This window comes from Microcella sp., assembly GCF_046293215.1.
Lineage (GTDB): Bacteria > Actinomycetota > Actinomycetes > Actinomycetales > Microbacteriaceae > Microcella.
In genome coordinates this window covers 1-90,856 of the sequence record NZ_JBKBPI010000011.1, presented here as the reverse complement: position 1 = coordinate 90,856, position 90,856 = coordinate 1, and the positions used below count along the sequence as shown (strand labels likewise).

Genomic DNA, 90,856 nt, shown 5'->3' with positions numbered 1-90,856 from the left:
GCGTTAGACACCACTCAGAATGAAGGCCTTCTCCTCAACTACGTGTCACCAACCTGCTGACCGAGTACACCTAGGCGGCGCCGTCGAACATCGAGGTCACCGAACCGTCGTCGAAGACCTCGTGGATCGCCCGAGCGATCAGTGGCGCGATCGGCAGCACCGTCAGCCGGTCCCAGCGCTTGTCTTCCGGGATAGGCAGGGTGTCGGTGACGACGACACGGTCGATGAATTCGCTCTGCAGGATGTCGAACGCGGGCGGCGAGAAGATCGCGTGCGTGGCGGCCACCACCACACCGATGGCGCCATTCTTCTTCAGCGCCTCCGCGGCCTTTACGATCGTGCGACCGGTGTCGATCATGTCGTCGACGAGCAAGCACACGCGGCCCTCGACGTCACCGACGATCTCGTGCACCGACACCTGGTTGGGCACGAGCGGGTCGCGGCGCTTGTGGATGATCGCGAGCGGCGCCCCGAGCTTGTCGCTCCAGATGTCGGCGACCCGCACGCGGCCCATGTCGGGAGAGACGACGGTGAGGGTCTCGGGGTCAAGCTGGGCGCGGAAGTGCTCGAGCAGCACGGGCATGGCGAACAGGTGGTCGACGGGCCCGTCGAAGAACCCCTGGATCTGAGCCGCGTGCAGGTCGACGCTCATGATGCGGTCGGCGCCGGCGGCCTTGAAGAGGTCGGCGACCAGGCGAGCCGAGATGGGCTCGCGCCCACGCCCCTTCTTGTCCTGGCGCGAATACGGATAGAAGGGGGCGACAACCGTGATGCGCTTCGCAGAGGCGCGCTTCAGTGCATCCACCATGATGAGCTGCTCCATGAGCGCCTCATTGATGGGGTTCGCGTGCGACTGGATCACAAAGGCGTCGCACCCGCGCACGCTCTCGCCGTAGCGCGCATAGATCTCGCCGTTGGCGAAGGTGCGCGCGTCGGTAGGGACGACGTCGGTTTCGAGGGCGGTCGCGATGTCATGGGCGAGCTGCGGATGCGCACGCCCCGTAACGAGAACCAGCTTCTTCTGACCGGTGATCTTGATGCTGGCCACGCCGTGCTCGCCTTCTGCCGCCGCTGCGACGTTGTTACTTCTCGCCGGTCTCGTCGCGCTGGGCCGCCGCTGCCGCGTCGGCCGCCGCCGTTCCCGGTCGGTTCGCTGCGACCCACCTGTCGACGGTTCGCTGCGGCGCGGCGGTGACGGCCAATGCGCCGGGCGAGACGTCTTTTCTGACGACCGTTCCGGCTCCCGTGTACGCTCCGTCGCCAATCCTAACGGGGGCGACAAACACGTTGTGCGAGCCGGTGCGCACGTGGGAACCGACCACGGTCTTGTGCTTGTTGACGCCGTCGTAGTTGGCGGTGATCGTGCCAGCGCCGATGTTCGACCCCTCGCCAACCGTCGTGTCGCCGATGTACGACAGGTGCGGCACCTTGCTGCCCGTGCCGAGCACGGCGTTCTTCGTCTCCACGAAGGTGCCGATCTTGCCGTCATCGCCGACGACGGTCCCGGGGCGCAGGAAGGCGAACGGCCCCACGGATGCGCGCGCTCCGATCACCGCGCTGGTTGCGTCGGTGCGCGCGACCCGCGCATCCGCCCCGACCTCGACGTCGGTGAGGGTCGAGTCGGGCCCGAGGACGGCGCCGGACCGCACGACGGTCGCGCCACGCAGCTGCACGTTGGGCAGCACCTCGGCGTCGGGCTCGAGTACGACGCCGCGCTCGATCCACGTGGTGGCCGGATCGTGCACCGTGACCCCGGCCATCTGCCAGCCGCGCACGATGAGGGCATTCAGGCGGGCGGCCGCCTCGGCGAGCTGCACGCGGTCGTTGACGCCGCCGACAAGCCACGCCTCCGCGACGGGGATCGCGGCAACCCTCGCGCCCTCGCCGCGCAGCACGCCGATGACGTCGGTGAGGTACTTCTCGGCCTGGGCGTTGTCGGTGGTGACGTGCGCGAGCGAGCGGCGCAGAGCATCCGCGTTCACGACGTACGTGCCCGAGTTGATCTCGGTGACGGCGCGTTCTGCGTCGGTCGCGTCTTTGTGCTCGACGATGCGGTCGAGGGCGCCGTCGGATGCACGGATCACGCGCCCGTACCCGGTCGCGTCGTCGAGGTGCGCACTCAAGACGGTCGCGGCGGCCGCTGCGTCGCGGTGGGCGACGACCAGCTCGGCGAGGGTGTCGGCGTCGAGCAGCGGCACGTCGCCCGAGACGATGAGCACGTCGCCGTCGAAGCCGTCGGGAAGCGCGTCGAGGGCGACCTCGGCGGCGCGCCCGGTGCCGGGGACGTCATCCTGATCGACGATGACGGCCTCGGGGGCGAGTTCGGTGATGGCCGCGGCGACCTTCTCGCGCTCGTGCCGCACGACGGCGACGATGTGCGCGGGCTCGAGCGCCTGGGCGGTGGCCAGCACGTGGCCGATGAGCGGGGTTCCGGCGATGCGGTGCAGCACTTTCGGGGTGCGCGACTTCATGCGGGTTCCGGCTCCGGCGGCGAGCACGATGACGGCGAGGCGCTGGTCGGTCATGCCGACCATTCTGTCAGCGGTGCTAACACTCCACGACGTTGACGGCGAGCCCGCCCTCGGACGTCTCCTTGTACTTGCTCGACATGTCGAGGCCGGTCTGCCGCATGGTTTCGACGACCGTGTCGAAGCTGATCAGGTGCGTGCCGTCACCGTTCATCGCGAGGCGCGCGGCGGCGACCGCCTTCCCGGCGCCGATCGCGTTGCGTTCGATGCAGGGCAGCTGCACGAGGCCGGCGACCGGGTCGCAGGTGAGGCCGAGCGAGTGCTCCATCGCGATTTCGGCCGCGTTCTCGACCTGCTCGTTACTGCCGCCGAGCAGGTGCGCGAAGCCGGCCGCCGCCATCGACGCGGCGGAGCCGACCTCCCCCTGGCAGCCCGCTTCGGCTCCCGAGATGGAAGCGTTCGACTTGATGAGGGCGCCGATCGCGCCGGCGACGAGCAGGAACTCCTCCTGCGCGCGGGCGGGGTCTGCCGCGGTCGACGGAATCACGTCGAGCGCGTGCCGCATCACCGCCGGGATGATGCCCGCCGCCCCGTTCGTCGGCGCCGTGACGACCCGTCCGCCAGCGGCGTTCTCCTCGTTGACTGCGATCGCGTACGCCTGAAGCCACTCGAGGCTCGTGTCGCGAGTCGGCGCGGCATCGAGGTCGCGCAGTCGCGCCGCCATGGCGGCGGCTCGGCGCGTCACGTGGAGGCTGCCGGGCAGCGTGCCCGACTCGGTGAGGCCGGCGTCGATGCAGGCGTTCATCGCCTCCGCGATCGCCGCCACCCGGATGCTCGTCTCGGCCTCCCCACGGATCGCCGCCTCATTCGCGCGCGCCAGCCCCGCAATGCTCAACCCGTGCTCGCGGCACAGGGCGAGCAATTCGACCATCGTCGCGAACGCGTAGGGAACGCGCGGGCTTGCGGCGCGGGCGAGCGCGGCCGGGTCGTCCCCGTCGTGCTCGACGAAGCCGCCGCCCACCGAGTAGTAGGTGTCGACGCGGAGGGGAACGCCATCCGCATCGAACGCGCTGAGGGTCAGGGCGTTGGGGTGGCGCGGCTTCAGCTCGCGCGGCGCGAAGCGGAGCCAGCCGTCTGCGAAGGCGACGGGGTGGGTGGCGCGCAGGGCGAGCATCCCGTTGTCGGCGTCGGCGGTCACGCGCGCCACGTCGTCGCGGGTGACCGTCTCGACGTCGCAGCCGGCGAGGCCGGCGAGCACGGCTCCGGGGGTTCCGTGGCCGACGCCCGTGGAGCCGAGCGAGCCGAACAGCACGCACTCGACGCGTGCGACCGCGGCGAGCTGGCCGCTGGCGGCGAGCGCATCGACGAAGGCGCGGGCAGCGCGCAGCGGGCCGACCGTGTGCGAGCTGGAGGGTCCGATGCCGACCCGAAACAGGTCGAGAACCGAGATGTAGGTGCGCTCAGCCAGCGGGGTGGCGAGGGCGACGGGGATGCTCACGGCGGCTCCTGGGGCTAGCCGGGATGCGGCGCCACGGGTGGGGCGCGCAGGGCCCGGACGGGCTCAGCGGTGCGCGCGGCCCCGTTGTGCGGGCGCCGTCGAACCGCTGGAGTCATTCTGCCGTAGGTCGTTCGTAGGCGCACGATGTAGGCGTGGGGAACGTCAGGGGCGGAACTCGACGATGCGGTGCCAACGCGTGACCGGCCCCAAAGCTTCGAACAGTGGCGCGAAGTGGGGATCAGTCTCGTGGGCGTCGAGCAGCGTTTCGGCGACCCACCTCTCGGCCAACTGGTCGAACGTGCGGCGGACGGAGCCCTCGAGCAGGCGCGTACCGGCCGTGGTGTCACGCGAAACCGTCTCGCCCGCGACGACCGGCCGACCGCCATCGATGAAGACGAGCAGCACGGCGTCGATTGCTCCGGTTGCCGAAATGGCGATCGACGAGAGGTGGGGGTCGATCTCGTCCCACAGGTCCTCAACTAACGCACCCCGTGCATCCGGCCCCATCGGATGCCAGTCGGCGTGGGTCCACTCGTACATGTCGGCCCACGCCTGCTCGAGAGCGACACGCGAGACTGCGGCCGCCGGTGCAACATCGTCGTGGGGCCTCAGACGCACGGCGCGCGACGTGTGAAACGTGTTGAGTGGCGATCGCTGGATGGTGCGTGCGTCAAGAGTCGCCACGAATTCGTGCGCAGGATCGTTCTCCGCGGCTCCCCAGATGAAGGGTTTGGGCGCAGGCTGAAGGTCGGCGAGCGCCGCAAGCAAAGCGGTTGCGATGCCCGCACGCCGATGGCCGGGCGCGACAACGAGGTCGACACTGTACCGATCGGGATGCACGCGAGAGGTCCACATTGCCCCCGCACCGATCGACTCCCCCGCCCTGTCTTCTGCGATGAGCGTGCGGGTGTGCTCGTCACGCCAGCGGTCGGGCAGCATACGGCGCTCACGCAGCCAGGCCGGTGCGAGCGACATGTCGTCGGAGGTAGGCGAGCGGAGAATCACGGGATAACTGCCTCCCACGGGTTGACGAGATCGACCCCCGCATCATCGAAGTCCCTCACGTTCCGGGTCGCGAGGCGGTGAGAACCCGCCCGGCAGATCGCGGCAATCATCGTGTCCTCGACACTGATGATTCGACCGGCAGCCTCTCGCTGTGCTCGGAGGACGGCGAAGTGGTGTGCCGCCGCGACGTCGAATGCCAGAACCCGCTCGCCAGCTGCGTCAACCAATGCGTCAACAGCAGCGAGAATCGCCGACCTGCGTTGACCCTCTGGCAAACGAAAAGCGCCAAACCTGAGTTCGGCCACCGTGATTGCTGTGGTGGCAACCTCATCGGCGTGACTCGCCAACCAGCGCATCACTCCCTCGTCGGGGGAGGACTTCAGCGTCTCGGAGAAAACGTTCGTGTCAACAACGATCACGGCAACTCAACGGGCCGTGGTGCACTGCGCTCGGGCACAGAGAATTCGCCTCTCAGACTCTCCGTCGCGGCGACCCAGTGGTTGACGAAATCGGGGCGCTGAACGGTTGCCTCTTCGAGGATCGCGCGCACCTCGGCCTCCATCGATCGATTGTGCGCGGCAGCACGCTGCTTGAGGCCGCGGCGAACCGGCTCGGGAAGGTTACGAATGGTGAGAGTGGCCATGACACCTCCTGCTAGCAATGCTAGCAACACTGGCCGACTAGCGAATGGGTGAGTTCAGCGCCCGTTCCCTGGTCGCGATCTCACAACGCCCGCGCCATACACGTGACGCACGCCGGGTGTTGCGGCGCATGCGCGAAGGGCGGAGCCGGGGTCGCGTCACCCTGCAGGGAACGCCGGTGGCGAGAAGCTCCGCCCCCAGGATTCGAACCTGGACCTAACGGCTCCAAAGGCCGTCGTGCTGCCGTTACACCAAGGCGGATCGCGCGTCGCACACGCGCGGTGACCAGTCTGCCAGAGGCGAGGCGAGCATCCGGCCCGGCGCCCGCGCACGAGGTTAACCGACGCGCCCCGCGCGAGCCCGGGCATCCGCTCATCTGCCGCCCGCGATAATGAACGCATGACCGCCCCGGATGACGTCGACCGCATCGTCGACGCGTGGAGCCGTGAGCGGCCCGACCTCGACTTCACTCCCCTTCATGTGCTGTCACGCCTGACGCGCATCGGCCGGCAGCTCGACCGCGCTCGGAAGGACGCGTTCGCCGCCTCCGACCTCGAGCCGTGGGAGTTCGACGTTCTCGCGGCCCTCCGCCGCAGCGGTGACCCCTACGAGCAGAGCCCCAAACAGCTGTTGCAGCAGACCATGGTGTCGTCCGGCACGATGACGAACCGCATCGACCGCCTCACGACCCGCGGCCTCGTCGAGCGCCACACCGACCCCAACGACGGTCGCGGCATCATCGTGCGCATGACGAGCCTCGGGCAGGCCCGCGTCGACCGCGCCATCGGCGAACTCGTTGAGCGCGAACGGGCGCTGCTGAGCGGGCTCAGTCAGGTCGACCAGCAGCGACTGGCCGAACTGCTGCGTCGCCTCGGCGTCGGCGTGCAGGGCGGGGCATAAGCCCGAACGGGATGCACGGGGCTGGCTCTGCGGGGCGCGGCCCGTTGCGAAAAATCAGCCCTGGATGAACGGGATGACGATGCCGGCGATGAGGCCGAGCATCCCGACCGCGAAGGCGATGCCGCCGACGATGAGCATCGCGCGCCCGTCGGTCGCCGGGTCGTCGAGGCGGGGCGAATCGGGCTTCAGGGGATGCACCCAGACGGTGCGGGCATCCCCGACGGCGGGGATCGACCCCGTGAGCGGCGCGATTGCCTCGATGACCTCGCGCCCCTCGCCGAACCAGCGCAACCGGGCGTCGCTCTCGTGCACGGTCGTGATGACGGCCTTCTGCTGCTCGTAGCGCGACGCCCAGACCCGCCGGGCGATGCCGATCACGAGGAAGAGCACGCCCGTCGGCAGCGCCACCCACGCGAACACCTCGGCGATGAGGCTGGCGGCGTCGAGCGGGTCGGTCACGCCTTCAGGATAGGGGGCGGCCGGGATGCGCGGGGCGCGTTACGCCGTCGGAAGCAGCTCGCGGACGAGGGTTTCGATGCGCCGCTTGATGTCGTCTCGGATCGGGCGCACCGCGTCGATGCCCTGCCCGGCCGGGTCATCGAGCTCCCAGTCTTCGTAGCGCTTGCCGGGGAAGATCGGGCAGGTGTCACCGCAGCCCATCGTGATGACGACGTCGGAGGCCTTGACCGCCTCAGTCGTCAGCACCTTCGGGGTGTTGTTCGCGATGTCGATGCCCTCTTCGGCCATTGCCTCAACGGCGACCGGGTTGATCTGATCTTTCGGCTCGGAGCCGGCCGACAGCACCTCGACGCGATCACCCGCCAGGTGCTTGAGGTAGCCGGCGGCCATCTGCGAGCGGCCCGCGTTGTGCACGCAGACGAAGAGAACGGTGGGCTTCTCGGCGGCGGTGTCGGTCATGGGGAGGGACTCCTGGATGCTCGTGGCCGGGTTAACATCGACGCGGATCGATACGTCGAGTACAGTCGAAACATCGACCGCTGTCAATCTCAACCGGTCAGGGTGAACGGCGAGTGAACGGCGCCGCACCACGCGACAAAACCGTCGGAGGAGAGTCCCCATGCCGAGCGCCACGATGCTTCCCATCACCGATGTCTCGGCGTGCTGCACGAACGTGACCCGCGAAACCATTAGCGCCGAGAACGCCGAGTTGCTCGCCCGCTCACTGAAGGCCCTTGCCGATCCGGCGCGACTGCGTCTCATCTCGATCGTGGCCGCGAGCGAGGGCGCCGAGGCGTGCGTGTGCGACCTCACCGAGCCACTCGGACTGTCGCAACCCACCGTCTCGCACCACCTGAAGGTGCTCGTCGACGCCGGCTACCTCGAGCGCGAGAAGCGCGGCACCTGGGCGTACTACCGCCTCAGCCCCGGCGCGCTCGACGCCGTGTCGTCACTCATCGCGACCGTCTGAGCCCGAGCCGCGCCGCCCCGCGAGCGGCACTCGTGCAGCGGCAGGCCCCCGGGGCACACGTCGCGCGACGCAGGGCGCGGCGGGCGAGCCAGCCGCCCTCGGTAGCATCGCGATATGGCGTTCTGGCGGCGAGCATCCCACCCTGACGGCGACCTGCCGAAAACCGACCGCGGGGCCGCGACGTTCGACGACTACGACTACAACCTGGTGCCGAAGAAGCGCGAGCTGACGATGCGACTCGCGGCGAGCGACCCGCACCAGGAGCTACTGGCGACGCTGTGGAGCGAGGTCGGCGACGACCTCGCCTCGCTCGTCACTGCGACGCCGGCGCGCACCCTCGACCTCGAGCGCGTCGACGCGCCGATCGAGGTGCGCCTCTTCTCGGGGCGCAGCGTGACCGGCGTCGTCGGACGCGTGCCGCGCGGATTCGAGGGCGTCTACGACGAGGCGGTGCGCCGCCTGGATGATCGTGGCGACAAACCGCGCATCCCCGTCGGTCTCGTGCGCACCAAGGCGGGCTTCCGCGTGAACCTGCTCATCGGGATGACGCGCTAGGGCTCGGGCGCCCCGCCGCACAACCACGCCGCCGCGCCCAGCGGGAGCGCACCGCCGAAACACGGATTCGCGCCAAAACACGGGTTGGCCGAGCCGTGGCTCGGCGAAAACTTGTGTCGGGGAGCCGGGTTCGTGAACGCGTGCGGGTTTGCGCAACCCGTGCAGGTGTGTGACGGCACGAGTTGCGCGAACCCGCGCGAGTTCGGACCCAGGGCACGTCGCGCGGGACGGGACGCGTCGGCGCGCGGGGCGGGGCGGAGCGGGGCGGGACGGGCGGGGCGGGACGGGACGCGGCTCAGCCGAGCAACTCGCCCAGCTCGAGCCAGCGCGTCTCGAGCTCGTCGCGCTCGGCCTCGACCTCGCGCAGCGCGTCGTGCAGCCTGCCGAGACCCTCGTAGTCGGCGACGTCGTGCTCGGCCAGTTCGACGTGCAGCTCGTCGATGCGACCCTGCAGTTTGGCAAGCTTGCGGTCAATTGCCGCGAGCTCCTTCTCGGCGGCGCGGCGCTCGGCCCCGCCAAGCGCCGGCGTGGATGCTGCGCTCGCCCCGGTCTCGGACGCCCCCGCCCCAGAGGCGCTCGCCCCCGTAGACGCGGAACCCGCACCCGCGCCAGAACCAGCACCAAAGCCGGCGCCGCCGGCGCCACTACCGCCACCAGAAGCGCCCGACACCGACGCGACCGTCGCGCGCCCCGCATCCTGACCACCGCTCGGAGCCGCAAGTCGCGCGGCAAGCCGCAGGTACTCATCGACTCCCCCGGGCAGGTGTCGCAGACGCCCCGCGCCATCGGGCCCGGGCAGGATCGCGTACTGCTGGTCGGTGACCCGCTCGAGCAGGTAGCGGTCGTGCGACACCACGATGAGAGTTCCGGGCCACGTGTCGAGCAGGTCTTCGATCGCGGCGAGCATGTCGGTGTCGAGGTCGTTCGTGGGCTCGTCCATGATGAGCACGTTCGGCTCGTCGAGCAGGATCATGAGCAGTTGCAGGCGCCTCTTCTGCCCGCCAGACAGGTCGCGCACGGGCGTCGACAGCTGCGCCGAGGTGAAGCCGAGCCGCTCGAGCAGCTGGCCGGGCGTGAGCTCTTTGCCTCCGGCGACGTAGGTCGTGCGCTTCGACGCAATGACGGCCGACACCCGCTCGTCGGCCACCGCGCTGAGGTCGGCGAGCTGCTGATCGAGGGTCGCCACGACCACGGTCTTGCCGCGCTTCACCCGCCCCGTGGTGGGCGCGAGCGAGCCGTCAATCAGCTTCAGCAACGTCGACTTGCCGGCCCCGTTCACGCCGAGGATGCCGGTGCGCTCGCCGGGCGCGATGCGCCACTCCACATCACGGATGATCGTGGCATCGCCGTACGCGACCGACACGTCGAGCAGGTCGATCACGTCTTTGCCGAGTCGCGTCGTCGCGAGCTGCGTCAACTCGACCGGGTTGCGCAGTTCGGGCACGTCGGCGATGAGCGCATTGGCCGCCTCGATGCGGAACTTGGGCTTCGCGGTGCGGGCGGGAGCTCCGCGGCGCAGCCACGCGAGCTCCTTCTTCATGAGGTTCTGGCGCTTCGCCTCGATGGTCGCGGCCTGGCGGTCGCGCTCCATGCGCTGCAGCACGTAAGCGGCGTAACCACCCTCGAAGGGCTCGACGATGCGGTCGTGCACCTCCCACGTGTTCTCGCTCACCTCGTCGAGGAACCACCGGTCGTGGGTGACGACCACGAGGGCTCCCTGGCCGCGCGGCCAGCGGCGCTTCAGATGCTCGGCGAGCCAGGCGACTCCGCCGATGTCGAGGTGGTTGGTGGGCTCGTCGAGGATGACGATGTCCCAGTCGCGACTGAGCAGCGCGGCGAGCGCCACCCGTCGGCGCTGGCCGCCCGACAGGTCGTCGACGAGCGTGTCGCCGGGGATGTCGGGGACGAGACCGGCGAGAACGTCGCGCACACGAGCATCCCCCGCCCATTCGTGCTCGGCGCGGTCGCCGACGATCGTGGTGAGCACCGTCTGGCCGGTCGCGAGGGCGTCGGCCTGATCGAGCATGCCGAGGGTCACGCCGCGGCGGCGGGTGACGCGGCCGGCGTCGGGCTCTTGCTTGCCGGCGAGGATGCGCAACAGCGTCGACTTGCCGTCGCCGTTGCGGCCGACGACGCCAATGCGGTCGCCGTCGCCGATGCCGACGGTGACCCCGTCGAGGACGACGCGGGTGGGGTATTCGACGCGGAGCTGCTCGGCTCCCAGGAGGTGGGCCATTACGTCGAGCCTAGACGCGGCAGAATGGGAGGCATGTCTGACGCCGAGCACGCGCCCGCCGCCCACGAGGGCGCAGCGCCCGACGCCACCCCGCACCACGACGCCGTCAACGACGCCCCCGAGTCCGCGACCGGCACTGTCGAGCCCACGGGTCCGCTGCAGCCGCACGAGACGGCGCGTATCCGCCGCGTGTTGCCGTGGACGCTGGTGTGGGCCGCGGGGCTGATCCTCCTCGACCAGGCCACCAAGTTCTGGGCCGAGACGACGCTCGAGCGCGGCGTCGGGGTTCCCGTCATCGGCGACTGGATTCAGTGGCGGCTCGTCTACAACCCGGGTGCCGCGTTCGGCATCGGCCGTGAATACACCTGGATTCTGACGATTGTCGCGGCCCTTGCCGTGATCGGCCTCGCGGTGTTCGTCGCCCGCATCTCGAGCGCGCGCTGGGCGGTCGCGGTCGGCGCCATGTTCGGCGGCGCGATCAGCCACCTGGCCGACCGCCTCTTCCGCGAGCCGGCCTTCGCCCGCGGCGAGATCGTCGACTTCATCGACTACTTCGGGTTCTTCGTCGGCAACATCGCCGACATCGCGCTCGTCGTCGGCGCCGGCGGAATGATCCTCCTGAGCCTGATGGGCGTCAGCCCGCGACGACCCGAGCGCCGTGCACCGGACCCGTCGCCCGCAGCACCCGGTGACCCCCAGCACTCAGGCTGACCTGCAGTTCGAGCGCCGCGTCGGCGTCGGCGACAAGAAAGGCCACGGTCGGCCCCGAGCCTGAGATGAGGGCCGCGAGCGCACCCTCCACCTCGCCCGCCTCGAGCGTCGCCGCGAGCTCCGGCTGCAAGTGCAGCGCGGGTGCCTGCAGGTCGTTGTGCAGGTATTCGGCCAGCTGGTGGGCATCGCCCGCCCGCAGGGCCTGCAGCACCTCAATGTCGACCGTCGGCTGCTCGGGCGCGGGGGCGATGTCGGTGACGTGGCGCTCACGATGCCGGTCGAGCTCGGCGTACACCTCGGGCGTCGACAGCCCGCCGTCGGCGAGCACGAGCACCCAGTGGAACGTGCCCTGCGCGAGCGCGGGCGACAGTCGGTCGCCGCGCCCCGTGCCCACCGCCGTGCCGCCCATCAGGGCGAAGGGCACGTCGGCGCCCAGTTCGGCGGCCAACTCTCCGAGCTCGTCGCGGCCGAGCCCCGTACCCCACAGGTGGTCACAAGCGACGAGGGTCGCGGCCGCGTCGGCCGAGCCTCCGCCCATTCCCCCCGCGATCGGCACGTGCTTGGCGATCTCGAGGTGCACGCCCCCGCGGTAGTCGGTGGTGCGGGCCAGCAGCCGCGCCGCGCGGATGGCGAGGTTCGACCCGTCGGTCGGCAGCGCGCTCGTGTCGATGGGCCCGGTGAAGCGCACCGCGAAGTCGTCGGCTTCGGTCGCCGCCACCTCTTCGTAGAGCGACACCGCCTGGTAGGCGGTGGCCACATCGTGGTAGCCGTCCTCCTGCAAAGCGCCCACGCGCATGAAGACATTGATCTTGCCGGGCGCCTTCGCGTGGACGACGCGGGGGCCTGCGGCAACGCTCATGCCTCCACCCTAGGGCAGGGTGTCGAGCATCTTTGCGAGTCGTTCCTTGACGGTAGACAGAGCGTGGTCGTCGGCCATGCCCGACCAGGTGAGACTGACCGTGGCGGACTTGCCCGCCGCGGGCCGCACGCTGAGCACCAGCCGCTCACGCGCACCCCCGCCGATCGGCTCGGGAGCCCACGTCGCGCCAGGATTCGCCGCCTCGGGGCGCGCGCTCATCGGCTCGCCGAGCGCATCGCAAAGGTGCGGCACGACGAGCGCGTACACGCTCGGACCATCACCCGGGATGCGCCGGCTCACCGAGGCGGCGAAGGTTCCGTCCTGCTGCTGGCCGGGACGCCGCCGCCCCGTCGTCTGCTCGTATCCGACCGTGATCGACTGCGCCCACCACGCGTCGACGCCGTGGGCGGAGACGAGGTGCTCGGCGATCTGTTTATGGGGCCAGTCGCGCGCGCCGGCCGCATCGAGCATGCCGAACCAGTCGGCGGACCGTCGCCCGGTCGCCTCGAGAGTCGTGTCATCGCTAATCCCGCCCGCGGCGGACCTGACCGGTGCCCCATCGCCCATACGAGCATCGAAACACAGTCGGCGTCGCGCCGGTAGCCTCGAGGCCGTGCAGTGCGACTACTTCGACGCGGGGGTCTGTCGCTCGTGCACGCTCATGGGTGTGCCGTACGATGCGCAGCTGGCCGAGAAGCAGGCCAGGGTCGAGGCTCTGCTCGCCGCGCACCTGGCGGGGCCCGCGGACTCGGTGTGGGGCCCGCCGGTCGCGAGTGTCGAGAGCGGCTTCCGCGCGAAGGCGAAGATGGTGGTCGGCGGCACGGTCGACTCCCCCACGCTCGGAATCCTCGACGACCGCCGCCAGGGGGTCGACCTGCGGCGCTGCGGCGTGATCGCCGACCCGATTCTGGATGCTTTGCCCGCCATCGCCACGTTCGTCACGACCGCGCAGCTCACCCCGTACGACGTGCCGGCCCGCCGCGGCGAACTGAAGAACGTGATCATCACCCTCGGCGCCGCGGATTCGCTCATGCTGCGGTTCGTCACGCGCACCGCAGATGGCCTCGCCCGGGTGCGCCGCAACCTGCCCAGCCTGCTGGCAGCCGTGCCCGCCGCCCGCGTCGTCACCGTGAACCTGCTGCCCGAGCACAAGGCCGTTCTCGAGGGCGACGAGGAGCACGTGCTGACCGAGGCCCGAGCGCTGCCGCTGCGCGTGGGCGACGTCGAACTGCGGGCGCTGCCGCAGTCGTTCGTGCAGACGAACACGGCCGTCGCGGGCGCGCTGTACCGGCAGGCCGCGGCGTGGGTCGACGAGGTCGCCCCGGCGAGCGTCGCTGACCTGTACTGCGGGGTCGGCGGGTTCGCGCTGCACGCCGCGGGCGCTCCGGGCGCTGCGCGGGAGGTCGTGGGGGTCGAGGTATCGCGCGACGCCGTGGCGAGTGCGGAGCTCGCGCGCGACGCGCGGTACGGGCGCGACGACGATCGGGCGCGCATCCGATTCGTGGCCGACGACGCGCTCGAGTGGGCGCGCCAGCAGAAGCAGCTGCCCGAGCTGGTCGTCGTCAACCCGCCGCGGCGCGGGCTCGGCGAGCCGCTGGCGACGCTGCTCGCCGACCGCGGGCCCGACACGATTGTGTATTCGAGCTGCAACCCGGACACGCTCGCGCGCGACCTCGCCGCGATGCCCGACTACCGGGTCGAGCGCGCGCGAGTCGTCGACATGTTTCCGCAGACGGCGCACGTCGAGGTGCTGACGCTGCTGCGCCGGGTCAAGGGCTGACGCTGTCGCCGACTGCTGACGGCGGTGCGCCTCAGTCGCGCGAGTACGCGCCTCGGCTCTGCGAGGTGAGGCTCGGCACGAGCAGTCGGTAGATGCCGAGCCCGATGACCTCGATCGCCATGCCGAGCACCACGACGAGCGGTACAAGCTCGAAGCCCTCCTCGAAGGCAGCCGCGATGGGCAGCACAAGCAGTCCGTTGCGGGCGGCGCCGGCGAAGGTGAGCGAGCGCACCCCGCCGATCGACAGGCTGAAGGCGGTGCCGATCAGAATGCCGAGCGGTGTCATCACGATCAGGTAGACACCGAACAGCGGGGCGACGGCGACCAGCAGGTCGATGCGCTCGGCCGCGCGCGGCGTGAAGACGGCCGCGACGGTGCCGGCGGCGACGGCCGTTGCGGGCACCGTCCAGCGGTTGACGGCGCGCAGCGCTGTCTGCACGGGGGTCGCACGCTCCCCGATGAGTTGCAGGGCGCTGATCGCGAGCGCCGGACCGATGATGGTCGCGAGAATCACCGGCGGCAGTCCCGACACGTCGAGCGCGAGAAACCCGTCAGACAGGGTGAACAGGATCAGCAGGCCGGGAACCGTCACGGCCTGCACCAGCAGCATGATCGGGGCCGCGGCGAACAGCGCCTCAGCGTCGCCGCCCGCCCGACGCACGACGCCGACGATGAGGCCGACTCCGGGCGCGAGCAGCATGAGCAGCAAGCCGAGCTGCAGGTCGGGGTCGCGGAACACGATGCGACTGAGCACGAGAGTCAGCAGCGGACCGACGACCACCGAGAGCAGGAGGAGCGCCGACAGGAAGCGTTTGTCGAGCACGGTGCGGCCGACCGCCGCGAGCGGCACCCCGGCGAGCGTGACCGTGATCGCCAGCGCGATCAGCCCGAAGGGCAGCGCGTCGGGAGCCGCGCCGGCCTCGGGCGCGAGCGCACCGACCGCGAAGCCCACCGCGATCGCGGCAACGATCGGGGGCGCGGGATGCGCCTCCAGCCACCCGAGCGCACCTCGCGCGGGCGCGCCCACACCGCCGCCCGGCCCGGTGCCGGGCGCGCCGCCAGATCGCCCGGCAGCCGGGCCCTGCGGCGCGAGCGCGCTCACGCCGACTCGACCCGCGCGAGGGCGAGAAACGCCTCGAGGTCGAGCTGCTCGCCGCGCGCCGTCGGGTCTACCCCGGCGGCCTCGAGCGCCGCGGTCGCCGCTGCGGACGACCCGAACACCTCGGCGAGCGCCTGCCTGAGCATCTTGCGCCGCTGCCCGAACGCGGCATCGACCAGCTGGAAAGTGCGCTGGCGCAGGAGGTCGTCGCCGGGGACGCGACGTCCGTGCATCCCGACGATGACGCTGTCGACGTTCGGAACCGGCCAAAACACCTGGCGGCTGATCGTGCCCGCGACGCGCCAGTCGCCATACCAGGCGGCCTTCACGCTGGGGCTGCCGTAGATCTTCGACCCGGGCGCGGCGGCGATGCGGTGCCCGACCTCTGCCTGCACCATGACCAGTACGCGCTCGAGCGACGGCAGGGCGGCCAGCAGGTGCAGCAGCACCGGAACGCTCACGTTGTACGGCAGGTTCGCGACCAGCGCGGTCGGGATGATCGGGGCACCGTCGGGCGCGGACAGCGCGGCCGCGTCGACCGTCATCGCGTCGGCCGTCACGACCGTGAGCTCAGCGGCCGGCTGCAGCTCGGCCACCGTGGTCGGCAGCTGGGTGGCGAGGCGCGGGTCGATCTCGACCGCGACGACCGGGTGGCCCGCGTCGAGCAGGCCGAGGGTGAGCGAGCCGAGGCCCGGGCCAACCTCAAGCACCGTCTCGCCCGGCGTGAGCTTCGCGGCCTGCACGATGCGGCGCACGGTGTTGCCGTCGTGCACGAAGTTCTGACCGAGCTTCTTCGTCGGCGAAACGCCCAACAGTTCGGCGAGGTCGCGCACCTCGGCCGGGCCGAGCAGTGCTGCCACGTCAGTCGTTGCCCGGGCCGTCGCCCGGGTGAGGAGCCGACGGGGTGAAGTCGTGCGGGTCGCCGGGAATGTCGTGCTGCGTGGCGTCGGCCGCGTCATCGGCGGGCCGGTCGGCCCACGGGTCGCCGGGGGCCACCACCGGGTTATCGTCCCAGTGGCCGTAGACGTTCTCGGTGTTCGAGCTCAGCTGTGCCGCCAGCATCGAGGCGTCGGTGCCGATCGCGTCGGCCATGGCGCGCACGGTCCACGGCAGCAGGTACGGGCCGTTCGGGCGCCCGCGGTGCGGGTGCGGGGTGAGGAACGGGGCGTCCGACTCGACGAGCAGCAGGGCGCGCGGCAGCACCTCGAGGGCGTCGCGCAGGTTGCGGGCGTTCTTGAACGTCACCGTGCCGGCGAAGGAGGCGAACCAGCCGCGCTCGGCGCAGATTGACGCCAGCTCGACGTCGCCCGAGAAGCAGTGGAACACCACGCGGTCGGGGGCGCCCACCCGCAAGAGGGTTGCCACGACGTCGTCGTGCGCGTCGCGATCGTGAATCTGCAAGGCCAGGTTGTGCTGCTTTGCCAACTCGATGTGGGCCTCGAACGCGCGCAGCTGCGCCTCGCGTCCCCCCTCATCGGTGCGGAAATAGTCGAGCCCCGTCTCGCCGATGGCGACAACACGCGGTTGCTGGGCGAGGGCGTCGATGACGGCCAGCGCGTCGTCGAGGGTGCCCTCAGCATCCAGTGTCGGGGCCTCGTTGGGGTGGATCGCGACCGCGGCCAAGACGCGCGGCTCGCGCTCGGCGACCGCCGCCGACCACTGGCTCGTGATCACGTCGGTGCCGACCTGCACGACCCCGCGCACGCCCACCGCACTCGCCTTGTCGAGGTGCTCGCGGTAGTGCAGCGGGTTCTCGCCGTCGGCAATCTCGAGGTGCGTGTGATTGTCGTACACGGGCACGACGAGCGCCTCGGGGGCCGGCGGGTAGGCGAGGTCGCGGGTCGTGTCCTCCATGGCCGCGCGCTTGCGGATGTGCGGGTCGATCGCCTCGGTCATGCAGTACTCGCCTCCCCGGCCGGGCATCCCGACCGTGCTGGCGAGTCTACTGACCGGCGCGCGGGGGTCGCTGGGGGTTGCGCTTCGCGGGGTCGGGTGTGACGGATGCGGGGGTACAGCTACCCGAGCTGGTCGGCCTCGATACGCGGGAACAGCGGCGGCAGCGTCGACACGTCGGCGCCGGCAGGGAGCTGGCCCCAGCTCGCGACGTGGTCAATCCGCTGCTCGGCGAGCGGGCCGATCGCGGCATCGGCGCCGAGCGCCGTCCACAGCTGGGCGGTCGACTTCGGCATGACGGGGGCGAGCAGCACGCTCAGCGCGCGCAGCCCCTCGGCCGCGGTCGCGAGGATCGTGTGCAGGCGCTCGACCTTCGACTCGTCCTTCGCGACCTTCCACGGCTCCTGCTCGGTCAGGTAGCCGTTCAGCTCGTCGACGATCGTCCAGATCGCAGTGATCGCCTCGTGGATCGCGAAGCGGTCCATTGCGGCGCTCGCGCGCTCGACGGCCAACTCGACGACCTGCTGGATGCGCGCATCCGCCTCATCGAGGTCACCCGCGGCGGGCACGCGCCCGTCGCAGTAGCGGCCGATCATCGCGACGACGCGGGAGGCGAGGTTGCCGAAGCCGTTGGCGAGTTCGGCCTGGTAGCGGGCGGCGAGGTCCTCCCACGAGAAGGAACCGTCTTGGCCAAACGAGATGGCGCGCAGGAAGTAGTAGCGGAACGCGTCGGAGCCGAATACGTCGGTGATCTGCGCCGGAGCGATGCCGGTGAGCTTCGACTTCGACATCTTCTCGCCGCCGACGAGCAGCCAGCCGTGCCCGAACACTCGGCGCGGCGTCGGCAGGCCCGCGGCCATGAGCATGGCCGGCCAGATGACGGCGTGGAAGCGGGCGATGTCTTTGCCGACGATGTGGTTCGAGGGCCAGAACCTCTGGAACAGTTCGCCGGGCTGATCGGCGCGCCAGCCGAGGGCCGAGATGTAGTTGATGAGGGCGTCGAACCACACGTAGAAGACGTGCTTCTCGTCCCACGGAACGCGCACGCCCCAGTCGAAGCTCTGCCGCGAGATCGACAGGTCGTCGAGGCCGCGGCGCACGAACGAGACGATCTCGTTGCGCAGGCTGTCGGGCTGGATGAAGTCGGGCTGCGTCTCGTACAGCTCGAGCAGGCGGTCGCCGAACGCGCTCATGCGGAAGAAGTAGTTGGCCTCCTTCAGCACCTCGACGGGGCGGCCGTGAATCGGGCAGACGTACTGGCCCTCGAACTCGCCCGTGCCCTGCGCGAGGTCGTCGGGCTGCTTGTACTCTTCGCAGCCGACGCAGTAGTAGCCCTCGTACTCGCCGAAGTAGATGAAGTCGTCGTCGTACAGCTTTTGCAGGAACGCCTGCACGACGCTCTCGTGCCGCTCCTCCGTGGTGCGAATGAAGTCGTCGTTCGCGATGTCGATCGTCTCAAGCAGCGGAATCCACGCGTCGGCGACGAGCTTGTCGGCCCACTCCTTCGGGGTGACGTCGTTCGCGACCGCCGTGCGCAGGATCTTCTGGCCGTGCTCGTCCGTGCCCGTCAGCGACCAGGTCTCGACGCCGCACTGGCGGTTCCAGCGGGCGAGCACGTCGGCCGCGACCTCGGTGTACGCGTGGCCGATGTGCGGCGCGTCGTTGACGTAGAAGATCGGGGTGGTGACCGAGAAGGTGGGGGCAGTGGCCATGATTGCCCCATTCTAGGCGGGCGGCGGCTGCGCGCCCGGCGCGCGCGGGGCACGCACGCGCGGCATACTGCCCGAGTGCTGAACGGCCGAGTGCGCGGCCTGGCTGCGCGGGCTCGGCTGGGGCGCAAAGCGGAAGCCCCCCAGCGCCGTTCGGTAGGTTCGAGACATGCGGATGCGCGCCCTCCTCTCGATCGTTGCCAGCGTCGCGCTCGTCGCGAGCTGCGCCCCCGGCTCGGTGCTCGCCGACGGGCTCGAGGGGTGCCGCGCCGTCGCCCAGGGGCAGGTCGGCAGCGCGTCGTTCGGGCTGGTCAACAACGGCAACGAGCCCGTCATCATCGAGTCGATGACCGCGCAGGAGCTCTCGGGCGGCACCGTCGTCGACAGCTGGTTCGAGCCGTTCGACGGCGAGGGCGACCCCGAGCCGGTCATCTTCGGCGGTAGCCGCGCCGATCGCGCGGCCGAGGGTGCGACCGTTGCCGACCTCGGCGGCACCGTGCTCGAGCCGGGTGACGCCGGCTACATCGCCCTCGCGGTACGGCGCGACGGCCGGGGAGATGCCCTGCTCGAGGTGGTCGACATCACGACCGACACGCAGGTGCTGAGCGCGCCGGTGCGTCTGCGCCTCACCGACAGCTGCGAGTAGTTCTCGACACACGCCCCGGCCCGGAGTAGCGTCACGACCATGACGCGCCGACGACACTGCTCCGCCGGCCCGGTCGTACTCACATTGAGCGCGCTGGCAGTGAGTAGCTGCTCGCTTGGTGGCGGGCTAGTGGTCGACGGCGGCTACAGTTCCGACGGAATCGTGACTGCGTGCATCGACACCATGCAAGACGAGACCGCTGCCATCTTCGGTGTCGGAATCAGCAATACAGCCGATCGGGCCCTCACGATCACGGGCGTTGAGTTGCTGCACACCTACGACGTGGCGCCGGTCACCGTCGCCCTGGCATCCGAGGGCCGAGACGGTGTCGGTTGGGGGTCCGCTCTCGTCTCCACGATCGAGGACGATGAGCACATGAGTCAGGCGTGGAGCGCACGTCGAGACGCGATCGGTGCACACATTGAGCCGGGCGGCAGAGAGTACTTGCTGCTCATCACCAACACGGCAGCCGACCCGACGGTGCTGGCCGGAATCCGAGGGGTGAAAGTGAGTTTCGACGGCGCCCCGTGGCCTCGCTCAACGGAGAACCGCAACACGTATGGCTTCGGTCCCGATGCCCAATGCGACCCCGACGAGGTCGAGGAGTGGTAGCGGCCTACCCCCGCCGGGCGGCGAGCGCCGCCTCGTAGAGCTCGCGCGTGCCGAGGCCCGTTGCCGCTCCGACATCGGCGGCAGCGGCTTTGAGGCGCTCCCCCGCCGAGGCTCGGGCCAGCACCTCGGCGACCGCGCTCGGCAGGTCGGCGGCGAGGGCGGGCGCTCCCTCGATGACGATGACGAGCTCGCCCCGGGCGCCGTCGGCGAAGCGCTCGGCCAACTCGCCGAGGGTGCCGCGCGCCACCTCCTCGAACTTCTTCGTTAGCTCGCGGCAGACGGCGGCGCGGCGCTCGGACCCGAAACCCACCGCGAGGTCGGCGAGCGAGGCTCCGATGCGGTGCGGCGCCTCGAACACCACGATGGTGCGCTGCTCACCCGACAGTCCTCTTGCCCACGCGACCCGGCCCTTGCGGGGAACGAAGCCGTCGAAGGCGAAGCGGTCGGTGGGTAGCCCACTGAGCACGAGGGCGGTGAGCACGGCACTCGGTCCGGGGATCGCGGTCACGTCGACACCCGCGGCGATGGCCGCCTCGACGAGAACGTATCCGGGATCGCTGATGCCGGGCATCCCGGCGTCGGTCAGCACCACGAGGTCGGCGTCGCGCGCCGCCTCGACGAGTTCGGCGGATGCCGCGCGTTCGTTGTGCTCGTGCAGCGCGACGAGCTTCGGGCGGTTCTCGACCCCGAGGGCACGCAGCAGATGCGCGGCGGTGCGCGTGTCTTCGGCCGCGACGACCGGCGCCGCCTCGAGCACCTCGATGAGGCGGCGGCTGGCGTCGCCGAGGTTGCCGATGGGGGTAGCGGCGAGCACGATCACAGCTCCACTCTGGCACGCGAGGCTGCCGCAGGCCGCGGCGGGCAGCGGGAAACCCGCGGCTAGCATGAGCGCGTGACCGTGCAGACGCCGACCGCTTCAGGCCCCCGGGCGGCGACGACACTGCCGCGGGCCGTGCGCATCGGCGTCCCCGCCGCGATCCTCGGCGTGGCCGCCGCCGCTCGACTCATCGGGCTCGACACCCCCGAGACCCTCGTCTTCGACGAGACGTATTACGTGAAAGACGCCGCATCGCTGCTCGCATACGGATACGAGGGTCGCTGGCCCGACGACCCGAACCCGCGCTTCGAGTCGGGCGAGCTGACCCGCCCGGCCGTGGAGGGCGCGTTCGTCGCCCACCCCCCGCTCGGCAAGTGGCTGATCGCGCTCGGCCTCGCCGCGTTCGGCACTGGCAACCCGGTCGGCTGGCGCCTGTCGGCCGCGATCGCCGGCGTCGCGCTCGTCGGGCTGGTGATGCTGCTCGCCCACCTGCTCACGAAGAACGTCACCCTCAGCATGATCGCGGGCGGGCTGATCGCCATCGACGGCTCCGCGATCGTCATGAGCCGCGTCGCGCTGCTCGACGGCTTCCTCGCGCTCGCCGTCGTCGGCGCCGTCATCTGCTGGACGCTCGACCGCGGGCAGTACGGAAGGCGGCTCGCACCCCGCATCGCGATGGATGCGCATCCAGGCGACGAGCATCCCCCGTCGCGTCGCGTCCGCGACGATTGGGGGCCGGTGCTGTGGCGCCGCCCGTGGCTCATCGCGTTCGGGGCGACATTCGGGTTGGCTGCCTCCATCAAGTGGAGCGCCCTGTATCTGTTCGCGGCGTTCGCGGTCATGAGTGTAGTGCTCGACGCGGTTGACCGGCGCCGCGCGGGGGTGCCGTTCTGGTTCTCGGGCGGCGTGCTGCTGCAGGGCCCCGTGTCCTTCCTCCTCACGGTGCCGACCGCGGCGCTCGCCTACGTTGCGACCTGGACCGGCTGGTTCGCCACCTCGGGCGGCTGGGGTCGCAACTACGGAGGCAACGCGCTCGTCGCCCTCTGGCGCTACCAGCAGGAGGTGTACAGCTACCACGTCGGAGAGTCGACTCCGCACGCGTACGAGGCGCCCGCCGCCCTCTGGCCGTTGCTCGTGCGACCCACGTACATGCACTACAACGAGGTTTCCGAGGGCGTCGCGGTCGGCATCACGGGGCTGCCGAATCCCCTGATCTGGTGGCTGGCGTGGGCCGCGCTTCTGATCATTGCGGCGGGATGCGCGTGGTCGCGGCTGCGGATCTTCTCCGGCGGCGCACTCCCCGCCACCGTCGTGCTCACCGGGGTCGCCGCCGGCTGGCTGCCCTGGCTGCTCTACCCCGAGCGCACGACCTTCTTCTTCTACACGATCGTGCTCGTGCCATTTCTCGTGATTGGGCTGGCGATGGTGGCCGACGGCATCCTGCGCCGAGGCGGGCGGGTTGCGCTGCTCGTCATCGGTGCGCTCATCGTCGTCGTGAGCGTGTTCTTCCTGCCCGTCTGGATGGGTCTGCCGCTGCCGCTCGACCAGCTCAGCTGGCGGTATTGGCTTCCGAGCTGGGTGTGACCGCGCGGCGGCGGGGCCGGTAGGCAAGCTTCCGCAGCAGCCACTCGGCCGGGCCGGGCTTGTCGATGGCCGCGAGCACGTTCGCCGCGATCAGCGTGCCGAGCCAGGTGATCACGGCGATCTGACTCGCCTCCGCGATGCCCACCTGGTCGCCGAGTCCGAGAGCGTACGGCGCGAACACGATGACGAAGACGAGCGACTGGGTGAGATAGCCGCTGAGCGAGCGCTGACCGAGGGCGACGAAGATCCGGCCGATGGGGCCGGGGGTTTCGCGTCGTCCGGCAAGGATCGCGATCAGGGCGACGTAGCCGACCGCGCCGAACGCGCCCGTGCCAGCGTGCAGCATCGTGACAAGCGGCTCAACCCACACGCTGTAGTCGGCAACACCGAGTAGAGCGAGAGCGAGCGGCACGGCACCGAGCAGCGACACGGTGATGCCGAGCCCGGCGGCGAGGCCGAGACGTCGCAGGTGCGGGGTGGGGTTTTCGAGCACGCGGCGACGCGCGAGCCACATACCCAGGATCATCGGCGCGAGCAGGCCGATACCGCCGAACGGCATGCCGATCATCTGCACGAACCACTCGCCAGCGCGCAACAGCACGGCCCAGCCGAAGGTCTCGGCGGCGGCCGAGCCAAACGGCGCACCCATCGTCATCGCGCCGTCGACCGAGCCGAGCAGCCCGCTCAGCCCTTCGAGCGCGCCGATCAGAACGAGCATCCCGAAGCAGATCCAGCCGACGATCGCGAGCACCCTGCCCGAGGCCCGGATGAGCACCACCAGGGCGAGGCCGAGCAGTCCGTAGGGGCCGAGAATGTCGCCGAAGAACAGCAGCACGCCGTGTGCGGCGCCGAAGGCGATCAGCCAGAGGTTGCGACGGATCAGCAGGCGGCGGGTGTCCTCCCAGCTCGCCCCGCGCGCGTACTCGCGGGTCATCAACTGCGTCATGCCGTAGCCGAATAGCAGCGCGAAGAGCGGGTAGCTGCGGTTGTCGAACAGCATCGCGACGAAAACGTTCGTCCACTGGTCGGTCGCGTCGTCCGAGACGGGCTTCAGCGCGATGCCAATTTCGGTGCCGAACAGGAAGAACGGCACGTTCGCCAGCGCGATGCCGATGAGCACGAGCCCGCGGGCGACGTCGGGCGCGGCGGCCCGCTTCAGGCGGGGAGTGGGGGCGGCGAGTGTCGACTCGGTCATGGCCTCAACGGTAGGGGCGTGCGGCGAGGCGCGCCTCCGCCTGTGGAGTGATTCGCGCATCCCCCGCCTCACCCGCGTGGCCGAGCCCCGCGCGCCCGCGCGCCCTGCCGCCCTACGATGCTCGCGGCCTGCGTAACGTTTCTCAGGAGTAGAGGTACGGGTTGCCGGAAAACCCGCGGGAGTCATCGGTCTCGAGCACCTGAATTCCTGAGAAACGTCACGCGAGAGTCGCCCTTCAGCGGCCCTCGGTCGGCTCGAAGAATCTCCACTGACGGGCCGACCACGATGCGCTGATCCCCGGCCGGAGGCGGGGGGTGCTGGCGAGCGTGGGTATGTGGGCCCGGGCGGGGGCCGCGGGCGCTTACGAAATGTGACGGGGATGCACAGGGCACGTCGCGTCACTCGGTTACGGTGGCGAGATGGCCGACCGCGATTATGGCTTCCGCACGCGTGCCCTGCACGCGGGCAACGTTCCCGACTCGGCGACGGGTGCCCGCGCCCTGCCGATCTACCAGTCGAGCGCGTTCGTGTTCGACGACGCGCAGGATGCCGCCGCGCGCTTCGCCCTGCAGAAGTACGGCAACATCTACTCGCGCCTCGCGAACCCGACCGTGGCGAGCTTCGAGGAGCGCATCGCGAGCCTCGAAGGCGGCCTCGGCGCCGTCGCCACCGCGAGTGGACTGAGCGCGCAGTTCATCACCTTCGCCTCACTCGTCGGCGCCGGCGACCACGTGGTCGCCTCGTCGAACCTCTACGGCGGGTCGATCACGCAGCTCGACGTGACGCTGCGCCGGTTCGGGGTCGAGACGACCTTCGTCGCCAGCGACCAGGCCGACGACTATGCCGCCGCGATCATCCCGGGCCGCACGAAGGTGCTCTTCGCCGAGACGATCGCGAACCCGTCGGGCGACATCGCCGACCTCGAGGCGCTCGCCGACGTGGCGCGCGCGCACGAGATTCCGTTTATCGTCGACTCGACCATCGCGACCCCGTACCTGTGCCGCCCGATCGAGTGGGGCGCCGACGTGGTCACGCACTCCGCGACGAAGTTCTTGGGCGGGCACGGCACGACCCTCGGCGGCGTCGTCGTCGAGTCGGGGCGCTTCGACTGGTCGAACCACAACTTCCCGCTGTTCGAAGAGACCGTGCCGCACTACGGCGGGCTGACCTGGTACGGCAACTTCGGTGAGTACGCCTTCCTCACCCGCCTGCGCGCCGAGCAACTGCGCGACATCGGGCCGTCGCTCGCACCCCACTCGGCGTTCCTGCTCGCGCAGGGCGTCGAAACCCTGCCGTACCGCATGCAGGCACACGTCGACAACGCGCGCGCGGTCGCCGAATGGCTCGAACAGGATGCGCGGGTCGAGACCGTCCGCTGGGCCGGCCTCCCGTCGCACCGCCACCACGACCGCGCCGCGAAGTACACGCCCGCGGGCCCCAGCTCGGTGTTCTCATTCGACGTTCGCGGGGGCCGCGCGGTCGGCGAGAAGCTCATCGAGAACGTGCAGCTCGCCAGTCACCTGGCGAACATCGGCGATGCAAAGACGCTGATCATCCACCCGGCGTCGACGACCCACGCGCAGCTCACCGAGCAGCAGCTTGCTGACTCGGGCATCGGGCCGGGGCTTGTGCGCCTGTCGGTCGGCATCGAAGATGTCGACGACATCATCTACGACCTCGACCAGGCGCTCAGCGCCGCGACTGCGTAAGGGGCGAGCATTGAGCGAAACGAGCATCCCGACCGCGAACGCCGAGGCGACCGAAACCGTCACCCTGGCCAACGGCCTGACCTGCTCACTGCCCGCCGACTCGCCGCTCGCGAAGCTGTGGAGGTCGCAGCGCACCTGGGTCGGCCCATCGGCCAAGGAACGTCTCGCGATACTGCGGAACGCCAAGAGCGTCGCCATCGTTGGTGCGTCACCGAACCCGGCCCGCTCGTCGTACTTCGTCGGAACGTACCTGAAGCAGTCGAGCCCGTACCGCGTCTACTTCGTCAACCCGAACGCGACCGAGATTCTCGGGCAGCCGGCCTACCCGGACCTGCAGTCGCTGCCGGAAGTGCCCGACATCGTCGACGTGTTCCGTCGGGCGAGCGACATCCCGTCGGTCATGGACGACGCGATCGCCGTGGGCGCCCCCACCGTGTGGGTGCAGCTCGGCATCTGGAACGAAGAGGCCGCCTACTACGGTGAGTCGAAGGGGCTCACCGTCGTCATGGACCGCTGCATCAAGGTTGAGCACGCCCGGTTCCACGGCGGGCTGCACCTGATGGGCTTCGACACCGGGGTCATCTCGTCGAAGCGGCAGGCGCGGTAGGGGGTTCGCGGCCCGCGAGCCGCGACCCGCGACCCGCAACCCGCAACCCGCAACCCGCAACCCGCAACCCGCAACCGTCAGGGCTAGCTGACGCGTCCCGCCTTACTGCTTGCGACACGTCGCACTCCTGGGAGTGTGCGACGTGTCGCGAACAGCACGACTGGGGGCGAACCGCCGTCGAGGAGTTTGACGGCGACCCCAACGGTCAGAGAGCACGCCGAAGAACGCCGCGCACGTGCAACGTTGCACGCGCGCGGCAGCGTTCGCCGTGCCTCACGGAAGGGGCGGGCACCCCCGCACGCGCGGCGCGTGCGCCCTGCCTCACCGACGGCGCGGGCGGCCAGGACGCCGGGGCTCAGCCGGCCCTAGGGCCATAGCGCAGCGGACGCAGCGGACGCAGCGGACGCTGCGACCCTAGAAGTCGGTGTTCTCGGGGTGTGCGCCGACGCGCAGGCCCTGGTCGGCCGCCGCGATCGTCGCCATCTCGTCGGCCGAGAGTTCGAAGTCGAACACGTCGGCGTTCTCGACCATACGCTCGCGCTTCGTGGTCTTCGGGAAGACGATGATGCCCTCCTGGATGTGCCAGCGAATCGCGATCTGCTGCACGCTCTTGCCGTGACGTTCGGCGATCTCGGCAAGGCCGGCGAGCTCGGCGAGTTCGTACTTGCCCTGGCCGAGCGGCCCCCACGCCTCGGTGAGGGTGCCGCGCGGCTCCTGGAAGGCGCGCAGTTCGCGCTGCTGGAACGCCGGGTGCAACTCGATCTGATTGACGACCGGAATGACCCCGGTGGCCCTGTCGATGTCTTCCAGGTGCGACTGCATGAAGTTTGAGACTCCGATCGACTTGGCGAGGCCCGCCTCCTTCAGCGCGATAAGCGCCTCCCACGACTCGACGTGCTTGCCGTACTTCGGCGCCGGCCAGTGGATGAGGTACAGGTCGACGTAGTCGAGGCCCAGCCGCTCGAGGCTGGCCTCGAGCGCGGGCCGGGCGGTGTCGGCTCCCTGGTCGCTGTTCCACAGCTTCGTGGTGATGTAGAGCTCATCCCGGGCGATGCCCGACGACGCGATGGCCCGACCGACGCCCTCCTCGTTCTTGTAAATGCGCGCCGTGTCGATGTGCCGGTAGCCGACCTCGAACGCGTCGGAGACGATGCGCTCAGCCTCGTCGGGCTCGACGAGGAAAACCCCCAACCCCATCTGCGGGATGCGGTTTCCGTCGTTCAGGGTCAAGTGCGGCGTAGGGATCGCGTCAGTCATGCTCCCATCCTCACCCATGCGGCTCTCAGCCCGCTGGGACGTCGCGCTGATCAGACCCCGTGTAGACGCTCAGCGGGCGGATCAGCGCGTTCGCGCTCAGCTGCTCCATCACGTGGGCCGTCCAGCCGGTCACCCGCGCGGCCACAAACAGCGGCGTGAAGACCTCCGTGTCGAAGCCCATCAGGTGGTAGGCCGGGCCCGACGGGTAGTCGAGGTTCGGTTTGATGCCCTTGCGCGCATCCATGGCCTGCTCGAGCGCGTCGTACAGCTCCATCATGTCGGCGCGGTCGTAGTGCGCCACCAGCGTCTCGAGCGACGCCTTCATGGTCGGCACCCGCGAGTCGCCGTTCTTGTACACGCGGTGCCCGAACCCCATGATCTTGCGCTTCTCGGCGAGCGCCTCATCGAGCCACGCCTCGGCACGATCGGCGGATCCGATTTCGGCGAACACGTGCATGACGGCCTCGTTGGCGCCGCCGTGCAGCGGGCCCTTCAGCGCGCCGATCGCCCCGGTCACCGCCGAGTACACGTCGCTGAGCGTCGAGGTGATGACGCGCGCCGTGAACGTCGACGCGTTGAACGAGTGCTCGGCGTACAGCGTCATTGAGGTGTCAAACGCGTCGACGACGACCTGCTCGGGCACCTCGCCGAACACCATGTGCAGGAAGTTCGCCGAATAGCCGAGGTCGTCGCGCGGCTCGACCGGGTGCTGGTGGCGGCGGCGGCGCTGCGCGTAGGCGACGATCGCCGGGAGCTGTGCGAACATCCGCATCGATCGTTGCAGCGTGAAGTCGCGGTCGATCCAGGTGCGGTCGCTCGACAGCGTCTCGTCGAGCGCGCCGAGCACGCTGATCGCGGTGCGCACGACATCCATGGGATGCGCGGTGAGCGGAAGCGCGTCGATCGCCTCCTTCACGACCCGGTCGAGGTGGCGGTGAGCCCGCTCGTGCTCCTCGAATTCGGCCAGCTGCTGGTCGGTAGGCAGTTCACCGTGCCAGAGCAGGTACGCGACCTCCTCGAACGTGCACTGCGCCGCGAGTTGCTGCACCGGATAGCCCCGGTAGAGCAGCGAATTGGTCTCGGGGTTGACCTTGCTGATCGCGGTCTCGTCGACGACGACGCCGGCGAGGCCCTTCTTGATGTCGGGTGCGTTCGTGTCGCTCATGCCGTGCTCCTTCGCTCGGGGTCGCTCTCGGTGTGGCGGTCAGCGGCCGGTGTAGGTGAAGATGCCCGCGTCGAAGGCGTTGTACGCCTCGTAGTCGAGCAGCTCGTAGAGCCTGCCTCGAGTCTGCATGCCATCGACCTCGGCGTCGAGGGTGCCGTCGGCGTGCAGTGTGTCGAGCGCCCGCTCGATGGCGCCGAACGCCACGCGCAGAAGCGACACGGGATGGATCACCATGTTCACACCGACGTCGGCGAGCTGCGCGTGGGTGAACAGCGCGCTCTTGCCGAACTCGGTCATGTTAGCGAGGATCGGCACGTCGACCGCGCGCCGCATCGCGGCGAACTCGTCGAGGGTCGCCATCGCTTCGGGGAAGATCGCGTCAGCGCCGGCGTCGGCCAGGGCCTTTGCGCGGTCAATCGCCGCGTCCATCCCTTCGACGCCGCGGATGTCGGTGCGCGCCATGATGACGAGCTCGGGGTCGCGGCGGGCGTCGACGGCCGCGCGGATTCTCTTGATCGCGGTGTCCGCATCCACGACCGATTTGCCATCCAGGTGCCCGCAGCGCTTGGGGTTGACCTGGTCTTCGAGGTGCAGGCCCGCGACGCCCGCGTCTTCGAGCTCATGAACCGTGCGCGCGACATTCATCGGCTCGCCGAAGCCCGTGTCGGCGTCGACGAGGGTCGGCAGGTCGCTCATGCGGCTGATCTGGTGGGCGCGCTGCGCGACCTCGGTGAGCGTCGTCAGCCCGATGTCGGGCAGGCCGAGCTCGGCGGCCATGACCGCACCCGAGATGTAGGCGCCGTCGAAGCCCTTCTCCTGAATCAGGCGGATGCTCAGGGGCGTGAACGCGCCCGGAAAGACCTGCAGGCGCTCGCTCTGCAATCCCGCGCGGAACGCTCGCCGGCGCTCGGTGGGAGTCGTCGATGTCGACAGCATTAGAAGAGTCCCTTCGGGGCGGCGGGCACCGGCGCGATGGGCGTGACCGTGAGCCCGGTGAGTTCGTCGGGGGTGAGCTCGGGCAGGCGAGCGGCGAGCGCGAGGAAGCGGTCGACCTCGTCGTCGGCGAGCACGCCGTCGGCGAGAGTGCGCAGCTTGTTCTCGTATTCGGCGCGGCCGAAGGGGCGGGCGCCGAGCGGGTGCGCGTCGGCGACGGCGATCTCGTCGATCACTGTCTCGCCGCTGGTGAGTTCGATCTCGATGCGACCGCCGAAGGCCTTTTCGGCGAGGTCGAGCGAGTGGTAGCGGCGGGTCCACTCGGCGTCTTCGACCGTCGTGATCTTGTGCCACAGTTCGACGGTGTCGGGGCGGGCGGCGCGCTCGGGGGCGTACGAGTCAACGTGGTGCCAGCGGCCGTCCTGCAGGGCGACGGCGACGATGTAGGGAATCGAGTGGTCGAGCGTCTCGCGGCTGGCCGTCGGGTCATACTTCTGCGGGTCGTTCGCTCCCGAGCCGATGACGTAGTGCGTGTGGTGGCTCGTGTGCAGCACGATGCGCGCGATGTTCGCGGGGTCGCGCAGTTCGGGGCGCTCGGTGCCGAGGCGGCGGGCGAGGTCGATCCACGCCTGCGCCTGGTACTCGGCCGAATGCTCCTTCGTGTAGCTGTCGAGGATGCCGGTGAGCGGCTCGCCGCTGTCGGGCAGCGGCACCTCGTAGCGGGCGGTCGGGCCGCTGAGCAGCCAGGCGATGACGCCGTCTTCGCCCTCGTAGATGGGGCTGGGGCTGGTCTGGCCGCGCAGGGCCCGGTCGACGGCTTCGACGGCCATCTTGCCGGCGAAGGCGGGGGCGTGCGCCTTCCAGGTCGAGATCTCGCCCTTGCGCGACTGGCGCGTGGCGGTGGTGGTATGCAGGGCCTGGCCGATGGCCTGGAAGATCGTGCTCTGGTCGAGCTTCAACAGGGTGCCGATGCCAGCCGCGGCGCTCGGGCCGAGGTGGGCGACGTGGTCGATCTTGTGCTCGTGCAGGCAGATGGCCTTCACGAGGTCGATCTGGATTTCGTAGCCGGTGAGCAGGCCTTTGAGCAGCTGCTCGCCGGTGGCGCCGGCGTGCTGGGCGACGGCGAGGATCGGCGGGATGTTGTCGCCCGGATGCGAGTAGTCGGCGGCCAGGAAGGTGTCGTGGTAGTCGAGCTCGCGCACGGCCACGCCGTTCGCCCAGGCGGCCCATTCGGGGCTCACCGTCTGCGTTGCCGGCAGCCCGAAGACGGTGGCGCCGGGCGTGTACGGGTGGTTTTCGGCCTGCCCGCGGGCGCTAACGACGGGGGCGCGGCCGAGGCTCGCGGTGGCGACGGCGGCGTTGTCGATCACGCGGTTGATGACCATGTCGACGGCCGCGTCGTCGAGCGGGCGGTCCTGCTCGGCGGCGAGAGCGGCGAGCTTGCCGGCGAGCTGCTCGGAGGCGGCGAGCGGCTCGCTGCTCTTGTAGGTGCGCACGGTGTGCGTGGTCGTCATGGGGTGCTCCCTTTCAGGTGGGCGTGGATGCTCGTGAGCGCGTTGTGCAGGTGCAGGTGCGTTGCGTGGGCGGCCCGTTCCGCGTCGCCGTCGGCGATGGCTGCGGCGATGGCGCCGTGTTCTGAGGCGGATGCGACGAGTCGCGCATCGTCGTCGTGCGCGAGGCGGCGCACGCGCGCGAGGTGGGTGCGCACCCGCACAAGTGCGGAGGCGAGGTGGCGGCTGCGGCCGAGCGCGTGGTCGATCGCGTTGTCGAACTCGGCCACGAGGGCGTAGTAGCCGTGGCGCCCGGCGTCGTCGTCAGCAAGAGAAGAGGCGGTGACAATGTCGAATCGCTCGGCGAGGGTACGGAACCGTTCGCGCTGCTCGGGGGTGGCGCGGGCGGCGGCGAGGCGAGCGGCCTGCTCGTCGAGGGCGCGGCGCAGGTCGAAGAGGGCGGTGACGTCGTCGGCATCAATGCTGCTGACGACGAGCGTGCGGGGGCCGAGCTCGGTAGCGAGGCCGTCGTCGATGAGGCGGGCGAAGGCCTCGCGCACGGGAGTGCGACTCATGCCGAGGCGCTGGGCCTGGTCAACCTCGGCGAGCGAGCTGCCGGGGGCGAGCTCACCGTCGATGATGGCGGCGCGCAGGGTCGCGTAGGCGCGATCCGCTGCCGTACCACTCTCCTGCGCCATGCTTCTAATGTATACATAAATGCTGTCTGGGTCGACATCTACACCAGGGCAAGGCTTTTCCGTATACACCAGCAGTGGTCAGGGTCGCTCTCGCGCCAATGCGGATCGCGCTCATGACCGATGTCACGCGGGCTGAGCTGGGAGGCGCGAACGTTCTCGTCACCCGGGGCAAACCTGGTCTTACCGTTTCGGACACGTCGTACAACCGTGGACATACGAGGTGTCGTTTTCGACACGAAGGACGAAGGCGACGCGCGAGGGCGACGCGTGGGGCAACGCGGGACGTGCATGGACGCTGATGCCGTGGTCTGCTCATCGCCTCAGTTGCGTCACCGACCGCCCCCGCGCGGGCCGCGCAGGCGCCGCGCCATAGACTGGAGGGCTGATGATTGCCGCCGCCGCGCCGGGAGCCGACCCGCGCATCCACTACCCACCGGATCTGCCGGTGTCGCAGCGGCGCGACGACATTCTCGAAGCCTTACGCGACAACCAGGTCGTGATCGTCGCCGGCGAGACCGGCTCGGGCAAGACGACCCAGCTACCGAAGATGCTGCTCGAGCTCGGCTACGAGCGCATCGCGCACACGCAGCCACGCCGTATTGCCGCCCGCACGATTGCCGAGCGCGTCGCCGAGGAGCTCGGCACCCGGGTCGGCGACACCGTCGGCTACAAGGTGCGGTTCACCGACGAGGTCACCGACGCGACGCGCCTCACGCTCATGACCGATGGCATCCTGCTCGCGGCCCTGCGCGGAGACCGCGAGCTGAACCGCTACGACGCGATCATCATCGACGAGGCGCACGAGCGCTCGCTCACCATCGACTTCCTGCTCGGCTACCTCAAGCAGCTGCTGCCCCGCCGCCCCGAGCTGAAGCTCGTCATCACCTCGGCGACAATCGACCCCGAGAGCTTCGCGAAGCACTTCGCCGCAGGCGACGGCAGCCCGGCGCCCATCATCGAGGTGAGCGGGCGCACCTACCCGGTCGAAATTCGGTACCGGCCGCTCGTGCCCGATGCCGACGTGCCGGGCGACGACGGAGACGACTCCGACGGCGCCGACGCCCCCAGCACCCCCGACGACGCGATCGACATGATCGAGGGGGTCATCGCTGCCGTCGACGAGCTCGAGCGCGACACCGACGGCGACGTGCTCGTCTTCTTCAGCGGCGAGAACGAGATCCGGGATGCGGCAGACGCGCTCCGCGGCCACTTCCAGAAACGCGGAACGCGAGGCGCCGCCACCGAAGTGCTGCCGCTCTACGGGCGGTTGTCGGCCGCCGAACAGCACCGTGTTTTCGAGAAGCCAGCCCCGGGCATCCGTCGCCGCATCGTGCTCGCGACGAACGTCGCCGAGACGAGCCTGACGGTGCCGGGCATTCGCAGCGTCGTCGACACCGGCACCGCCCGCATCTCGCGCTACTCGGCGCGGGCGAAGGTGCAGCGCCTGCCGATCGAGCCGATCTCGCAGGCGAGCGCCAACCAGCGTTCGGGCCGCGCGGGGCGCACGAGCGACGGCATCGCTATTCGCCTGTACTCGCAGCTCGACTACGAGAAGCGGCCCGAGTTCACCGACCCCGAGATTCTGCGCACTAACCTCGCCGCCGTGATCCTGCAGATGATCTCGCTCGGGCTCGGCGACATCGAGCGCTTTCCGTTCCTGCAGCCGCCCGACAAGCGCGGCGTGAAGGACGGCGTCGACCTGCTGCTGGAACTCGGCGCGATCGACAAGCGCGGGGACGAGCTGCGCATCACCCGCGTCGGCCGGGCAATCGCGCCCCTGCCCCTCGACCCGCGCTACGCCCGCATGGTCGTCGAGGCGCAAAAACTCGGCGTCGCGCGCGAGGTCATCGCGATCGTGGCAGGGCTGAGCATCCAGGACCCGCGCGAGCGACCCGCCGAGCACCGCGAGAAGGCCGACCAGCTGCACGCGCGCTTCCGGGACCCGACGAGCGACTTCATCACGCTGCTGAACCTCTGGAAGCACCTGCAGCGGCGGCAGAAGGAGCTCAGCGGCAACGCGTTCCGGCGCGAGGTGCGCGGCGAGTTCCTCAACTACCTGCGCATTCGCGAGTGGCAAGACGTCGAGCGACAGGTGCGCCGACTCCTTCCCAAGGGCTCCGTCCCTGGCGGTGCGATGCAGGATACCGCCGACGCCGACATGGTGCACAGAGCCCTCCTGTCGGGCCTGCTCAGCCACATCGGCCTACGGGACGACCGCGACACCGGCAGCCCCACCTCGACGAACAAGGGGCGCGACGGCCGCTCCCCCGGCCGCTCCGCCCGCGGCCGCGAATACCTGGGCGCGCGGCAGCGGCGCTTCGTGATCTTCCCCGGCTCGGGGCTCGCAAAGAAGCAGCCGGCCGCCGTGATGGCCACCGAGCTCGTCGAGACGAGCCGACTGTTCGCCCGCACGGTCGCGCAGATTGACCCGGCCTGGGCCGAGCCGCTTGCTGCCCACCTCGTGAAGCGGCAGTACAGCGAGCCGCGGTGGGAGAAGCGCCAGGGCTCGGCCGTCGTCGACGAAAAGGTGACCCTGTTCGGCGTGCCGATCGTGCCGCGCCGCCGCGCGCAGCTCGCCCGCATCGACGCTCCGCTCGCCCGCGAGCTGTTCATCCGCCACGCCCTCGTCGAGGGCGAGTGGGACACCTCGCGCCTCGACAAGCGCCTCACAGCCTTCCTGCGCACGAACGCGCAGCTGCGGCGCGAACTCGAAAAACTCGAGGAGCGGCAGCGCCGCCGCGACATCCTGCTCGACGACGAAAAGCTCGTGGACTTCTACGAGGCGCGGCTGCCGGAGGACGTCACCGACGTGCGCCGCTTCGAACGGTGGTGGCGGGATGCGCGCCGCGAGCATCCGGATCTGCTCACGCTGTCGAGGTCCGACCTCGTCGACGCGGAGGAGCTGCCGCAGGGAGACGAAGACGCGTACCCGACCCGGCTGACGCTCGGCGATCAGACGCTGAGCGTCGGCTACCGCTTCGAGCCGGGCAGCGCCGACGACGGGGTCACGGTGACTGTGCCGCTGCCGCTCTTGCCCCGACTCGACGACGCCGGCTTCGACTGGCTCGTGCCGGGCCTGCGCCACGAGCTGGTGACCGCGCTCATCAAGACCCTGCCGAAGTCGGTGCGGCGCAACGTTGTGCCGGCGGCCGACTGGGCGACCCGGCTGCTGGCGGAGGTGCCCGACGGCGCCGACCTGCGCGAGCTGCGCATCACCGAGTTTCTGGCGCGCGAGATCCGCCGGCAGACGTTCACGCCGGTCGAGCCGGACGACTTCGACCTCGAGCGTCTGCCGGCGCACCTGCGCATGGGCTACGCCGTCGTCGACGACCGCGGGCGGCGTCTCGCCCGCGGCACCGACCTCGCCTCGCTGCAGGCGAAGCTGAAGACCCGCACCCGCGACTCGGTGGCGCGCGTGGCGACGGCGGCGGCCCGGGCGCCGATCGAGCGCGGAGGCATCACCGTGTGGGACGACACGGTCGGCGAGGCCGGCACCGTGCCCCGCCAGGTCGAGGTTCGTCGGGCCGAGACGACGATCCGCGGCTACCCGGCACTCGTCGACGAGGGGGCGGCCGTCGCGCTGCGCCTGCAGGTCTCGGTCGACGATCAGCTGCGGGCGCACCGGGCGGGAGTGCGGCGCCTCGTGCAGCTGGCCGTGCCGTCGCCGCTGAGCTACGTGCAGGAGCACCTGACCCACGCCGAGAAGCTGTCGCTCGCCGCCTCCCCATACCGGTCGACGGCGGCCCTCATCGACGACGCGCTGCGCGCCGTCATCGACGCCGAAATGGATGCGCGCAGCGAGCTGCCGTGGACGCACGCCGATTTCGAGGCGGTCCGCGACGCGGTGAACCGGGGTTTGCCGGATCGCCTGTTCCGGATCGTGGCGACGGCGGCATCCGTGTTGGCGGCGGCCCGCGAGGCGGACGTGGCGATCAGCCGAACCTCGTCGCTGTCGCTCATGGCGCCGCTGGCCGACTGCCGCGCGCAGCTGAGCCAGCTGGTGTTCGACGGCTTCATCGGCCGCACGGGGCTCGAGCGCCTGCCGCGACTCGTGGTTTACCTGCGCGGCATCGCGCACCGAGTCGAGAAGTTGGCCGAGAACCCGGGCCGCGACCGCGCCGGTCAGACCGAGTTCGAGACGGCGCAGCGCCTCTTCGAGCAGTCGGGCGGGGCGTTGCCGCTGCCCGCCGACGCGCGCGCCGAGCTGGTCTCGGTGCGCTGGATGCTCGAGGAGCTACGCCTCTCGCTTTTCGCCCAGCCGCTCGGGCCCCACGGGCCGATCTCGGTGCAGCGCGTTCGCAAGGCGCTGGCGGGGTAGGCGGTCCCCTCACGGCGCGGACGTGGGCGCTAGTTGCGCGCCTGTCCGTGCGTCAAGCGGTCAGGCATCAGAAGGGCCGCCCTCGCGCGGATAGCGGTCGTCGTATCCCTGAGCGCCGGGGCGACGTCGCGACGACACGACGAGGGCAACGACGACTGCGACCGTGCCAACGACCACGAGCAGCGTGACCCCCAGAAGCAAAAACCCTGTCCACCCGGCGACAACACTCAACTGGTCCACCCCACCTCGTCATGGGCCGAGCGACAGATGCTCACCCTTGGGTGAAGTCTGACACAGCCGCGGATACGGCGCCACGGCTACTTCATGGCGCCTGTGCCGCGGAAGGCACATTCTGTGGGCGCGGGCCCGTCCCCGGAACCCGCGCCCACAGCATCCCCCACCCCCTAGAGGAGAAACAGCGACAGCACCCACACCGCCGCGAAGCCCGCGAGGCCCTGCACGGCCGTCGCCGGCGTCAAGGTGCGGTAGGCCGTCGCAACCGGGATGCGGCTCAGCTGCGACACGACCCAGAAGAAGCTGTCGTTCGCGTGCGACACAACCATCGCGCCGGCACCCGTCGCAAGCACCGCGAGTACGGCGCCGATCGGGCTGTCGAGGCCGAGCGATCCGAGCAGCGGGAACAGCAGCGTCGACGTCGTCACGAGCGCCACGGTCGACGAACCCTGCGCCGACTTCAGCGCCGCCGACACGAGGAACGGCACGGCGATGCCGAGGCCGAGGCTGGCGAGCGATGCGCCCAGGGTGTCGACGAGGTCGGAGGCGGCGAGCACCGCGCCGAAGCTCGCACCGGCGGCCGTGATCAAGAGGATCGGCGCGGCCACGCGGATGCCCTCCGCGACGCGGTCGCTGAACGCATCCTTCTCGCGGCGCGCTCCGCGCAGTGCGAGCGCCGCCACGATGACACCGACGGCCAGCGCAACCGCGGGCGCGCCCAGCAGGCGGAAGGTGATCGTCAGCGGCGACTCCTCGCCGAAGGGGGCGGTCGGCAGGGCGGCGACCGAGCCAAGGCAGATCAGGATGATCGGAACAAGGATCGGCAGGAACGACACGAACGCGCTCGGCAGCTTTCCGTAGCTGGCCCGCAGCTCCTCCCACGACGCGTTCGCTGCGATGGCGTCCTCCGACTCCTCCGGGAGGAGCGGGATGTCGGAGTTGCGGTACAGCTGAGCGAAGGCGAGTCCGGCGATCGCGGAGACGGCGGCGACGATGAGGCCGAGTCCGATGATCAGGCCGAGCTGGTCGAGGGCGCCGTAGTTGCTCGCTGCCGCGATCGGCCCGGGGGTCGGCGGCACGAAAACGTGCGTCGCGTACAGACCAGTCATGAGCGCGATCGTCATCACGATGGGGTTCGCGCCGGCGCGCACGGTCACGGCCTTTTTCAGGGAATTGAGGATCACGAAGCCCGAATCGCAGAACACGGGGATCGACACGATGTACCCGATGAGAGACATCGTGAGGCCAGGGAACCTCTTGCCGAGCACGCGGAGGATCGCCTCAGCCATTGCGATCGCGGCGCCGGTACGTTCGAGGATGACGCCGATGATCGTGCCGAAGACGATCACGATGCCGATGTTGCCGAGCGTGCGCCCGAACGCCTCCGTGATGGTCGGAACAACATCGAGGGGGGCGAGCCGCAAGGCGAACGCGCCGACGAACGCGGCGCCGAGCAGCGCGAGGAACGGATGAAGCCGGAACCGTGCCGTCGCGACGACAATCGCGGCGACGAGCACCAGCAGGATGATGACGTCAATCATGAACCTTCTCCTTTGATGGTTCTTCGGGTGGCGATCCCGCGGGTGCGGAATCGGACAGCGGGTGCCCCGCGACGCTCAGCGACGAACGCGTGGCGACGAAGGCCCCGACGGTGATGAGCGACGCCGCCCGTTCGGCGGCGTCGCGAACGAGCTCGCCCGCGCGGGTGAGCAGCTCGTCGATGGTGGCGGCGCCCGGTGCGATCGGCACGGCGGCGGTGATGCCCGCCGATCGGAGCTCCGTCGGCGACAGCGTGACGCGACCCGCGATGGCGATGACCGGCACCCCGGCGTCGCCCGCAAGTTGGGCGATAGCGCCGGGCACCTTCCCCCTCAGCGACTGCGCGTCCAGCGACCCCTCCCCCGTCACGACGAGATCGGATGCGCGAATCGCGTCAGCGAGACCGATCGCCTCTGCGACGAGATCCATTCCGGGCTCAAGCTCGGCGCCGACCACGGCATGCAGCAGCGCGGGGATTCCCCCGGCGGCGCCGCCGCCGACGACGGAGCGCATGTCGATGCCGGTCTCTCGCAGGATGATCGTCGCCAGGGTGTCGAGGCCGCGGTCGAGGGCCGCGACGTCGGCCGGGTTCGCGCCCTTCTGCGGACCGAAGACCGCCGCAGCGCCGTCCGGTCCCGTGAGCGGGTTCGTAACGTCGCAGGCGATTCGCCATCGCGCGTGGCGTGCTCGGCTATCGAGTCCGCTCAGGTCGACGGTGGCGAGCTCGACGAGCGGACCGCCGCCGGCGGCGAGCTCGCGCCCCCGAGCATCCAGGAAACGGGCGCCGAGCGCCCGCAGCATACCGACGCCGCCGTCGGTGGTCGCGGAGCCGCCGACGGTGATGACCAACTCATCGGCACCGGCATCGAGCGCCGCACGCACAAGCGCGCCGACACCGGCGGAGTCGGCGTCGCGGGCGCGCAGCGGCTGGTCATCAACGTGGGGAAGCCCGTTCGCCTCGGCGGCCTCGACGATTGCGCGTCCGCCGGGAAGGATGCCGACCCGGCCGGTGCGCGAGCGACCGAGCGCGTCGGTGGTGGGAACGTCGACGAGGTGGGCGTCGGTCGCGGCGACCAGGATCTCGAGGGTGCCCTCGCCGCCGTCGGCGACCGGGAGGGTGCGGATGTCCGCCGACGAACCGAGTACCGCGGCAACGCCCGCCGCGATGTGACGCGCAGCCTCGTCAGCGGTCAGGCTGCCCTTGAATGAATCGGGCGCGACCAGGATGCGAAGGGGCGATGCCGACGACGGTGTGAGCACGCTTCGACAGTAGAAACTCCGCCCGGCCGTGTCATCGTCATAGTGCGCAGTTCAGCGCGGCATTTCTCGCGGATAAATGTGCACTGTGCACATTTGTGGTCACGGATGGTCCTCGGCCCGCTCGGCGAGAAGCGCGAGCGTGATGCGCGCGAGTGCACCCGGTTCGGTGACGGACCATCCGCCGAGCGACTGGATGCGGTCCACGCGCGCCGCGACCGTGTTGCGGTGGCGGTCGAGCATAACGGCCGCTCGCGACACTGAGCCGCCGGCCGCCGCCAGCGCGGTGAGTGTGTGTCGGTCACTCGCCGACAGGCCGCCGAGCACGCGTGTGACGAGCTCTCGGCGTGCCGCCGAGGTCATTCCTGCGACGATCGCCTCCGACTCCAGGTCATCGAGGCTGGAGCCGCCCGGTGGGATCAGGGCGGGAACCGCAAGCAGCGCGCGCAGGCGACGAGCGGCGTCACCGAGCGCCTCGAGGCTTGCCAGCTCGCCCGAATCGAGGATGCTCGCACCTTCTTCACGTGCGCGGTGGCGGAACATCTCGATGCGGTCCGCGGTCGCGCCGCCGACGACGATCCACAGCCCGTCGAGGTCGACGACGCTGAAGCCCGAGCCGACCGCACGCGCGGAACGGATCAGTCGCGCGGCAGCGGCGGGAGGGGTGGCCGGTCCCGACGCCTCCGCGCCCAGCTGCCGCGGGTCCACCGCGACGATGATGCGAAAAGGCGCGTCGAGCATCCCCCCTGCCGCAGCGGAACGGGCGGCCAGTTCTGCCGGGCCGAGCGCGCCGGCAACCAGCCCGGCGATGACGTCGCGCGCGATCGCGTCGCGGGCGGTGCGCGCATCCTGTTCCGACTCCGCGTCGAGGATCAGCCGCAGCGCGAGCAACAGCAGCGTCGCGACCTCCTCGACCTCGTCGGGGTCGCCGGTCACGCCGACCACGCCAAGCACGGCGCCATCGACGATCAGCGGGGCGTTCACGCCGGGCCGCACGCCGTCGCGGGCGTTCTCGCCGTGCACCCTGACCGCGGCGCGCTCCGCGGCGGCGCGAGCCGCCGCCCAGTGCGTCAGGCCGAGGCGCGACCGGTCGAGCGAGGCGATGATCACGCCGTCGGCATCCATGAGGTTGACGTTGTGCGCGACCGATGCCGCCACCTGGTCGACGAGGCGCTGCGCGAGTGCGGGGTTCAGCGCGCCGTCCACGCCGCCACCCTATCCGTGCGCTCAGCCGAACACGCGGCGGCCGGCGACCCAGGTGCCGACGTTGCGGGTTTCGTGGATGCTCGCCGCGCCTGCCGAGAACGGGTCGCGGTCGGTCGCGGCGAGGTCCGCGACGGCGCCCACCTCGATAACGCCCGCGCCGCGCGCGACGCGACCACGCGCATCCACCACCGGATCGGCGGGGCCGCGGCCCGTGATCCACGCGGAGCCGGCCGTGTACGCCTGCAGGGCGTCAGCCAGCGTCAGCGCCTCGTGCGGCAGCAGCGGCTCCGGGTCGTGCTCGGGGTCATTCGCTGGCAGCGTGCGATTCACCGCCACGTGGATTGCCTGCCACGGGTCGGGGGTCGACACCGGCCAGTCGCTGCCGGCGCACAAGCGCGGGTCGGCGGACACCGGCGCGCCCACCGGTTTCTGACGCAGGATCGACGCGAACGGGTACTGGGTCGCGGCGCGCTGCGGCCCCACGATCGGCACCGTCAGCTCGCGCATCTGCGGCTCGTTGCACGCCCACAACGCCTGCATGTTCGCCGTCACGCCGAGCGCGGCGAAGCGCGCCACATCGTCGGGATGCACGAACTGCACGTGCGCGAGGTGGTGGCGGCCGGGGGTGCTCCAGCCGTTGCGCTCGCGCGCGGCCGCAAAGCCGTCGAGGGCGTCGCGGACCGCGCGGTCGCCGATCACATGCACGTGGGCCGAGAAGCCCGCCGCGTCGAGAGCGACAATCGCGTCGAGCAGCTCCTGCCCGCCGACGAAGGCGATGCCGCGGGGATGCTCGGGGCTCGCCACGTCGCCCACGTACGGCTCCAGCATCGACGCCGTGCCGTTCTCGACCACACCGTCGGCCATGATCTTCACCGCGGGCAGGCGGAAGCGGGCGTCCGTGCCCAACGCATCGACCAGCGCTTCACGCCGAGTGACCAACTCGGGCACCTGCTCGACCCCGCGCTCGCGGTCCCACCACAGCGCACCGGTGACGTCAATGAGTAGGCGGGTTTCATCCAGCGCGCGGCGGTAGACAAGCGCGGTGTCCGAGGCGCCGAAGTAGTCGCCGACGATCGCGTCGTGCCACCCGGTGATGCCGAGGCTCACGGCGTAACGCTGCGCCTCCAGCAGCGCCGCGAACTCCTCGTCGGGCGTCGGGGCGGGCGCCACCGCCGCGACCAGCTTCGCGGCCCCCTCATGCAGCGTTCCCGACGGCGAGCCATCGGGAAGGCGCTCGATGCGGCCGTCGGCCGGGTCGGCGGTGTCGGCCGTGATGCCCGCGAGGGCGAGCGCCGCCGAGTTGACCCACGCGCCGTGGTGGTCGCGGTTGTACAGAAACACCGGGCGGATCGGCTCGACCTCGTCGAGTAGTGCGGCCGTGGGCGCGCCACCCGGGAAGGCGCTCATCGCCCACCCGCCGCCGGTGATCCAGGCGCGCGAAGCGTCGCAGCCGCGAGGCGGGTTCGCCGCGGCAAAGCGCACGACGATGTCGAGGTACTCCGACACCGATGACCCCTCGCTCAGGTCACACGACAGTCGCTCGAGCCCACCCTGGATGGGGTGGATGTGCGCGTCGACAAACCCGGCGTGCAGCAGGCCGCCCGCCAGGTCGACAACCTCGGTGCCGGGGCCGCGCAGCGACGTGAGATCAGCATCCACCGCGACGATGACGCCGTCGGAGACGGCGACGTCGAGGCGCTCCGGCAACGACGAACCGCCCGTGCCGCGCCACACGACCCCGTTCGTGAACAGGAGGTCGCACGGCTGAGACACGGGCGGTTCGATCGAGCGCTACAGCAACGACACCGAACTAGCTGCGCGAGCTCGAGCCCGAGTTCACCTCGTAGGAGGTGTTGACCGACTCGAAGAAGTTCACGAGCTGCAGGGTGTCGTTCGCCGTCGCCATCCACTTGGCCGGGTTCGCCACGTTGTACTCGGGCTCGAAGCCGAGCTCCTCCAGGCGACGGTCGGCCAGGTACTTCACGTACTGGTTGATGTAGTTGGCGTTGAGCCCGAGGATGCCGTTCGGCAGGAGGTCGTGGTTGTACGCCTCCTCCATCTCGACCGCGTCGAGGATCATCTGGCGGATCTCGGCGGCGAACTCGGGCGTCTGCAGGTCGGGGTTCTCCTCCAGCACCGTGAGGATCAGGTTGATGCCGAACTTCAGGTGCAGCGACTCATCGCGCACGATCCAGTCGACGAGCGAGCCGAAGTTGCGCAGGAGGTTCCGCTGGCGGAACGACAGCGCCACCATGAAGCCCGAGTAGAACCAGATGCCCTCGAGGATCACGTTGTATGCGACCAGGTTGCGGATGAAGTCCTGCTTGCCCTCGGTCGTCGTGATGTCGAGCGTGTCCTCGGTCATGCGCTTGATGAACTTGACCTCGAACTCCTCCTTGCGCGCCATCGACGGCACGTCGACGTGGCTGTCGTAGGCGGCGGCGCGGTCGATGGGGAAGGTCTCGAGCACGTACTCGAAGCTCATGCAGTGGTTGGCTTCCTCCCACATCTGCTTCGCGAGGTACAGGTGCGCCTCGGGAGCCTTGACATAGGGGTAGACGCCGAACGCGAGCGCCTTGTTGACGAGCAGCTCGTTCGGGTTGAAGTACGACATGAGGAACGTGATCGCGTGGCGCTCCTCGTCGGTCATCTTCTTGAAGTCGGCGATGTCTTCGCCAAGCTGAACCTCGTTGGGGAACCACGTGTTCGCAACGGCCTGGTCGTACAGGTCCATCGCCCACTTGTACGTAACGGGCTTCAGGAGGAGGCCCTCCTGAATTCCTGTGCCGAGAATGCCCATGGTGTGCGCTTCCTTCTGTGAGTGCGGTGCGGGAAAGAAATGATCGGGGGGTCTGGTGTCCCCGGATGCGCGGGGCGCGCATCCGGGGATCGTCACGGTGTCGTTACTGGCAGCTGTCGCAGTACAGGTCGTCCATCGGGTCGACCGGGACGGCGTAGCCGTCGACGGTGTCGTGCGGGCCCACGGTTACTCGCCCGCCTTCGCGACGCCGCCGAAGCCGAAGCCCTTGCGCGCGGGCGCGGGAGCCGCGGCCGGCTCGGCGCTCGGGGCGGCGGTCGACCCGCTCGCGGCGCCGAAGCCCTTCTTCTGCCCGCCACCGATCGCCTCCGACTTGTTGACCTTGACGGTCGACTGCTCGGCGGTGTGACGCGGCTTCATGTGCAGGTAGTAGGTCGTCTTGACGCCCTTCTTCCACGCGGCCGAGTAGATGTCGACCATGTCGTCGATGTCGCGCGTCTCGAGGTACATGTTGCGGCTGATGGCCTGGTCGATCCACTTCTGGGCGCGGGCCGCGACCTCGAGGAAGGCGTACGGCGACAGCTGGAAGCTGGTCTTGTACGACGCCCGAACGTCTTCGGGAATCTCGGTGATGCCCTGAATGTCGCCCTGGCTGCGCAGAATCGCCTCGCGGGTACGCTCCCACAGGCCCTGGGCCTTCAGCGCGTCGACGAGGTTGCGGTTCACCTCGAGGAACTTGCCCGAGCTGGTCGAGCGGCTGAAGATCTGCGAGAACTGCGGGTCAAGACCCGGCGTCGTGCCCGCAACCAGACCAATGGATGCCGTCGGCGCGATCGCCATGAGCGTCGCGTTGCGCACGCCCCCCTTGACCTTCTCGCGCAGGGCGTCCCAGTCGAGACGGGTGGTGCGGTTGACCTGCACCTCGACGCCACGGTCGGCCTCGGTGAGGTCGATCGTGTCGAAGGGCACGAGACCCTGCGACCAGCGGCTGCCCTCGAAGTTGTCGTAGGCGCCGCGCTCCTTGGCGAGCTCGACCGAGGCCTCGATGGCGGCGTACGAGACGTGCTCCATGATCTCGTCGATCAGGTCGAACGCCTCCTCCGAGTCGTACGAGTAGCCGAGCTTCTCGACCAGGTCGGTGAAGCCCATCACGCCGAGGCCGATCGCACGGTTCGTCGTGTTCGCGTGGTCGGCCTCGTCGACGCTCGACACCGTGATGTCGATGAGGTTGTCGAGCTGGCGCACGGCAAGCTTGGCGCTCTCTTCGATCTTCGCGAAGTCGACCTTGCCGTCGGCGAAGTGACGGCTCAGGTTGATCGAGGCCAGGTTGCAGACCGAGATGTTGTCGCGGTCTTGCGGCAGGCAGATCTCGGTGCAGAGGTTGGAGAGGTGGATCGTGCCCGTGTTGTTGTTGATGGCACGGTTGTTGATCGTGTCCTTCCACGTCAGCCACGGGTGGCTGGTGGACTGCAGCGAGATGAGGATCTGCTTGAACTGCTCGCGCGCGCCGATCTTCTTGAACATCTTGATCTCGCCACGCTCGGCCATCGCCACGTACTCGGCGTAGCGCGTCGAGAACTCTTTTCCGTAGAGCTCGTTCAGGTCACTGACCTCGAGCGGGTCGAACAGGTACCAGTCGTCGTCGTTCTGCACGCGCTTCATGAACTCGTCGCTGATCCACACGGCGGTGTTGGCCGTGCGGGTGCGGCGGTAGGGGTCACCGGAGTTCTGGCGCAGGTCGAGGAACTCGGGGAAGTCCATGTGCCAGTTCTCCATGTAGAAGCACAGGGCACCGAACTTCTTGCCGCCTCGGCTGACCGCGCGCAGCACCGAGTCGATCGTGTGCATGAACGGGATCGGCCCCGTCGACGTGGTGTTGTTCGAGCGAATGGGCGAGCCCTGGGCGCGCAGCTTCGTGACCGACAGGCCGATGCCGCCGGTGCCCTTCGTGAGCCACATGACGTCGCGCACGCTCTTGGCGATGTGCTCGATGTCGTCGTGCATCTCCATGACGAAGCAGTTCGACAGCTGCGGGTAGCTCGTGCCGGCGTTCACCAGCGTCGAGCCGGCCGCCAGGTACTCGAGCGACGACATCTTCTTGTAGAAGGCGATGGCGTGCTCGGTGGGGTTTGCCTCGTTGAGCGACAGGCCCATCGCCACGCGCATCCAGAAGTACTGCGGAACCTCCAGGGGCTCGCCGTTGCGGGCCTTGATGCCGTAGCGGTTGTTGAGCGTGACGACGCCGATGTACTTGAGCAGCTCGTCGTTCGCCGGCTCGAGAGCGTCGGCGAGAGCGTCGAGGTCGAACAGCCCGGTCGTGAAGCGCGGGTCGAGCAGCGCCTCGTCGACACCGCGGCGAATCGTCGCGGCGAAGTGCTCGCGGTGCAGGCGCTTCAGGTCGTCGGCGTCGGTGTAGTCACCGAGGACGCGCTTGTAGATCGTCTTGAGCAGCAGTCGCGCGGCCACCTGGTCGAACGCGGGGTCATCTTTGACGTTCTGCAGTGCGACCTGGATCACCGCCTCGTCGAGCTGCTGGGTCGTGATGCCGTCGAACAGGGTCAACTCGAGCTCGCTGGCGATCTGGGTGACCCACGTGATGTTCGGGTCAAGACCTTCGGCGGCGTGCTCGATGGCGAGGTTGATCTTGTTCGCGTCGTACGGCTCGCGGCTGCCGTCGCGCTTCACGACCGTGATGCTCACTGGTGCTCCATTCGGGCCCGCCCGGCGGGTCATGTGTTGGGCCGGTTGTCCGGCGTTTTCTGGCTGTGGTGGAGAGGGTCTGCGGCCCGTTAAACCGGGTCAACCGCGGCGCCCCCGCGCCGTGGTCTGGCCACTATATATCGGGGCACTGACAAACATCACCCCCTACATCTAGTGGGCGTGTCGTCCACAGGTGTGCATAACTTGTGGGGCTTATCCACAGCTTCTCGGACACCTCCGACACGCGGACGGGATGCGCGGAAAACGCGAAAACTGGCGCGAGAATTCGCCCCTCGCCGAGGCTCTAGGCTGGACCTCTTGTGAGCGGCTACATCGACCTGTTGAAAACCCGTGGAGTGGCGCGGATCATCTCCGCCCAGCTCGTCGCGCGGCTGCCATCAGGCATGCTCTCGCTCGCCTTCCTCATTCACATCGAGCGCATCTTCGACTCGTACGGATCGGCGGGGCTCGTGCTCGCCGCAACGAGCGTCGGGCAAGCAGTCGCCGGCCCCCTCACGAGCCGCTGGATGGGCAGACTCGGGATGCGCCCGGTTCTCATCACGACGCTCGTCATTTGCGCCACCGGCATCGCCCTCATCGCCTTTGCCCCCCTGCCCCTCTGGGGCTACATGCTCGTCGCCCTGATCACGGGTCTGTCGAACCCGCCGATTCAACCGGCCGTGCGCACCATCTATCCAAAGATGGTGACGTCGAAGCAGCTGACTCCCCTGTTCTCGCTCGATGCATCGGCACAGGAGCTGATCTGGATCAGCGGCCCGGTCGTCACCGTGTTCCTCGCCCTGCAGGTCTCGCCCGTTGTGGCGATCGCGGTCGCCGGCAGCTTCCTCGTGCTCGGAGGCATCTGGTTCATTTCGAGCCCCGAAGTCGGCAAGGTGCGCATCCCGCCGAGCAAGAACCGCATCGGCGTCGTGCTGAAGAACCGCGCCGTGTTGCTCGCCACGATCACCGGCTTCCTCATGATTGGCTCGGCCGCCGCCATCGAAGTCGGCGTCGTTGCCGTCTTCGGCGAGGGCGGAGCCGAAGCCGGACTCCTTCTCGGCATCTGGGCCATCGCCTCACTCGTCGGAGGCCTCTCGATGGGGCACCTGCCGATCGGCCCGTGGGCCCTCACCCGGCGCCTGTTCATCATCTTCGTCGGCATGGCCATGGCGCCCTTCGCCCTCGAGTTCTGGTGGCTCGCAATCGCCCTCATCGTGGCCGGCATCGGTATCGCGCCCGCGCTCGCCGTGATGTTCGCCATCGTGTCGGCCAGCGTGAAGTTCAGCGCGACCGCCGAGGCGTACGGCTGGCTCGGCACCGGGCAGCTCATCGGAGCGGCACTCGGCTCCGCGATCGCCGGCTTCGTCATCGACGACCTCGGCCCCGTCGGCGGCTTCTACACGGCCATCGCCTTCGCGCTCGCCGCCACCGTCGTCGGCGCACTGTTCGTGCGGTGGCACCCCGACCTGCGCGGGCGCGACGCCTCGCCGCTACCCGACACCGAGCCGGTGGCGACGATCAGCTAGCGGCGGGCCTGCAGCTAGCGGCGGGCCTGCACGGGTCGCAGCGCCTCGCCGTAGGCGACCAGCTGCGCGACCAGCGCATCCAGGCTGCTCGTCTGGCGGTCGTCGGCGGCAAACCCGCCGTCGCCCACCTGCTTGCTCGCGCCCGGCAGGTTCACCTCCGTCGGGATCTTCACCAGACCCACCGTCGACAGCACCGGCTCGAGCGCCGTCACACCCCGCGAACCGCCCGACATGCCGCCGTAGCTGACGAACCCGACGGGCCGGCCCTGCCACTCGGTGTACAGATAGTCGATGGCGTTCTTCAGCGCCGGCGAGTAGCTGTGGTTGTACTCGGGTGTCACGAAGATCAGCGCATCGGTCGCCTCGACGCGGGCACTCCAGGCGCGCGTGTGCGCGTGCTGGTAGTCGCGCTTGATCGGGTGATGCGGCTCGTCGAGGAACGGCAAAGCCAGCTCCTTCAGATCAACGAAGTCGACGTCGTGCCCCGCGCCCTCGACGCGCGAACGCACCCACTCAGCGATCGGTAGGCCGATGCGGCCAGGGCGAACGGATCCGACGACGATCATCACGTGAGCCATGCTGGAAGCCAACCACGGGCATCCTGGATCAATTCCTCAGGGCGCTGGATGCTCGCTGTGCGTTCTCGCGGATCGCTTCGCAATACTGGGCCCATGACCGCAGCCGAGCCCCTCGCCCCGCGCATCACGCTGTCCGACGGCACGAGCATCCCGCAGCTGGGGCTCGGCGTGTACAAGGTTCCGGCGGAGCAGACCGCCGACCTCGTCGCCGGCGCGATCGAGCTCGGCTACCGCCACGTTGACACGGCGGCGCTCTACAATAACGAGGCAGAAGTGGGCGAGGGCGTGCGCGCGAGCGGGGTGCCCCGCGACGAGCTGTACGTCACCTCGAAGGTGTGGAACGACCGACACGGGGTCGACGAGACGCGAGCCGCGTTCCTCGATGCGCTCGACGCGTCGGGCCTCGAATACTTCGACCTGTACCTGATTCACTGGCCGGCGCCACGCCAAGACCGCTACGTCGACGCGTGGAAGGCGCTCATCGCCCTACGCGAGCAGGGCCTCGTGCGGTCGATCGGCGTCAGCAACTTCGAACCGCACCACCTGCAGCGTCTCGTCGACGAGACCGGGGTCGCCCCCGTCGTCGACCAGGTCGAGCTGCACCCGTGGCTGCCGCAGCGTGAAATTCGGGCCGCCGCCTCGGCGATGGGCGCCGCCGTCGAAAGCTGGAGCCCGCTCGCCCGCGGCCGCGTGCTCGAGGTCGGCTCGCGCGACCGCGACGTGCTCGACGCCATCGCGGCGCGGCACGACAAGACGCCCGCCCAGGTGGCGCTGCGCTGGCACGTGCAGCAGGGGCTCATCGTGATTCCGAAGTCGACGTCACTCGAGCGCGTGGCCGAGAACGCCGACATCTTCGACTGGGAGCTCACCGCCACCGACATGGCCGAGATCGCGCAACTCGAGACGGGCGAGCGCACGGGCCGCCACCCCGACGACCTCGGGTAGGCGGGCTGCGCCGCGGACCTGCTCGCCTGCTCGGTTGCCGTCAACCCGTGATGGGCGCGACTGTCGTCTTTCTCAGGAACTTCTGTCGCCTCCCAGTCAACTTCATGGGCAACGACCCCGACGCGGTCAAGAATTCCTGAGAAGTCGTACGCCGCGTGCGGTGTCGATTCGCGCAGACAGTGCACGGCGGACCGCGGCCACCACCAAATCGCCGTGCCGGAGGGCGTGCAGGTAATCGACTCTCACGACCGGGAATCCGCTGCTCAGCGCCTCGAGATCACGTCGATAGTCGCGTTCCTGCTCACCGCGATGCCACTCGCGACCATCCACCTCGACGATCACCCGGCCCTCGACAAGAAAATCGACACGCCCGACTCCGGCAACTACGACCTGCGGTTCGACAGTCAGCCCGGCGTCACGCAGTGCGACCCTCACCAACGACTCGATGCCAGACTCCGCACGCGGGTCGAGGTCTCCCCACGTCAGTGTGCAGCGGCGGGGCGCTCTGTCGATCAGCTTGCGGACGACATCACGGTCGACCGCGCCCAGACGCACAACGCTGTCCAACACGGCGATCGCGACCGCGCGAGGCTGGCATCGAATGACTTGTGCGACCGCGTCTTCCGGTTCTTGCACGGATTCTCGCCCTGCACGAGCCGTCCAATGAATGCGAGCACCGCCCAAGAGACGTCTGTGTCGGGCTAGGCGCGAAGCATTTCGCGCGACGGCGACGTGAACTCCTGCATGTGGGGGGAGCCAACCGCCGACGTGCGCGAGCGCTGACACGCACGCCACACTGCCGCCTAGCGTGACGGCGCGTTGCACATCGATGGGCAGAGCAGGGCTGGCATACGCGTCACGTCGCAGTCGCACGATGGCACCCGAAGCCAGATAGCGACGCAGTTGCCGTTCTGGCAGGAGCCCCAGCAGGTCGGCACGGGAATAAACACGCAACGGGTTGAGCGCAGCCATGACGCGGAGCGTGCCTCGACTCGACGGTTCGAGGGCGCTCTGATCCCCAGCACGAGTCGACACCAGTTGAGCGGCAACGTGGGGAGGAGCGGTGACCAACTTCTCAGGAAAAATAGTGTCGTGTGTGCGCCGAGGGCCGGTCGGTTCGCGGGGCCCACGGCATTTTTCCTGAGAAGTGGGACGGCTCGCAGAGGTGAACCGGGCTTCGGCCCGCGTCGGTGGCGGGGGCCGGGCACGAGACGCTTGGCGCGGGGCGCAGGGCGCCGGGCGCCGGGCAGTGGCGTGGCGCGGGCGCGAGGCGCAGGCGGCGAGAACACCCGCTGCACGGCGCAGGGCACGGGGCTAGGGTGGCGGCATGAGCGCCGTGACACTGCCGCGACTGCACTGGGGGCCGACCGACAGCGACCGTCGCGCGCTGCTCGTGCACGGCCTGGGCTCGAGCGCGCACACCATGTGGCGCGTCGCCGAGTCACTGGCCGACGCCGGCTGGAGCGTCGACGCCGTCGACCTGCGCGGGCACGGCGACGCGCCCCGCACCTCGAGCTATCGCATCGAGGAGTTCGCCGCTGACCTCGCGACCACGCATCCGCGCGGCGCGACCGACACCCCGGGCAGCGGGGATGCTCACCCCGCCACCCAGCGCGGCACCTGGAACCTCGTGGTCGCCCACTCGATCGGCGGCGCCGCCACGGTCGTCGCGGCCGCCGCGCACCCTCGCTGGGCTGAGCGCCTCGTACTGCTCGACCCTGCGCTCCACGCCAACGAGCAGGCGCGAGACGCCATTCGTCACCGGCAGCTGGCGGCGAAAGACGCCATCACGATCGAGAGCGCGACGGCAGAAAATCCGCACTGGCACCCGCTCGACGTCGAGCTGCGGGTGCGGGCCGTGCACGCTGCCTCCCGGTTCGCGCTCGAGCACGCCGTGCTCGACAACCCCGATTGGGATGCGCTGCCGCACCTTCCGCACCTCACCCAGCCGACGCTCGTGATCGCGGGCGACCCCGACCGGGGCGCGCTGTTCGCGGGTGACCTCGCCACTCACGCGCTCGCCGCCAACCCGCTGATCGAGCAGCGCATCGTTCCGGGCGGCCACAACGTGCACCGTGACGCCCCCGGCTACACGCTCGACGCCATGCACGATTGGCTTGCCGACTTCTGAGCCGCGGCCGCCCTCGACTAACTCGCGAGGTCACCGATCGTGATCGTGCTGCGCTGCGTCCGGCCCGACTCGTCCGAGTAGGTGCAGGTCCACTGCAGCGGGAGGAAGGCGTTGGCGCTCAACCCGACCGTGTCACCGCCAGCCTCGAGCCCGAGCGCGGTACACCGCTGCATCGCGCGGTCGCCGAAGGAGGGCGCGACGAGCGCCGATATGAAGACGAACGCCGCGGCGAGCACCCCGACCAGCGTGACGACGGCGACGACTCGCACCGGGCCCCGTGACCGTTCCTCGGACTCACTCACGTCTTCACGCTAGCGGTCGAGCGCTTCCAGTAGCCCTTGGCGATGGCGTTCTCGGGGTCGATGCGCCAGCGCTCGAGCACCCGGCGGGCGACCGACACGAGCGACTGCTCGGCGCAGGCGAAGAGCAGCACGTCCGTCTCGAGCCCGATCGTCTCGGGCGCGGGTAGCGGGCGAGGCAGCGACTCCAGCGCGGAGGCGAGCGCCGCCGACGGCGTCGCGTCCGGCTCGAGGATGCGCACCTCCACCCCCGCAGGAACGTCGAGTTCCAGCTCGTCCACCCCGTACCGGGTTTCGAGCAGCACCAGGCCCGGGGCTCCCCCACCGGCGAGCGCCGCGATGTAGCGCCGCACGGCCGGCACGGCGGAGTCGTCGCCCGCCAGCACCCAGGCCTCCGGCGCTCCGCGCATCAGGACGGACCCCTTGGGGTCGGCCACGATCACGGGAGACCCGAGCGGCGCGGCGACGGCCCAGGGTCCGATCAGACCCGCCGGCGAGCCGTCGGCCCCGCGGTGCACGAGCAGGTCGAGGTCGATCCAGCCCTCAGAGACCGAGTGGTCGACGACGGTCTCGATGCGAAACTCCCCCGCCGGAACCCCCGACGCGTCGACGGGCACCGCCCAGTCGTCGACGGCACGGCCGACGTACACCCGGCCGTGGTCCCCGGCGCCGGGCGCCCGGTAGCCGACGAGAGCATCGGGGTTGTCCGCGGTAACGGCGAGGCGAACCCGCCAGAAGTCGGGCGCGACCTCCCGTCGCGATACCAAGCGCAGTGCGCGAAACGCGTCGGAATACTTGTCGCGATACAGGCTCACGGGCACGCGCCCGAGCCTAGCGCGGGGGCTTCCTAGCGGTCTGCCGTCGGCTGGCCCGGCGGCGTGCCCGACCCGACGGCCGGCAGCGCGTCGGTGACAGGTGGCGGCTCGTCGCCGTTGTCAATGTCTTCGGGGTTCGGCAACCCCATCAGGAACCGGTAGAACACGAGCGCGAGCAGGGTCATGAGTCCGCCCCCGATGATCCACGGCAGGCGGAGATCGACGAGCGCAATCGCACCACCGATGACCGAACCGAGCGGCATGGATCCCCACAGCAGGGTGCGCCAGGTGCCGTGCACCCGCCCGAGCAGCCGGCCGGGCACGATCGCCTGCCGGTACGACATCATCAGGATGTTCCAGATGGTGACGCTGCCCGATCCGACCGCGAAGCCGATCACCCCGACGGCGGCGACCGGCCAGATGCCCATGACGAGCGTCGCCACCCCGGCGATGAGGTTCATGGCGGCCATGATCGCCCCGAGCCCGAAACGAGCCTGCAGGCGCGAGGCGACGATCGAGCCGAGCAGTCCGCCGATCGCTCCCGCGAGCAGGAACAACCCGAACGCCGCCTCCGGAATCGCCAGCGTCTGCAGCACGAACAGCACGAGCGTCGCCGAAGAAGCGGCATACAGCAGCCCGGTCGCGGTCGTGAAGAACCACAGGGTGCGCAGTTGCCGGTTCGCCATGATGAACCGCCAGCCGTCGACGAGCTGGCGCCGGAATGGCTCGGTGGGCGGCGGGGAAACAGGCGAGGCGGATGCTCGCGGCGCGCCCTCCTCGTCACTCGCGTCCGCGACGTCCGGCTGCGCCGGCCCACCGCTCGCCGCGGCTCCGCCCCGGAACTGCCGCCCCGACGCCACCTGCGGCAGCAGCACGGCCAGCACGACGGCGAGCCCATAGGCCGCACCCAGCAGCCCGAGCGGGATCAGCACGGCGACGGCGAACAGCGCCGAGGTGAGCGGGGCCGCCGCGAAGTTCTGCACCACCAGCTCGGCGCCCTCGATGCGGGCGTTGGCGCGTGACAGCTTCTTCTTCGGCACGACGCTCGGCACCACCGCGCGGATCGCTCCGTCGTAGAGGGTCTCGCACGCGCCGTAGACGAAGATCAGCAGGTAGAGCCACCAAATGGTGAGGGCGTCGGTCCAGACGAGCGCGAGCAATCCCACGGCGAGCACGGTGCGCACCGAAGCGGCGAGCGCGAGGGCGTGCCGCCTGTCCATGCGATCGACGAGGATGCCGCTTGGCAGGGCGAACAGTAGCCACGGCAGCATCGCGAGAGCGGCCAGGCCGGCGATCAGCACCGGATCGTCGGTGAGCCGCGCGGCAAGCAACGGCGCGGCTGTGCGCGCGATGCCGTCGCCCAGGCTCGAGGCCAGGTTCGCCGTGAAGACGTTGGCGAAGGTGCGGCCGAGGCCGCGCCGCTCACTGCCCGGTGTGGCCTCCGAGCTCACCAGCGAGGATGCACGGCGGCGCGGAAGTACTGGTCGTACAGCGCCACCACGCGGGCGTGGAAGTCGTCGCCGAGGGGTTCGACGCCGCCCGCCGCCGCGTTCATGCGGGCCTGCTCGGGCGAGCGGGCCCCCGGGATCACGGTCGAGATGCCGGGCAGGTGCACGAGCCAGGCCAGCGCCGCGGTCGCGGGGGCGAGGTCGTGCTCGGCGGCGAGCGCGGCGAACTGCTGAGCCGCCTCCACTCCCGCCTCGTAGTTCACGCCCGAGAAGGTCTCGCCGACATCGAAGGCGTCGCCGTTGCGGTTGTAGTTCCGGTGGTCGTTTTCGGCGAACGTCGTCTCGCGCGAGTAGCGGCCGCTGAGCAGGCCGGAGGCGAGCGGAACGCGGGCGATGATGCCGACGCCGGCCTCCTGCGCGGCCGGGAGCACAGCATCCAGGGGCTTCAGGCGGAAGGCGTTGACGATGATCTGCACGCTCGCGACATTCGGGCGGGCGATGGCGGTGAGCGCCTCCTCGACCGTCTCGACGCTGACGCCGTAGTGGCGGATGCGGCCGGCGTCGACCATGGCGTCGAGGTCGTCGTAGACGCGGTCGATCGAGTAGACGGGGGTCGGCGGGCAGTGCAGCTGCACGAGGTCGAGCGTGTCGACCTGCAGGTTCTGGCGGCTGCGATCGTTCCAGGCGAGGAAGTTCTCGGTCGAATAGTTCTCGGGCACCTGCGGCAGACGCCGACCCATCTTCGTGGCCACGAAGAGCCCGGCGTCGGGGTGCTCGCGCAGGTAGCGGCCGATGAGCTGCTCGCTGCGGCCGTCTCCGTAGACGTCGGCCGTGTCAACCATCGTGACGCCCGACTCAACAGCGGCGTCGAGCACGGCGAACGCGTCCGCCTCGCTCACCTCGCCCCAGTCGGCGCCGAGCTGCCAGGTTCCGAGTCCGATCGATGAGACGGTCGCTCCGGTGCGACCCAGTACCGATGTATGCATTCGAAAAGACTAACCGGGCTCGGAGTCGTGCACGGGCGAGCGCACAACCTCGGCGACCGCCTCCGCGAGCCGCGGCCGCACGAGGTGGTCGTTCCCGGCGACGCGGGTGGCGGTGACGTGACGCAACCGCTCGGCGATCTTCAGCCCGCCCGGCGCGAGGAACGGGTCGAGGGTGCCGTAAACGAGGTCAACGGGAGCGTCGACGGCCGCCAGGTCGGCGATGGTCGTCTGCGACTCGATGGCGTTTTGCAGCGACCGCGTGAACGGCACCCAGTTCTCGGCGGTGACGTCGAGCACGTTCTTGATGGGCGCGATTCTCGCGAGCGCGGCGGCGGCGCGCACCGTGAAGTCTTGATTGCCGCGCAAGAACTCGTACAGGGTGAAGTAGGCGCCCATGCCCGCCCGGTCAACGCGGTCGCCGATCGTTTCGGGCGGAAGGTACAGCGGCGGGCTGACGAGCACGAGTCGCGCGATGCCGTTCGGGTGCCGGGCGGCGTAGCGGGTGGCGATCAGGCTGCCGAGCGAATGCCCGATGAGGATGAACGGACGATCGAGCTTCAGAGATCGGATGGTCGCATCGAGAGCCGCCGCGTGCTCCGCGAGTGTGTAGTCCCAGTCGGACGGCGCCGGGGATTTCCCGAAGCCCAGAATGTCAATGGTGATGCACCGGTGGTCGGGCTCGAGTAGCGGCACCAGGTTCTGAAACGTGACGGATGACGATGCGATGCCGTGAATCATCACGACGATGGGGCCGTCTCCCCCCGTGTCGCGGTCGATGTGCAAGAGGGGGGCGCGTCTCCGGCGCACCCAGGCGCGGAACCGCTGGCTCGCCGTCGCCGTCATGACCGCATTCTTCCCCACTCACCGCCCGTGCGAAAAGACAACACGGGGGCCGGCTGAGCCGACCCCCGTGCCCTTCGCGTCCACCCCTAGTCGCGCAGGTCTTTTTTGTAGTCGTTCTTCGCCTTCGTCGCCTCGGCCTCAGATTCGGCCTTTTTCAGCTCGGCTTCCTTCTTCTTCACCTCAGCGTCGGCCTGCATCTCATCGACCTTGTCGCTGGCGGCTTCTTTCGCGTCCTCGACCTTGCGGCCGATCTTCTCGCCGGTCGCCTCAGCGGCGTCCTTCGCACTGTCGGTGAACCCCATGGTCGTCCTCCTTTGTCGGTCGATTCCCGGGGTAACGGGTCGCGGTTCGTGTCCGCGTGCTTCGACGCTATCGACAGGCGCGCATCCGTTTCGAGCGTTTGCACCGGACGCTCTGTGCCCTATCAGCGGGAGTTCAGATAACGGTTATGCATCTGCCAAAAACGTTGGGTGGTGGGGCAAACATATGCGGGAGTAGCGTCACCGCCATGACCCGACCACGCCGCACCCTCGCCCCTCTCGCCGCCCTCGCGGCGACCCTTCTGCTGGCCGGCTGCTCTGCGGTCGCCGAGTCCGGCTCCGACGGGGGCGGCGGATGGGGCGGCGAGCCTGCACCCGGCGCTCCCGCCCCCGACATGGGCGGCGACGGTGCCGTCGGTGAGGATGAGGGCCCGATCAGCACTCCGACACCCGGCGATGGCCGCCAGGTCATCACCACCGGCTGGATGTACCTCACGGTGGAGGCCCCGCTGGAGGCGGCCACCGAGGCAGCCCGCATCACGGAGCGCGCGGGAGGGCGCGTCGATGGGCGCACCGAGTATGCCCCCCACAACAACGACGCGGGAGGCGCCGAACTGGTGTTGCGCATTCCGAGCGAGGTATTGCAGCCCACGATCGACGAGCTGAAGACCCTGGGTGAGCTCGAAGAGCTGAGCCTCAGCGCGAGCGATGTGACCCGCGAGGTGCAAGACCTGGACGCCCGCATCGGAGCACTCGAGGCTTCCCTCGACCGGCTCTTGGCGCTGCTGGTGCAGGCAGAGGACATTGACGACCTCATCACCCTCGAATCGGTCGTCGCCGATCGCCAGGGGCAACTCGAGAGCCTCCAAGCACAACGCCGATCGCTTGCCGATCGGGTGTCCCTCTCGACACTGACGCTGACCCTCGGGTCAGAGGCGGTGGCCCCGCCCACCGAGCCCGGTACCTTCCTCGACGGCTTGCGCCAGGGCTGGGATGCACTCGTCGCCTTCGGCTCAGCTGCGCTTGTGCTCACCGGCATCCTGCTGCCGTGGCTGGCCGTACTCGGGGTGCTGGCGGCGATCGTGTGGGTCAGCGTGCGCGCTGCGCGTCGGCGACGCGGCTCACGAGCGCCGAGTGCAGAGGATGCTCCGGCCCCACTCCCGTAACCTCGACGACCACCTGCTCGGGAGTGAGCGAGGCGAGCTTCTCGCCCAGCTCGATACTCTCCGGGTCGTCGGCGACGTCAACAAACTGCAGAGCCGCGCTGATGACTTCCAGAAGGGCGGTCGGATGCTCGCCCCGCTCCGCCAGCGCGGCCGCCGGTTCGATGAGGCGCTCGTGTCGCGACAGTTTGCGCAGGGGCTGCCGCCCGACGCGCTCGACCGGGTCGGCGAGGGCATCGTTCGCGAAACGGCGCAGTGCGGTGTCGCGGTACGCGTCCTGTACGGCGCGCTCGAAACCGTGTCGAGCGACCAGCAGCGACGAGGTTTCTCGCAGAGCGGCGCTGACGGCGTCACGCACCGCGGGCATCCCGATTGCCTCGTGAATAGTGGCGGCGCCGGCGAGACGTCCGAGGTAGGCGGTGGCCGCGTGGCCGGTGTTGACCGTGAACAGCTTGCGTTCGATGTACGGCGCGAGGTCGTCGACGAAGTGCGCGCCCGGGATGCTCGGCGGCGCACCCGGGAACGGCCCGGTCTCGATGGCCCACTCGCAGAACGGTTCAACGCGCACGTCGAGTCCGTCGGCGGGGTCGGCGGTCGGCACGATGCGGTCGACGGCGGTGTTGGCGAAAATGGCCCGCGTCAGGGCGGCGGCGTCATCGCCCAACGCCGTGGCGATCTCGGCACGCAGGGAGTCGGTCGCCTGCAGGGCGTTTTCGCACGCCATGATGACGAGCGGCGGCGTTCCCGCCGCGCGGGCGCGCAGCCCGTCAGCAATTAGCGGGGCGATGAAGCGCAGCACGGTGGGGCCCACCGCCGTCGTGACGATGTCGGCGGTCGCGACGGCCATCACCGCGGCGTCGCGGTCGGCCGCGCTGTCGATGGCCGAAAAACCGGTCACGGTCGTCTCTCCGCCACCCGGCCCGATCTCGATGACGCGGTAGCTGTCGGCGGCGGTGAGAGCGGAAATCAGGGGCGCGTTGACGTCGACAAAGACGAGGTCGTGTCCAGCCTCGTGCAGCAGCAGGCCAATGAAGCCGCGGCCGATGTTGCCGGCGCCGAAGTGGACCGCCGTCATGACCTGCCCCCTAGACGTTGACGTCGCCGAGCACGGCGAGCACGTCGTCCGGGGTTTGTGCATCGAGCACGCGCTGCACCGACTCTTCGTCGCTGAACGCGAGAGCCAGCGCCTGCAGCACGGCCATGTGGCCTCCATCTTTGCCGGCGATGGTGGCGACGACGCGCACAGGGTTGCCGTCCCAGTCGATGGGCTCGTCGTAGCGCACGAGGGTCATCGCCGACGAGTGGATCGCGTCTTTCGCCTCGTTCGTGCCGTGCGGAATCGCGAGGTGATTGCCCATGAAGGTCGAGACGGAGGCCTCTCGCGCGTGCATCGCCGCGACGTACGACTCGTCGACGGCGCCGGCAGCAACAAGCAGTCGGCCACCCTCGTTGATCGCCTCGTCACGGGTGCGGGCGGTGCCGCCGAGGATGATGCGGTCGGGGGTCAGAACGTCAGCGCTCATGGTCGGGTCCTTCTCGTCGGTGGTTGCCGTGGTGTGTGCCACGGCGTCGATCAGGGAATGCACGGGGGCACCGCGGCACAGCTGCTCACGATGCCCCCGTGATGGTGTCAGCGATCTTACGAGTGCTGGCTCTTGACGAGGGCGACAACCTCGTCGTACTTCGGGCTCGCCATGAAGTTCTCAACCGAGACGTGCACGGCGTTCGGGGCCGCGTGGCGGGCGCGGTCCGTGAGGTCCTGGTGAGTGATCACCAGGTCGGCGGTTTCATCGAGGTTGGCGACGGCGACGTTCGTGACGGTCACGTCCGTCAGTCCCGCGTCGGCGAACTTCTTGCGCAGGATCGTGGCGCCCATCGCGCTCGAGCCCATGCCGGCGTCGCAGGCGAACACGACGTTGTGGATGTCGGTCGCCGTCGCGGTGCCCTGGCCGAGCAGCGCACCAACGCGCGACTCGCCGCCCTTGTTCTCGGCGTTCTGGGCAACCGACGCGCCGAAGCTGTCGCCGTTGGCCTCGAGCGCGGCGAGGTCCTTCTTGCGGCTGGCCCGCAGGATGAGGCTCGCGACGAGGAACGTCACCGTGGCCGACAACACCACCGAGAGGACAACACCGACGTAGCTGTCGTTCGCCGTCTGCAGCAGCACCGCGAAGATCGAGCCGGGCGAGGCGGGAGCGCGAAGCCCCGAGTCGAAGATGAGGTTCGTCGTGACACCAGTGGCACCGCCTGCGATCATCGCGACGATCAGGACGGGCTTCATCAGCACGTACGGGAAGTAGATCTCGTGGATACCACCCAGGAAGTGGATGATGATCGCGCCCGGAGCCGACGCACGGGCGATGCCGACGCCGAAGAGCGCGAAGGCGACGAGCAGACCGAGGCCCGGTCCGGGGTTCGCCTCAACGAGGAACAGCAGCGACTTGCCGTTCGCGGCCGCCTGCTCGATACCGAGCGGCGTGAGCACACCGTGGTTGATCGCGTTGTTCAGGAACAACACCTTGGCCGGCTCGACAAGGATGCTCGCGATGGGCAGCAGGCCGGTCAGAATGAGGAAGTCGACACCGGCGCCAAGGCCCGCGCTGAAGGCGCTCACGAGCGGCGCAATGCCGAAGAACGCACCGATGGCGAGGCCGAAGCCGAGGATTCCCGCCGAGAAGTTGTCGACGAGCATCTCGAAGCCAGCGCGGATCTTGCCGTCCCAGATCGAGTCGATCTTCTTCATGAGCCACGCGGCGAGGGGGCCCATGAGCATGGCGCCGATGAACATCGGCACCTCGCTACCGACGATGACACCCATCGTCGCGATCGTGCCGACGACGCCACCGCGAGTGCCGTAGACCATGCGACCGCCCATGTTGGCGATGAGCAACGGCAGCAAGTAGACGATCATCGGTCCGACGAGGGCGTCGGAGATGGTCGCGTTGGGGGTCCAGCCCGTGGGGATGAAGAAGGCGGTGATGAATCCCCAGGCGATGAAGGCCGCAATGTTCGGCATGATCATGCCGCTGAGGAAGGTACCGAACCGCTGGATGCGCACGCGCGCGCCCGAGCGGGCCGGAGGGGCTGACGTCGTCGTCATGAGTGTCTCCTTATATGAGGGGTGGATGGTGCGGGATGAGGGGTCGGACGGGGGCTAGGGGCGAGCGGTCGTGACCGCCGCGCGGGCGGCCTCGGCACTCGGCGCGGCGAGCGCGAGCGCGGCGAGGCGCTTGGCGTCGTCGAGCGTGTGCTGCGCCAGTTCGGCGCGCACGTCGGCGATGGAGGTGGAGGACATCGAAAGCGTGGTGGCACCCAACCCGACGAGCACGACGGCGAGCAGGGGATCGGCTGCGGCCTCACCACAGATGCCGACCGGCACACCGTTGTCAGCGCCGGCACGACCCACCGCCTCGATAAGGCGCAGGACGGCCGGATGCCACGGGTCTTGCAGGTGGGCGACCGTGCCGAGGAGCCGGTCGGCGGCAAACACGTACTGGGTGAGGTCGTTCGTGCCGATCGAGACGAAGTCGGCGTGCGGCACGAGGTGGTCGGCGAGGATCGCGGCGCTCGGCACCTCGACCATGACGCCGGCGGTGGGCACACCGAGCTCGTGGGCGAGAGCGCGGAAGTACGCCGCTTCCTCCGGCGTCGAGACCATGGGCGCCATGACCCGCACGTGGGCGTCGCTCGCCGCAGCCGCTGTCGCCAGCGCGGTCAGCTGATCGCGCAGCACCTCTTCGTGCGCCTGCAGCGCGCGCAGTCCACGCCGCCCGAGCGCAGGGTTCTCTTCGCCCTGGTCGGTGAGGAAGGCGAGCGGCTTGTCGGCCCCGGCGTCGAGCACGCGCACGACAACCTTCTGGCCGGGGAACTCGGCGAAGACCGCGCGGTACGTCTCGGCCTGCTCGTCAACGCTGGGGGCCTTCTCGGCGCCGAGGAACAGCACCTCCGTGCGGAACAGGCCGACGCCTTCGGCACCGCGGGCGGCCGCTTCCCTGGCGGAGTCGACTGAGCCAATGTTGGCCAGCAGCGGAACGGCGTGGCCGTCGGCCAGGCGCCCCGGGCCGGTGCTGGCCGCGCGGATCGCGGCGAGCGCCGCCGTGCGCTGCAGCGCGAGGGTGACTCGCTCGTCATCGGGGTCTCGTTCGACCGTGCCGGTTTCGGCATCGACGAGCACCAGGTCGCCGTCGACGAGCGCGGCCGCACCCGTCGCCCCGACGACGGCGGTGATGCCCTTCTCGCGGGCGAGGATCGCGGTGTGCGAGGTCGGCCCGCCGTCGGTCGTGACGAGAGCGAGCACACTGTCGAGGTCAAGGGTTGCCGTGTCGGCGGGAGCGAGATCGCGGGCGACCAGGATGAACGGGGCGTCCGACTGCGGAACACCCGGCTCTGGCAGACCCATGAGGTGCGCGATGGCGCGACGGGCGACGTCGTCGAGGTCGCCGGCGCGCTCACCGAGGTAGCCACCCATGGCCGCAAGCACGTCGCGGAAGGACGCCATGGCCGCGTGAATCGCGTACTCCGCGGTCGAGCCGTCAGTGATGCGGTGCGTGACGTCGGCGGCGAGAGCAGGGTCATCGGCCATCATCGCGAGCGCGTCGAGGACCTCGGCCGCCGTGCCGCCGGCCGCCTGACCGCGCGCCCGCAGCTGGGCGGCGGTGGCGGCAAGCGCCTCCGTCGCGCGGGCCTGTTCGTCGTCCGCGGAGCGCTCCCGGCGGGTGTCGGCAGGGTCAGGCACGGGGTCGGGCATCCGCAGCACCGGGCCGACGGCGGTACCGCGCCCGATGCCGACGCCGCGGATCAGTTCGGTGGTGGCCATCAGGCGTCGTGATCCGTCGAGAGAAAGTCGACCAGTGCATCCAGCGTGTCGTTGGCATTGTCACCCTCGACCGCAACGGTGACCTCATCCCCGTACTCGATTCCGAGCGATACAACACCGAGGATGCTCGCCGCGTTGACCGACCGCTCCCCCTTGGTCAGCTGCACCTGCTGGCCCGAGTCGGTCACCGTCTTGACGAACAGGGCCGCGGGCCGAGCGTGCAGTCCGTTCGCGGAGGCGACAGCGAGAGTACGTTCGGCCATGGTCAGGGTCCTTCCAATGCGGCGGTGGTGTCGACGCGCTGCAGAATTTCGCGCGTCGCTTCAGTGATGACGGCCCCCCGGTCATCAGTGGTCAGCAGCACAATCGGGGTGGCCGTTGCGGTGCGCAGCTCATCGCAAGCGCCCCGCAGGTGGTGAGCCACCAGCAGCAGTTCGACGTCGGCGACGACGGCCCGGTCGGCCGACATCGGCTCGAGCTCGACCGCGGTGAGCCCGGCGTCGACGATCGCGGCGCGCAGAGCGTGAGCGAGGAACGTGCTCGACACCCCCGCTGCGCACACGAGGCCAACGCGATAGGTCACGGTCGCCTCCTTGCGAGTCATGCGGGCGGTGCGGGTGGTGGCAGGCGCGAGGCGGGCTGCTTCACGTGGTACTTATCGTGCGGAATCACCACCCACACCCGCCAACAGACGTCTTTCCTCCCCTGCGGAAATCGTGTGGCCGCGGCGCTGATCACCTACAGTGAACGCACGATGGCGGACAAGTACGAGCGCATGCTCGAGCTCCTGGCGCAGGCCGACGACTGGGTGACGGCGGCCGAGCTCGCCGACGACCTCGGCGTCACGACGCGCTCGGTTCGCAGCTACGTAGCCGCCGCGAAGACCGCCGCCCAGCCGCTGCCGATCGTTATCGCGTCCACGGCCGGGTATCGCCTCAATCGAGAGGCGTACGGCGAGTTTCTCGATCGGGCCCGCACGCGCGGCGATATCGCGGGCACGCCGCAAGAGCGCGTTCACCACCTGGTGCGCCGCCTCACCGAGCTCGATGCCGGCATCGACGTCTACGCTCTCGCCGACACGCTGTTCGTCAGCGAGTCGACGCTCGAAGCTGACCTGCGCAAGGTGAAGTCCATCGCCGACGACGCCGGCGCCACGCTCGAACGCTCGGGCAGCCGAGTGCGACTGGTTGGTACCGAGGGCTCGCGCCGCCGCCTGCTGAGCCGCCTGTTGCAGGCCGAGAGTTCACGGGGGGTCATCGACCTCGAGGCTCTGGAAAACGAGTTCGGTCTTGCTGGGCTCAGCGAGTTCAAGTCCGAACTCATGCAAGCGCTCGAGGCGGAGGGGTTCTTCGTCAACGAGTACGGCGTCGATGCGGTCCTCCTCCACATCGCGATCGCGGTCGATCGGGCGCGACGCGACCAGCATCTGTCCGATGCGAACGTGCATCCCGACCCGCAGCACACTGCTGTCGTCGACGTGTTGCGGCGCCTGACCGACGCGCACTACGACATCGTGTTGAACGCGGCCGACCTCGAGTACCTGGCCCGCCTGCTCGTGACGCGAGTGGTGGCCCCCGGTAACCGCGCTGCCGAAACGCCCGCCATCGATCCGGATGATCGGGCGACGGTCGACCGCATCGTCGCGCAAGTGCTCGACGAGTACTCGGTCGATTTCCGCGACGACGCATTCATGACCCGCTTCGCGATCCATCTCGGCAACCTCGTGGCGCGTGCCCGCGACAACGCCAGGAGCCGCAACCCCCTCACGCGCTCGATCAAGAGCTCGTACCCGCTGATTTTCGACATCGCCGTGTTCATCGCCTCGATCGTGCAGCGCGAACGCGACATCACCGTCGACGACGACGAGATCTCGTACATCGCCCTGCACCTCGGCTCGCACCTGGAGCGTGTGTCGCGGCGCGAACAGCGGGTGACGTGCTCGATCCTCTGCCCGAGCTACTACGACCTGCACCAGATTCTGCGCACGAAGGTCGAAGTTGAGCTCGGCGACCAGCTCACGATCGAGTACGTGGTGACCCGCTCCGATGTCGATCCGCGCGACCTGGCGAGCGAGCTGGTCATCACAACCGTGCCGACCGGCGCCGTGCGCGAGGGCGTTGTCGTGGTGCAGCCCTTCCTCACCGATGACGACATCGACGCGATTCGCCAGGCCGCCTCGCGGGCGCGGCGCCAGCGTCGCCGAGCAGGAATCGCCGACGAACTTCTCGAGTACTTCGACGAGCGTCTCTTCTTCGCCACCCCGCCCGGCGACGACCCCGAGTCGATCATCCGCGGCCTGGGGGCGGCGCTCGTCGAGGTGGGAGCGGCCGACCCGGCGTACGTCGAGGGCGCCCTGGAGCGCGAGCGTATGTCGTCAACGGCATTTACCGAAACGCTGGCCGTGCCGCACGCCATGGGCCTCACCGCCCAGCGCACGGCCATCGCCATCGCGCTGTGCCCGACGCCCGTCACGTGGGGGGATGCGCGGGTGTCCGTCGTCGCCTTCATCGCCTTCAGCCCCGACGGCCGCGCCCGCTTCCAGCCGCTGTTCGACCAGTTCGTGAACGTCTTCGCCGCGCGTCGAGACGTCGCGGGACTCGCGCGCGACAGCGGCGACTTCGCGGGGTTCATCGCCCACCTGGCCCGACTCATCGACGAGTCGTGATCACGGCTAGCGCTCAGCAGTAGGTCTTCACTACGCGCCAACGACGCGGATCACCCGTGTCGCGAATGTCGAACACGCGAGTTTCGCCGTGCTCGCCGGTCGCTTGGAAGCGCCACCCCACGCACTCGCTCGGGGCGAGATCGAGGTCGTCGCCCGCTGGATCGACGCGCCACCACCACGACACCGGCGCGGTGATCACCGTTGGCCGGTCGGTGACGCGCCACCGGTGCCCCTGCCAGATCAACCGCAGCGGGCGACCGGCGTCATCGGACCACACGACAGCGTCGACGTCGGGCGTCGGCTGGCGCCCACGGTCAGGCGCATGCTCTGTTGCTGTGGCGCGAATGGCAGACGCCATACGCCTCACCTCCGGCACGGGTCAGGCTGACGCGGTGCCGCGACACGCGACCCGCATTCGAACGTGTGTTCGAATGCTCGATAGTATGCCGGGTCGCCCCGACACGCCAAGAGCCGGGTTCAGCCCTCGGCAGCCCGGCGCGTCAGCAGGTCTTCGGCGGCGACCCACGCGAGCATGGCGCACTTGACGCGCGCGACGAACTTCGAAACGCCACTCAGGGCGGCGGCGTCACCGAAGCGCTCTTCGTCGAGCGGGATCTGCCCACGCGAGCGCAGCGCCTCGCGGAACTCGTCGATGAAGGCCTGCAGGTCGTCGGGGGTCCAGGCGTTTCCTGCATCGGCGTCTTCGGCGGCGAGCGTCGCGAACAGTGACGCGCTCGCCTGCGAGATCGAGCATCCCGACCCCTCCCAGGCGACCTCCTCGACACGCGTGCCGTCAGCGTTCCAGCGGAGGGCGAGGGTCACCTCGTCGCCACAGACCGGGTTGCGCTGGTGGCTCGTCACATCGCCCTCGGCGAGCCCGTAGCCGTGCGGCGACTTCGAGTGATCCATGATGATCTGCTGGTACAGCTGCTCGAGTCCGCTCATGCGTTCTCTCCTGTCAATCCGAAGAAGTCGCGAACGCCCGCGATGGCGGCGACCGCCTGGTCGATCTCGTCGGCCGTGGTGTGCACGCCAGCGCTCACCCGCAGGCTGGCCGTCGCGCCGAGGCGACGGTGCAGCGGCTGCGCACAGTGGTGACCGACGCGCGCGGCAATGCCCACGTTGTCGAGAATCTGACCGGCATCGTGCGCGTGCACCCCGTCGACGACGACGCTCGCGAGCGCGACCCGGGGCGCGTCGATGTCGGCGCCGAGCACGCGGATACCCGGCACCTCAGCGAGCCCGTCGAGCAAGCGTGCGCCCAGCTCATGCTCGGTCGCGGCGATACGGTCGAAACCCAACTCGTCGACAAAGCGGATCGCCTCGGCCAGCCCGATCGCCTGTGCGATGCGCGGCGTGCCGGGCTCGAAGCGCTGCGGAGATGGTAGGTACTCGGCACCCTCCATCGTCACGGTCGTGATCATCGATCCACCCGTGAGGAAGGGCGGCAGCGCGTCGAGCAGCTCGGCGCGACCGTAGAGCACGCCGATACCGGTCGGGCCGTAGAGCTTGTGCCCGCTGAATACCGCGACGTCGACGTCGAGCTCGCGTGGCCGCAGGGGTAGGTGCGGCGCCGACTGGCAGGCATCGAGCACGACGAGCGCCCCGACGGCGCGCGCGAGCGGCACGAGTCGGTCGAGCGGCGAGTGCGCTCCGGTGACGTTCGACACGTGGCTGACGGCGAGGATGCGCGTGCGCGCCCCGATCACGCCCGTCGCCGCATCGACGTCGATCGCCCCGTTGTCGTCGACGGGGACAAACCGCAGCGTGGCCCCGGTGCGGGCGGCGAGTTCTTGCCACGGGATGAGGTTCGCGTGGTGCTCGAGCTCGGTGACGACGATCTCGTCACCCTCGCGGAGTGCATACGGCGCGGCTGCCGCTCCCCCGCGACCGAGGCTCGCGTTCCCGATCGCGTACGCGATCAGGTTGAGCCCCTCGGTGGCGTTGGAGGTGAACACGACCTCGTTGTCATCGACCGCGAGGAAACGCGCGACGGTGCCCCGAGCATCCTCGTAGAGCTCGGTCGCCTCGCCGGCGAGCGTGTGGGCGCCGCGGTGCACGGCGGCGTTCGCCTCGCGATAGAAGGTGGCTTCCGCCTCTATGACCCGGGTCGGCTTCTGCGCGGTCGCCGCCGAGTCGAGGTAGACGAGGGGATGCCCGTAAACATCGCGGCGCAGAATCGGAAACTGCGCGCGAATGTGCTCCAGCTCAGCGGAGGAGAACGGGGCGGCCTCGGTCACCCCTCCAGCGTAGGGGGCAGGGCTGAGGGTCATGCTGGGGTAACACCCGGGCCGCCACGGATGTTCCGCCGATCGCACGCGCGTGGCACAGTGACAGGGTGAGCACTGTCGAGCTGCCGACCCGACTGCCGCGCTGGCTGCTCGTGCGTCGGGGGAAGTCGTTGCCCGTCGAGCGCATGCGGCTGCGCCTCGCGGCCTACGTATACGGCGGAATCCTGGTGCTCGGGGCGATCGCCGTGGCGAACGGCGAGACGACGCCGACGATCGTGCTGCTGCTACCCACCGTGACCTCGCTCCCCACTGAGGCCGCGCAGCTCGTCGCGGGCGGCTGGATCGCCCTGCAATTCTCGTTCCTCGGCGTCGATGTCGCCCGCCTCAGCGGCCGCCGGCCGACGCTTGACCCCGACGTAACGTCATAGTTTCAGATGGGGGCATGCGACTCATCCCCACTGCGTATCTCGCGTCATACTTCCTGTCGACGCTCGGCAACTCGATCGCCGCCATCGCCCTCCCCCTCATCGTCCTGCTGACAACGGGAAGCGCGTTGGGCGCGGGAACCGTCGCCGCGGCGACAGCGCTTCCCGCCGTGGTTGCGGGGCTGCTCATGGGCGTCGTGATCGACCGGATCAACCGGCGAACGTCCTCCGTCGTCACCGACCTCGTCTCGGCGGCGGCGATGGCGGCGCTGCCCATCGTCGACGCGATCACCGGACTCACGATCGGCTGGTTCGTCCTGTTCGGCATTCTCGGCTCGATCGGCGACGTGCCGGGGATCACCGCGCGCGAAGCACTCGTTCCCGCGATCGTGCGGCACGGTGCGATGAGCGCCGAGCGGCTCATCGGCCTGCGTGAAATGCTCGGCTCGGTCGCCTTCCTGATCGGGCCGGCCCTTGCGGGCCTGTTGGTGACGCTCCTCGACGGCACGACCGTGTTGTGGGTGACGGCCGGCACGTCGTTCCTCGCGGCGATGGTGACGCTCGTGATGCCGCATCGGATCGGACGAATCAAGCCCCATGCATCCGTCGCCCTCTCGAGCTCGCTCCCGACGCCCCCGCCGACGCCGTCGGCCTGGCGCGACCTGAAAGAGGGATGGCGGGCACTTGCCCGGGATCGCTTCCTCGTGACGGTCACCGTCTTCAGCGTGATCGTGGCGATGGTGCTCGCCGCGTTCCAGGGCCTGATTCTGCCGGTCTACGTCACGCTTCAGGACCAGGCCGGGATGCTCGGGCTGATCCTCTCCGCCCTCGCGGGTGGCCTCCTCATCGGCGCGGGCCTGTTCGCCGCCGTCGGCACGCCGGGCCACCGACGAGCGTGGTTCATGGGCGGACTGCTGCTCGCGACCGCGGGCTTCTTCGCCATGGCCTCGCTGCCATCGGTGCTGATCGTCATCGGTGCCGCCGCACTGGTCGGCGCGGGTGGCGGAATCCTCAACACGATCATCGGGGTCGTGCTCATCGAGCGCATTCCCGAAAGCATGCGCGGCCGCATCTTGAGTACGCAGAATGCCGCACTCACGGTGGCGGCACCGGCAGGCATCATGGCCGCGGCGTTGCTCGTCGAGTACGCCACGCTCGAGATCGCGTCGTGGTCGATCGCCTCCCTCTGGCTCATTGCCCTCGCTGTCTCGCTGGTCTCGCGATCACTCCGTAGTCTGAACTCGTCGACGCCCCCTGCCGATGAGGATCCGACCGATGCGCAGCAGTGACCTCGCCCACCTCGCCGGCGTCACGGTGCGCACCCTGCGGCATTACCACCAGCTCGGCCTCCTCGACGAGCCTCCGCGGACGCCCAACGGATACCGCGAATATTCGGTGCACCACCTGGTGCGCGTGCTGCGTATCGTCCGACTCGCGTCGCTCGGTTTCCGCCTGGGCGAACTGGCGCCGATGCTCGACCGCGACGGCAAGGACACGGCAGAGGTGCTCGAGCGGCTCGACGATGAGACGGCCCGGGAGATCGAGCGCCTAACCGAGCGTCGAGCGCTGATCGCACAGCTCATGGCGTGGAACGCCGCGCCCGACTTGCCCGATGCCTTCGCGCCGCACATCGCGCTCTTCGCCGCACGACTCGGCGACTCTACGCTGGCCCGCGTTGACCGCGAGCAGGCGATCCTGATCGGCCACCTGGCGAGCCCCGAGGTGCTCGACGAGTTGGCGGGGTTGTACGCGCGCTTCTCGGAACCCGCGCTGCTCGAGACGTCACTCACGCTCACCCGCCGCCTCGCCGACCTCGACGCGGATGCTCCGGATAGCGTCGTCGAGGCGATCGTCGCCGACATGGTGGCGACGTACGGAGACGTCATCAGAGCTCTTCGAGACGACGAGGTGTCGTTCGACCCGCGAGCAGTTGCCCTGTTGGCGGAGTACTCGAATGACTCCCTGAACGAAGCGCAGCGTCGGGTGGTGGAACGGGTGGAAGCCGCGCTCGACACGGCATCCCCCGCCTGACATCACGCCATCGCGCGTTCGATGGCCGCGATGCGGGTTTCGAGCGCCGTCACCGCCGCGTCCACATCGAGCTCATTCGTAATGACGTGAATCTCGAGCTCGTCCCCGTCGATGCGCGCGCTGAGCGTTCCCGGGGCGAGGTTGATGGCGAGGGCCAGGGTCACGCGCCCCGCCGCGGTCCCGAGGGTGGTGCGCCGGGTCACCCATGCGGGGTCCACGTCGGGGCGCGGCAGCCACAACGCCCGGCGCGCGACGTCACCGCCGCCCAGGATCGCGCTGCGGGCGATCCAGCCGACGAAACGCAGGCTCGCGGCCGTCGCCGCGACGCCCCGAGAGAGTCGCAGCGAGCCTCCCCGCGCGGGCATCCCGGTCACGAGGTACGTAGCGGCAACCCCCACGGGCACGGCCGCGAGCGCGTAGACGATTGCCGAGGGGCGCAGTTCCGTCACAGCGAACCACGCCGCCGCGATGACAATCGTGCGAAAGATCACCGAGACCACCATCAGCCGCCCCCTCCCGCCAGCACCACGAATAGGAGGGCGCCGGCCAGGGCTGCGACCGCAAGCGCACCCGACACCACCCAGGTTCCCAGCCGCGCCTGAACGCCGCTGACCGTCGGCATCGGCGACGGCCCCCGCCGCACGCGCTCCACGAGCGCGTCGCGCGTCGCCCCCAGAACACCGGATGCCCGGATCACGCCCCGCATCGTGCCGCCGGCAGCCCGCTCAAGCAGCACCACGACGTCGCCCTCGGGCACGATGTCTCCGCGCGGATGCAGCAGGCGAGCATCCCGGAATCGTGGCCGACGCGCGAGCGCGGCCGCGGCCAGCGCGAGGGCGATGCCGAGCAGGAACGGCCACGACTGGTCGACGACGGGGCCGGGCGAGAACCAGCCGGGCACGGTGAGCGGGGGTGCGAACCCGGTCGCGAGCCACCACACGGGGGCGGCCGCGGCGAGCGCCAGCACCGCCCAGGCCGCGGTGCTGATCGGTTTTCCGGCGGTGCGGCGGCGCGTTCGGCGGCTCATGGCGATGGCGAATCGGGCGAGCAGCACGGTTGACCCGACGGCAAACCACGGGAGGATGTCGGCGAGCGCGACCACCGGAAGGCCGGGCAATGCGACGTCTCCGAGCGACTCTTTCGACACGTACTTGGCGATGAAGCCCGCCGTCAGCGGCGCTCCGGCAAGGCCCAGCGCGGCCACGGTCTGGGGCACGACGACAGCCCACGTGGGGGCGCGGCTGAGATCCCACACCTGGATGCTGAAGAACAGCGCGCCCTTGATCAGCCCGTGGGCGACGCTGTAGACGACGGCAGCGGCGATGGCCGCGGGCGCGATCGCCGGCTCGAGCAGTGCCGCACCGATGAGCGCGGTAATGAAGCCCATCTGGCCGATGCTGCTGTACGCGAGAATCACCTTCGGGTTGTCGTGCAGCACGCCGACGACGGCAGCGAGCAGCCCCCCGACGAGGGCGAGCGTGACGAGCAGACCGCCCCAGAGCGGTTCGGCGGCCCCCTCGCCGAGCGGCAAAAAGCGCAGCAGGCCGATGATTCCCGCTTTGAGCATCACACCCGACAGCACGGCGCTGGCCGGGCTCGGCGCGGCGGGGTGGGCAAGGGGCAACCACACGTGCAGCGGAATCATGCCGGCCTTCACCCCGAAGCCGATGATGAGCAGCGCCACGATGACGTCTCGAGCGTCTGATGCGGCGACCGCCGCAGGCACGCTGATAACGTCGGTGACGCCCTCGGACGCGATGAGCAGGAATGCGCCCAGCACGGCCGACTCCCCAAACACCGTCATCACGAGGTACACCGCGCCGGCCCGGCGCGCCGAGGTCGTGCGGTCGTGCACGACGATCGCGTAGCCGAGGAAGCTCATGGCGGCGAACACGAGGTAGAACGTGACGAGGTTCGCCGCAACGAAGACCCCCACGTTCGCGGTGAAGCACAGCAGCAGGAAGCCGTTCAGCCCGGCGGGGCGCTCGGAGATGGACCGTGGCACGAACGCCAGCGCGATGCCGTACAGGATGACCGCGAGCAGCACGAGCGGGCGCCCCACCTCATCGAGGCGGATCGCGGTGCCGAACAGCATCCAGTCGACCGTTTTCAGCGCGCCGTCGTCGAGGCTCGCGACGATGCCCGTCGGCACGACCGCGAGCCACGCGTACTGCACGACGAGCTCGCGGGCGCGGGCACGCGCCTCGCCCGCCCCGAGACTCAGCGCGGCGATCGTCGCCGCCACCAGAAGCGGGACGACGAAGGAGAGAGTCCACATCACGGCCATGCTCCCTCCCCCACGATCTGCGCGAGAACCCAGGGCGAGTAGCCCCAGCCGGCGGCGACGCCAAACAGGATGACGAAGAGCGCGGTCGCGACCGCGGGCAGCAGGAGGCTCGCGGGCGCCTCCCAGCCCGAACGCCGGGCGGGTACCGGGAACGTGCCCTCATCGCTGCCCTCCGACTCTGATCGCGGCGACGTCCAGATGGTCGCGATGATCGGCAGGAAGTAGGCGGCATTCAACACCGTGCTGGTCAGCAGCACGGCGATCACCCACGGCTGGCCCGCGTCGAGCCCACCGAGCCCGAGCGCCCACTTCGAGATGAAGCCGGCGAACGGCGGCAGCCCGATCATGCCGAGCGCGGCGATGGTGAAAGCGGCGCTCGTGACGGGCATCCGTCGGCCGACCCCGGCGAGCTGGCTGACCTTTGACAGCTTGAGCTCTTCGGCGAACAGGCCGGCGCAGAAGAACAGCGTGATCTTCATGAAGCCCTGGTTGACCATGTGCACGATCGCCCCGGCGGTGGCGATCGGCGACAGCAGCGCCGCGCCGAGCGCGATGTACGACACCTGCGACACCGTCGAATATGCGAGGCGCTTCTTCAAGTCGTCCTGCGCGAGCGCGCGGACGGACCCGTAGACGATCGTGACGGAGGCGACGACGGCGAGCGCCTGCAGCATCCCGAGCTCGGCGAACAGGGCCAGGCCGAAAACGTCCTCGACGATGCGGATGATTCCGAAGGCGCCAGCCTTCACCACGGCCACCGCGTGCAGCAGGGCGCTCACCGGCGCTGGGGCCACCATGGCAATCGGCAGCCAGCCGTGCAGCGGGAACAACGCGGCCTTCACGCCGACGCCGAGCAACAACACTGCGCCGATTACCGTCGCCGTGAGCGGGTCACGGGCGGCGAATTCCGCCACCTCGGGGATACCGCCGGCACGGAACTCGACCGGCCCGACCTCGACGGTCAGCCAGGCGACGCCGAGCAGCAGGGCGACGCCGCCGCCGAGCGTGTACGCGAGGTAGATGCGGGCACCGCGCAGTGCCGCCCGCGTTCCGCGGTGAGCCACCAGCGGGTACGTGACGAGCGTCAACAGCTCGAAGAAAATCAGGAAGGTGAGCAGGTTGCCGGCCAGGGCGATACCGACCGTGGCCGTGACGCACAGGCTGAAGAAGCCGAAGAACCGGCTGCGGTTGGGTGAGCCCTCCAGGTAGCCGACGGCGTAGATCGTCGTCGCCAACCACAGGCCCGCCGAGAGCGCGACGAAGAACAGCGAGAACGTGTCGGTCACGAAGACGATGTCGAGCCCGGGAATCCACGTGAACTCGGCGCGCAGCTCCTCGCCCGCCACGACGCGCGGGATCAGCACGATCACGAGCAAGACCTTCGCGATCGCTCCAGCGAGGTTCAGGGTGGTGCGCAGCACCGTCTGCTTCTCGCGCAGCGCAAAGATCAGCAGCGCCGGCACGAGCGACGTCAGCAGAAGCACAACCGGCAGCGCGCTCATCACGGTGACCGTGTCATCGTTCATGCGCCACCCCCCATCGGCGCAGCACTCAGAACATCAATGAGCAGCCACGGAATGAGACCGAGCACCACCGAGAGGGCGGCGAGCGCCAGCGGCACGATGGCCACGGTGCGCGCGGGCCGGGTGAGCTCGCGGGCGCCCGAGAAGTCGCCGGGCGGGTTGAAGGTGGCTCGCAGCATGCGCGCCGTGTAGGCGAAAGTCAGCAGCCCGCCGCCGAGTAGCAGGGCCAGCCACCACCAGGCGCCCGCGTCGAGCGAGGCCTGCACGAGCATCCATTTGCCGACGAAGCCGAGCGTGGGCGGAAGCCCCGCGAGGCTGACGCCGGCGAGCCCAATCGCGGCGACCGTCCACGGCATGCGGCTGATCGTGCCCTCGAGCCCGTCGAGCCGACTCGTGCCGGCCGCGGTAGCGAGCGCTCCGGCGGCGAGGAACATGGCGGCCTTCGCGACGCCGTGAGCCAGAGTGATCAGAATGCCGCCGATCCAGGCCACCTGCGGGTCGCTCGCGGTGAACACGAGCGGCACCAGCAGCACCATGTACCCGACTTGGGCGACCGTTGAATAGGCGATGATCGACTTCAGGCGGTCGCGTCGCAGCGCGAGCACCCCGCCCCACAGCACGGCGGCGGCGCCCGCGACGCCCACGGCGGTCGCGAGCGGCGCGGCGAGGTCGGTGAGCGGGCCGAAGTACTCGACGATGCGCCAAAGAATCACGATCGAGGCCTTGATCACAAGCGCCGAGAGCAGGGCACTGACCGCCGTCGGGGCAGCGGGATGGGCGGCCGGCAGCCACGAGTGCAACGGGAACAGCGCCGTCTTCGCGGCCATGCCGACCACGGTGAGGGCGATGATCGCCCCGACGATCACGGTGTCGTCGGCGCGCTCGGCGGCCCGCGCCAGGTCAACGGTGCCGGTGTGTCCGTACGTGAGGGCGACCGCGAGCAAGAAGAACAGCGAGCCGGTCACGGCAACGAAGAGGTAGCGCAGGGCGGCTGCGGCCGATCGCGCTCCCCCCAGGGCGACAAGCGCGACGGATGCGATGGTCAACAGCTCCAACAGCACGAAGGCGGTGAACACGTCGCGCGCGACAAAGACGCCGTTGACGGCCGCGGCCGCCGCACCAACGAGCGGCCAGAACGCGTGCCCTCCCCCGAAGTGGTCGTCGGCGGCGGCAACGAGCGCAGCAGCCAGCACCGCGATTGCCGACAGGCCGATCATGACGACCGAGAGCCCGTCCGCGGCGAGAAGGATTCCGACGGGCGGCGCCCAGCCAGCCACCTCCAGCCGCACGGGGCCCGCGTCGAGCACGGCGATGCCCAGCAACACGGCGACCATCAGCGTGGCGGCGGCCGCGATGACCGTCAGCGTCGCCGCCGCTCGCCGAGGCAGCACGGCCGACAGCGCGCCGACCGCGAGGGGCAGAAAGACGGGCGCGAGCACGAGGGCTGCGGCCGACATCACTGCTCGACCTCCTCGAGGTCGTCGTCGAGCTGCTCGACCCGTCGCGCCAGCACGATGGCGATGCCCGTGACGGCCGCCATGACGACGATGCCCGTGAGCACGAGGGCTTGCGGCACGGGGTCGGGCTCGCCGTCGCCGCGATCGGCGAGCGCCAACAACAGCAGCATGACGCCCCCAGAGGCGACGTTGAGGGCGATCAGGCGGCGAATCAGGTCGCGTACCAGCAGGGTCGCGGCAACCCCCACCACGAGGATGAACGCACCGGCATACATAAACAGCTGCAGGGTGGTCACGCGGCACCCCCCAGGGCTGGGGCGGCTGCCGCGCTGTCGGCGGCCGCCGCATCGTCGCGCGAGCCGGCGGCCAGGAAGAGCATGGCGAGCGCGACCCCGATGCTGACGGTGAGCACGGTCTCGATGGAGAGAATGGCCGCGAACGCCCAGCTGAGGTCGAGCGCGAGCCACGTTCCCGTCACCGCGAGCCCGATGCCGCCGAGCAGGATGAACGCCAGCAGGCCCGCCACGACGAGCACGAGCGCGCGCCCTCCGGCCGCGCGGGCGGCGCGCACCCCGCACAGGTGGGCGATGATGAGCGCGGCACCGAGCACGGCACCGGCCTGGAAGGCTCCGCCGGGCTCACTGGTTCCGGCCACGAGCAGCCAGGCGGCGAGCAGCACGAGAGCCGGCACGATGATGACGGCGATGACGCGCCGTACCGGGCCCGGGTCGGTCACGGTGCGGATGCGGTCACGCGACAGCGCCGCAGCACCCACCGCGGCGAACACGACGACCGCGATCTCGAGCAGCGTGTCGAGGTTGCGGAAGTTCAACAGCACCGCGGTGATGGGGTGGCTCACGCCGCTGCGCTCGACGGCCTCCAGGGCGAGCGGCCCGAGGTCGGCGGGCTCCGCCGTGAGACGCGACAGCACGGTCGCCAGGGCGGCGAACGTCACCGCACCGAGCGCGGCGCCGACCGCCGTGATCGCCACCGCGCGACGATGGTCGCGCTTCGGCTGCGCGGGCTGTCGCCGGTGAAGTGCATCGACCAGCAGCGCCCCCGCCACCCCACCGCCGAGCGCCGCCTCGGCGATCGCCACGTCGGGCGCGGCGACACGTGCCCACAGCAGCGCGAGCAGCAGGCCGAAGACGAGGAAGGCGATGGTCGCGCCGACCCGGCGAGGAATCGCGATGGCGAGTATCGCGGTGACGGCGACGGCCGCCACGACGAGCACGTCGAGCACGTCGACGTCGGAGAAGGCGATGACCGTCACGGCTCCTCCTCCGTCTCTACCTCGGCCCGCCGCCTGCTGCCCGCCATGAGGTAGGCGTTCGCGGCGGTGCCGATGAGGGCGAGAATCCAGATGAGGGCCAGCTTCGCCACCACGCCGACCGCTGCCCATCCCGGTTCGGTGATGAGAAGGTGCAGGGCGAGCGCGGTGGCGATGAGTCCGAGGCCGAGGACGTCGGCCTTCGACACCGCGTGCAAGCGGCTCGCGAGGTCGGGGAAGCGCAGCAGCCCCACCGTGCCCGCGACAACGAAGAAGACACCCGCCGCGAGCAGGGTGATGACGAGCACGTCGACGATGACCATCAGCGCACCGACCGCCGAGTGAACACGACCGCGACGATGGTGGCCAGGCCGACGACGACGATCGCGATGTCACGCAGGGCCGGCAGGTCGGCGATCGCCGCGAGCACGATGAACAGGGCGGCACCGCCCGCGCCCAACAGCACGAACGCGGTGAGCCGGTCTTCGATCGTCGGGCCCGCAACGGCGCGCCACAGCCCCGCCAGGATGCAGGCAAACAGGGCGAAGGCCGCCACGATCAGGGCGACACTGACCGCGGCGCTCACAGGGTGTCCGTCATCGCGGCGCCGCCTCGGGCATGAGTCGGCGCGTGATCGCCTTCGTCACCTCGATGGCGACGTACACGGCGGCCGCGATCGCGAACGCGAACGCCCACGATCTGGCGGGTAGGGGGGCAGAGCCGAACAGGGTGTTCATGAACGGCGCATACACGAACAGCGCCTGCAGCACGAGCAGTCCGCCGATCGACAGCCACACGATGGGGTTCGAGAACCACTGGGCCGGCGACACCGTGGCCCCCCGCAGGTTGCGGCAGGTCAGCAGGTAGCCGATCTGCGCGACCGCGAGGGTGGTCACGGCGAGGCTCTGCGCCTGCGGGTCGTCGACGCCCTGGCCGCGCGCCAGGTAGTACATGGCGAGCGTTCCCCCGCCGATGAGCAGCGAGGCGAGTGCGATCTGGATCAGGTGGGCCGCGCCGACAATCGGGCGGTCCGGGATGCGCGGTGCGCGCTTCATGACGTCGGCCTCGGCCGGTTCGAACGCGAGGGCGAGTGACAGGGTGACGGCCGCGATGAGGTTGACCCACAGGATCTGCACCGGGGCGAGCGGGATCGACAGGCCGAGCAGCACGGCGACCAGCAGCACGAGCGACTGCGCGCCGTTCGTCGGCAGCAGGAACACAACCGACTTCACGATGTTGTCGAAGGTGCGCCGGCCCTCCTCGACCGCGCGCGCAATCGTGGCGAAGTTGTCGTCGGCGAGCACGATCTCGGCGGCTTCCTTGGTCGCCTCGGTGCCCTTGATGCCCATGGCCACGCCAACGTCTGCGCGGCGCAGTGCGGGCGCGTCGTTGATGCCGTCGCCGGTCATGGCGACGACCTCGTTGTGCGCCTGGAGCGCCTCGACGATGCGCAGCTTGTGCTCGGGGCTCACCCGGGCGAACGTGTCGTAGCGCTGCACGATGTCGCGCAGCTCTTCGTCGCTGGCGGCGTCGAGTTCGGCACCGGTGATGGCCTCGTCGGCGTGGTCGTCGTCGGGGTCGATGATGCCCATCTGGCGGCCGATGGCCGTCGCCGTTCCCGCGTGGTCACCCGTGATCATCTTCACGCGGATTCCGGCTCGCTTCGCGTCGTCGATCGCCTCAATCGCCTCGGGGCGAGGCGGATCGAGGATGCCGACGACGCCGACAAAGACGAGGTCGTCGTCGAGGTGCTCAAGCGCGAGGTCGCTCGTGTCTGGTTCGGCGGCACGCTGCGCTGCGGCCAGCACCCGCAGGCCGCCAGCGCTGAGCTCGGCGATGCGGTCGCGCCAGAAGTCGGCGTCGAGCGGCTCAGTGTCGCCGTTCGCCCCGAGCTGCGCGACGCAGCGGTCGAGCACCCGATCAGGCGCCCCCTTCACGTGCACCGTCACGTCGCCGTCGGGGCCGCGGTCGAGGGTCGCCATCAGCTTGTGTTCTGACTCGAAGGGAACGGCTGCGAGGCGCTCGAACTCCTCGGGAACGGCCTGCGCCTTGTGCGCGAGCGTGATGAGCGCGCCCTCGGTCGGCTCGCCGACGATCGACCACGCGCCGTCCTTCTCTCTGAGGCCCGAGTCGTTCGCGACGGCCATGATCGTGATCAGCCGGCGCAGAGCATCCTCGCTGGTGACGTCGACCTCAGCGCCATCGCGGCGGATGCCTCCGCTCGGGTCGTATCCCGTTCCGTCAACGTCGTAGGTGGCCTCGGATGTCACCACGCGTTCGACGGTCATCTCGTTCTTCGTGAGCGTGCCCGTCTTGTCCGAGCAGATGACAGTGACGGATCCGAGTGTTTCGACGGACGTGAGCCGCCGGGTGATCGCGTTGCGGCGAGCCATCGCCTGCACGCCCAACGAGAGCGTGATGGTCACGATGGCGGGGAGGCCCTCGGGGATCGCAGCTACCGCGAAAGCCACTGCGACGGTCAGCAGCAAGGGCACGGGGTAATCGTGCACCGCAAAGCCGAACACGACCAGCAGCACCGCAACGGTCAGGATGATGCGCGCCAGCAGAATGCTGAAGCGGTGAATCTTGCGCTCAAGCGGGGTCGACAGTTGCTCGACCGACTCGATCATCGTGCTGATGCGGCCGATCTCGGTCTCGGCGCCGGTCGCGACGACGACACCGGTGCCTCGGCCGCTGACGACGAGGCTGCCGGAGTGGCCGATCGACGTGCGGTCACCGATGCCCGAGACTTCGTCGACCGGGTCGGCGCTCTTCGTGACGGGCTCGGACTCGCCCGTCAGACCCGCCTCTTCGGCGCGCAGCTCGGTGGAGTGAGTGATGCGAATGTCGGCCGGGATGCGGTCACCCGACTTCACACGCACCACGTCGCCGGGCACGAGGTTCTCGGCGTTCGTCCCGACCCATTCGCCGTCGCGGCGCACCTGAGCGCGCACCGACAGCATGCTGCGCAGGCCGTCTAGGGCGCGCTGAGCCCTACCCTCCTGAATGAAGCCGATGAGCGCGTTGATGATGGCGACCGCGAGGATTACACCCACGTCGACCCAATCGAGCAGGAATGTCTTCAGCACGGCGGCCGCAAGGAGCACGTAGATGAGCACGTCGTTGAAGTGCCTCAGAAGGCGCTTCCACGCCGGGTCGGGAGCCTTCTCGGGCAGACGGTTCGGGCCAACCGTCTGAAGTCGGCGGGCAGCCTCGTCGGCGCTCAGCCCGTCGGGCGTGACGTCGAGGGCGGCGAAGGTCTCGTCAACGCTGGCGGCGTGCACGGCCGCGGGGGCGCGAAACGTGGTGTCCGAAGCGTTCGACATGGGGCTCCGATCGGGTCGAGCACACTGAAAACAGGCAAAACTTTTCCTGCAAATGAATCATCAGACTATCGGGTGGCCGTTCCTGAGCGTTTCCGTCAGACTACCCGGACGCGACGCCGCGTGGCAGGAACTGTCAGGAGTTCACCGGGCTGCGGGGTCGGCCGCCGCCCACCAGTCGAGCACCCGCGTCGCGAAGAACGTCAGCCACGGCGACGGCTCGCCGACGGGCACGTCGATCTCGAACCACACGGCGCCCGCATAGCGCCTGCCCTGCAGCCACGTGCCGTCGCCCTGGCGGGCATCGCGCACGATCGCGACCGCGTCGGCGGCGCGCTCATCGGGTGGAACGCCGTCATGCAGGAATGCCCGGCGCAGGTAGTCGAGCGCATTGAGCGCCGTGTACACGTGCCGGAACGGATAGCCGAAGAGGTCCACCCAGGGGCCCACTTTCTCGCCCGTCGAGGCGCGGTACAGCAGGCGCCGCGTCAGCAGATACTGCTCACCGCGGTGCCGCACCTCGCGCAAGCGGTCGTCGCCGGTGCGGATCTCCCAGTCGAGAATGCCCTTCAGCGCGTTCAGGGTCGAGTGAAAGCTGGAGCGCGTCGAGCCCTCGACCCACTCGCAGTTCCAGCCGCCGTCATCAAGCTGGTGCTCGGCGAACCAGTCCGCGATGCCCGACACCTCGGCGCCGAGCCAGGCGCCGTTGGCGAGCGTAAAGCCGTTGATGCACGCGTCAACCTCGCCACCCCAGTAGGGCAGGTCGTCGTACTCCCACCGACTGTTCGCGTCGAGCTTCTCGGCCGTGCCGGCGAGCGCCGACGCGTCGAGACCCCACTCGCGCAGGGTGTTCAGCGACCACGTCGTGGCGGTCCAGGGCTGACCCGCGCCGGGCGCGGCCTCGGGGCCGTGAAAGTCGAAGCCGCCCGGAAAGTAGGCGCCACCCGCCCACTGGCCGTCGGGGTCTTGGTGGGCGAGCATCCGCGCCCCCAGCCCATCGGTCGCGACCCGCGCCCGCGTTGCCTGCCACGTGTCGTCGGGCGCGCCGAGCAGGTCGCGCTCGACCTGCCAGGCGAGTGCAGGGTCGGTGGCGAGCATCCAGTCGACGAGTGCCGGATCGAGGGCGTGGCGGGCGTCGGTGGCCATGGCGCGAGGCTACTCGCGTGCGCCGACGTTCGACAGGGCGAGCCTGCTCAGGCGCGGTAGCGTGCAGCTATGCCTGCTCTCAACGACGGAACGACCATGCCCGACATCGGCTTCGGCACCTACCCGCTGCGCGGCGAGGAGGGAACGGCCGCGGTGCTGAGCGCCCTCGACGCCGGATACCGCCTTATCGACACGGCGGTGAACTACCAGAACGAGGATGCTGTGGGTCGCGCAATCGCAGAAACGGCCGTTCCGCGCGACGAGATCATCGTCGCGACGAAGGTGCCGGGGCGCGACCACGGCTACGACGAGACGCTGCGCTCGTTCGACGGGTCGATGGAACGACTCGGGCTCGATGTGCTCGACCTGTATCTGATCCACTGGCCAAACCCGAGCGTCGACAAGTACGTCGACACGTGGCGGGCAATGGTGCGCCTGCGCGAGGAGGGGCGCGTGCGCTCGATCGGCGTCTCGAACTTCACGGCCGCGTACCTGACCCGCGTGGCCGACGCGACGGGTGTGATGCCGTCGGTCAACCAGATCGAGCTGCACCCGTTCTTCCCACAGGTGGAGCTGCGCGCCTTCCACGCCGAGCACGGCATCGTCACGGAAGGGTGGAGCCCCCTCGGCAAGGCCGCCCCGGTCAAGGAGTCGGCGCCCGTCGCGTCGGCCGCAACGGCACACGGGGTGACCCCTGCCCAGGTGATCCTGCGCTGGCACCAGCAGATCGGCTCGCTGCCGATCCCGAAGTCGGGAAACCCGGAGCGGCAGCGCGAGAACCTCGAGCTCGGGGGCTTCACCCTGAGCGATGCTGAGGTGTCCGCCATCACCGCACTCGGTCGGCCCGACGGGCGCCTATTCGGTGGCGACCCGGAGACCCACGAAGAGATGTGAGCAGGGGCGCGACCCTAGGGGCGACCGCGCACCGCTGAGTCGCAGAACACCGTTTCTGCAGCCTCCCCGCCGCGGCAGCCGCCGTCGATGAGCACTCGGTCGCCGATCGGCTGAGTGAGGCGGAGGGTGTACGGCACCTCGTCGTTGCCCTGACAGGTTGCCGCCTGCGGCGACCCGGGGCTCACCCGCACCGTGATGACCACTTCCTCGTCACCGAACTCGACCGACGGCTCGTTCACGGTGCCGGTGACGCCGCTGTTGCACTCCACGCGGCTGACGAGAATCTCGAACGTCGTCGTTGCAGAGTCGACCTCGACCTGGGGCGCCAACCGCCACGTCGCATCTGACTCGCCCTCGCTCGTGGCGCAGCCCCCGAGGCCGACGGCGAGTGCGATGACCCCCACTGTGCCCACCGCGATCGGGGCGAATCGAGACATTCTCCGCGGAGTCATGCCGACAGCGTGACGGACCGTGAACCGGAGGTCAAGACAGACGCACTGGTGGACCTGAGGGGAATCGAACCCCTGACCTTCTCATTGCGAACGAGACGCGCTACCAACTGCGCCACAGGCCCTAGAACGACGTCAACCTTATCACCGCGAAACGCGCCGGATGCACACGGTCGCGGCCACGCGGACGTCGCGACTCAGCCGGCGACGCGGCGTCGCTCGAGCACCTCGTCGAGGTCGGGGGCGCGCGTCGGCAGACCGTCAAGCATGCCCATCGCTGCGAAGCGGCTCGGCTGCTCGGCGGCCAGCTCGGGCGCTGTCGCCGCGGCCGGGGTCGCGGCGGGCGCGCCCGGCGCCGACGCGGCAGCCGACGCGGCGGTGTCCCGCTGCGCCTTCTCGGCCTCGGCCGCCGCGGCAGCGAGCACAGCGGCGTGGTCGATCGCGCTGCGGCGCAGCTCGGGACGCGGGGCCGCGTCGATGGCGGTGTCGAGGTACAGCGGCTTCGGCAGCGGCACGGGAGTCCACTGGCGGGGGGCGCGGCGGCCCTCCGTGGCCGGCGCCAAGTCGACGAAGTCGCTGCTGGCCCCCGCACGCGAGCCGTTGCCCGCGAGAACGGCGGAGCGGCGGCGGCCCGCCCGGGCGAGTCCGACGAGCAGCACGACGCCGCTGACGGCGACGACCGAGGCGAAGGCGGTCCACGCCCACGCGCCGAGGCCGGCCGACACGGCGATTCCGATCAGCGACAGGAACGTCACGAGCGTGGTGACCGCCCGCGAACGGCGAAGCCGACGCTGGCCGGTGCGCGCAGCATCCACTTCGGCGACGAGGCCCGGGGCCTGCGCCGCCAAGCGGGCCCGCAGCGCGCGCTGCGCGGCGACCTCACGGGCGCGGGCGATCGCCGCCTCTTCGCGCTGACGGGCCGCGAGCGACCGCTGCTGCGCCGCCGCCTCGCGCGCCGTCAACTCGGCGCGCACCGGCTCGGGCAGCTCGGTCGTCTGCGCCATGATGCGCAGCGTCTGCTGCAAGCGGATCGCGTTGCGCTCGGTCGCGAGGTACTCGCGACGTCGGCGCCACAGCGGAATCAGGTACCACAGCCAGAGCACGGCTGCGAGTGCAATCAGTAGGGCAGTACCGGCCCCTGAACCCTCAGCCATGGCACGAGAGTAGGGCCGCTACGGCAGACGGAGCCCCCGGCGCGCCGCGATGCGGTCGACCTCGGGAACGTGAGCGGCGTGCTCGGGCACCCGGCCCTGTCGCCAGCGGTGCAACACGCCAACGGGAACCTCCTCCACGGTCAGCGCGAAGCAGAAGTGGTCGCGCCAATCACCGTCAATGTGGATGTAGCGGCGGCGCAGCCCCTCGTAGCGAAAGCCCAACTTCTCGACCACGCGCAGGCTCGGCCCGTTCTCGGGTCGAATACAGATCTCCATGCGGTGCAGCCCCCGCGAAAAGAACAGGTGGTCGGTCGCGAGCGCCACCGCCGTGGGGGTCAGCCCGCGCCCGGCGAAGCGCTCAGCCACCCAGTAGCCGAGCGTCGCTGACGCGAGCGAACCGTAGGTGATTTGGGACACGTTCAGCTGGCCCGCGAACTCTCCGTCGCACTCGATCACGAACGGTAGGCCGCTGCCAGCGCGCGCCTGCTGCAGGAGCCCCCGGATACTGCCCCGCGTATCCCACGCCAGGTTCGCCCCCGGGCTGGTCGCCTCCCACGGGCGCAACCACGAGCGGTTCGCGATCAGTTCACGTTCGAGCGCGCGCGCATCCCGCACACGGATCGGCCGCAGCACCGTGTCGCCCTCGCGGAGCGTCGGAATCGCGGCCATGGAGCGAGATTAGCGTTCAAGCGTCGCGACGAACTCCGTCAACCAGCTGCGCAGCTCCGGCCCCAGGTCGTCGCGTTCGCTCGCCAACTGCACGATCGCCTTGATGTAGTCGAGCCGGTCGCCCGTGTCGTAGCGGCGGCCACGGAAGACGACGCCGTAGACGCCGCCCGAGGAGGCGTCGTCGGCGAGGGTGAGCAGCGCATCCGTCAACTGAATCTCGCCGCCCTTGCCCGGCTCGGTGTGCTCGAGTACGTCGAAGATCTCCGGCTTCAGCACGTAGCGGCCGATGATGGCCAGGTTCGACGGGGCCGTGCCGGGCGCGGGCTTCTCGACGAGGTCAGTGATCTTGACCACGTCGTCGGTGTCGGTCGCTTCAACGGTCGCCACACCGTACAGGTGCGCCTGCGCGGGGTCGACCTCCAGCAGGGCGACGACCGTGGCGTCGCGCTCGGCGGCGACATCGATCATGCGCGGCAGCAGTGGGTCACGCTCGTCGATGATGTCGTCTCCGAGCAGAACGGCGAACGGCTGGTTGCCGACGTGCTGGCGGGCGCGCAGCACGGCGTGGCCGAGGCCCTTCGGGTCACCCTGACGCACGTAGTGCATGTCGGCGAGGTTCGTCGACTCCATGATCTTCTCGAGGCGGTCGTCGTCGCCCTTGCGGCGCAGGGTCGCCTCGAGCTCGGTCACGCGATCGAAGTGGTTCTCGAGCGCGTTCTTGTTGCGTCCCGTGATCATGAGCACGTCGGTCAGCCCGGCCGTCACGGCCTCCTCGACCACGTACTGGATGGCGGGCTTGTCGACAACCGGCAGCATCTCTTTCGGCATGGCTTTCGTGGCCGGCAGGAAGCGTGTTCCGAGCCCCGCCGCGGGGATGACTGCTTTCGTGATCGGTTTCGACATGCCCTCAGCGTAGCGAGGGGACACCTCCGCGCGCCCTGGCAGCCCTACGATGCTGGGTATGCCCAGCGATCCGGTCACCGCCAAACGGGCGCTGCGCGCCGAACTGCGAGAGCGGCGGCGTATCAGGCCGGCGTCCGAGCGCGAGGCGAGCACCGCACCCCTCACGGCGCAGTTGATTGCCCTGACGCAGTCGCTCGGTGCTCGCACGGTGGCGTGCTACCTCTCGACGCCGAATGAGCCGGACACCCGCGCCTACCTCGCCTGGGCGCGCGAGAACGGCGTTGACGTGTTGCTGCCCGTGTCACGCGACGACGGACTGCTCGACTGGGCGGCGTACGACTCCGACGACGAAGGCGAAGACGTTCTCGGCATGCCCGTGCCGATCGGCGGAATCGTTCCGCCGATCATGGTGGGCGAGGTGGGACTCATGCTCGTGCCCGCGGCGGCATGCGACCACGGCGGCATGCGCATGGGCTGGGGCCGCGGCTATTTCGACAAGACGCTCGGGTCGATGGACAAACGACCGCCCGTGTTCGCCGTGATCTTCGACGACGAAATCCTGGATGAACTCCCGTACGAACCGCACGACCAGCCCGTTGACGGGGCGGTCACCCCGGGTGGCATTCGACGGTTCTGAGCCGACGTATCCTTGACGGCGGAGGAAACGGCGCCATGCCCACGTATTCGTACCGATGCACCGCCTGCGAGAACGCGTTCGACGTCACGCAGGCGTTCACCGACGACGCGCTCACCGAATGCCCCGCGTGCCAGGGGCGGCTGCGCAAGATCTTCTCGGTCACCGGGGTGACCTTCAACGGCTCGGGCTTCTACCGCACCGACAGCCGGGCGGCCGCGGGTAAGGGTTCCGGGTCGTCCGACTCGGGGTCGAATTCGTCGGGCTCGAGCACCGCGTCCAGCGCGCCGGCGGCGGCCGCCAGCTAGGGTCGGGACGGTCAGCTTTCCGTCCTTTCACCCGAAGGAGCCACCATGCTGAAGGGCTTCAAAGAGTTCATCCTGCGCGGCAACGTCGTTGAGCTCGCCGTTGCCGTCGTCATCGGCGCGGCGTTCACCGCGGTCGTGAACGCGATCGTGAACTCGGTCATCAACCCGGCGATCGGCGCCCTCTTCAACGCCGACGACCTCGCGAGCGTCGCGGTCATCACGATCGCGACCGACAACCCCGACGAGCCGGCCATCATCTCGTTCGGCGCGGTGCTTGGCGCGCTCCTGCAGTTCCTCATCGTCGCCGCCGTGGTCTACTTCGCCCTCGTGCTGCCGATCAACACGCTGAAGCGTCGCGCTGAAGAGCGGCGCAAGGCCGGCGAGCCCGCCGTGTCAGAAGACACTCCCCCGACCGAGGCCGAGCTGCTCGCCGAGATTCGCGACCTGCTCGCCGCCCAGCGCGGGCCGTCGTCGGAACGCTAGCTCCGAGCGACTCGGCCCGGCGTCGCCGAATCGTCACTCAGCGCGCGCAGGGCCGCCACGGCGTCGGATGCACGGGGCCACGGAACGAAGACGTGGTCGTGGAAAAACCCGGCGACCACGTTCGCGGGAATGCCCTCGGCCGCGAGCGCCGTCGCGATGGCCGCGGTAAGCCCCACGGCCTCGAGGTCGGAATGCACGCGCAGGGTGATGCGGGCGAACGGCGCGCTCACCTCGACGGGGGTGTTGACGTTGCGCGCCGGCGGGAGATCACGCTCGCGCAGCACCGAGGTCACCCCCTCGGTCTCCACGACGGTCACCTCCGCACCCGAGAGCGGCGCGGCCGCCGCCGCAAACACCCAGGGGTCGGGGTCGAGCTCGGGCTGCATCGACGACAGCAGCACGCCGAGGTCGCTGACGCCGCTCACGCGTAGTGCGGCGGCTTGTCGGCCCGCAGCCGGTCGTCGTTCTCGCCCGAGCCGTGGCGGTGCGGCTCGGCAGTGAGGGGGGCGCGGGCGGGCGCCGGGTCAGACCCGGGCGGGGGCGCCGTGGTGACCCGGCGACGAGCGCGAGGCGGGCGCGGAGCCTCGCCGCGAGCATCCGCCGAATCGTGTGTGGTCACGCGCACCAGGGTACGCGTGATCAGAACAGCGGCTGCGTTTCGTTGTGCGCCGCCTGCGCGCGATACTCGGCCGACGGGGGCGGCATCGGCGGAGCGAACGGAGACGCGGCGGGCGCGGCCGACGTCGTCGACGGCGCGGGCGTGACCGTCGACGCGGGGGCCGTCGTGGGCACCGGAACCGGGCCCGTCGCCACCTCGCGGTCGATCGGCTGAGCGGCGGGCGGAACCGGCGCCGGACGCGCCATCGCGACAATGCGTTCGGCCACCGCGTCGGGGTTCGAGAAGAGTTCGAACACGTGCACGCGGGCGTAGTGCCAGCCGAGGCGGCGTAGCAGGTCGGGGCGCAGGCGCAGCGACTCACGCAGGCTCATCGTGCCGAGTGACGCGTCGGTGTCGATCGCGATGCAGTAGCCGCCGCGGCTGGCGACCAGCTTCAGCTTGCCGCGGTGGCCAAGTGCCGTGCGCAGTCCCCGCGCTTCGAGTCGGCGGGCCAGGTCGATCAGCATCGGATCGCTGTCGTCGGGCACATCGACGGCGGTGCGACGCGCCTCGGTGTCGGCGAGCAATTCGGCGAGCGCGCGAGCACCGGGGCCCATACGGTCGTCGTCGAGGTCATCGGCGCGGATGCACGACACGATGCGCACAAAGCGGCGCGCACGGGTCATCGCGACCGCCAGCAGCCGGTCCCCACCAGGGCGCCCGAGGGCCCCGAACTCGCTCAGCACGCGGCCGTGTGGGGTGCGCCCGAAGCCAATCGAGAAGATGACGCGGTCGCGCGACTGGGCGACCGCCTGCTCAATGGTCAGCACCACGAACGGTTCGGCGCGGTCGCCGAGGAAAAAGTCGTGCAGGTCGGGGCGCGATTGCATCGCGCGCAGCACGGCCGTCTGCACGCGCGCCGCGTGCTTGGCGCTCGCGGTGATGACCATCAGCGATTCCTTCGGCCGCGCGGTGGCGTGCTCGAGCACGCGCATCACGACCTGGTCGACCTCGGCGTCGACGCTCTCGATCGTGCCCGTGTCGTCGTCGGGCATGCCGTTGCCGTCATCGAGGTAGTCGACCGCGATCGACGGGTGACCGAGGAACGACCCGGCCCACGGCAGCGAGTCGATGCGGCCCGCGTAGAAGCGACGGTTGACGAGTTCGGCGAGGTCCTCGCCTCCCGCGCGGTACGAGCGCGTGAGGCTGAGCGTCGGAAGCAGCTCGGAGAGCTGGACGAGTGCGCTCGACGAGTGGCGCGCATCCACGTCGCTGGTGTCGGCGGCGGCCGGCTGGTCGGTGACGGCGATCGAGAACGCGGCCGGCGTCTGCGTAACCGGGTCGCCAACGGCGACAACCTGGCGGCCGCGGCGGATCGCCGGCGCGACCTCCGCGATCGTGACCGCACCGGCGTCGAGCACGAACACGGCGTCGAACGGGATGTCATCGCTGATCTCGTGGACGTCGTACGGCGAGCTCAACCACACGGGCGCGAGCGGACGGCTCAGGTGCGGCGCGTGCTTCTGCAGCTCGGCGGGAGTGATCGCGCCGCTCTTCAGCGAGCCGCGCAGCGCGGCGGCCTCGTCGGGCCAGTCGGTGATGCCGATCGACCAGGCCTCCGACAGCTGCCACGCCATCATGGCGGCGCTGCCGGCGGCATGCGCCTCGTCGACGAGGCGGAAGTCCGACTCGAGCCGATCGAGAACACCCGTGTCGGCGCCGAGCAGTGCGCGGTCAGCCTGCAGAAGGCTGTCGAGGGCGCTGCGCCACCAGGCGAGCTCAAGCTCGGCGGCGACCTGCTCGTGCGGCACGTGGCGCTGGGCGAGATCGTCGAGCAGTGCGGTGAGACCCCACGGCTGCATTTCGCGCATCAGCTCGGTGCGCTCCTGCAGGTTCGCGAGCACGTCGCTCTGCTCGGCGAGGCCGGCGAGCGTGTTCTGCAGGTCGTCGATGCGGCGGTTGAGCAGCTGCGTTTCGCGCGTCGTGTGGCCGAGCGGAGCATCCAGCGCTTCCAGGTCTTGCTCGACCTGCTGGAACGCGACCGCCACGTCGGCGATGCCGACGGGCACGGTCGGCGTGATACCGACAGGCGCGAAACGCTGCCACAAAATGCGCTGCTGCTGGATGCGCGTGAGCGCGTCGTGCAGGTCACTCACGTGAACGCCCGGGCGCACGTACTCTTTCGCGAGCGCCTTGAGGCGACGACGCGTCGTCGCGGGCATCGTCGACCCCTCGCGACGGGGCGCGGTGGCGGCGATCAGCTCACTCAGCGAGCGGTCGAACACGGCCGGCTGGAACTTGTCGAGCGTGTCGCGCAGATCGGTGAGCAGGCGAAGGTAGGTGCCCAGCTCGGCGAGCGTCTCAAACGGGCGCATGGGGGTCGTCGCGACGAGGGCGACCGCGCGCTCGAGTAGCCGCGGCACCAGCTCGGTGTGCAGGCGGCGGGCGCGCTCCTGGGCGCGGGTCGCCTCCTCGCCCGTCGAAAAACGCGCGCCGTACCAGGGCGAGTCGCCCGGGCCGTACGTGAACTGGCCGAGCTTGGCCGCCTGCACGATGACGTTGGCCGCGTGCGCGCGATTGTGGGCGAGGGTTTCGACGGCAGAGCGCTCGAGCCGGGCGCGCGTCGTCGGCGGGCTGGGCAGCAGGGCCAGGCGACTCAGCTCGGTCACGCAGTCGTAGACGCTGATGCCGAGCTTCGGGTCGGGGCGGCCGAGCGCCTCGCGGTAGTCGAGCAGCACGCCCCGCAGTCGCACGAGCGCCTCGTTGATGTCGGCCACGCGAGGCTTCTGCGCCTTCTCGTTGCGGCTGATGGCGCGGATCAGGTCGCGGCGCAGTGTGCGAGGCATGACCGTGACGCCGGGCAGCCCGATGTCGATGAAGCGGCGCTGGATCGAACTGAGGGCAGCGCGACGCGAACTGACGACGAGCACGCGCTTGTTCTGGGCGATCAGCGTGCCGAGCGCGTTGACGACCGTCTGCGTGGCTCCCGTGCCGGGCAGCGTCTTCACGACGATCGAGTTGCCGGCGGCGACGTTCGCGATGACGTCCTCCTGCTCGGCGTCGGCGTCGAGCAGGAGCAGGTCGGTCTCGGGCGGGCGCTGGTCGGCCGGCACCGGCGTGACCGTCGTCTGGCTCTCCTGCACCGCCCAGCGGGCGCTCGTGTTGCCGGCGATGGCGTCGAGCACCGGATGCGCGAGGTCGCGCGCGTCAGCGGCGAGCGCCGGCCCGACCTCGGCGAACGTCGAGACGACGAGGCGCGGGGTGATGGTGAAGCCGTTGAGGTGCGCGGTGAGCCCGCGGAGCCGGTCGAGCGGCGGGTTGGGCTTGAACGTGCCGCCATCGTCGGCGAGGGCGACGAAGGCCTCCTCATCGAGGTGCAGCGAGAACTGCTGGGCGAGCACGCGCGCGAGTGCCGGGTTGAGCACGAGCCGGTCGAGCAGCGTGAGCTCGATGTCGCGGCCGCGGCGGCGCAGGTCGAGCGGGCGCAGCAGGAGGGGGGCTCGATAGTCGGTGCCGTCGTGGCTCCACGCGACCATGCCGATGCCGAGGGCGATTGCGTCGATTCCGCGCACGCTCGACAGTTCGAGACCCTTGTCGGCAATGCGCTCGGCGGCGATGCGGGCGGCCTTCAGCGCCACGTCGTCGCGCACCAGGTTGCTCAGCAGGGTGGGGCTGCCGGCGATGAAGCGGGCAAGCCCACCGGGGTGGCTGGTGCCGAGCTCGATGCGGCCGCGGCGGTCATCGTCGAAGTGCAGCAGAGGGCTGTCGCCGCCGAGCTCGGCGAGTTCGGCGCGCCAGCGCTGCCAGGTCTCGCTTGCCACGTTCATCGGCGTGACCGTGGGGTCGCCGATGGTGAGCGCCCCCGGTTCGACCGACGGCGCGGCCGCGGGAGCATCGTCATCGAGCTCATGATCGTCGTATCGGTCGGCACGCCACACGCGGTCACCCTACGACCGGGGGCGTGATTCGCTGGGTATTCCGCGCCGCGTGGGGAAAGATGCGCCGCCTACACTTCGGTCTCGTGGAACTGTTCGGCGGAGTCGTCTCGGGAATCCTCACCGCGGCCTTCACCCTCGGCATCGTCGTCACGGCGGTGCTCGTCGGCGGGATCGTCATGGTGTCGCGGGGTCGCCACCGTCCCGAACGCGAACTCGACAGCCAACGCACGCGGGCCGGCGTCGCGCTCGTGCAGGCTGACGACGCCCTCCAGTCGGCCGAACGCGAGCTCGGCTTCGCGCTCGCCCAGTTCGGAGAGCGTGACACGGCCGCGTTCCGCGTGGCGATCGATGAGGCCGAGCAGGACAGGCGCGAAATCTTCCGGCTGCACGGGATGCTCGTGGACGACCCCGCTCCCGGCCTCCGGCAGCGCGAACGCGCCGACCGCATCGTGATGCTTGCCGACCGCATCACCGCGCGCCTCGGCGAACACGAGGCAACGTTTCGACGTCGACGCAGCGCCGAGTCAGGGGCACGCGAGCGGCTCACCCGACTGCGGGAGCGCTCGGACGCCGTACGCGCGCGGCACGCCGACGACGAGCGCGCCCGCCAGCACACGCCCGACGCCTACAGCGCACGGGCGCTCGGCGCCGCCGCCGATGCACCACGGCTCGCGGCTGAGCGGCTCGACGCCGCCGACGCCGCACTCGCCCGCGTCGACGACGCGCTGGCGCAGGCGGTGCCGCCGCCCGTCACCGAAGAACTCGACAACGCCGACGTCGCGATCGCCGCGGCCGAGCGTCTGCTCGATGACCGGGCCGCGGCGGCCGCCCGGCTTGACGACGTCGCCACCGCCCTCGAGTCTCTCGCCGCCGACGCGCGGGTGCAGCGCACCGAAGCGCTCGACGCCGTCGGCTCCGCACCGGACCCCGACACCGCGGCGGGCATCACGCGCGCGGTCGCCGACGTTGACGCCGCGCTCGCCAGCACCGTGGATGCTCGTGACCCACTTCCCGCTCTCACCCGCCTCCGCGCCGCCCTCGACGCGCTCGACGTGGCCCTCGCCGCGGCGCGCACGCAGGCGCAGCGGCTCAGCCACGCGCGCGAGGCGCTGGACGCGGCGATGGTGACCGCGCGCATCCAGCTGGCCGACGC

Annotated in this window: 86 protein-coding genes, 2 tRNA genes and 1 pseudogene; 24 read left to right on the top strand and 65 right to left on the bottom strand. The window is 69.9% G+C overall.

Annotated elements, in window-relative coordinates:
- Positions 1-70 precede the first annotated feature (70 nt).
- From ACK4SC_RS10610 to ACK4SC_RS10580, 7 genes are all read right to left on the bottom strand, one after another.
- Positions 71-1,048 (bottom strand): ribose-phosphate diphosphokinase, encoded by a 978-nt coding sequence (locus tag ACK4SC_RS10610; RefSeq protein ID WP_409617782.1) that lies wholly within the window; start codon positions 1,046-1,048, stop codon positions 71-73.
- 34 nt (positions 1,049-1,082) lie between these two features.
- Entirely contained in the window at positions 1,083-2,525 is a 1,443-nt protein-coding gene (gene glmU, locus ACK4SC_RS10605) for a bifunctional UDP-N-acetylglucosamine diphosphorylase/glucosamine-1-phosphate N-acetyltransferase GlmU (protein ID WP_409617780.1), read from the bottom strand.
- A gap of 22 nt (positions 2,526-2,547) precedes the next feature.
- On the bottom strand, positions 2,548-3,966 hold the full coding sequence (locus ACK4SC_RS10600; RefSeq protein WP_409617778.1) for an L-serine ammonia-lyase: 1,419 nt from the start codon (positions 3,964-3,966) through the stop codon (positions 2,548-2,550).
- A gap of 162 nt (positions 3,967-4,128) precedes the next feature.
- Positions 4,129-4,941 carry a GNAT family N-acetyltransferase gene (locus tag ACK4SC_RS10595; RefSeq protein WP_409617776.1) on the bottom strand — a complete coding sequence of 271 codons (813 nt, stop codon included), beginning with the start codon at positions 4,939-4,941 and terminating at the stop codon, positions 4,129-4,131.
- Between the two features lie 26 nt (positions 4,942-4,967).
- A complete protein-coding gene (locus ACK4SC_RS10590; protein ID WP_409617775.1) occupies positions 4,968-5,390 on the bottom strand; it encodes a type II toxin-antitoxin system VapC family toxin in 423 nt (140 codons plus the stop codon).
- Positions 5,387-5,614 carry a FitA-like ribbon-helix-helix domain-containing protein gene (locus tag ACK4SC_RS10585; protein WP_409617773.1) on the bottom strand — a complete coding sequence of 76 codons (228 nt, stop codon included), beginning with the start codon at positions 5,612-5,614 and terminating at the stop codon, positions 5,387-5,389. Before ACK4SC_RS10585 ends, ACK4SC_RS10590 begins: the two co-directional genes overlap by 4 nt.
- Before the next feature lie 187 nt (positions 5,615-5,801).
- Positions 5,802-5,873, bottom strand: a tRNA-Gln gene (locus tag ACK4SC_RS10580).
- Positions 5,874-6,011: 138 nt separating this feature from the next.
- On the opposite strand from ACK4SC_RS10580, the gene ACK4SC_RS10575 reads away from it, so the two are divergent.
- A complete protein-coding gene (locus ACK4SC_RS10575; protein WP_409617771.1) occupies positions 6,012-6,512 on the top strand; it encodes a MarR family winged helix-turn-helix transcriptional regulator in 501 nt (166 codons plus the stop codon).
- Between the two features lie 54 nt (positions 6,513-6,566).
- On the opposite strand, the gene ACK4SC_RS10570 is transcribed toward ACK4SC_RS10575, so the two are convergent.
- Together ACK4SC_RS10570 and ACK4SC_RS10565 are read right to left on the bottom strand one after the other, a co-directional pair.
- A complete protein-coding gene (locus ACK4SC_RS10570) occupies positions 6,567-6,971 on the bottom strand; it encodes a hypothetical protein (protein WP_409617769.1) in 405 nt (134 codons plus the stop codon).
- A 39-nt stretch (positions 6,972-7,010) separates the two neighbouring features.
- Positions 7,011-7,430, bottom strand: a complete 420-nt coding sequence (locus tag ACK4SC_RS10565) for an arsenate reductase ArsC (RefSeq protein WP_409617767.1) — start codon at positions 7,428-7,430, stop codon at positions 7,011-7,013.
- Positions 7,431-7,590: 160 nt separating this feature from the next.
- On the opposite strand from ACK4SC_RS10565, the gene ACK4SC_RS10560 reads away from it, so the two are divergent.
- The gene (locus tag ACK4SC_RS10560; protein WP_409617765.1) at positions 7,591-7,941 is read left to right on the top strand and encodes a metalloregulator ArsR/SmtB family transcription factor; all 351 of its coding nucleotides are present in this window, start codon (positions 7,591-7,593) and stop codon (positions 7,939-7,941) included.
- 114 nt (positions 7,942-8,055) lie between these two features.
- A complete protein-coding gene (locus ACK4SC_RS10555) occupies positions 8,056-8,496 on the top strand; it encodes a hypothetical protein (RefSeq protein ID WP_409617763.1) in 441 nt (146 codons plus the stop codon).
- A gap of 295 nt (positions 8,497-8,791) precedes the next feature.
- Here ACK4SC_RS10555 and ACK4SC_RS10550 read toward each other — a convergent pair whose 3' ends face one another.
- Positions 8,792-10,732 carry an ABC-F family ATP-binding cassette domain-containing protein gene (locus ACK4SC_RS10550; RefSeq protein WP_409617761.1) on the bottom strand — a complete coding sequence of 647 codons (1,941 nt, stop codon included), beginning with the start codon at positions 10,730-10,732 and terminating at the stop codon, positions 8,792-8,794.
- A 33-nt stretch (positions 10,733-10,765) separates the two neighbouring features.
- On the opposite strand from ACK4SC_RS10550, the gene ACK4SC_RS10545 reads away from it, so the two are divergent.
- Entirely contained in the window at positions 10,766-11,443 is a 678-nt protein-coding gene (locus ACK4SC_RS10545; RefSeq protein WP_409617760.1) for a signal peptidase II, read from the top strand.
- On the opposite strand, the gene ACK4SC_RS10540 is transcribed toward ACK4SC_RS10545, so the two are convergent.
- A complete protein-coding gene (locus tag ACK4SC_RS10540) occupies positions 11,367-12,302 on the bottom strand; it encodes a 4-(cytidine 5'-diphospho)-2-C-methyl-D-erythritol kinase (RefSeq protein ID WP_409617758.1) in 936 nt (311 codons plus the stop codon). The genes ACK4SC_RS10545 and ACK4SC_RS10540 overlap by 77 nt on opposite strands.
- A 9-nt stretch (positions 12,303-12,311) precedes the next feature.
- A complete protein-coding gene (locus ACK4SC_RS10535; protein WP_409617756.1) occupies positions 12,312-12,869 on the bottom strand; it encodes a hypothetical protein in 558 nt (185 codons plus the stop codon).
- Between the two features lie 46 nt (positions 12,870-12,915).
- Here ACK4SC_RS10535 and ACK4SC_RS10530 point away from each other — a divergent pair, with 46 nt between their 5' ends.
- Positions 12,916-14,082: a methyltransferase domain-containing protein gene (locus ACK4SC_RS10530; RefSeq protein WP_409617754.1), complete on the top strand. Its 1,167-nt coding sequence runs from the start codon at positions 12,916-12,918 to the stop codon at positions 14,080-14,082.
- A gap of 31 nt (positions 14,083-14,113) precedes the next feature.
- Here the strand turns inward: ACK4SC_RS10530 and ACK4SC_RS10525 are convergent, their stop codons facing one another.
- The 4 genes from ACK4SC_RS10525 to metG form a co-directional block, all read right to left on the bottom strand.
- Positions 14,114-15,184 (bottom strand): hypothetical protein, encoded by a 1,071-nt coding sequence (locus ACK4SC_RS10525; RefSeq protein WP_409617753.1) that lies wholly within the window; start codon positions 15,182-15,184, stop codon positions 14,114-14,116.
- The gene (rsmA, locus tag ACK4SC_RS10520; protein ID WP_409617751.1) at positions 15,181-16,041 is read right to left on the bottom strand and encodes a 16S rRNA (adenine(1518)-N(6)/adenine(1519)-N(6))-dimethyltransferase RsmA; all 861 of its coding nucleotides are present in this window, start codon (positions 16,039-16,041) and stop codon (positions 15,181-15,183) included. The genes ACK4SC_RS10525 and rsmA overlap by 4 nt, the downstream gene beginning before the upstream one ends.
- Position 16,042: 1 nt before the next feature.
- Entirely contained in the window at positions 16,043-17,077 is a 1,035-nt protein-coding gene (locus ACK4SC_RS10515) for a TatD family hydrolase (RefSeq protein WP_409617749.1), read from the bottom strand.
- Between the two features lie 119 nt (positions 17,078-17,196).
- Positions 17,197-18,786 carry a methionine--tRNA ligase gene (gene metG / locus ACK4SC_RS10510; protein ID WP_409617747.1) on the bottom strand — a complete coding sequence of 530 codons (1,590 nt, stop codon included), beginning with the start codon at positions 18,784-18,786 and terminating at the stop codon, positions 17,197-17,199.
- 166 nt (positions 18,787-18,952) lie between these two features.
- Between metG and ACK4SC_RS10505 the strand changes: the two genes are divergently transcribed.
- Together ACK4SC_RS10505 and ACK4SC_RS10500 are read left to right on the top strand one after the other, a co-directional pair.
- On the top strand, positions 18,953-19,429 hold the full coding sequence (locus ACK4SC_RS10505; protein WP_409617745.1) for a hypothetical protein: 477 nt from the start codon (positions 18,953-18,955) through the stop codon (positions 19,427-19,429).
- Positions 19,430-19,591: 162 nt separating this feature from the next.
- Entirely contained in the window at positions 19,592-20,041 is a 450-nt protein-coding gene (locus ACK4SC_RS10500; protein ID WP_409617744.1) for a hypothetical protein, read from the top strand.
- A 4-nt stretch (positions 20,042-20,045) separates the two neighbouring features.
- Here the strand turns inward: ACK4SC_RS10500 and rsmI are convergent, their stop codons facing one another.
- Positions 20,046-20,861, bottom strand: coding sequence for a 16S rRNA (cytidine(1402)-2'-O)-methyltransferase (gene rsmI, locus ACK4SC_RS10495; protein ID WP_409617742.1), 816 nt, complete (start codon positions 20,859-20,861; stop codon positions 20,046-20,048).
- 72 nt (positions 20,862-20,933) lie between these two features.
- On the opposite strand from rsmI, the gene ACK4SC_RS10490 reads away from it, so the two are divergent.
- Complete coding sequence (locus ACK4SC_RS10490; protein WP_409617740.1) at positions 20,934-22,442, top strand: dolichyl-phosphate-mannose--protein mannosyltransferase; 1,509 nt, start codon at positions 20,934-20,936, stop codon at positions 22,440-22,442.
- On the opposite strand, the gene ACK4SC_RS10485 is transcribed toward ACK4SC_RS10490, so the two are convergent.
- Entirely contained in the window at positions 22,408-23,637 is a 1,230-nt protein-coding gene (locus ACK4SC_RS10485; RefSeq protein WP_409617738.1) for a DUF418 domain-containing protein, read from the bottom strand. The two genes, ACK4SC_RS10490 and ACK4SC_RS10485, sit on opposite strands and share 35 nt — an antisense overlap.
- 419 nt (positions 23,638-24,056) lie before the next feature.
- On the opposite strand from ACK4SC_RS10485, the gene ACK4SC_RS10480 reads away from it, so the two are divergent.
- Together ACK4SC_RS10480 and ACK4SC_RS10475 are read left to right on the top strand one after the other, a co-directional pair.
- The gene (locus ACK4SC_RS10480) at positions 24,057-25,346 is read left to right on the top strand and encodes an O-acetylhomoserine aminocarboxypropyltransferase/cysteine synthase family protein (RefSeq protein ID WP_409617737.1); all 1,290 of its coding nucleotides are present in this window, start codon (positions 24,057-24,059) and stop codon (positions 25,344-25,346) included.
- 76 nt (positions 25,347-25,422) lie between these two features.
- The gene (locus ACK4SC_RS10475; RefSeq protein ID WP_409617784.1) at positions 25,423-25,953 is read left to right on the top strand and encodes a CoA-binding protein; all 531 of its coding nucleotides are present in this window, start codon (positions 25,423-25,425) and stop codon (positions 25,951-25,953) included.
- A 414-nt stretch (positions 25,954-26,367) separates the two neighbouring features.
- On the opposite strand, the gene ACK4SC_RS10470 is transcribed toward ACK4SC_RS10475, so the two are convergent.
- From ACK4SC_RS10470 to ACK4SC_RS10450, 5 genes are read right to left on the bottom strand one after another with little or no spacing between them, the layout of a single operon-like run.
- Entirely contained in the window at positions 26,368-27,210 is an 843-nt protein-coding gene (locus tag ACK4SC_RS10470) for an aldo/keto reductase (RefSeq protein ID WP_409617735.1), read from the bottom strand.
- 25 nt (positions 27,211-27,235) lie between these two features.
- Positions 27,236-28,375: a bifunctional 2-methylcitrate synthase/citrate synthase gene (locus ACK4SC_RS10465; RefSeq protein ID WP_409617733.1), complete on the bottom strand. Its 1,140-nt coding sequence runs from the start codon at positions 28,373-28,375 to the stop codon at positions 27,236-27,238.
- Between the two features lie 39 nt (positions 28,376-28,414).
- Positions 28,415-29,311 carry a methylisocitrate lyase gene (gene prpB, locus ACK4SC_RS10460; RefSeq protein ID WP_409617731.1) on the bottom strand — a complete coding sequence of 299 codons (897 nt, stop codon included), beginning with the start codon at positions 29,309-29,311 and terminating at the stop codon, positions 28,415-28,417.
- Positions 29,311-30,822 carry an MmgE/PrpD family protein gene (locus ACK4SC_RS10455; RefSeq protein WP_409617729.1) on the bottom strand — a complete coding sequence of 504 codons (1,512 nt, stop codon included), beginning with the start codon at positions 30,820-30,822 and terminating at the stop codon, positions 29,311-29,313. The genes prpB and ACK4SC_RS10455 overlap by 1 nt, the downstream gene beginning before the upstream one ends.
- Positions 30,819-31,496: a GntR family transcriptional regulator gene (locus ACK4SC_RS10450; protein WP_409617727.1), complete on the bottom strand. Its 678-nt coding sequence runs from the start codon at positions 31,494-31,496 to the stop codon at positions 30,819-30,821. Before ACK4SC_RS10450 ends, ACK4SC_RS10455 begins: the two co-directional genes overlap by 4 nt.
- 385 nt (positions 31,497-31,881) lie before the next feature.
- Here ACK4SC_RS10450 and hrpA point away from each other — a divergent pair, with 385 nt between their 5' ends.
- A complete protein-coding gene (gene hrpA / locus ACK4SC_RS10445; RefSeq protein WP_409617725.1) occupies positions 31,882-35,814 on the top strand; it encodes an ATP-dependent RNA helicase HrpA in 3,933 nt (1,310 codons plus the stop codon).
- Between the two features lie 60 nt (positions 35,815-35,874).
- On the opposite strand, the gene ACK4SC_RS10440 is transcribed toward hrpA, so the two are convergent.
- The 7 genes from ACK4SC_RS10440 to ACK4SC_RS10410 all read right to left on the bottom strand — a co-directional run bounded on the left by ACK4SC_RS10440 (position 35,875) and on the right by ACK4SC_RS10410 (position 45,508).
- Positions 35,875-36,054: a hypothetical protein gene (locus ACK4SC_RS10440; RefSeq protein ID WP_409617723.1), complete on the bottom strand. Its 180-nt coding sequence runs from the start codon at positions 36,052-36,054 to the stop codon at positions 35,875-35,877.
- 164 nt (positions 36,055-36,218) lie between these two features.
- Positions 36,219-37,589, bottom strand: coding sequence for a GntP family permease (locus ACK4SC_RS10435; RefSeq protein ID WP_409617722.1), 1,371 nt, complete (start codon positions 37,587-37,589; stop codon positions 36,219-36,221).
- Positions 37,582-38,847 (bottom strand): glycerate kinase, encoded by a 1,266-nt coding sequence (locus ACK4SC_RS10430; protein ID WP_409617720.1) that lies wholly within the window; start codon positions 38,845-38,847, stop codon positions 37,582-37,584. The genes ACK4SC_RS10435 and ACK4SC_RS10430 overlap by 8 nt, the downstream gene beginning before the upstream one ends.
- Before the next feature lie 99 nt (positions 38,848-38,946).
- On the bottom strand, positions 38,947-40,050 hold the full coding sequence (locus tag ACK4SC_RS10425) for a sugar diacid recognition domain-containing protein (protein WP_409617718.1): 1,104 nt from the start codon (positions 40,048-40,050) through the stop codon (positions 38,947-38,949).
- A 21-nt stretch (positions 40,051-40,071) separates the two neighbouring features.
- Positions 40,072-41,823 (bottom strand): amidohydrolase, encoded by a 1,752-nt coding sequence (locus ACK4SC_RS10420; protein WP_409617716.1) that lies wholly within the window; start codon positions 41,821-41,823, stop codon positions 40,072-40,074.
- Between the two features lie 37 nt (positions 41,824-41,860).
- Positions 41,861-42,850 (bottom strand): ribonucleotide-diphosphate reductase subunit beta, encoded by a 990-nt coding sequence (locus tag ACK4SC_RS10415; protein WP_409617714.1) that lies wholly within the window; start codon positions 42,848-42,850, stop codon positions 41,861-41,863.
- A gap of 186 nt (positions 42,851-43,036) precedes the next feature.
- Positions 43,037-45,508 carry a ribonucleoside-diphosphate reductase subunit alpha gene (locus ACK4SC_RS10410; RefSeq protein WP_409617712.1) on the bottom strand — a complete coding sequence of 824 codons (2,472 nt, stop codon included), beginning with the start codon at positions 45,506-45,508 and terminating at the stop codon, positions 43,037-43,039.
- Positions 45,509-45,828: 320 nt separating this feature from the next.
- On the opposite strand from ACK4SC_RS10410, the gene ACK4SC_RS10405 reads away from it, so the two are divergent.
- Positions 45,829-47,034 (top strand): MFS transporter, encoded by a 1,206-nt coding sequence (locus ACK4SC_RS10405; RefSeq protein WP_409617710.1) that lies wholly within the window; start codon positions 45,829-45,831, stop codon positions 47,032-47,034.
- A gap of 14 nt (positions 47,035-47,048) precedes the next feature.
- On the opposite strand, the gene ACK4SC_RS10400 is transcribed toward ACK4SC_RS10405, so the two are convergent.
- On the bottom strand, positions 47,049-47,612 hold the full coding sequence (locus ACK4SC_RS10400; RefSeq protein ID WP_409617708.1) for an NADPH-dependent FMN reductase: 564 nt from the start codon (positions 47,610-47,612) through the stop codon (positions 47,049-47,051).
- Positions 47,613-47,705: 93 nt separating this feature from the next.
- On the opposite strand from ACK4SC_RS10400, the gene ACK4SC_RS10395 reads away from it, so the two are divergent.
- Positions 47,706-48,557, top strand: coding sequence for an aldo/keto reductase (locus tag ACK4SC_RS10395; RefSeq protein WP_409617706.1), 852 nt, complete (start codon positions 47,706-47,708; stop codon positions 48,555-48,557).
- Between the two features lie 126 nt (positions 48,558-48,683).
- Here the strand turns inward: ACK4SC_RS10395 and ACK4SC_RS10390 are convergent, their stop codons facing one another.
- Entirely contained in the window at positions 48,684-49,193 is a 510-nt protein-coding gene (locus ACK4SC_RS10390; RefSeq protein ID WP_409617705.1) for an endonuclease domain-containing protein, read from the bottom strand.
- A gap of 691 nt (positions 49,194-49,884) precedes the next feature.
- Here ACK4SC_RS10390 and ACK4SC_RS10385 point away from each other — a divergent pair.
- Complete coding sequence (locus ACK4SC_RS10385; RefSeq protein ID WP_409617703.1) at positions 49,885-50,688, top strand: alpha/beta fold hydrolase; 804 nt, start codon at positions 49,885-49,887, stop codon at positions 50,686-50,688.
- 17 nt (positions 50,689-50,705) lie between these two features.
- On the opposite strand, the gene ACK4SC_RS10380 is transcribed toward ACK4SC_RS10385, so the two are convergent.
- From ACK4SC_RS10380 to ACK4SC_RS10355, 6 genes are all read right to left on the bottom strand, one after another.
- The gene (locus tag ACK4SC_RS10380) at positions 50,706-50,990 is read right to left on the bottom strand and encodes a hypothetical protein (protein WP_409617701.1); all 285 of its coding nucleotides are present in this window, start codon (positions 50,988-50,990) and stop codon (positions 50,706-50,708) included.
- The gene (locus ACK4SC_RS10375) at positions 50,987-51,808 is read right to left on the bottom strand and encodes a siderophore-interacting protein (RefSeq protein ID WP_409617699.1); all 822 of its coding nucleotides are present in this window, start codon (positions 51,806-51,808) and stop codon (positions 50,987-50,989) included. The genes ACK4SC_RS10380 and ACK4SC_RS10375 overlap by 4 nt, the downstream gene beginning before the upstream one ends.
- A gap of 26 nt (positions 51,809-51,834) precedes the next feature.
- Positions 51,835-53,253, bottom strand: coding sequence for an MFS transporter (locus ACK4SC_RS10370; protein WP_409617697.1), 1,419 nt, complete (start codon positions 53,251-53,253; stop codon positions 51,835-51,837).
- Complete coding sequence (locus ACK4SC_RS10365) at positions 53,250-54,236, bottom strand: aldo/keto reductase (RefSeq protein WP_409617695.1); 987 nt, start codon at positions 54,234-54,236, stop codon at positions 53,250-53,252. The genes ACK4SC_RS10370 and ACK4SC_RS10365 overlap by 4 nt, the downstream gene beginning before the upstream one ends.
- Before the next feature lie 9 nt (positions 54,237-54,245).
- A complete protein-coding gene (locus ACK4SC_RS10360; protein ID WP_409617693.1) occupies positions 54,246-55,079 on the bottom strand; it encodes an alpha/beta fold hydrolase in 834 nt (277 codons plus the stop codon).
- Between the two features lie 86 nt (positions 55,080-55,165).
- Positions 55,166-55,381 (bottom strand): hypothetical protein, encoded by a 216-nt coding sequence (locus ACK4SC_RS10355; protein ID WP_409617691.1) that lies wholly within the window; start codon positions 55,379-55,381, stop codon positions 55,166-55,168.
- A 206-nt stretch (positions 55,382-55,587) separates the two neighbouring features.
- Here ACK4SC_RS10355 and ACK4SC_RS10350 point away from each other — a divergent pair, with 206 nt between their 5' ends.
- A complete protein-coding gene (locus ACK4SC_RS10350; protein WP_409617689.1) occupies positions 55,588-56,505 on the top strand; it encodes a DUF4349 domain-containing protein in 918 nt (305 codons plus the stop codon).
- Here the strand turns inward: ACK4SC_RS10350 and ACK4SC_RS10345 are convergent.
- From ACK4SC_RS10345 to ACK4SC_RS10320, 6 genes are all read right to left on the bottom strand, one after another.
- Positions 56,429-57,577: a mannitol-1-phosphate 5-dehydrogenase gene (locus ACK4SC_RS10345; RefSeq protein WP_409617687.1), complete on the bottom strand. Its 1,149-nt coding sequence runs from the start codon at positions 57,575-57,577 to the stop codon at positions 56,429-56,431. The two genes, ACK4SC_RS10350 and ACK4SC_RS10345, sit on opposite strands and share 77 nt — an antisense overlap.
- Before the next feature lie 10 nt (positions 57,578-57,587).
- Positions 57,588-58,025 carry a PTS sugar transporter subunit IIA gene (locus tag ACK4SC_RS10340; protein ID WP_409617685.1) on the bottom strand — a complete coding sequence of 146 codons (438 nt, stop codon included), beginning with the start codon at positions 58,023-58,025 and terminating at the stop codon, positions 57,588-57,590.
- Between the two features lie 116 nt (positions 58,026-58,141).
- Complete coding sequence (locus ACK4SC_RS10335; RefSeq protein WP_409617683.1) at positions 58,142-59,599, bottom strand: PTS mannitol transporter subunit IICB; 1,458 nt, start codon at positions 59,597-59,599, stop codon at positions 58,142-58,144.
- 54 nt (positions 59,600-59,653) lie between these two features.
- Positions 59,654-61,315 carry a phosphoenolpyruvate--protein phosphotransferase gene (gene ptsP, locus ACK4SC_RS10330; RefSeq protein WP_409617681.1) on the bottom strand — a complete coding sequence of 554 codons (1,662 nt, stop codon included), beginning with the start codon at positions 61,313-61,315 and terminating at the stop codon, positions 59,654-59,656.
- A complete protein-coding gene (locus tag ACK4SC_RS10325) occupies positions 61,315-61,578 on the bottom strand; it encodes an HPr family phosphocarrier protein (protein ID WP_409617679.1) in 264 nt (87 codons plus the stop codon). The genes ptsP and ACK4SC_RS10325 overlap by 1 nt, the downstream gene beginning before the upstream one ends.
- Positions 61,579-61,580: 2 nt before the next feature.
- The gene (locus ACK4SC_RS10320; RefSeq protein WP_409617677.1) at positions 61,581-61,898 is read right to left on the bottom strand and encodes a hypothetical protein; all 318 of its coding nucleotides are present in this window, start codon (positions 61,896-61,898) and stop codon (positions 61,581-61,583) included.
- A 171-nt stretch (positions 61,899-62,069) separates the two neighbouring features.
- On the opposite strand from ACK4SC_RS10320, the gene ACK4SC_RS10315 reads away from it, so the two are divergent.
- Positions 62,070-63,980, top strand: a complete 1,911-nt coding sequence (locus tag ACK4SC_RS10315) for a BglG family transcription antiterminator (protein ID WP_409617676.1) — start codon at positions 62,070-62,072, stop codon at positions 63,978-63,980.
- A 13-nt stretch (positions 63,981-63,993) separates the two neighbouring features.
- Here the strand turns inward: ACK4SC_RS10315 and ACK4SC_RS10310 are convergent, their stop codons facing one another.
- The 3 genes from ACK4SC_RS10310 to ACK4SC_RS10300 all read right to left on the bottom strand — a co-directional run bounded on the left by ACK4SC_RS10310 (position 63,994) and on the right by ACK4SC_RS10300 (position 66,253).
- Entirely contained in the window at positions 63,994-64,338 is a 345-nt protein-coding gene (locus ACK4SC_RS10310; RefSeq protein ID WP_409617674.1) for a hypothetical protein, read from the bottom strand.
- Between the two features lie 119 nt (positions 64,339-64,457).
- Positions 64,458-64,925 carry a Fe-S cluster assembly sulfur transfer protein SufU gene (gene sufU, locus ACK4SC_RS10305; RefSeq protein WP_409617672.1) on the bottom strand — a complete coding sequence of 156 codons (468 nt, stop codon included), beginning with the start codon at positions 64,923-64,925 and terminating at the stop codon, positions 64,458-64,460.
- Positions 64,922-66,253 carry a SufS family cysteine desulfurase gene (locus ACK4SC_RS10300; protein ID WP_409617670.1) on the bottom strand — a complete coding sequence of 444 codons (1,332 nt, stop codon included), beginning with the start codon at positions 66,251-66,253 and terminating at the stop codon, positions 64,922-64,924. The genes sufU and ACK4SC_RS10300 overlap by 4 nt, the downstream gene beginning before the upstream one ends.
- A 65-nt stretch (positions 66,254-66,318) precedes the next feature.
- Here ACK4SC_RS10300 and ACK4SC_RS10295 point away from each other — a divergent pair, with 65 nt between their 5' ends.
- The 3 genes from ACK4SC_RS10295 to ACK4SC_RS10285 are packed head-to-tail and all read left to right on the top strand — an operon-like array spanning position 66,319 to position 68,667.
- Positions 66,319-66,639: a hypothetical protein gene (locus tag ACK4SC_RS10295; RefSeq protein WP_409617668.1), complete on the top strand. Its 321-nt coding sequence runs from the start codon at positions 66,319-66,321 to the stop codon at positions 66,637-66,639.
- Between the two features lie 14 nt (positions 66,640-66,653).
- Entirely contained in the window at positions 66,654-67,925 is a 1,272-nt protein-coding gene (locus ACK4SC_RS10290; protein WP_409617667.1) for an MFS transporter, read from the top strand.
- Positions 67,912-68,667, top strand: coding sequence for a MerR family transcriptional regulator (locus tag ACK4SC_RS10285; RefSeq protein ID WP_409617666.1), 756 nt, complete (start codon positions 67,912-67,914; stop codon positions 68,665-68,667). The genes ACK4SC_RS10290 and ACK4SC_RS10285 overlap by 14 nt, the downstream gene beginning before the upstream one ends.
- A gap of 2 nt (positions 68,668-68,669) precedes the next feature.
- Here ACK4SC_RS10285 and ACK4SC_RS10280 read toward each other — a convergent pair whose 3' ends face one another.
- The 10 genes from ACK4SC_RS10280 to ACK4SC_RS10235 form a co-directional block, all read right to left on the bottom strand.
- The gene (locus tag ACK4SC_RS10280) at positions 68,670-69,170 is read right to left on the bottom strand and encodes a Na+/H+ antiporter subunit E (RefSeq protein ID WP_130281186.1); all 501 of its coding nucleotides are present in this window, start codon (positions 69,168-69,170) and stop codon (positions 68,670-68,672) included.
- On the bottom strand, positions 69,170-70,945 hold the full coding sequence (locus ACK4SC_RS10275; RefSeq protein WP_409617664.1) for a complex I subunit 5 family protein: 1,776 nt from the start codon (positions 70,943-70,945) through the stop codon (positions 69,170-69,172). Before ACK4SC_RS10275 ends, ACK4SC_RS10280 begins: the two co-directional genes overlap by 1 nt.
- A complete protein-coding gene (locus ACK4SC_RS10270; protein ID WP_409617662.1) occupies positions 70,945-72,480 on the bottom strand; it encodes a complex I subunit 5 family protein in 1,536 nt (511 codons plus the stop codon). The genes ACK4SC_RS10275 and ACK4SC_RS10270 overlap by 1 nt, the downstream gene beginning before the upstream one ends.
- The gene (locus tag ACK4SC_RS10265) at positions 72,477-73,934 is read right to left on the bottom strand and encodes a complex I subunit 5 family protein (protein ID WP_409617661.1); all 1,458 of its coding nucleotides are present in this window, start codon (positions 73,932-73,934) and stop codon (positions 72,477-72,479) included. The genes ACK4SC_RS10270 and ACK4SC_RS10265 overlap by 4 nt, the downstream gene beginning before the upstream one ends.
- Positions 73,934-74,230 carry an NADH-quinone oxidoreductase subunit K gene (locus ACK4SC_RS10260; RefSeq protein ID WP_409617659.1) on the bottom strand — a complete coding sequence of 99 codons (297 nt, stop codon included), beginning with the start codon at positions 74,228-74,230 and terminating at the stop codon, positions 73,934-73,936. The genes ACK4SC_RS10265 and ACK4SC_RS10260 overlap by 1 nt, the downstream gene beginning before the upstream one ends.
- The gene (locus ACK4SC_RS10255; RefSeq protein ID WP_409617657.1) at positions 74,227-75,207 is read right to left on the bottom strand and encodes a hydrogenase subunit MbhD domain-containing protein; all 981 of its coding nucleotides are present in this window, start codon (positions 75,205-75,207) and stop codon (positions 74,227-74,229) included. Before ACK4SC_RS10255 ends, ACK4SC_RS10260 begins: the two co-directional genes overlap by 4 nt.
- A complete protein-coding gene (locus tag ACK4SC_RS10250) occupies positions 75,204-75,527 on the bottom strand; it encodes a cation:proton antiporter (protein WP_096423310.1) in 324 nt (107 codons plus the stop codon). The genes ACK4SC_RS10255 and ACK4SC_RS10250 overlap by 4 nt, the downstream gene beginning before the upstream one ends.
- Complete coding sequence (locus tag ACK4SC_RS10245; protein ID WP_409617655.1) at positions 75,527-75,790, bottom strand: hypothetical protein; 264 nt, start codon at positions 75,788-75,790, stop codon at positions 75,527-75,529. The genes ACK4SC_RS10250 and ACK4SC_RS10245 overlap by 1 nt, the downstream gene beginning before the upstream one ends.
- A gap of 10 nt (positions 75,791-75,800) precedes the next feature.
- Positions 75,801-78,530, bottom strand: a complete 2,730-nt coding sequence (locus tag ACK4SC_RS10240; RefSeq protein WP_409617654.1) for a cation-translocating P-type ATPase — start codon at positions 78,528-78,530, stop codon at positions 75,801-75,803.
- A gap of 141 nt (positions 78,531-78,671) precedes the next feature.
- Entirely contained in the window at positions 78,672-79,673 is a 1,002-nt protein-coding gene (locus ACK4SC_RS10235; protein WP_409617652.1) for a squalene cyclase, read from the bottom strand.
- 69 nt (positions 79,674-79,742) lie between these two features.
- On the opposite strand from ACK4SC_RS10235, the gene ACK4SC_RS10230 reads away from it, so the two are divergent.
- A complete protein-coding gene (locus ACK4SC_RS10230; RefSeq protein WP_409617650.1) occupies positions 79,743-80,567 on the top strand; it encodes an aldo/keto reductase in 825 nt (274 codons plus the stop codon).
- 14 nt (positions 80,568-80,581) lie between these two features.
- Here ACK4SC_RS10230 and ACK4SC_RS10225 read toward each other — a convergent pair whose 3' ends face one another.
- The 5 genes from ACK4SC_RS10225 to galU form a co-directional block, all read right to left on the bottom strand.
- Positions 80,582-81,004 carry a hypothetical protein gene (locus tag ACK4SC_RS10225; RefSeq protein WP_409617648.1) on the bottom strand — a complete coding sequence of 141 codons (423 nt, stop codon included), beginning with the start codon at positions 81,002-81,004 and terminating at the stop codon, positions 80,582-80,584.
- Positions 81,005-81,065: 61 nt separating this feature from the next.
- A tRNA-Ala gene (locus tag ACK4SC_RS10220) sits at positions 81,066-81,141 on the bottom strand.
- 72 nt (positions 81,142-81,213) lie between these two features.
- Positions 81,214-82,170, bottom strand: a complete 957-nt coding sequence (locus tag ACK4SC_RS10215; protein ID WP_409617647.1) for a hypothetical protein — start codon at positions 82,168-82,170, stop codon at positions 81,214-81,216.
- Positions 82,171-82,188: 18 nt separating this feature from the next.
- Positions 82,189-82,839, bottom strand: coding sequence for a GNAT family N-acetyltransferase (locus ACK4SC_RS10210; RefSeq protein ID WP_409617645.1), 651 nt, complete (start codon positions 82,837-82,839; stop codon positions 82,189-82,191).
- Between the two features lie 9 nt (positions 82,840-82,848).
- Positions 82,849-83,742, bottom strand: coding sequence for a UTP--glucose-1-phosphate uridylyltransferase GalU (gene galU, locus ACK4SC_RS10205; RefSeq protein ID WP_409617643.1), 894 nt, complete (start codon positions 83,740-83,742; stop codon positions 82,849-82,851).
- Positions 83,743-83,800: 58 nt separating this feature from the next.
- Here galU and ACK4SC_RS10200 point away from each other — a divergent pair, with 58 nt between their 5' ends.
- From ACK4SC_RS10200 to mscL, 3 genes are read left to right on the top strand one after another with little or no spacing between them, the layout of a single operon-like run.
- Positions 83,801-84,379: a 5-formyltetrahydrofolate cyclo-ligase gene (locus ACK4SC_RS10200; RefSeq protein WP_409617641.1), complete on the top strand. Its 579-nt coding sequence runs from the start codon at positions 83,801-83,803 to the stop codon at positions 84,377-84,379.
- 35 nt (positions 84,380-84,414) lie between these two features.
- On the top strand, positions 84,415-84,684 hold the full coding sequence (locus ACK4SC_RS10195) for an FmdB family zinc ribbon protein (protein ID WP_409617640.1): 270 nt from the start codon (positions 84,415-84,417) through the stop codon (positions 84,682-84,684).
- A gap of 45 nt (positions 84,685-84,729) precedes the next feature.
- The gene (gene mscL, locus ACK4SC_RS10190; protein WP_409617638.1) at positions 84,730-85,167 is read left to right on the top strand and encodes a large conductance mechanosensitive channel protein MscL; all 438 of its coding nucleotides are present in this window, start codon (positions 84,730-84,732) and stop codon (positions 85,165-85,167) included.
- Here the strand turns inward: mscL and ACK4SC_RS10185 are convergent.
- Genes ACK4SC_RS10185 through ACK4SC_RS10175 form a run of 3 tightly spaced genes read right to left on the bottom strand, consistent with a single transcriptional unit; the run spans position 85,164 to position 89,703 of the window.
- Positions 85,164-85,592 (bottom strand): ACT domain-containing protein, encoded by a 429-nt coding sequence (locus tag ACK4SC_RS10185; RefSeq protein ID WP_409617637.1) that lies wholly within the window; start codon positions 85,590-85,592, stop codon positions 85,164-85,166. The genes mscL and ACK4SC_RS10185 overlap by 4 nt on opposite strands.
- Positions 85,589-85,786 (bottom strand): hypothetical protein, encoded by a 198-nt coding sequence (locus ACK4SC_RS10180; RefSeq protein WP_409617635.1) that lies wholly within the window; start codon positions 85,784-85,786, stop codon positions 85,589-85,591. The genes ACK4SC_RS10185 and ACK4SC_RS10180 overlap by 4 nt, the downstream gene beginning before the upstream one ends.
- Positions 85,787-85,806: 20 nt before the next feature.
- Positions 85,807-89,703, bottom strand: coding sequence for a DEAD/DEAH box helicase (locus ACK4SC_RS10175; RefSeq protein ID WP_409617633.1), 3,897 nt, complete (start codon positions 89,701-89,703; stop codon positions 85,807-85,809).
- Positions 89,704-89,786: 83 nt separating this feature from the next.
- On the opposite strand from ACK4SC_RS10175, the pseudogene ACK4SC_RS10170 reads away from it, so the two are divergent.
- Positions 89,787-90,856 (top strand): annotated as a pseudogene (locus ACK4SC_RS10170) (hypothetical protein); the annotation flags it as partial.

Coding starts and splice junctions, on each gene's coding strand:
- glmU (WP_409617780.1), bottom strand. CDS start 2,525: ATGACCGACCAGCGCCTCGCCGTCATCGTGCTCGCCGCCGGAGCCGGA.
- ACK4SC_RS10595 (WP_409617776.1), bottom strand. CDS start 4,941: ATGTCGCTCGCACCGGCCTGGCTGCGTGAGCGCCGTATGCTGCCCGAC.
- ACK4SC_RS10585 (WP_409617773.1), bottom strand. CDS start 5,614: ATGGCCACTCTCACCATTCGTAACCTTCCCGAGCCGGTTCGCCGCGGC.
- ACK4SC_RS10575 (WP_409617771.1), top strand. CDS start 6,012: ATGACCGCCCCGGATGACGTCGACCGCATCGTCGACGCGTGGAGCCGT.
- ACK4SC_RS10565 (WP_409617767.1), bottom strand. CDS start 7,430: ATGACCGACACCGCCGCCGAGAAGCCCACCGTTCTCTTCGTCTGCGTG.
- ACK4SC_RS10560 (WP_409617765.1), top strand. CDS start 7,591: ATGCCGAGCGCCACGATGCTTCCCATCACCGATGTCTCGGCGTGCTGC.
- ACK4SC_RS10555 (WP_409617763.1), top strand. CDS start 8,056: ATGGCGTTCTGGCGGCGAGCATCCCACCCTGACGGCGACCTGCCGAAA.
- ACK4SC_RS10550 (WP_409617761.1), bottom strand. CDS start 10,732: ATGGCCCACCTCCTGGGAGCCGAGCAGCTCCGCGTCGAATACCCCACC.
- ACK4SC_RS10545 (WP_409617760.1), top strand. CDS start 10,766: ATGTCTGACGCCGAGCACGCGCCCGCCGCCCACGAGGGCGCAGCGCCC.
- ACK4SC_RS10540 (WP_409617758.1), bottom strand. CDS start 12,302: ATGAGCGTTGCCGCAGGCCCCCGCGTCGTCCACGCGAAGGCGCCCGGC.
- ACK4SC_RS10535 (WP_409617756.1), bottom strand. CDS start 12,869: ATGGGCGATGGGGCACCGGTCAGGTCCGCCGCGGGCGGGATTAGCGAT.
- ACK4SC_RS10515 (WP_409617749.1), bottom strand. CDS start 17,077: ATGACCGAGGCGATCGACCCGCACATCCGCAAGCGCGCGGCCATGGAG.
- metG (WP_409617747.1), bottom strand. CDS start 18,786: ATGGCCACTGCCCCCACCTTCTCGGTCACCACCCCGATCTTCTACGTC.
- ACK4SC_RS10505 (WP_409617745.1), top strand. CDS start 18,953: ATGCGGATGCGCGCCCTCCTCTCGATCGTTGCCAGCGTCGCGCTCGTC.
- ACK4SC_RS10485 (WP_409617738.1), bottom strand. CDS start 23,637: ATGACCGAGTCGACACTCGCCGCCCCCACTCCCCGCCTGAAGCGGGCC.
- ACK4SC_RS10480 (WP_409617737.1), top strand. CDS start 24,057: ATGGCCGACCGCGATTATGGCTTCCGCACGCGTGCCCTGCACGCGGGC.
- ACK4SC_RS10470 (WP_409617735.1), bottom strand. CDS start 27,210: ATGACTGACGCGATCCCTACGCCGCACTTGACCCTGAACGACGGAAAC.
- ACK4SC_RS10465 (WP_409617733.1), bottom strand. CDS start 28,375: ATGAGCGACACGAACGCACCCGACATCAAGAAGGGCCTCGCCGGCGTC.
- prpB (WP_409617731.1), bottom strand. CDS start 29,311: ATGCTGTCGACATCGACGACTCCCACCGAGCGCCGGCGAGCGTTCCGC.
- ACK4SC_RS10455 (WP_409617729.1), bottom strand. CDS start 30,822: ATGACGACCACGCACACCGTGCGCACCTACAAGAGCAGCGAGCCGCTC.
- ACK4SC_RS10450 (WP_409617727.1), bottom strand. CDS start 31,496: ATGGCGCAGGAGAGTGGTACGGCAGCGGATCGCGCCTACGCGACCCTG.
- hrpA (WP_409617725.1), top strand. CDS start 31,882: ATGATTGCCGCCGCCGCGCCGGGAGCCGACCCGCGCATCCACTACCCA.
- ACK4SC_RS10435 (WP_409617722.1), bottom strand. CDS start 37,589: ATGATTGACGTCATCATCCTGCTGGTGCTCGTCGCCGCGATTGTCGTC.
- ACK4SC_RS10415 (WP_409617714.1), bottom strand. CDS start 42,850: ATGGGCATTCTCGGCACAGGAATTCAGGAGGGCCTCCTCCTGAAGCCC.
- ACK4SC_RS10400 (WP_409617708.1), bottom strand. CDS start 47,612: ATGGCTCACGTGATGATCGTCGTCGGATCCGTTCGCCCTGGCCGCATC.
- ACK4SC_RS10395 (WP_409617706.1), top strand. CDS start 47,706: ATGACCGCAGCCGAGCCCCTCGCCCCGCGCATCACGCTGTCCGACGGC.
- ACK4SC_RS10385 (WP_409617703.1), top strand. CDS start 49,885: ATGAGCGCCGTGACACTGCCGCGACTGCACTGGGGGCCGACCGACAGC.
- ACK4SC_RS10365 (WP_409617695.1), bottom strand. CDS start 54,236: ATGCATACATCGGTACTGGGTCGCACCGGAGCGACCGTCTCATCGATC.
- ACK4SC_RS10360 (WP_409617693.1), bottom strand. CDS start 55,079: ATGACGGCGACGGCGAGCCAGCGGTTCCGCGCCTGGGTGCGCCGGAGA.
- ACK4SC_RS10355 (WP_409617691.1), bottom strand. CDS start 55,381: ATGGGGTTCACCGACAGTGCGAAGGACGCCGCTGAGGCGACCGGCGAG.
- ACK4SC_RS10350 (WP_409617689.1), top strand. CDS start 55,588: ATGACCCGACCACGCCGCACCCTCGCCCCTCTCGCCGCCCTCGCGGCG.
- ACK4SC_RS10345 (WP_409617687.1), bottom strand. CDS start 57,577: ATGACGGCGGTCCACTTCGGCGCCGGCAACATCGGCCGCGGCTTCATT.
- ACK4SC_RS10340 (WP_409617685.1), bottom strand. CDS start 58,025: ATGAGCGCTGACGTTCTGACCCCCGACCGCATCATCCTCGGCGGCACC.
- ACK4SC_RS10335 (WP_409617683.1), bottom strand. CDS start 59,599: ATGACGACGACGTCAGCCCCTCCGGCCCGCTCGGGCGCGCGCGTGCGC.
- ptsP (WP_409617681.1), bottom strand. CDS start 61,315: ATGGCCACCACCGAACTGATCCGCGGCGTCGGCATCGGGCGCGGTACC.
- ACK4SC_RS10325 (WP_409617679.1), bottom strand. CDS start 61,578: ATGGCCGAACGTACTCTCGCTGTCGCCTCCGCGAACGGACTGCACGCT.
- ACK4SC_RS10315 (WP_409617676.1), top strand. CDS start 62,070: ATGGCGGACAAGTACGAGCGCATGCTCGAGCTCCTGGCGCAGGCCGAC.
- ACK4SC_RS10310 (WP_409617674.1), bottom strand. CDS start 64,338: ATGGCGTCTGCCATTCGCGCCACAGCAACAGAGCATGCGCCTGACCGT.
- sufU (WP_409617672.1), bottom strand. CDS start 64,925: ATGAGCGGACTCGAGCAGCTGTACCAGCAGATCATCATGGATCACTCG.
- ACK4SC_RS10300 (WP_409617670.1), bottom strand. CDS start 66,253: ATGACCCTCAGCCCTGCCCCCTACGCTGGAGGGGTGACCGAGGCCGCC.
- ACK4SC_RS10290 (WP_409617667.1), top strand. CDS start 66,654: ATGCGACTCATCCCCACTGCGTATCTCGCGTCATACTTCCTGTCGACG.
- ACK4SC_RS10285 (WP_409617666.1), top strand. CDS start 67,912: ATGCGCAGCAGTGACCTCGCCCACCTCGCCGGCGTCACGGTGCGCACC.
- ACK4SC_RS10280 (WP_130281186.1), bottom strand. CDS start 69,170: ATGGTGGTCTCGGTGATCTTTCGCACGATTGTCATCGCGGCGGCGTGG.
- ACK4SC_RS10275 (WP_409617664.1), bottom strand. CDS start 70,945: ATGTGGACTCTCTCCTTCGTCGTCCCGCTTCTGGTGGCGGCGACGATC.
- ACK4SC_RS10270 (WP_409617662.1), bottom strand. CDS start 72,480: ATGAACGATGACACGGTCACCGTGATGAGCGCGCTGCCGGTTGTGCTT.
- ACK4SC_RS10265 (WP_409617661.1), bottom strand. CDS start 73,934: ATGTCGGCCGCAGCCCTCGTGCTCGCGCCCGTCTTTCTGCCCCTCGCG.
- ACK4SC_RS10250 (WP_096423310.1), bottom strand. CDS start 75,527: ATGGTCATCGTCGACGTGCTCGTCATCACCCTGCTCGCGGCGGGTGTC.
- ACK4SC_RS10240 (WP_409617654.1), bottom strand. CDS start 78,530: ATGTCGAACGCTTCGGACACCACGTTTCGCGCCCCCGCGGCCGTGCAC.
- ACK4SC_RS10235 (WP_409617652.1), bottom strand. CDS start 79,673: ATGGCCACCGACGCCCGCCACGCCCTCGATCCGGCACTCGTCGACTGG.
- ACK4SC_RS10230 (WP_409617650.1), top strand. CDS start 79,743: ATGCCTGCTCTCAACGACGGAACGACCATGCCCGACATCGGCTTCGGC.
- ACK4SC_RS10225 (WP_409617648.1), bottom strand. CDS start 81,004: ATGTCTCGATTCGCCCCGATCGCGGTGGGCACAGTGGGGGTCATCGCA.
- ACK4SC_RS10215 (WP_409617647.1), bottom strand. CDS start 82,170: ATGGCTGAGGGTTCAGGGGCCGGTACTGCCCTACTGATTGCACTCGCA.
- ACK4SC_RS10210 (WP_409617645.1), bottom strand. CDS start 82,839: ATGGCCGCGATTCCGACGCTCCGCGAGGGCGACACGGTGCTGCGGCCG.
- galU (WP_409617643.1), bottom strand. CDS start 83,742: ATGTCGAAACCGATCACGAAAGCAGTCATCCCCGCGGCGGGGCTCGGA.
- ACK4SC_RS10200 (WP_409617641.1), top strand. CDS start 83,801: ATGCCCAGCGATCCGGTCACCGCCAAACGGGCGCTGCGCGCCGAACTG.
- ACK4SC_RS10195 (WP_409617640.1), top strand. CDS start 84,415: ATGCCCACGTATTCGTACCGATGCACCGCCTGCGAGAACGCGTTCGAC.
- mscL (WP_409617638.1), top strand. CDS start 84,730: ATGCTGAAGGGCTTCAAAGAGTTCATCCTGCGCGGCAACGTCGTTGAG.